Below are 115064 nucleotides of genomic sequence, written 5' to 3'. Positions count from 1 at the left end.
ACGGGATTTGAACCCGCGCTACCGCCTTGAGAGGGCGGCGTCCTAGGCCGCTAGACGACGGGGCCCAGAACAACACCGAACGACTTCGAACTCGGCAGGAGCACTGCTCCTACCAGCGAAGACACCCACCCCGGCGAACCGGGACGGGAACCTTCGAGTAGCCCCGACGGGATTTGAACCCGCGCTACCGCCTTGAGAGGGCGGCGTCCTAGGCCGCTAGACGACGGGGCCGCGGCAGGAAACTCACGTTTCCGCTGGGGTACCAGGACTCGAACCTAGACTAACTGAACCAGAATCAGTCGTGCTGCCAATTACACCATACCCCAAGGAGACACGCGCACCGGCGGGCTGCCGGAGCAGTTCCGGTGTCCGCGTCCCTTGCAGAGAAGACTCTAGACCACGCCCTCCGCGCGTTGCACGGCACCCCCCAGTCTCCGCATGGAGCGGTCGCGGCCGAGCAACTCCATGGACTCGTAGAGCGGCGGCGACACGGTCCGCCCGCTGACGGCGACGCGCACCGGCCCGAAGGCCTTCCGGGGCTTGAGGCCCAGCCCGTCGACCAGCGAGGCCTTGAGCGACTCCTCGATGGCCGCCGCACTCCAGTCCTCGACCTGCTCCAGCCCCTTCACGGCCGCGGCGAGGACCGGTACGGCGTCGGGACCCAACGTCTTGGCGGCGGCGTCGGCGTCGAGCACGAAGTCCTCCTCGGCGACGAAGAGGAACCGCAGCATGCGGGCGGCGTCGGACAGCACCTGGCTGCGCTCCTGCACGAGCGGCGCGGCGGCGGCGAGGACCGGGTCGTCGCCGGAGACGGCGACGCCCTCGGCCGACAGGTAGGGCACCAGGCGCCGGGCGAAGTCGGCCGGCTCCAACGCACGCAGGTGGGCGGCGTTGATGGCCTCGGCCTTCTTGAGGTCGAAGCGGGCCGCGTTCGCCGACACCCGGGAGACGTCGAAGGCGGCGACCATCTCGTCGAGGGAGAAGACGTCCCGGTCGTCGGCGATCGACCAGCCGAGCAGGGCGAGGTAGTTGAGCAGGCCCTCGGGCACGAAGCCGCGCTCGCGGTAGTGGAAGAGGTTCGACTCGGGGTCGCGCTTGGACAGCTTGCGGTTGCCCTCGCCGGTCACCAGGGGGAGGTGCGCGTAGACGAACGGGCCGTTGCCGATGCCGACCCGCTGCAGCGCCTCGAGCAGCGCGATCTGCCGCGGGGTGGAGGAGAGGAGGTCCTCGCCGCGCAGGACGTGCGTGATGTCCATCAACGCGTCGTCGAGCGGGTTGGTGAGCGGGTAGAGCGGGGTGCCGTCACCACGGGCGAGCACGAAGTCCGACACCTGGCCCTGCTTGAACGTGATCTCGCCGCGGATCAGGTCCGTGAAGGTGATGTCGCGGTCCGGCATCCGCAGCCGGAAGACCGGCTTGCGGCCCTCGAGCCGGAAGGCCTGCTTCTGCTCCTCGGTGAGGTCGCGGTCGGCATTGTCGTAACCCAGCTTGGGGTCCCGGCCGGCCGCACGGTGCCGCGCCTCGATCTCCTCGGGGGTGGAGTACGACTCGTAGACCTCGCCGGCCTGCACGAGCCGGCCCAGGGCGTCGCGGTAGGAGTCCCGCCGCTCGCTCTGCCGGTAGGGGCCGTGCGGGCCGCCCTTCTCGGGGCCCTCGTCCCAGTCGAGGCCGAGCCAGCGCAGCGCGTCGAGGATCGCCTCGTACGACTCGATGCTGTCCCGCTGCGCGTCCGTGTCCTCGATCCGGAAGACGAAGGTGCCCCGGTGGTGCCGGGCGTGCGCCCAGTTGAACAGGGCGGTGCGGATGAGGCCCACGTGCGGGGTCCCGGTGGGCGACGGGCAGAAGCGGACGCGAACTGTACTCATGGTGCAGCCAGGGTATCCCTGGCGCCCGGACCCGAACCGGCGTACATTTCAACACATGATGAATAATGACCGCACCACCGCCTGCGTCGTCGGTGGCGGTCCCGCGGGGATGGTCCTCGGGCTGTTGCTGGCCCGGGCGGGCGTCGAGGTCACCGTGCTCGAGAAGCACGCGGACTTCCTGCGGGACTTCCGCGGCGACACCGTTCATCCCTCGACCCTCGAACTGCTCGACGAGCTGGGCCTCGGCGCGCGGTTCGACGCGATGCCGCACCGCCGGATCGACAGTGTCACGGCGATGCTCGACGGCGGCACCGTGCAGATCGGGAACTTCACGCTGCTGCACCACCCGCGGCCCTACATCGCGCTCGCGCCGCAGTGGGACTTCCTGGACCTGCTCGCCGCGGCCGCCGAGGAGGAGCCCACCTTCACCCTGGTGCGCAACGCCGAGGTCACGGGCCTGCTCACCGACGCGGACCGGGTCACCGGCGTGCACTGGCGGGACCGGGTCACCGGCGAGGAGCACACCCTGCAGGCCACGCTCACCATCGGCTGCGACGGGCGCGGCTCCACCGTGCGCGAGGCGTCGGGGCTGCGCAGCCGGGCGTTCGGCGCGCCGCTCGACGTCGAGTGGTTCCGGCTGCCGCGTGTCGAGGGCGATCCCGTCGGCGGCGTCGGGCGCTTCAGCCGCGGGCAGATCGCCGTCATGATCGACCGTGGCGACTACTGGCAGTGCGGTTACCTGATCCGCAAGGGTGGCGACGCGGACCTGCGCGCGAAGGGCATCGACACCCTGCGCACCCGCCTGTCACGACTGATCCCGTGGACCACGGACCGGGTCGGTGCGCTGCGGAGCTGGGACGAGGTCTCGCTGCTCGACGTCCGCCTCGACCGGCTGCGCCGCTGGTTCCGGCCCGGTCTGCTGCTGGTCGGCGACGCCGCGCACGCCATGTCCCCGGTCGGCGGGGTCGGCATCAACCTCGCGGTGGCCGACGCCGTCGCCGCGGCCCGGATCGTCGGGCCGGCCCTGCGGTCGGGCCCGGTCTCCCCGGCGCGGCTCGCCCGGGTGCAGGCCCGGCGCTGGCTGCCGACGGCGCTGCTCCAGGCCGTCCAGCGCGGGGCGCACCGGGTGATCCTGGGCGCGGCGCTCGAGGTCGACCCCGACGCCCCGGTTGCGCCGGCGGCCGAGCTGCCGCCGGCGGTCCGCTTCGTGCAGCGCCACCCGAAGCTGCAGATCGTCCCGGCGCGGTTGTTCGGGCTGGGCCTGCTGCCCGAGCACGCCCCCGGCTGGGCCCGACGGCCGCAGGCCCCGGTGCAGGAGACGGCGGGGGTGTGACGGCACTTCGCGACACCCGCGGATCAGGTTCCGCTCTCGCGGGACGCCACCTGCCGCCCCGCGCCACCTGCCCTCCGCGCCACCTGCCCTCCGCACCACCTGCCCTCCGCGCCACCTGCCCTCCGCACCGCCATGGCCGCCACACCGCCGGCCGCTCGGCACACCACCCGCGACCCGTCACACCACCACGGGTGTGCGGGTGCGGAGGGCGGCGAAGGCCAGCGCGTCGACCAGCGCCAGCCAACTGGCCTCGACGACGTTGGAGTGCACCCCGACCGTCGTCCACTCGCCGCGGTGGTCGCTGCTCTCCACCAGCACCCGCGTGACCGCGTGCGTGCCGGCCGAGCCGCCGGGCGTCAGGATGCGGACCTTGTAGTCCGAGAGCTCCACCTCGGCCAGCCACGGGCAGGAGGGCTCCAGCGCGGCGCGCAGGGCGGCGTCGAGGGCGTTGACCGGCCCGTTGCCCTCCCGCGTCGCGATCAGCCGCTCGCCGTCGACCAGCAGCTTCACGGTGGCCTCGGCGACCGCGTCGGCCCCCGCGCGCTTCTCGATGATCACCCGGTACGACTCGAGCGCGAACGGCACCGGCGACTCCTCGCCCAGCGCCCCGCGCATCAGCAGCTCGAGGGAGGCGTCGGCGGCCTCGAAGGACCAGCCCTGCGCCTCACGCTCCTTCACCGTCCCGACGACCGCGGAGACGGCCTCGGGGCTGCCCGCCATGTCCAGCCCGAGCTCGGCGCCCTTGAGCTCCACGGACGCCCGGCCGGCCATCTCGGTGACCAGCACCCGCTGCACGTTGCCGACCTCGGCCGGGTCCATGTGGTTGTACAGCTCCGGGTCGACCTTGATCGCGCTCGCGTGCAGCCCCGCCTTGTGCGCGAACGCCGACGCCCCGACGTAGGGCTGGTGTGTGTCCGGCGCGAGGTTGGCGATCTCGGCCAGCGCGTGGGACACGCGGGTGAGCTCCGACAGCGACGGCAGCACCGGCATGTCCAGCTTCGTCGCCAGGTTCCCGACGACGGCGAACAGGTCGGCGTTGCCCGTCCGCTCGCCGTAGCCGTTGGCCGTGCACTGCACGTGCGTGGCCCCGGCCTGGACCGCGGCCACGGAGTTGGCGACCGCGCAGCCGGTGTCGTCCTGGCAGTGGATGCCGAGCCGGAAGCCCGTGCGGTCGGCGACCTCGCGCACCACCTCGGCCAGGCCGAGCGGGAGCATCCCGCCGTTGGTGTCGCACAGCACGGCGACGTCGGCGCCCGCGGACATGGCCGCGTCGAGCACCCGCAGCGCGGTGTCGGGGTCGAACCGGTAGCCGTCGAAGAAGTGCTCGGCGTCGACGAACACCCGCCGGCCCTCGCGCCGCAGGAAGGCCACGGTGTCGGCGACCATCGCGCAGTTCTCGGCGACGTCCGTGCGCAGCGCGCGCTCCACGTGCCGGCGGTCCGACTTGGCCACCAGGGTGACGACGGGTGCCTGCGCGTCGAGCAGCGCGCGGACCTGCGGGTCCGCCTCGGCCCGGACCCCGGCCTTGCGGGTCGACCCGAACGCGACGAGCACGGCGTGCCGCAGCCGCAACTCCCCGGCCGCGGCGCGGGCGAAGAACTCGGTGTCCTTCGGCAGCGCCCCGGGCCACCCGCCCTCGACGAACCCGACGCCGAGGGTGTCGAGGTGCCGGGCGACGGCGAGCTTGTCCGCGACGGAGTACGAGATGCCTTCGCGCTGTGCCCCGTCCCGCAGGGTGGTGTCGTAGACGTGGAAGGCGTCGCCGAGGGGCGTGCCGGCGGGCGTGGTGCGGGACATCCGGGTTCTCCGTGGGGTGATGGGGCAACAAAAAAGACCCCCCGCGGGTGCGAGAGGTCTGCGCGTCGGCTCGGGCGATCCGTCAGGGCCCTGAGCTGCCGACGCGCTGGCAGATAATGATCACGCTGGTGAGGCGCACGCTCGGCAGTCTGCCCCGGGCGTCCCGCGATGTCACACGTCCGTCCCACATCGTGAGATATCCTGTCGCGCCGATGTGATCGCTCCCATGATGAGGACGACGTCGCGGACGCCGGTGTCCGCGGCCCGTACCTCCCGGAGGACCCTTCGTGTCGGTGTCACTGACCGTCCTGTACCACCCGCCCGCGGACCCCGCGGCCTTCGACAAGCACTACGACGAGGTGCACGCCCCGCTGGCCTCGAAGATGCCCGACCTCGAGTCCTACACCATCGTCCGGCCCGGTCCCGGCCCCGACGGCTCGGCGCCGCAGTACCACCTGGTCGCGACCCTGACCTGGCCGTCGGCCGAGGCGATGCAGGCGGCGATGGGCGGCCCGGAGGGCACGGCCGCCAACGAGGACCTCGCCAACTTCGCGCAGGCGGGAGTCACGATCCTGGTGGGCGGGGTCCAGAAGGTCGTGTGACGGCGCGGGGCCGGGCACCCCGCCCGGCCCCTCGGCCGCCCGCCCATGGTGCGATCGACCTCATGCTGCACGCGCGCCACCTCGCGGGCCTGGACGCCGAACGCCTCGCCGCACTGCTGCGCAACCGGCCGGACACGCTCGTCGAGCCCGCCCCGCGGGACCTCGAGGAGCTGGCCGACCGGCTGGACGGCGTCGAGTCCCTCGCATCCGCCCGGCTGCGGATGACCCGCGACCAACTGCTCGTCGCGCAGGTGATCGCGTGGCTCGGTGCCCCGACGGAGGCCGAGGTCATGGCGCGGCTGCACGGCGCGGACGGGCTGGTGGCCGCGATCGTGACCGAGCTGCTCGACCACGGGCTCGCCTTCCGGACCGACGACGGCCGGCTCGGGCTCCCGCCCCGGCTCGCGGACGCGCTCGGCGCCGACCCCGCCGCCTTCCGTCCCGTGGCGGTGATCGCCCGCCACGTACGGTCCGACGAGCTGAACCTCGCGGTGCGGGCCTTCGGCGGGGACCCGCAGCCCCTGCGCAAGCTCGACAAGGTCGCGTTCCTCGAGCAGCGGCTGGCCGACCCCGCCGCGGTCGCCGAGCGGTTCGCCGCTCTGCCCGAGCCCCTCCGTTCCGCCGTGGTCGATCTGCTCGACGGCGACGGCCTGGTCTTCGGCGGCGCGCTCGGGCGCAGCCTCCGCAGCCAGGCCGCACTGGAGAGCGGCCTCGTGCTCCCCGGACCGGGCGGAGCCGGCGAGATCCCCCGGGAGGTCGCGACCGAGTTGCGTCTCCTCGGCCTGCCCGCCCTGGCCGGCAGGCCGGAGCTCCCGGCGGCGCCGGCCGCCCCGGACGACGGCCGGTCGGCCGCGGAGGCCGCGCTGCTCGCGATCACCACCCTCCTGGACCACGCCGAGCGTGCCCCGCTCGCGGGGCTGAAGAAGGGCGGGATCGGCGTCCGCGAACGGACCCGTCTGCAGAAGCTCGGCGTCCCCGAGCCGACGCTGTGGATCGACCTCGCCTTCGCGGCCGGGCTGCTCTCCCCGCGCGGAACCGGGTACGGCACCTCCTCCGGCTACGCCCGCCGGCGCGAGGAAGCCGCGGGGCACCGCTGGGCGGAGCTCGCCCGTTGCTGGTGGCGCCTGGAGCACACACCGACCGTCCGTGGTGTCGGGGCCGACGAGATCGCGCCTCCGGTCCCCGTGCTGAGCACGGGCGGGGCGGTCCGCCGGGCCCTGCTTCGCGCGGCCGCGGGTGGGCGTTCCCTCGAGGCCGCCGCGAAGGCGGTCGACTGGTTCTGCCCGCTGCACGGCCTCGATCCCGATCCTCTCCTCGCCCCGGACGACGAGGCGGACCCGCTCACCGAGGTCGTCACGGCCACGCTGCGGGAGGCCGAGCTGCTCGGCGTCGTCCACGGCGACCGGCTCACCGCGCTGGGCGAGGCACTCGTCGCCGCACCGGACGAGGTCGAAGAGCAGGCGGCGGACCTGCTGCTCACTCCCGCCGGTGCCCTGGTCCTGCAGTCCGACCTGTCCGCGATCACCTCCGGCCAGCCCCCCGCCGGCGCCGTCCGGGTGCTCGGTGCCGCCGCCACGCCCGAGAGCGCCGGTGCGGCCACCACGTGGCGCTTCTCGGCGGCCGGCATCCGCGCCGCGATGGACGCGGGCTGGACGGCCGACGCCCTGCGACGCGAGCTCGAGGCGGCCTCGGGCCGGGCGTGCCCCAGCCGCTCGACTACCTGATCTCCGACGTCGCCCGCTCCCACGGCTCGGTGCTGGTCGGCGGCGGCCTCACCTGCCTGACCGGTGCCGAGGCCGAACTCCGGGAGATCCTGCACACCCGGGCGCTGCGCACGCTGGGGCTGCGGGCCCTCGCTCCGACCGTCCTCGCCTGCACCGCCCCGCGGGACGCCGTCCTGGCGGAGCTGCGCAAGGCGGGCTTCGCCCCGATGCCGGCCGCGGCCGACGGGACCGTCGAGCTGCCCGTCATCGCCCTGCCCGCCGTCGGTCCACCGGCCGGGCCGAGGGACGCGGAGCCGGCTGCAGACCCGGGCGAGGCGGCCGACACGATCTGCCGGGCCGACGCCGCGGAGGTGGCCGCGCGCCTGCTCAGCGGGAGCACACCGGACCGGTCGGCCACCTATCGCGAGCTGGAACGCCTGGGCCCGCACCTCGACTCGGCCGAGCTCGCCCTCCTGGCCGACGGTCTGGACCACCGCCACGCCGTCTTCGTCACCTACCGCAACGCCGCGGGCAACCGGACCGCCCGCGGGATCGTGCCGCTGCAGCTCTACGGCCCGTGGCTACGGTCGTTCTGCCTGCTGCGGCGAGCCGAGCGGGACTTCACCGTCACGGGGATCGAAGCGGTCTCCCCGGTCGGGTGACCGCTCCTTCGTTCGCCGCCGTCGGCGTCGTCGCGGGAACGCCGACGGCCCGGCACCCCAGACCGGGTGCCGGGCCGTCGTGGCTCGTGCTCAGGCCTCGCTGCGGGCCGGCTCCGCGGTGCGGCTGGACACCAGCGCGGCGAGCCGGTCGCCGATCGCCTGGGTGTGCCCGGTCGCGCTGTGGTCGCGGGTCGCGAGGTCGAACGCGACGGCGGCCTCGACGCGGCGGGCGGCGTCCCGCTGGCCGACGTGGTCGAGCAGCAGCGCGACCGACAGCACCGCGGCGGTCGGGTCCGCGATGCCCTGGCCGGCGATGTCCGGCGCCGAGCCGTGCACCGGCTCGAACATGCTGGGGTTGCGGCCGCTGGCGTCGAGGTTGCCGCTGGCCGCGAGGCCGATGCCACCCGTCACGGCCGCCGCGAGGTCGGTGAGGATGTCGCCGAACAGGTTGTCGGTGACGATCACGTCGAACCGGCTCGGGTCGGTGACCATGTGGATCGTGGTGGCGTCGACGTGCTGGTAGGCGACCGACACGTCCGGGTGCTCCAGCGACACCTCCTCCACGATCCGCGACCACAGCGCGCCGGCGAAGGTCAGCACGTTGGTCTTGTGCACCAGGGTCAGATGCTTGCGCGGGCGGCGCTCGGCGCGCGCGAACGCGTCCCGCACGACGCGGTCGATCCCGAACGCGGTGTTGGTGCTGACCTCGGTCGCGACCTCGTGCGGGGTGTCCTTGCGCAGCAGGCCGCCGGTACCCACGTACGGGCCCTCGGTGCCCTCGCGCACGACGACCATGTCGATCTCGGGGTTGCCGGCGAGCGGGCCGCGGACCCCGGGATAGAGCCGCGCCGGGCGCAGGTTCACGTGGTGGTCGAGCTCGAAACGGAGGCGGAGCAGCAGGCCGCGCTCGAGGATCCCGCTCGGCACCGACGGGTCCCCGACCGCGCCGAGCAGGATGGCGTCGTGCTGCTGGAGCTCGGTGAGGACGGACTCGGGCAGCAGCTCACCGGTGGAGTGCCACCGGGCCGCGCCGAGGTCGTAGGTGGTGGTCTGGACGTCCGGGGAGACCTCGGTCAAGACCTTCAGGGCCTCGTCGATGACCTCCGGCCCGATGCCGTCGCCGGGAATGACCGCAAGGCGCATGCTGCGAAATGTCCTTTCTCGGTACGCCCCACCACGACGTGCGATCGGGCGGCCATCGAACGCTACCCGCTGGAGCGGCGGCGGCCGGCCACCGTCCACTCCTTCGGGGTCGCCCCGGGCGGTGAAGTCGTGCCCACCGGCACCGGTGGTCCGGGTCGACACTCCCCCGGGCGGGTCAGATTGTGCGCCCCCGGCCGGGAGCGGCCGACGGCGGGTCCCTTGCCGGGCACCCGTCGTCACCCGGATGGAGCAGCAGCCGGGGCGAGCGGGGCGGTGCCGAGCCCGCGGGCGGGAGCGGGTGCACCGGTCGGCCCGGCCGGGGCGGGCCCGTCGAGCGCGGCCGCGTGTGCCCCGCTCGCGTTCTGCGGCAGCACGACCAGCAGCGGCCCGGCCGGGGCGGGGAGGCGGGTCCCGGCGTCGGCGGGCCGCAGGAGGGGCGCGGTCGATGCCGGCTCGGCCAGCGGGTCCCACGGCTCCGGGACGTCGACGACGTCGACGGGCGCGACGGGCTCGGCGCCCGGGTTCGCGAGATCCGTCGGGCCGTAGTCGCCCTCGACCACGACCTGCATCCGCAGCGGCGCGGAGCCGGCGGCGGGGTCGATGCCCAGCGCGGACAACCGCACCGGCAGCACCCAGGTGTCGGTGTCGAAGACGTTCGTGTCGGTGTCGCCCGCCCACCCGTTGACCGGCTGCGCGTCGACCTCCGCGTACCCGTCCGGGGTCGCGTCGCCCAGGTCCAGGACCTGGGCGACCAGCACGTCCGTCCCGGGCTGCTTCACCAGGCCGACCGCGCGGTCGACCGTGCCGTCGGCATCGACGTCGAACCCGACGGTCGGCACGGTGGTCGCGCCGAGGTCGGGCAGCGCGCCCCACATGGACAGGGCGATCCCGATCGTGTCACCGGAGCGGGCCGCGCCGACCCACCGGACGTCGCCGCCCTGGCCCGTGTCGTTGGCGACGCAGCCGATCGCGAGGCCGGGCCGGCAGCGCGGCAGCCGCGGGCTGGTCGCGAGCAGCCGGAACACCCCGGCCCGGGAGCGGTAGGCCTGCGCGCCGCTCCCCTGGTCCACCCCGGTCCCGGCGAGCACGACGTCGCCGCCCGCGAGCGTCGCGGTCAGCCGCGCGACGGGCTTGGGCGCCGAGGTCACCGGGACGCGCACCTCGCGGCCGTCCGCGGTGAGCACGATGCGGCCCGACGCGTCGGCGACGAACTGGCGCGCCCGCCCGCCCTGCGTCGCGGCCATGGTCGGGTCGAGCGTCTTCCGTAGGGCGTCGGCCTGCGCGGTGAGCCGGACGGTGACGTCCGCGGGGCCGTCGACCTGCGCGGGCTCCAGCGCGATCGTGACGCCGGGCATCGCGGTGATCGGCTCGTAGCGCAGCGCCACCGGAGTCCCCGCCCCGCTGACGTGCAGCGTTCTCGTCAGCGTGACGGTCCGGGCGGCCGGGACCTCGACCACGCCGAACGCGATGCCGACCGCACCGGGTTCCTCGACGTCGGCGGCGAGGACGGGCGGGTCGAGGGCGGCGCGGGCGTCCACCCGGCCCGACCCGACCCGCATCGGCGCCATGAGGTGCCCGGCCGGACCGTGGACGTCGGCGGCCGTGGTGACGATGGCCGCCTTCACCTGCGCCGGCGACCACTCCGGGTGCGCCTCCCGCACCAGGGCCGCGACGCCGGCGACGAACGGACTGGCCATCGAGGTCCCGGTCTTGCTCGCCCGCCCGGCCCCGCTCCCGACCGCTGCGGAGACGATCGACTCCCCCGGCGCCGCGACGTCCGGCTTCACCCCCGGGCCGCGCCCGCCGCGGGCCGAGCTCTCGCTGATGGTGTCCGCGATGCCCGGGACCTGCACGGATGCGGTCTGGGCCAGCGTTCCGTCGAGGTGGACGCGCAGCGTGCCCGCCTGCACCGCGGGGCGGAGCGCGGCGGTCGAGGGCCCGTCGAGCTGGAACATCGGCACGGTGGCGTTGCCCGCGATGCCCACGCCGCCCGGCTCAGGGGCCTCCGACGTCAGCAGCACCCCGGCCGCACCGGCGGCCTGGGCGTGGTCGGCGCGGACCGCGGAGCCGCAGCCGCGGGCTCCGTCGCCCTCCGGCCACTCGAGCCAGACGATCTTGCCGGCGACCCCCGAGAAGGGCGCGCATCCCTCGGCGTTCGCGGCGGGCAGGGCGACGACGTCGCCGGTCGCGTCGGGGGTGCCGCGGAAGTCGACGCTGTACTGGCCGGTGACCCGCCGCGGTTCGGGTGCGACGACGTCGGCGCCGTCGAGCAGCACGCCGGCGTCCCGGACGTTCGCCACGGCAATGGCCCCGGGGGCGGTGGCGGGGGCACCGGCGGCGTCGGTGACGTCGCCGCCGTTGCCGGCCGCGGCGACCACGGTGACCCCGTGGTCGATCAGCTCCTGCACGAAGTCGTTGACCGGGTCGTCGGCCGGGGCGAAGTCCGAGCCCAGCGAGAGGTTGACGACGTCGAGGCGGTCGGCGAAGTCGCCGTCGCCGTTCGGGTCGAGGGCCCGATCCAGGGCGAGCGGGGTGAGCGCGGTGGCGCCGGAGCAGCCGAACACGCGGATGGCGTACAGCTCGGCCAGCGGGGCGGCACCGGGGCCGATCCGCATCGCGTCCAGCGCGTCGGGGCCGAGCCGGCCGTAGTCGCCGCGGAAGGTGGTGCCGTCGGCGTTCACGCCGAAGCCGGCTGCGGTGCCGGCGACGTGGGTGCCGTGGCCCTCGCAGTCCAGCGGGTCGTCGTCCGGCCGCGGGACGGTCCGGGCGGGACTCGTGCCGGCCGAGTCGTAGGCGTCGCCCGCGAGGTCGATGCCGCCGACGACCTTGTCCGTGGGGAAGGTGCCGCGCCCGCCGCGGGCGGCCTCGTACGCGGCGACGGTGCCGGCGCCGCCGAAGTCGGCATGGGTGTAGTCGATGCCGGTGTCGACGACGCCGATGCGGACACCGCGCCCGAGCCGGCCGGTGTCCTGCCAGGTCTGCAGGGCGCGGCCGAGCTGGTCGGCGGAGGCGTTGCTGGGCCGGGCGTCGGTGATCCGGCGCACCGAGCGCACGCCCGGGCGGCGCGCGAGGCGGGCGGCGGTGGCGGCGTCGGCCCGGATCGCCACTCCCGGGACGGCGTTGGTGGTGCGGTAGAGCTCCCGTTCGCTCTCGGTGCCGCGCAGCCCGCCGAGCAGGCCCGAGATCTTCGAGTCGATGCGGGCCCGGGTCTCCACGGCGACCTGGGTGGCGACGTCCCGGCCCCGTGGCAGGGCCGAGGTGTAGTCGGCGACGGCGGAGGTGTCGTCGAACTCGACGAAGACGGTGTGCAGGGTGGACGTGCTCGCCTGCGATCCCTCCAGCGCGGCAGCCGGGCCGGCGGTGAGCAGGAGCAGCGCGGCCGTCAGCCCCGCGACGCCGAGACAGGTCACCCTCCGCCACCGCGCGCCGTGCACCGACCACCCCTTCCACCGACCGACGGACGCGGTGCGGCGGAGCAGAACCTAGATCGGCCGACGCTGGGTGATCGCCGATCCGAGGGGGGCGCACCGCATCGGGTGAGCGGTTCGTACACGGGCGGGTGTGATCATGAGCGGCCCGCTTGACCGCCCCCGGACGCACCGACGGCGCTCTCGCTCACCAGGAGTGAGCGAACTCCGTGAGCTCCACGACGCACGAACGGCACTCTCGCTCCCTTCTCGTGAGCGAGAGTGCCGTTCGTCCGGGTCTGGGTCAGTCGTCGAAGCTGATCAGGCGTGTGGTGCGGGCACCAACGGAGGCGCCGATCGGCTCGAGCACGCCCGGGTCGACCGCGCGGTCGACGCGGAGCAGCATGATCGCGTCCGTGCCGTCGGTGGTCTGGCTGATCTGCGCGGCCTCGATGTTGACCGCGGCCTCGCCGAGCAGCGAGCCGACGCGGCCCATCACGCCCGGGCGGTCGGCGTACTCGAGGAGCAGGACCTCGCCCTCGGCACGCAGGTCGAAGTGCCGGCCGTTGACCTCGACCAGCTTCTCGACCTGGGCGCGGCCGGTGAGCGTGCCGGAGACGGTGATCGCCTCGCCGTCGGGCATCGCCGCGCGCAGCTGCACGACCGAGCGGTGGTTCTCGCTCTCCGGGGCGGTGGTCAGCTCGACCGAAACGCCGCGGTCCGCGGCCAGCGCCGGGACGTTGACGAACGTGACCTGGTCCTCGACGACGTGGGTGAACACGCCGCGCAGGGCGGCCAGCGACAGCACCGAGACGTCCTCGGAGGCGAGCTCGCCCGCGACGTCGACCGTGACGGACGTGGGCACCCGGCCGGCGACGGCGTAGAGCACCGTCCCCAGCTTCTGCACCAGCGGCAGCCAGGGCCGGACCTCCTCGCCGACCGCGCCGCCGACCTGGACGTTGACGGCGTCGGGCACGAACTCGCCGGCGAGGGCGAGCTGCACCGACTTCGCCACGTCCGTGCCCGCGCGGTCCTGCGCCTCGGCGGTCGAGGCACCCAGGTGCGGGGTCACGGTCACGTTCTCCAGCTCGAAGAGCGGGCTGGAGGTGGTGGGCTCGGAGACGTAGACGTCGATCCCCGCGCCACCGACGTGCCCGGAGCGGACCGCCTCGGCGAGCGCGTCCTCGTCGACCAGCCCGCCGCGTGCGGCGTTGACGATGATCACGCCCGGCTTGGTCAGCGCGAGCTGATCCTTGCCGATCAGGCCCAGGGTCTCCGGGGTCTTCGGCAGGTGGATCGTGACGAAGTCCGACACCCGCAGCACGTCCTCGAGCGAGAGCAGCTCGATGCCCAGCTGGGCGGCGCGCGCCGGGGCGACGTACGGGTCGTAGGCGACCAGCCGGACGTCGAACGCCGCGAGGCGCTGCGCCACGAGCTGGCCGATCTTGCCGAGGCCGACCACGCCGACGGTCTTGCCCTGCAGCTCGACGCCGCCGAACTGGCTGCGCTTCCACTGGCCCTGACGCAGGCTCGCGTCGGCCGGCGGGATGCGCCGGGCGGTGGCGAGCAGCAGCGCGATGGCGTGTTCGGCGGCGGAGACGATGTTGGAGGTCGGGGCGTTGACGACCATGACGCCGCGGGCGGTGGCGGCGGGCACGTCGACGTTGTCCAGACCGACCCCGGCGCGCGCGACGACCTTGAGCCGGGTCGACGCGGCCAGCGCCTCGGCGTCCACCTTGGTGGCGGAGCGGACGAGCAGGGCGTCGGCATCGGCGAGGGCCGCGAGCAGCGCGGCACGGTCCGTGCCGTCGACGTGGCGGATCTCGACGTCCGGACCCAGCATCTCCACCGCGGAGGGCGCGAGCTTCTCCGCGAGCAGGACGACGGGACGGGTGGCGGCTGCGGTACTCACGACGACGCGACGCTCCACGGATCAAGGGGCGGGCAGGACTCGGATCGATCCCGATTCTAGGTGGACGGTCCGACAGGACGACCCCCGGCCGCGCCCCGCTGATACCACGGCCGGGTCACACCGGAGTGAAGTGTGCCGAACCGGACAGGCGCGGTCCAGCCCCCTCAGCCGGCGTTCTGCACCTTCTCGGCGAGCAGCTCCCAGGTGCGCCACCAGCGCTCGCGGTCCGGGACGGGGTTGGCCACGATCAGCTCGTCGGCGTCGGCCGTGCCGGCGAACTCCTCGAGGTAGCGCGCGACGGCGTCCGGTGTGCCCGCGGCGGTGTAGCGGGTCATGGACCGGATCTGCTCGCCCGCGTGCGTGTCGAGCACGGCCTCGGCCTCGTCGTCGGTGAGCGTGCGCCCGCCGCGGCCGTAGAACAGCCGCACCCGCTGGCGCTGCACGGCGCGGCGCAGGGTCTCGGCCTCCTCGGTCGAGTCCGCGGCGATCACGTTCACGCCCGCCATCACGTGCGGCTCGGCCAGCTGCGCCGACGGGCGGAACTCCTGGCGGTAGAGCGCGACGGCCTGCTGCAGGGCCTCGGGGGCGAAGTGCGAGGCGAACACGTACGGCAGCCCGAGCAGGGCGGCGACCTGCGCGCCGTAGAGCGACGAACCGAGGACCGACAGCGGGACGCCGGTGCCGCGGCCCGGGTAGGCGTGCACGTTCGGGACCAGGCTGGTGTCGCCGAGGAAGGCCTGCAGCTCCTGGACGTCCTGCGGGAAGCGCTCCGACGCCGTCGGGTCGCGGCGCAGGGCACGGAAGGTCTCCTGGTCGGTGCCCGGCGCACGGCCCAGGCCCAGCTCGATGCGGCCGGGGTGGAGCTCGGCGAGGGTGCCGAACTGCTCGGCGATCTGCAACGGCGAGTGGTTCGGCAACATCACGCCGCCGGCGCCGAGCGTGATCCGCTCGGTGTGCGCGGCGACGTGCGCGATCAGGACGCTGGTCGCCGACGAGGCGATCGCGCGCATGTTGTGGTGCTCGGCGTACCAGATGCGCCGGAAACCCCACTGCTCCGCGCGCTGCGCCAGGCCGGTGCTGGACTCGAGACCGTCGCGCACGGTCTCCCCCTCGGAGACGGTCGCGAGATCGAGGATCGACAGCGGGAGCGGCAGGGACACGGCGGGCACCTCTCGTCCGGCGGACACAGACTCTGTGGTCAACGCCCGCGGCCCGCCGTCTCTTCCGCCGCGGTCGGGTTCCGCACGTCACCCCGGCCGTCCGGCGAGGTGCACGCGCCTCGCCCGGATGCACGAACGGCACTCTTGTGCGGTAGGTCCGCACAACAGTGCCGTTGGTGCAGTGGCGTCGCTCCGGCGCCGGGTGCACGAACGGCACTCTTGTGCGGTAGGTCCGCGCAAGAGTGCCGTTCGTGCGATCGGGAGCCCGGCGCGGGCCTACTTGGCCTTCTCGCCTACCCAGCTCATCAGGCCGCGGAGCTTCTCGCCGACCTGCTCGATCGGGTGCTCGGCACCCTCCTTCTGCAGACGGGAGAAGTTGGGGCGGCCGTTCTCGTCCTCGGCCACCCACTCGCGGGCGAAGGTGCCGTCCTGGATCTCGCCCAGGATCTTCTTCATCTCCTCCTTGGTCGCGGCGTTGACCACACGCGGACCGCGGGTGAGGTCGCCGTACTCGGCCGTGTCGGAGATGGAGAAGCGCTCGTTGGCGATGCCGCCCTCGTACATGAGGTCGACGATCAGCTTGAGCTCGTGCAGGCACTCGAAGTAGGCGATCTCCGGGGCGTAGCCCGCCTCGGTGAGCACCTCGAAACCGGTCTGCACCAGCGCGGCCGCGCCACCGCAGAGCACCGCCTGCTCGCCGAACAGGTCGGTCTCGGTCTCCTCCTTGAAGGTGGTCTCGATGACGCCCGCGCGGGCGCCGCCGATCCCGGCCGCGTAGGAGAGGGCGATCGCCTTGGCATTGCCGGAGGCGTCCTGTTCGACCGCAATCAGAGCAGGCACGCCCTTGCCGTCGACGTACTGCCGGCGGACCAGGTGGCCCGGGCCCTTGGGGGCGATCATGACGACGTCGACGTCCGACGGCGGCTTGATCAGGTCGTAGCGGATGTTGAAGCCGTGGCCGAAGGCCAGCACGTCGCCGCTCTTCAGGTTCGGCGCGACGTCGTCGGCGTAGATGAAGCGCTGCTTCGTGTCCGGCGCCAGGATCATGATCAGGTCGGCCCACGCCGACGCCTCGGCCGGGGTGAGCACCTCGAGGCCCTCGTCGGTCGCCTTCTGCCGGCTCTTCGAGCCCTCCGGGAGGCCGATCTTCACCTCGACGCCGGAGTCGCGCAGCGACAGCGCGTGCGCGTGCCCCTGGGAGCCGTAGCCGATCACGGCGACCTTGCGGCCCTGGATGATCGACAGGTCGGCGTCGTCGTCGTAGTAGATGTTGACACTCATGACGGGTGGTGAATCCTCTCCGAAGGGGTCTTGCGCAAGTATGAAGGGGCCCTGACGAGCAGGTCCTCAGCGGGCGGAGGTCGCGGTGATGGACCGGGGTCCGCGGCCGACGGCCACCATCCCGGACTGCACCATCTCGCGGATCCCGTAGGGCTCCAGCATCCGGAGCAGCGCGTTCAGCTTGTCCATCGTGCCGGTGGCCTCGACGGTGAGGGCCTCGGGGGCCACGTCGACCACCTTCGCCCGGAACAGCTGCACGGTCTCCAGGACCTGGCTGCGCACGCTCGAGTCGGCGCGCACCTTGACGAGCAGGAGCTCACGCTGCACCGAGGCGGCGGGCTCCAGCTCGACGATCTTGATCACGTTGATCAGCTTGTTCAGCTGCTTGGTGACCTGCTCGAGGGGGAAGTCCTCGACGGAGACGACGATCGTCATCCGCGAGATGCCCGGGGCCTCGGTCTGCCCGACGGCGAGCGAGATGATGTTGAACCCGCGGCGGGAGAACAGGCCCGACACCCGGGCCAGGACACCGGGCTTGTCCTCGACGAGGACGGACAGCGTGTGGGTCTCAGTCATCGGACGCCCCGTCCTCCAGTGCCCGCTCGGTGACCTCGCTGACCTCGTCGACGCCGGCGGACAGTTCGTCGCCCTCGAACAGCGGGCGGATGTTGCGCGCCGCCATGACCTCGTCGTTGCCGGTGCCGGCCGCGACCATCGGCCAGACCTGCGCGTCGGCGCCGACCGTGAAGTCGATGACGACCGGCTGGTCGTTGATCTCCATGGCCTGCCGGATGACCCGGTCGACGTCGTCCTTCGACTCGGCGCGCAGCCCGACGCAGCCCATCGCCTCGGCGAGGAGCGTGAAGTCCGGGATGCGGTGCTTGTGCGTGCCGAGGTCGGTGTTGGAGTAGCGCTCCGAGTAGAAGAGCGTCTGCCACTGCCGGACCATGCCCAGGTTGCCGTTGTTGATCACGGCGACCTTGATCGGGATGCCCTCGATGGCGCAGGTGGCGAGCTCCTGGTTGGTCATCTGGAAGCAGCCGTCGCCGTCGATGGCCCAGACGACCTTGTCCGGCGCGCCGGTCTTGGCGCCCATGGCCGCGGGGACCGCGTAACCCATGGTCCCCAGGCCGCCGGAGTTGAGCCAGGTGCGCGGGTTCTCGTACGTGACGAACTGCGCCGCCCACATCTGGTGCTGGCCGACGCCCGCGGCGTACAGCGCGTCCGGGCCGGCGATGGCGCCGATCCGCTCGATGACGTACTGCGGCGACAGCGAGCCGTCGTCCGGCCAGTCGTAGCCGAGCGGGAAGGTGCTGCGCCAGTGGTCGAGCTGCGCCCACCAGGCCGACAGGTCGGCCACGTGCTGCTCGCGCTCGGCCCGCACGGCCTCGATCAGCTCGGCGAGGATCTCCTTGCAGTCGCCGACGATCGGGACGTCCGCCCGCCGGTTCTTGCCGATCTCGGCCGGGTCGATGTCCGCGTGGACGATCTTCGCCTCGGGGGCGAAGCTCGCCAGCTGGCCGGTCACCCGGTCGTCGAACCGGGCACCGAGAGCGATGAGCAGGTCCGACTTCTGCATCGCACCGACCGCCGAGACCGTGCCGTGCATGCCGGGCATGCCGACGTGCTGCGGGTGGCTGTCCGGGAACGCCCCGCGCGCCATCAGGGTGGTGACGACCGGGATGTTCGTCAGCTCGGCGAGCTCGCGCAGCTCGGCCGAGGCCTCGGCCTTGAGCACGCCGCCGCCGACGTAGAGCACCGGCTTGCGGGCGGCCGCGACGAGCCGCGCGGCCTCGCGGATCTGCTTGCCGTGCGGCCGGGTGGTCGGCCGGTAGCCCGGCAGCTTGAGCTCCGGCGGCCACGAGAAGGTCGTGCGGGCCTGCAGCGCGTCCTTGGAGATGTCCACCAGCACCGGGCCGGGTCGGCCCGTGGCGGCCAGGTGGAACGCCTCGGCGATCGCCCGCGGGATCTCCGCGGCGTCGGTCACCAGCATGTTGTGCTTGGTCACCGGCATGGTGATGCCGGTGATGTCGGCCTCCTGGAACGCGTCGGTGCCGATCAGCGGACGGGCCACCTGGCCCGTGATCGCCACGATCGGGACCGAGTCCATGTGCGCGTCGGCCAGCGGGGTGATGAGGTTGGTCGCGCCCGGGCCCGAGGTCGCCATGCAGACCCCGACCTTGCCGGTGGCCTGCGCGTACCCGGTGGCCGCGTGCCCCGCGCCCTGCTCGTGCCGGACGAGCACGTGCCGCACGCTGGTCGAGTCCAGCAGCGGGTCGTACGCCGGCAGGATGGCCCCGCCGGGGATGCCGAAGACGGTGTCGCACCCGATCGACTCGAGCGACCGCACGAGGGACTGGGCCCCGGTCACCTGCTCCGGGCCGGATCGCGGCCCGGGCACGTCAGCGCGGTTCTCGGGACGCTGGCCGGGGGCGCCGTTCTGGCGGCCCGCGGGCGCTCCTGCGCGTCCCGGCGGCGGTGCCGGTTTGGGTCCCGGGGTGCCGGGACGGGGCGTGGCGGTGGTCATCTGCGCTGCCTCGCTGCTGTCGATGCCGGTGATCGGTGGTGACGGATGCGCCCTGGACATGAAAAAACCCCCGCCGCCTGGGCCAGGCGTGACGAGGGTGGCGCGTCGTGGTCCGAGTACTCGCGAGCTACTCAGGCGTGGACGCGCCTGGGAAGTACGAGAATTCGGAGGGCCGACATGGCCACGACGTTAACACGCGTGCGTCGGCCGGCGTCAACCGGCTGGGACACCCCCTCCCGGATCGTGGGAGGACGGCCGATCCCGGGACGCCACGTGGACCGTCGGTGGGAGGTGGGACCATGGAGGACGTGAACGCAGAGCAGACCAGCAGGCCCGGGATCGCGGAGGGGCACGTCACCTCGGCGGACAGGCTCCCCCCGCGGGCGACGCCCACGCGGCTGTCCTTCCGCCGCTCGCCGCTGGCCCTCGCCGCGGCCGCGTTCTTCCTGGTCACCGCGATCCCGTTCGCGTTCGGGGCGCCCTGGCTCTGGCTCGCCTACGTGTTCCCGGTCGCGTTCACGTACTGGGTCCTGCGCGTGCGGACCCTGGTCGACGCCGAGTCGGTCACCGTTCGTGGGCTCCTCTCCTCGCGGCGCGTATCGTGGGCGGAGATCAGCTCGCTGCGACTGGGCAAGAAATCCCGGGTCAGCGCGGTGCTGACGGACGGGACCGAGCTACCGCTGCCGACCGTCCACGTGCGCGACCTGCCCGCGCTGGCCGCCGTCTCCGGCGGCAGGCTGCCCGATCCGGCACGGACGGAGGCGCAGACGTCGCCGCCGCCCCCGTCCACCCCCGAAAGGACCTGACCCCGAATGCCGGCCCTCCGTTCCCGAGTCACCACGCACGGCCGCAACGCCGCCGGCGCCCGCTCCCTGTGGCGCGCCACCGGCATGGGCGACGCGGACTTCGGCAAGCCGATCGTCGCGATCGCCAACTCCTACACCCAGTTCGTGCCGGGGCACGTGCACCTCAAGGACCTCGGCGACCTCGTCGCCTCCGCCGTCCGCGAGGCCGGGGGCGTGCCGCGCGAGTTCAACACCATCGCGGTCGACGACGGCATCGCGATGGGCCACGGCGGCATGCTCTACTCGCTGCCCTCCCGCGAGATCATCTCCGACGCCGTCGAGTACATGGTCAACGGACACGCGGCCGACGCGCTGGTCTGCATCTCGAACTGCGACAAGATCACCCCGGGCATGCTCAACGCCGCCATGCGGCTCAACATCCCCACGGTGTTCGTGTCCGGCGGGCCGATGGAGGCCGGCAAGGCCGTCGTCGTCGACGGGGTGGCGCAGGCTCCGACCGACCTGATCACGGCGATCTCGGCGTCGGCGTCGTCGGCGGTGGACGACGACGGGCTGTCCGTGGTCGAGCGCTCCGCCTGCCCGACCTGCGGTTCCTGCTCGGGCATGTTCACCGCGAACTCGATGAACTGCCTCACCGAGGCCCTCGGTCTGTCGCTGCCCGGCAACGGGTCGACCCTGGCCACCCACGCCGCCCGCCGCGAGCTGTTCCTCGAGGCCGGCCGCACGGTCATGCGCCTGTGCGAGCGCTGGTACGGCTCCGACGACGAGACCGCGCTCCCGCGCACCATCGCCACCCGCGAGGCCTTCGAGAACGCGATGGCGCTCGACGTGGCGATGGGCGGCTCCACCAACACGGTGCTGCACATCCTCGCCGCGGCCCAGGAGGGCGAGATCGACTTCTCGCTCGCCGACATCGACGCGATCTCCCGGCGGGTCCCCTGCCTGGCCAAGGTCTCGCCGAACTCGGACTACCACATGGAGGACGTCCACCGGGCCGGCGGCATCCCCGCCATCCTGGGCGAGCTGTGGCGGGCCGGCCTGCTCCACGAGGGCGTGCACTCCGTCCACTCCCCCTCGCTGGAGCAGTGGCTGTCCGAGTGGGACATCCGCGCATCGGCCCCCTCCGAGAAGGCGGTGGAGCTCTACCACGCCGCACCCGGCGGGGTCCGGACCACGGAGGCCTTCTCCACCGAGAACCGCTGGTCGTCACTCGACACGGACGCGGCGGGCGGCTGCATCCGCGACCTCGCGCACGCCTACACCCCGGACGGCGGGCTGGCGGTGCTGCGCGGCAACCTCTCGGAGAACGGCGCGGTGATCAAGACCGCGGGCATCCCCGAGGACATCTGGCGGTTCGAGGGCCCGGCCCGGGTCGTCGAGAGCCAGGAGGAGGCCGTGTCGGTCATCCTCACCAAGCAGATCCAGCCGGGCGACGTCCTGGTGATCCGCTACGAGGGCCCCGCCGGCGGGCCGGGCATGCAGGAGATGTTGCACCCGACCGCGTTCCTCAAGGGCGCGGGCCTGGGCGCGAAGTGCGCCCTGGTCACCGACGGGCGGTTCTCCGGCGGCTCGAGCGGCATCTCGGTGGGGCACGTCGCCCCCGAGGCGGCGGCCGGCGGCGCCATCGGCCTGGTCGAGGACGGGGACCGGATCCTCATCGACGTCCGGGAGCGGACGCTGCAGATCCTGGTCGACGACGAGGTGCTCGCCGAGCGCCGCGCCAAGATGGACGCCAGCGAGCGGCCGTGGACCCCGAAGGACCGTGACCGGGTGGTCTCGAAGGCGCTGCGCGCCTACGCCGCCATGGCCACCAGCGCCGACACGGGCGCCGTCCGGCACGTCCCGTAACCGCATTCCGACGCCCTCGAGCGCGTTATGGAACCATAATGCGCTCGAGGCGAGCGAATACGAGCGTTATGGCTCCATAGTGCTCGGCGTAGGTTGGGACCATGACGCTTCCTACGCGGACCCTCGGCGCCCTCACCGTCTCGGCCCAGGGGCTGGGCTGCATGGGCATGTCCCAGAGCTACGGCACCGGGGACGAGACCGAGTCGATCGCGACGATCCACCGGGCGCTCGACCTGGGCGTCACGCTGCTCGACACCGCCAACGTGTACGGCGCCGGGGCCAACGAGGAGCTCGTCGGCCGGGCGATCCGGGGCCGTCGGGACGAGGTCGTGCTCGCCACGAAGTTCGGGATCGTCCGGGACGCGAACGGCGGGCAGGCCACCCGCGGGGACGCGGCCTACGTGAATCGGTGCTGTGACGAGTCGCTGGCCCGCCTCGGCGTGGACCACATCGACCTCTACTACCAGCACCGGGTGGACCCCGACACCCCGATCGAGGAGACCTGGGGCGCGCTGGCCGAGCTCGTCGAGGCGGGCAAGATCCGGTACGCCGGGATCTCCGAGGCGGGCGCGGCGACGATCCGGGCCGCGCACGCCGTGCACCCCGTCACCGCGCTGCAGAGCGAATGGTCGCTCTGGACCCGGGACATCGAGGCGGAGATCGCCCCCACCTGCGACGAGCTGGGCATCGGGATCGTGCCCTTCTCCCCGCTCGGCCGCGGCTTCCTGACCGGCTCGATCACCTCCGCGGACCAGCTCGGCGAGAAGGACATGCGCAGCGGGCTGCCGCGGTTCTCCGCCGAGAACCTGTCCGCCAACCTCGCGATCGTCGACACCGTGAAGGCGCTGGCGGAGAAGCGCGGCGTCACGGCCGGGCAGCTCGCCCTGGCGTGGGTGCAGGCGAAGGGCGAGCACGTCGTGCCGATCCCCGGCACCAAACGCCGCACCTACCTGGAACAGAACGTCGAGGCGGCGACCCTGGAGCTCACGCCCGACGAGACCACCGAGCTCGACGCCGTAGGCGCCGGGGTCGTGGGCGCCCGCTACCCCGAGCACCTGCAGCGCACCGTCGGCCGCTGACCTGTGAGCGCCTGACTGCACGAACGGCACTTTCGTGCGCTAGGTCTGCACGAAAGTGCCGTTCGTGCACTCGGTGAGGGCGGGGCCGAGGCGCGACAGGGACTCGGCCGCCGTCTCGATCATCTCCGCGACCCGGGCGGCGCCCAGGTGGTCGGCGGCGAAGCCCAGGTACTGCACGTGCACGTGGGCCCGCGCCCACTCCCGCTCGACGGCGGCGAGCTGGCCGGGCAGGGCGGGTGCCTCGGCGCGGTAGGCGGCGTCGTCGGACCTGCCCTGCGCCTCGAGGACCGCGAGGTCCAGGCCCGCCGGGGCCATCCGGGCGTTGCCCCAGTCGATCAGGGCCCACTGTGTCGATGCGGTCCCCAGCATGTTGCCGCGGTGCGGGTCGCCGTGGCACAGCGTGCGTGGCAGGAGGGCGAGCGCGGCGCGGATCCTCGGATCCGCCGCCCACTCCGCCACCGGCCCGGCCGCACGCTCGTATTCCGCCTCACCGGTACGCCGGGCCGCGCCGCGCAACGCCACGAGGGTCCGCTCGCAGAGCGCGGCCCACCACGCGGCGTCGACCACCGGGATCCCCCGGGCGCGCTTGCGCAGCCAGTGCCGGTGCACGCGGGCGAGGGTGCGCCACACGTCGGCGGGCACGGGGCCACCCTCGGCCGCGGGGTCGCCGTCGACCCACGTCAGCACGAGCGGATCGGGGTGGAGCATCCGCGGCGCGCCCACGCCCTCGACCACGGCGACCGCCCGCATGGCCGCGACCTCCACGGCAGCCGCGGGCTTGACGACGACCGGCATCGTCCGGTCGCCGACCCGCAGATCGATGCGCTCGACCTGCGCCGCCGCGTAGCCGCCGGACAGCGGGGTCCGGCCGGTGACCTCCACCGGACCACCGAGCCGTCGGGCGACGGCGGGGAGCCAGTCCGTCATCGCAGGCCGAGCAGCACGCCCACGGCGACCGCGACCCCGAGGACCAGGAACAGCACGGCCCACGGCACGGGGCGCCGCTGCCAGGTCCGGCCGCTGTCCAGCGAGATCCGGCCGGCCCCGACGAACAGCAGGGCGAGGACCCCGGCGCCGAGCGCGACGTCGAACTCCAGGGCGTTCGGGGAGTCGGCGGCGAAGAACGGGGTGCCCCACTCGACCACGACCGCGCAGATCTCGACGGCGAGCAGGCCCGCCGCCGCGAGCGGCGTGAACAGCCCGAGGACCAGCATCGCGCCGAGGATCAGCTCGCCGAAGCCGAGCGCCCACGCGAGCGCCGGGGCCTGCGCGAAGCCGAGGCCCTCCAGGATCGCGGACGTCTCGCCGATCCCGAGGCCGCCCCACATCCCGAAGACCTTCTGCAGACCGTGGGCCACGAAGATCCCGCCGACGCCCAGACGCAGCAGCAGCATGCCGACGTCGGCTCCCCGGGTCCACGCGACCGGGCGCCGCTCGGCCTCCTGCTCCGGGGGGCGGGTCCCGCCGAGCGTGCCGATGTCGAACTGCCTGGTGGGCTCGGTCATGGCGCCGAGACTATCCGCGACGGCGCCGCCGGGGTCGTCGCCGACCAGCGTGTTCGGCTGGTTTCGCCCGGTGGGGCGGGGGCATCCGACGGCCATGGCGGACACCCAGGACGGACCCGAGCTGCACCCCGACACCGTGAAGCTGGCCGAGGGTGCCCACTTCGCCTCCGTCGCGACCGTCTTCCCCAGCGGCCTGATCCAGAACCACATGATCTGGTGCGGGATCAGGGACGGGAGGCTCGTGCTCGACACCGAGACCCATCGCGCGAAGGCGCGCAACGTCGGCCGGGACTCGCGGGTCACCGTCCTGATCCGCGACGAGGACAACCCGTACCGCTACGCCGAGGTTCGCGGGCGGGTCACCGACACGACCACCGGCGACGAGGCCCGCACCCACATCGACGAGCTCTCGCAGAAGTACAACGGCGGCGACTACCCGCCCGACATGATCAAGTCCGAGCGGGTCATCCTGTGGATCACGCCGGAGCGGCAGACGCTCGTCGACCAGGGCAACGACGTCGGCACCGAGGACTGAGGCCAGGACCGAGGACCGGGTCAGTAGCCGTTCCGCACCACGTTCGGCGGCTCCTCGCCGCGCGCGTAGTACCCGAGCTGCTCGCGCATCACGCGGAAGGCCCGCCGCATCGCGGCCGGGACGCTACCGCCCACGTGCGGGGTCAGCAGCAGGTTCGGAGCCTCCCAGAGCGGGTGTCCCGCCGGCAGCGGCTCGGGATCGGTGACGTCGAGCGCCGCCCGGAGGCGCCCGGTGCGGAGCTCGGCGAGCAGGGCGTCCGTGTCGGCCACCGGGCCCCGCGCGCCGTTGACGAACACGGCGCCGTCCGGCATCGCGGCCAGGAAGTCCTTGTCCACCAGTCCGCGGGTCTCGTCCGTCAGCGGAACGATCACGACGCAGGCGTCGTGTCGCGGCAGCAGGTCGTGCACCTCGTCGATGCCGTGCACACCCTCCCGCCGGCGGCGCCCGACCAGCGTGATCTCCACCTCGAAGGGCGCCAACCGGCGCGCGAGGTTCTCCGCGACGTCGCCGGCACCGACGACCAGCACCCGCTTGCCGCCGAGCTCGTCGGTGACGTGCTGGGTCCACTCGCCGCGTTCCTGGGCCCGCACGAACCCGGGCAGCTCCCGGTAGACGGCCAGGAGCACCGCGACGATCCACTCCGCCGTCGCACCCCCGTGCGCGCCCTTGCCGTCGGACAGCAGGACCCCCTCGGGGAGCGTGCCGATCCACGCCTCCGCACCCGCCGTGAGCAGCTGGACCAGCTTGAGGTTCGGCAGCTGCTCGACGAGCTCCACGACCTCGCCCGTCGCGAGGAACGGGGGCACGAGCACCTCGGCCTCCGCGGCGCCGTCGGGCAGCGGCTGCGCGGGGTCGTAGACGAGCGCGCGGAGCGGCAGGTCGGCGAGGACGTCGGCACCACCCGGGTGCGGGACCAGGACCACGGTCATGACCCGGACGCTACTCACCGGCCGCTCACCTCACCGCGCCTAGCCTGATCACGTGCGCCACCGCCCTCCCCGTCTGCGGCTCGCGCTGGTCGCCCTGGTCGGCCTGCTCGGGCTGCTCGCGGGCTGCGCGACCTTCCCGGACCAGGGCCCGCGCGACTGGCAGGAGAAGACCGAGGGGCAGGGCGAGCTGGGCGGCCCGCCGTCGGTGCAGGAGGAGCCGGGCGGCGAGCCGGGCGACGAGGACGGCGACGGCACGCCCGATCCCGGTGCCCCGCAGCCCCCGGCGGGCTGCGTCGACCCGGATCCCCAGGTCGTCGCCACCTGTCTCGATCCCGTGGGGGCGGTCGCGGTGCTGCCCAACGGGGTGTCCGCGCTCGTCGGCGAGCGCGCGACCGGCCGGGTGCTGCGCGTCGAGCGCGGCAAGGACCCGGTGCTGATCACCACCGTCCCGGTCGACGCGACGGGCGGCGGCGGGCTGACCGGCCTGGTGCTCTCCCCCACCTACCAGGAGGACCGGCTCGTCTACGCCTACGCCACCACACCGGAGGACAACCGGGTGCTCCGGCTCGCCCCGGACGAGCCCCCCAAGCCCCTGCTGACCGGGATCCCGAAGGGCCCGTCGGGCAACGGCGGCGCGCTCGGCACGGACGCCGGCAACACCCTCCTCGTGGCCACCGGCGACGCCGCCGATCCCGCACCCGCCCCCACCGCGCTCAACGGCAAGGTGCTGCGGATCGACACGCTCGGCCGCCCCGCCGCGGCCAACCCGGACCCGAGGTCGCCGGTGCTGAGCACGGGGCTGTCCCGGCCGGGCGGGATCTGCCAGGACCCCGTGAGCCAGTCCGTCTGGGTCACCGACCGGGCCGCCACCCGCGACGTGCTGTACCGGGTCGCGCCCGGGCCGCTCGGCCCCGCCGCCTGGACCTGGCCGGACCGCCCGGGCGTCGCGGGCTGCATGGCGCAGCCGGGGGTGGTCGCGGTCGCGCTGACCGGCGGAGCGGCCCTGTCGGTGCTCCGCCCCGCCGAGGACGGCAGCTTCTCCGGGGCGCCCGAGACCCTCCTCGCGGACGTCTACGGCCGCCTCGGCGCCACCACCCTCGGCCCGGACGGCCTGCTCTGGCTGGGCACGGTCAACAAATCGGGCGGCGCGCCGGTCGCCAGCGACGACCGCGCCATCCGCATCCAGCCACCCAGCGGGGGCGGAGCCTCCCGCGCCTGAGGCGACCGCTGCCGGACCCATGCTCAGCGAGCATGGCCAGACAGCTCGTGCGCGGTGAGTGGTGCTCCGGCACCACTCACCACGCACGGGCGACGTCAGCCGCAGCGTTCGATGATCAGCTCACGGACGCGCTTGGCGTCGGCCTGGCCCTGGGTGGCCTTCATGACCGCGCCGACGATCGCGCCGGCGGCCTGGACCTTGCCGCCCTTGATCTTCTCGACGACGTCCGGCTGGGCCGCGAGGGCCTCGTCGACGGCGGCGATGAGGGCCGAGTCGTCCGACACGACCTTCAGACCGCGCTTCTCCACGACCTCGTCCGGCTCGCCCTCACCGGCCAGCACGCCGTCGACCACCTGGCGGGCCAGCTTGTTGTTGAGCTCGCCGGACGCCACCAGCGCGATCACACGGGCCACCTGCGCCGGGGTGATCGGCAGGTCGGCCAGCTCCACGCCGCGGCTGTTGGCCTGCTGGGTCAGGTAGGCGACCCACCACGACCGCGCCTCGCCGGCCGGCGCGCCCTCGGCCACCGTGGCCTCGATGAGCTCGAGCGCCCCGGCGTTGACCAGGTCCCGCAGCTCCTCGTCCGACAGGATCCAGGCCTCCTGGATGCGCCTGCGGTGCTCCCAGGGCAGCTCGGGCAGCGTGCCGCGCAGCTCCTCGACCCACTCCGCGTCGGGCGCGATCGGCACGAGATCGGGCTCCGGGAAGTACCGGTAGTCCTCCGAGGTCTCCTTGCGACGACCCGGCCGGGTGGTGCCGGACTGCTCCTCGAAGTGCCGGGTCTCCTGGACGATCACGCCGCCGCCGTCGAGCACACCGGCCTGCCGCTGCATCTCGTGCCGGACGGCCCGCTCGACCGAGCGCAGCGAGTTGACGTTCTTGGTCTCGGTGCGGGTGCCGAGCACGCCGGAGCCCGTGGGCGAGAGCGACAGGTTCACGTCGCACCGCATGGAGCCCTGGTCCATCCGCACGTCCGAGACGCCCAGGGACTTGATCAGGTCCCGCAGCTGCGTGACGTACGCCCGCGCCACCTCCGGCGCCCGCTCGCCCGTACCCGGGATCATCTTCGTGACGATCTCGATCAGCGGCACGCCGGCCCGATTGTAGTCGAGCAGCGAGTACTCCGCGCCGTGGATCCGGCCGTCGGCGCCGCCGACGTGCAGCGACTTGCCGGTGTCCTCCTCCATGTGCGCGCGCGCGATGCCGACGCGCACGACCTCGCCGTCCTCCAGCGTGACGTCCATCCAGCCGTCGACCGCGATCGGCTCGTCGTACTGCGAGGTCTGGAAATTCTTGGGCATGTCCGGGTAGAAGTAGTTCTTCCGCGCGAACCGGCCCCACGGCGCGATCGAGCAGTTCAGCGCCAGCCCGATGCGGATCGCGGCCTCGACCGCGGCCCGGTTGACCACCGGCAGCGAGCCAGGCAGGCCCAGGCACGTCGGGCACACCTGGGTGTTGGGCTCGGCGCCGAAGTCGGTCGGGCAGCCGCAGAACATCTTCGTGCTGGTGGACAGCTCGACGTGCACCTCGAGCCCCAGGGTGGGCTCGTAGCGGGCCACGACGTCGTCGTAGTCGACCAGCGCGGGAGCGGTGGTTGTCACTTCGCGACCTCCGGGACGCGGGCGATCAGCGGCCCGCCCTCGTCGGCATCGCGCGCGGCCTCGAACGCCGCGCCGACGCGGTACATCACGGCCTCGCCCAGCGCGGGCGCCATGATCTGCAGGCCGACCGGCAGGCCGTCCTCCTCGGCCAGGCCCGACGGCACCGACATGCCGGCCACGCCGGCGAGGTTGGTCGGGATGGTGGCGAGGTCGTTGAGGTACATGGCCAGCGGGTCGTCGACCTTCTCGCCGATCGGGAAGGCCGTGGTCGGTGCGGTGGGGCTGACCAGCACGTCCGCCTGCGCGAACGCGGCGGCGAAGTCCCGGCTGATCAGCGTGCGGACCTTCTGCGCCTGCCCGTAGTAGGCGTCGTAGTAGCCCGACGACAGCGCGTACGTGCCGAGGATGATCCGGCGCTTGACCTCGGGGCCGAAGCCGGCCTCGCGGGTCGCGGCCATGACCTCCTCGGCCGAGGCGCCCTCGGCCACGCGCAGGCCGTAGCGCATGGCGTCGAACCGGGCGAGGTTCGACGACACCTCGCTCGGCAGGATCAGGTAGTACGCCGCCAGCCCGTACTCGAAGTGCGGGCAGGACACCTCGACGACCTCGGCACCGAGCTTCTCCAGCCGGCGCAGCGCCGCGTCGAACGACGCCCGCACGCCGGGCTGGTAGCCCTCGCCGCCCAGCTCGCGGACCACGCCGACCCGCACGCCGGACAGGTCGCCCTGCGCGCCGATCCGCGCGGCCTCGACGACGGCCGGGACGGGCGCGTCGATCGAGGTGGAGTCGAGCGGGTCGTGCCCCGCGACGACCTCGTGCAGCAGCGCGGCGTCGAGCACCGTGCGGGCGCACGGGCCGCCCTGGTCGAGCGAGGACGCGCAGGCCACGAGGCCGTAGCGGGACACCCCGCCGTAGGTCGGCTTGACGCCCACGGTGCCGGTGACGGCCGCGGGCTGGCGGATCGAGCCGCCGGTGTCGGTACCGATCGCGAGCGGCGCCTCGAACGCGGCCAGCGCGGCCGCGGACCCGCCGCCGGAGCCGCCGGGGATCCGGGAGAGGTCCCACGGGTTGCGGGTGGGCCCGTACGCCGAGTGCTCGGTGGAGGAGCCCATGGCGAACTCGTCCATGTTCGTCTTGCCCAGGATCGTGATCCCGGCGGCGCGCAGCCTCGCGGTGAGGGTGGCGTCGTACGGCGGGCGCCAGCCCTCGAGGATCCGCGAGCCGCAGGTCGTGGGCATGTCCGTGGTGGTGAACACGTCCTTGAGCGCCAGCGGGACGCCGGCCAGCGGGGACGCCGGCGCGGTGCCGGCCTGCACGGCCTCGTCGACCAGCGCGGCGTTGGCGAGTGCGGCCTCGGCCCCGACGTGCAGGAACGCGTGCACCTCGCCGTCGACCTCGGCGATCCGGTCGAGGTGGGCCTGCGCGGCCTCGACGGCGGAGACCTCGCCGGAGCGGATCTTCGCCGCCAGGTCGGCGGCGGTCAGCCGGATGAGCTCGCTCACTGTTCCTCCCCCAGGATCCGGGGCACGCGGAAGCGGCCTTCCTCGGCGGCGGGCGCGCCCGCGAGCGCCTGCTCCTGGCTCAGCCCGGGGCGCCGGACGTCCGGGCGGAAGACGTTCTGCAGCGGCACCGCGTGCGAGGTCGGCGGGATGTCCCGCGCGGCCACCTCGCCGACCCGGGCGACCGCGCCCAGGATCACGTCGAGCTGTCCGGCGAAGACGTCCAGCTCGTCGTCCGTGACCGCCAGCCGGGCCAGCCGGGCGAGGTGCGCGACCTCGTCCCGGGAGAGGGCTCCCGTGGAGTCGGACACCGTGGGGTCGGACACCGTGGGGTCGGACACCGTGGGGTCGGACACCGTGGGGTCGGGCGCCGTGGGATCGGGCGCCGTCGGATCGGGCCCAGCGTCGGCGGGCATGTCCCTCCTCGAGGAGACGGATGCGGACCTGCAGCGGGAGGCCACGGCCCTCGGAGTTCCTGGCACGAGCGGGGGCGCGCCTGGTTCGGTCGGAGGGCACCTCGCCCGCTCGCCACCAGTCTATTCGCGCCCACCGACGGATCGTCGACGGGTTTGGTCGGCTCCGCGGCACGCTGTCAACCCCCTGCGCCTGTCCGTGACCAGCGCCGGTTTGGCAGGATCGACCGGGGCGACGCCCCCTGCGCAGGGGGCGGGCGCCGTCGTGTCGTGCGATCGATCTCGAGGAGGCGTGGCGGAGTGTCGTTCCTGCTCCGGGTGGTCCTACCGGACAAACCGGGCATCCTGGGCGCGGTCGCCACGGCCCTCGGCGACGCCGGGGCGGACATCCTGGGCGTCGACGTCGTCGAGCGCACGGACGGGCAGGCGGTCGACGACCTGGCCGTCGAGCTGCCCTCGGGCCGCCCGCCGGACGTCCTGATCACCGCCGCCGAGTCGGTCCCGGGCGTGCAGGTGGAGTCCGTGCGGCCCTCCAGCGGGCGCCTGGACACCCACCGCGAGCTGGAGCTGGTCGACGCGATCGCCTCCGACCCCGCGCACGGGCTCGCGCTGCTCGCCGAGGAGGTCCCGCGGCTGTTCCGCGCGGGCTGGGCGATCGTCGCCGTGCGGGAGGAGGGCCGGTCCTACCGGCTGGCGGACTCCCCCGCCGCCCCGGAGACCCGGGCGGGCGACCTGCCGTGGCTGCCGCTGGACAAGGCGATGGTCGTCGACCCCGAGGTGCACTGGGTGCCCGAGCCCTGGAGCGCGCTCGACACGGAGCTGGCCGCCGCGCCGTTCGGCAGCTCGCTCCCGGCCAAGGCGCTGGTCGTCGGGCGGCCGGGTGGGCCGGCGTTCCGGCCGTCGGAGCTGGCGCGCCTGGCCCACCTCGCGGGCATCGTCGCGACGGTCCTCGGGTCCTGACCGTCGTGGACCGGCCCTGGGCGCGCGTCCCGTCTTCGGCGGGGAAGGCGTTGCGCCCGTACGTCGTGGGCGCGACGGACGAGATCATCGCCGAGGTCCGGGCGCAGGTCCCGGAGTACTCGCGGCCGCTGAAGGGCAACTTCGGCAACCGCATCACCCAGGGCGTCTCGGTCGCGCTGGACCAGTTCGTCGGGCTGCTGGGCTCGGACACCGACCTGCCGGACACCCGCATCTACGCCGAGCTCGGCCGCGTCGAGCACCGCGAGGGCCGCACCCTGGCCGCGCTGCAGAGCGCCTACCAGGTCGGGACGCGCACCGTCTGGCGGGCGGTCGGCGCGAGCCCCGTCGCCCGCGCGCTGCCGCCCGACGTGATCTTCGCGCTGGCCGAGGCGCTGTTCTCCTACGTCGAGCAACTGTCCGCGGCGTCGGTCGCCGGGTGGGCGCAGGAGGAGGCCATGCAGGCCGGGTCCCTGCAGACCCGGCGCAACGCCCTGGTCGAGGCCCTCGTCGCGCGGCCGCCGGTCGAGCCGGCGGAGATCGAGAAGCTCGCCACGGCGGCCGGCTGGACCGTCCCCGCCCGGCTCGCGGCCCTCGTCGTCGACGACGCCGTGGAGGTCGCCGCGCGCATCCCCGGTGCCGTCGCGGCGGACCTCGACCCGGCCGGGATCGCCTTCGTGCCCGCGGTGCGCGAGGGGCTCGACGAGCTGGTCCGCGGCGCGCTGCGGGACCGGCGTGCGGTGCTGGGCCCGCTGGTGCCGGCGGCCGAGGCGCACCGGTCCGCGGCGCGGGCCCGCTCCGCCTGGCCCGCGCACGCGGCAGGGCTGCTCGCCCGGGACGGCGGGCCGCTGCTGTGGGCCGACACCCATCTCGTCGAGCTCCTGCTGGTCGGCGCCCCCGACCTGGCCGCCGACCTGCGGGAGCGGGTCACGGGGCCGCTGCAGGACATGCCCGCCGGGGCGGCGGCCCGCGCGCTGGAGACCCTGCGCGCCTGGCTCGATGCCCACGGCGACGTCACCACCGCCGCCGCGGCGCTGCACGTGCACCCGCAGACCGTGCGCTATCGCCTCGCGAGCCTGCGGGAGACCTACGGCGAGGCGCTCGACGACCCGGCCCTGCGCCTGGAGCTGACGGTCGGCCTCCGCGCCCTCGACGCGAAACCCTGACGCACTATGGAACCATAACGCGCGAATTCCGACCCCTGATCCGCATTATGGAACCATAATGCACAAGATCCGGGGTGATCAGGCGGCGAGGCGGGCGGGGGCGACGCGGCGGACGGCCTGGCCGATGCGCGTGCGGGGGGTCGGTTTCGGGGCGCCGTAGCGCTCGTGGCCGCCCGGGAAGGCCAGCCGGAGGATCTTGCGCCAGACCTTCGCGTACTGCTTCGGCAGCGGCCCCGCGTTGTACGGCAGGCCGTAGCGCTCGCAGATCTCCCGGACCCTGGGCGCGATCTCGGCGTAGCGGTTGCTGGGCAGGTCGGGGAAGAGGTGGTGCTCGATCTGGTGCGACAGGTTGCCCGTCATCAAATGCATGGCCTTGCTGCCGGTCAGGTTCGCCGAGCCGAGCATCTGGCGGATGTACCACTGCCCCCGGGTCTCGCCCTCGAGCCGCTCCTCCTCGAAGGTCTCGGTGCCGTCCGGGAAGTGCCCGCAGAAGATCACCGCGTGGGACCAGACGTTGCGCACGGTGTTCGCGGTGAGGTTGGCGACGAGCGTCGAGAGTGCCGACGGCCCGGACAGCAGCGGGAACAGCACGTAGTCCTTCGCCGCCTGCTTGCCGATCTTCCGGAGCGTCGCGGCGATCTGCGGCTTGGCCTCGGCCCAGCTCTTCTCGCCGCTACGGATCTTGTCCGTCTCGACGTCGTACAGCGCGATGCCGTACTCGAAGATCAACGACAGCCCGACGTTCGTCAGCGGCTGCAGCAGGTTCGCGGGCTTCCACTCCTGCTCCGGCGTGATCCGCATGACGGTGTAGCCGAGGTCGCGGTCCTTGCCGCGGATGTTGGTGAAGGTGTGGTGCTCGTAGTTGTGCGAGCGCTTCCAGAACTCGGCCGGGTCGACGTGGTCCCAGTCCCAGGTCGTCGAGTGGATCTTCGGGTCCCGCATCCAGTCCCACTGACCGTGCAGGATGTTGTGCCCGAGCTCCATGTTCTCGAGGATCTTCGCGACCGACAGCGCCGCGGTCCCGGCGATCCAGGCCGGCGGGAACCTCGAGAAGAGCAGCAGGCCGCGGCCGCCGAACTCCAGCCCGCGCTGGGCGCGGATCACCGCGTGGATGTAGCGGGCGTCGCGCTCGCCACGGGAGGCGACGACCTCCTCGCGGATCGCGTCGAGCTCCGCGCCGAGCGCCTCGACCTGGTCGTCGGTGAGGTGCGCGGCGGCGGACACGTTCTCGGTGGCGGTCCCGGCGGGGGCCTGGGGGGCGCGACGAAGCATGCGGTGTCTCTCCAGCTCGGTGGGGTCGTGCGGGCGATCTGCCGCGGCGGGGCAGGGGTCGCGCACGGATCGTCAGAGGTCGAGGGTGATGTCGCCGGTGGGAGCGGAGACGCAGGTCCGGACGGGGCGGCCCGGCTGGTCGGCGGAGTCGACCAGCTCGCCGGACTGCAGGTCGCGCACCGCCCCGGCCTGCAGCTTGCCGACGCAGGTGTGGCAGATGCCCATCCGGCAGCCGTTGGGCAGCAGGACGCCGGCGGCCTCCCCGGCGAGCAGGACGGGAGTGTCCGGCGCCGCGTCGGCGACGAGGCCGCTGGTGGCGAACGTGATGCGACCACCGGTGCCGGCCGCGCTCTCCACCCGCGCGGGTGCGAACCGCTCGACGTGCAGCAGCTCCGGGTCGCCCGCCCGGTCCCAGTGCACGGCGAGGGTGTCGAGCAGGCCGGCGGGACCGCAGGCCCACGTCTCGCGCACCGCCCAGTCCGGCACGGCGTCGGCGAGGGAGTCGGGGGTGAGCCGGCCCTCGGCGGCGGTGTGCCGCTCGACGAGCCGCAGCCCGGTGCGTGCGGCCAGTGCACGCAGCTCGGGCCCGAACACGACGTCGTCGGGGGTGCGGTCGCAGTGGACCAGGACCGCGCCGGACAGGGCGGCCGGGTCGAGCGAGCGCAGCATCCCCATCACCGGCGTGATGCCGCTGCCGGCGGTGACGAACAGCAGCTTCTCCGGCGCGGGCTCGGGGAGCGTGAACTCCCCCGCCGCCGGGCCCAGCCCGACGACCGTGCCCACCGGTGTGCCGTGCGCGAGCCGACCGGACAGGATCCCGCCCGGCACCGCGGTGACCGCGACCGACAGCAGCGGGTCGCCGGGCCGCGAGGTGACCGAGTAGGTCCGCCAGTGCCAGACGCCGTCGACCTGCAACCCGATCCCGAGGTACTGGCCCGGTCGGTGCCGCGCGAACGACGTGCCCGGCCGCAGCACGAGCGTGGTGGTGTCGGGGGTCTCGCGAACCACCCGCACCACGCGGGCACGCGGCGCGGACCGCGACCACATCGGGTTGAGGGTGCCCAGGACGTCGTCGGGCACCAGGGGCGTGATCAGCAGCCCGGCGGCGGCACGGACACGCCGGGCCACGCGGCTGTCCCGAAACCGGCTTGCGGAGCTCATGACGCCCACGGTAGGGATCACGGATCGGTCACGGCCACGGTGACAGCCACGCCCTGCCGCCGCTTTCTGTTGCCCGACCAACAACCTCGGACGACGAGCGTGACGGGCGCTCCGAACGGGAACCCGAGGGGGTTACGGGTCGTTCCGCGCGTACTCAGACCCGGATGGCGAGGGCGGCCCGGACGAGGTCGTCGTTGCCGGTGGCGAGCCAGCCGTCCGGGCGAACCAGGACGTCCTCGAAGCCGATCCGGGTGTCGACGCCCATCCGCAGCGCGTACTCGAGCACCGGCCAGGCGCCGTCCTCCTCGCCGTGCAGCAGCACCGGCACGGGCAGCTGCCCCAGCGCGCGCACGATCCGGACCGCCTCGGCGACCGCGGTCTCCGGGTCCGAGACGACGGTCGACTCGGCGAGCACGCGGACGGTCATCGGCGGGACCCCGCTCTGCCGCAACGTGACGGCGTCGCCACTGGTCCACACGCCGAGCTCGACGCCGATGCCCACGGTGGCCGCCGCCCGGCAGACCTCGACCCAGCCCTTCTCGTGCACGTTGACGGAACAGACGTCCGGCTTGCCGAGACCGAGCCGGCCCCAGCTGAGCACGGCCTCGATGCGCAGGTTCGGGTCCGGCTGGATCCACCGTCCGGTGGTCACGCCGATCTCGACGCCCGGCGCCTCCTGCCGGATCAGCGCCACCGCGTCGCCGACGTGCACCGGGTCGATCGTCTCGTGGCCGAGCGGGTCGCGCGGGTGCACGTGGACGGAACCGACGCCGAGGCGGGCGACCGCGCGGGCGTCCCGGGCGAGGTGCCGGGCCAGGACGGGCAGCGCCGGGTGCGCGTCCTCCGGACGCGAACCGTTCAGGACCGCCTGCAGCACCGTGTCTCCTCCGCTCCCAGAATCCGCGCCGCACCCCACGACGGCATCGGGCGGCGCGACGACCGGTCGGGCCCGTGCGGGGAGCGGAAGCCGCGAGCCTAGTGGGACCTTCCCGCCGACCCGCGCGGCCGGGCCGGGAGATCCCTCCCACTGCTGACGCGTGTCACGATCCCGGCGCGGCGCCGGCGTGTCGGGCGGCCTCCTCGGGGCCGCGGTCCAGCAGCACGCGGAAGCCCTCCTCGTCGAGCACCGGGACGCCGAGCTCGACGGCCTTGTCGTACTTCGACCCCGGCGCGTCCCCCGCCACGAGGAAGGCCGTCTTCTTCGAGACCGATCCGGCGGCCCGCCCGCCGCGGGCCAGGATCGCCTCCTTGGCCTCGTCCCGGGAGAAGTTCTCCATCGAGCCGGTGATCACGATCGACAGGCCCTCCAGCGTGCGCGGGACCGACTCGTCGACCTCGTCGACCATCCGCACGCCCGCCGCCCGCCACTTCGCGACGACCTCGCGGTGCCAGTCCACGGTGAACCAGTCCCGCACCGCGGCGGCGATGGTGGGGCCCACACCCTCGACGCCGGCGATCGGCGCCAGCGCGGCCGCGACCGCCTTCGCCTGGGCGCGGGTGGCCGCCTTCTGCGCCTTCTCCTCCTCGGCGGCGAGCGCCTCGGGATCGGCGTCCTCCGCCGACGCGTCGGAGGCGCCCTCGGTCTCGGGCGCGGCCTCGGGTGCGGCCCCCGGCGCGGTCTCGGCGTCCGGGGCGGCCTCCCCGTCCGTCTCCTCGGCCGCGGACCCGGTCGAGGTGATCTCCACCCCGGCCTTCTCCGTCTCCTCCCGCGCCGTGGCGGCGGCCCGTTCGATCGCCTCCATCGAGTGGAACTCCCGGGCGAGCGCCTGCGCGGCCGTGGGCCCGACGTGCCGGATCGACAGGCCGACGAGCACCCGCCACAGCGGCCGGTCCTTCGCCACCTCCAGGTTCTGCAGCAGCTTGCGGCCGTTGGCCGACAGCGCGCCCGCCTTGGTGCGGAAGAGGTCGACCTGCAGCAGGTCCTCCTCGGTGAGGGCGAAGACGTCCCCCTCGTCGTGCACCACGCCGGACCTCAGCAGGGCCGTGGCGGCCTCGTAGCCCAGGCCCTCGATGTCGAACGCCCCGCGGCCGGCCACGTGGAACAGCCGCTCGCGCAGCTGCGCGGGACAGGACCGGGCGTTGGGGCAGCGCTGGTCGACGTCGCCCGCCTTCTGCCGCACCAGCTCGGTGCCGCACTCCGGGCAGTGCGTGGGCATGACGAACGCCCGCTCCTCGCCCGTGCGCACGTCCGTGACCGGGCCGAGCACCTCGGGGATCACGTCGCCCGCCTTGCGGATGACCACCCGGTCGCCGATGAGCACGCCCTTGCGACGCACCTCGTCCTCGTTGTGCAGGGTGGCCATCGAGACCGTGGAGCCGGCGACCAGCACCGGCTCCATCACCGCGAACGGGGTGACCCGCCCGGTCCGGCCGACGTTGACCTGGATGTCGAGGAGTGTGGTGGTGGCCTCCTCCGGCGGGTACTTGTAGGCGATCGCCCACCGCGGGGCGCGCGAGGTGGCGCCGAGCCGCCGCTGCAGCGCGACCTCGTCGACCTTGACGACCACGCCGTCGATCTCGTGCTCGATGTCGTGCCGGTGCTCGCCCCAGTACGCGACGTGCGCCACCACCTGGTCGATCGAGGCGAACACGACGGTGCGGGGGGAGAGCGGCAGCCCCCACGCCCGGAGCGCCTCGTAGGAGTGCGACTGGGTGACCGGGGTGAAGCCCTTCCGCCGGCCCAGCCCGTGGCAGATCAGCCGCAGGTTGCGCGAGGCGGTGACCCGGGGGTCCTTCTGCCGCAGCGAGCCGGCCGCGGTGTTGCGCGGGTTGGCGAACGGGGCCCTGCCCGCCTCGACGAGTGCCGCGTTGAGCCGTTGGAAGTCCTGGAGCCGGAAGTACACCTCGCCGCGCACCTCGACGAGCTCGGGCACCGGGAACTCGTCCGTGCCGGTGAGCTTCTCCGGCACCTCCTCGAGCGTGCGCATGTTGAGCGTGATGTCCTCGCCCGTGCGCCCGTCCCCCCGGGTGAGCGCACGGGTGAGCACCCCGTTCTCGTACAGCAGGTTCACCGCGAGCCCGTCGATCTTCAGCTCGCACAGGTAGTGCAGGTCCGACCCGACCTCGCGGACGGTCCGCTCCGCCCAGGCGCGCAAGTCCTCCTCGCTGAACGCGTTGTCCAGGCTGAGCATGCGCTCGAGGTGGTCGTGCGCGGTGAACTCGGTGGAGAACCGGCCGCCGACCTTCTGCGTGGGCGAGTCCGGGGTGCGCAGCTGGGGGAACTCCTCCTCGAGCGCGATCAGCGCGCGCCACAGCTCGTCGAACTGACCGTCCGAGATCACGGGCGCGTCGAGCACGTAGTAGCGGAACTGGTGGTCCGCGACCTCCGTGGCGAGCGAGGCGTGCCGCTCCCGCACGTCGTCGGGAACGGTGCTGGTGGGGACGCTGTCCGGGCTCACGGGTGGCAGGTTAGTCGGCCCCACCGACGAACCCGGGCGACCTCAGCGGGCCGCGGCGGCCCACTCCCGCAGCGCCGCGGCGCGGATCTTGGTGCCGTTGGTCCCCGAGGTGGTCGGCATCTCCTCGATCACGTGCACCGTCTCGGGCACCTTGAACTTCGCCAGCCCTTCGGCGCACCACGTCCGCAGGGCCGCCGGGTCCGGTGCGCGCCCCTCCTCCGGCACGACGAACCCGACGGCGACGGTCGCGCCCTCGGCGTCCGCGACGCCCACGACCTTCGCGGTGTGCACGTCCGGGTGCGCCGCCAGCCGCACCTCGATCTCCGCGGGGTCGACGAGGAAGCCGTGCAGCCGCAGCGCGTCGCCCATCCGGCAGACGTAGGCGAAGACCCCGTCGTCGACGACCGTGCCCAGGTCGCCGGAGTGGAACCAGCCGTCCCGGGTGAACGCGTCGGGGACCTCGGCACCCAGGTAGGCGTCGACGACGTTGGACCCGCGGAACTGCAGCTCGCCCTCGTGCCCGGGGGTGAGCACCTGCTCGGTCACCGGGTCGGCCACCCGCACCTCGATCCCGGGGTGGACGACGCGTCCACCGCCGACCCAGCGGGCCGGTTCCGGCTCGTCGTGGGGCCAGTGGGCGGTGAGCGCGAACAGCTCCGACGAGCCATAGACCCCCGAGGTGAGGGTGCCGAACTCGTCGCGCGCCCAGGCGGCCAGCTCGCGGGAGCGGCCCTGGAAGTCCGCCACGCCCCACCAGCGCCAGGCCGACAGGTCCCGCGGGCGCTCCCGCCACGCCTCGGCGAGCCGCAGCACCAGGTCGTCCCCACCGACGACGTGGGTGACGCCCAGGGACTCCATGACGTCGAGCACCGCGTCGGCCGAGAACACCGGGGCGAGGACGCAGACCCCGCCGGCGGCCAGCGCGGCCATCGCGGTCTGGTAGCCGAACACCCCGGACAGCGGCAGCGCGCAGAGCACGTGCTCGCCCTCGGCGATCCCGATCGTCGCGGCGTCGGCGGCCGCGTGGGTGAGTACGCCGGTCGCCGAGTGCGCCGCGAGCTTCGGCATGCCGGTCGAGCCGGAGGTCGTGAACGCGACGGCGAGGTCCGCCGGGTTCGACCCCGGCACGGTGCCGTCGTCCGGGCCCTCGGTCAGGGTGGGCACCCAGGCGCCCCCGCCGACGTCGGCGACGGCCGGGTCCGGCGCCTCCCGGCCCGGTCCGGCGACGACGGCCACCGCCGGGGCGGGCCCGTCGCCGACCGCCTCCTTCAGCCGGCCGAGCAGGTCCAGGCCGTGGAAGTCGTGGGCCAGGGCGACCAGCTCCGGGCGGGCGCGCCCGAGGACGTGCCGGACCTCCTCGACGTTGTACCGGGTGTTGATCCCGATGACGTGCGCCCCGCGCGCGGCGACGGCGAACTGCCAGGCCAGTGTGTCGCTCCAGTTGGGCATCCACACCGCGACGCAGTCGCCGGCGCCGATGCCGCGGGTGCGCAGCTCCTCGGCGAGCGCGCCGGTGCGCCGCCACAGCTCGCCACGGGTGACCGCGATCCGCTCCCCGGCCGGTCCCTCGTCCAGCGCGACGACCGCCTCCGGGTCCCGTGCGGCGAGCCGGCCGAGCAGGTCCGGCAGGTCGCGCGGCACCGGACCGGACGCCGGGTGCGGGGAGACACGGTGCGGGGCGACGAGCGGCTCGCGCTCCTCCGTGCTCGGGCCGGACGGGCTCCCGCTCATGCCGCCACCTCGCTCCCGAGCTCCGCCAGCCAGTCCGCCAGCATGCCGTCGAAGCCCTCGATCTCCTCCATCGGATAGTGCCCGATCCCGTCGAGCACGGTGCACCGCCCGCCGGGGATCAGCGCGGCCGCCGCGCGCGTGCCGGCGGCCGGGACCCACAGGTCGTCCGCACCGACGACGAGGTGCGCCGGGCAGGTCACCCCGCCCAGCCGGTCCCGCAGGTCGTGCGTGGTCCAGCCGATCAGGTCCGAGTTCGAGACCGCCGGGTCCTCGCGGCGGTGCATGGTCGCGATCAGCTCGGCCCGCTCGGCAGGCACCGACCGCCCGACGACGGCGAGCGTCCCCAGGTGGGTCCGGTCCGTCCGGCTCGGGGCGGACACGTCCGTCAGCTCCCGGCGCAGCCCCCGCTCCGAGGGAGTGCCGCCGGTCCAGGCGTTCGCCGCCATGGCGACGACGCCGGCCAGCCGGTCCGACGCGCGCGCGGCCAGGTCGAGCGTGATCTTGCCGCCGATCGAGCAGCCGACGACGTAGGGGCGCTCCAGCCCCAGGACGTCGAGGAGCTCGAGGCACCAGGCGGCGTAGTCGCCCAGGTCGGTGATCGGGCCGCCGGGCGCGGGCTCCGACCGGCCGTGCCCGGGCAGGTCCGGCACCACCACCCGGAAGCCGCGGGAGGCGAGCGCCGGGGCGACGTGGCGCCACTGCACCCCGCTCTGCCCCGCGGTGTGCAGGCACAGCACGGGGGCCGGGTCGTTCCCGCCCGCCCCGTGCTCCTCGAGGAAGGCGAGCGCGCCCCCGATCTCGATGTATCTCATGCGATCCCCCGGGCCGCGTCGACGATCAGGTGCAGGGCCTTCGTCAGGCGCAGGTACTCGTAGCCGTTGCCCCGTATGCCGAACCGGCCGGACATGGCGAAGCGGGTGAACTCGTTGGCCGGGGCGGTGACGAGCTCGGTCCAGGTGAGCTCGTCCGCCTCGACGGTGAACGTGGAGCCCTGCGCCGCGCGGCCGGCCACCTCGATGACCGTGCCGCGGTAGACCCGCAGCGCGACCTCGTGCTCGCCGGCGCGCAGCCCGATCGCGCCGTCCCAGGTGGCGAGTACCTCGGCGAACTCCGGCGGGAGCGCCGCGACGAGCGCCTCGCCCCACGCGACGGTGCCGAAGGCGCGCCCGACCGGGTCGGGCCCGGGGCCGGCGGCGTCGACCAGCGCGGCGGTGGTGCCCTCCTGCACGACGTGGCCCTGCTCGTCGACCAGCCGCATGGACCGTGTGACGACGCCGGCGTCGCCCCTGTGCGTGCGGCGGCAGCGCACGACGGTCATCTCTAGGCACACCGTGTCGCCGACGCGGAGCGGGCGGCGGTAGCTCCAGTGCGTGTCGAGCAGCCCGCGGACGGCGGAGCCGTGCAGGCCGAGGCCCTGCAGCAGGCCCATCGCCACGGCGATGCCGAACGGGCCCTGCAGGATCCCGTCCGGCCCCGCGTGCAGCGGGTGGTCGTCGCCGGAGAGCCGGGTGAAGTCCGCGAGGTCGGTGGCCGTGACGGTCCGGGGCGCGCTGGTGAAGCGCTCCCCGACCGTGAAGTCCTCGAACCGGCGGCCGGGCCCGGTCCGGGTGTCGGGTCGCAGGACCTGCTCGGTCGGCACGCGGCCCCCCTTCGTCGCGACGGTGTACGAGCGGACGCAGCGTACGAACGAACGTTCTTGTGATTCTGACACAACCACCCGTCCACACCCTCCGTCAAGCTCCGGGGCTGCACTAGTCTTGGTCGACATGAACGATCGTTCCCCGGCGCTGCTGGTCGCCGACACGGGGCGCGGGAACGAGGCCGCGATCCTCAACGCCGCGCTGGCCGCCTTCGGCGCGCAGGGATTCAACGGCGCCTCGATGCGCGAGGTCGCGAAGGGCGCCGGCACCAGCCTGTCGAACCTCTACAACTACTTCCCCTCGAAGTCGCACCTGCTCGCCGAGGTGCTGCGGCACGCGAACGCCGAGCTCGAGGCCCGCGTCCGGCGGGCCGTCGGCGACGCGGGCGACGACGCCGCCTCCCGGATGCGCGAGGCGGTCCGCGCCTACGTCGGGTTCGTGGTCGACCAGCAGCTCGCGATGCTGGTCTCCACCGCGGAGGTGCGCTACCTGGCGGGCGAGGACCGGGAGCGACTGGTCGCCGACCGCGACCGCACGCAGGCGATCTTCGCCGGCATCGTGGAGCAGGGAGTGGCGGCCGGTGAGTTCCGCACGCCGCACGCCGCCGACGCCGCACGCGCGATCCTGTCCATGGTCAACGCCGTCGCCACCTGGTACCGGCCGGAGGGCCGACTGTCCCGCGGCCAGCTCGCCGAGCAGCACGCCCGGTACGCCCTGGCCCTGCTCGAGGCCCCCCTCCCGCGCGCCTGACCGCCGGGCCGGGGTGCCCGACTTCCCGGTTCCGACTTCCCGGTTCCGACTTCCCGGTTCCGACTTCCCGGTTCCGACTTCCCGGGGCCCGACCCCGGCCCGAGGCCGCACCCGCTCGGCCTCGACCCCGAGCCGCACCCCTGCTCTTGTGGACCGGCGACACCGCGGTTACCGTAAGAACGATCGTTCGTACCGTCGTCCGTACTCCTGCGGACGACACGCACCCGCACCGTGGCGGAGGTAGCCGACATGTCCCCCGAGAAGCAGGACCGGACGGAGCCCGCCGCTCCCCCGCGCATGGGAAGACTCGCCGCCGCGGCCGTCTTCGCCACCGCGCTGGAGTGGTTCGACTTCCTGATCTACGCGACGGCCGCGGCGCTCGTGCTCGGCCCCCAGTTCTTCCCCTCGGTCAGCCCGGTCGCCGGCACGCTCGCCTCGTTCGCGACCTTCGCCGTCGGGTTCGTGGCGCGGCCGCTGGGCGGCATCATCGCCGGGCACGTGGGCGACCGGTTCGGCCGCAAGCCCCCGCTCGTCGTCGCGATGCTGGTCATGGGCATCGCCACCACCGCGATCGGGGTGCTGCCGGGCTACGCGACCATCGGCGTGTGGGCGCCGATCCTGCTCGTCGTCGCGCGGCTGGTGCAGGGCCTGGGCGTCGGCGCGCAGTGGGGCGGCGCCGCGCTGCTGCTCACCGAGCACGCGCCCGTCGAGCGGCGCGGGTTCTACGGCAGCCTGGTGCAGACCGGCGCGATCTTCGGCGCCGTCGCCGGCAACGTCTTCTTCCTGGTCCTCACCGCCGTGCTGACCCCGGCCCAGTTCGACGCCTGGGGCTGGCGCATCCCGTTCCTGTCCGGCCTGGTGCTGGTGCTGATCGGGATCTTCGTGCAGCTGAAGATCGAGGACACCCCGGTGTTCCGCGAGCTGCAGCAGCGCTCGGCCGAGTCGAAGCGCGACGCCGGGTTGCGCAAGGCACCGTTGGTCCAGGCGGTCCGCCGGTACTGGAAGGAGATCCTGCAGGCCGCGGGCGCGTTCTTCGTGGTCAACGCGACCTTCTACATCCTGATCAGCGGCATGCTCGACTACGCGACCACGACCGTCGGCATGTCCCGGACGGCGATCCTGTGGTGCGTGATGGGCGCCGGGCTGACCCAGGTCGTGACCATGCCCTTCTTCGGCGCGCTCACCGACCGCATGGGCACCCGCAAGAAGCTGTACCTCACCGGAACCGTGCTGATGGCGCTGTTCGCCTTCCCGATGTTCTGGATGGTGGACACCGGCTCGGTCCCGCTGGTCTTCCTCGCCCTGCTGATCGGGTTCACGATCCACGCCACGATGTACGGACCGCAGGCCACGCTGTACGCGGAGATGTTCCCGGCCGACGTCCGGTACTCCGGTGCCTCGCTCGGCTACCAGTTCGCGTCGGTGTTCGCGGGCGGGCTCGCGCCGTTCGTCATGGCGGCGCTGCTGGCCGCGACCGGTGCGTCGTGGTCGGTGTCGCTCTACATCATCGCGGGCGCGGCGGTCACCTTCGTCGCCGTCGCGACGATCAGGGAGCAGTTCCGCCGGGACCTGTACGAGACCTCCGACGCCCCGGTGGCCGTGCACGCCTCCTGACCCCCGGTGCCCGAGGGGCGCCCTCGCTCACCCCCGGTGAGCGGGGGCGCCCTTCGCTCGCCCGGGTCGTCGGGGTCAGCGGCCGGTCGGCTCGCCGCTCGGGAGCTCGTCCGGGTCGGTGAAGGCCTTGCCGAGGTCGCGGCACAGTTCCATGGCCCGACGCGCCCAGCCGGGAGTCGCGCGGGCCAGGCCGCCGGACGGGGTGGGCACGGCCAGCCCGGCCAGCCGGGCGCGGTCGAAGCCGAGCCGGTCGGCCAGGTCGAAGGCCCGGCGGGCCAGGGTCGCGGTCTCCAGCGGCTCGCCCGGGTCGCGGACCGGGACCAGGCCGAGGAAGAGCGGCAGGCCGGCGTCCCACACCTCGCCGACGGCGTCGAGTGCGGCGGGCACCGCCGTGTCGCCGGAGATCGACGGCCGGGTGGCGTCGATCGCGAGCCCCGCCGCGCCGACCTCGCGCAGCACCCGCAACGGCGGGCGGTCGCCCGGCACCCGCACGGTGACGGGCACCCGCAGCGCGGAGATCATGTCCCGCAGGGTGTCCTGCACCTCCGGCTCGGGCACCGCGCGCACCGTCCCGTAGCCCGACGCCGTGGGCAGCGAGCCGGCCAGCACCGCGGCCAGCCGCGGCTCGTCGAGCTGCACCACGACGTGCGCCCCGGTCCGCTCCGCGACCTCCGCCACGTGCGCCCGCAGTCCCTCGGTGAGGCTGACCGCGAACTCCCGGACCGCCCCGTGGTCGGTGAGCACCCGGTGCCCGCTCGCCAGCTCGACCGACGCGGCCAGGGTCCACGGGCCCGCCGCCTGCACCTTCACCCAGTCCGGCCGGGTCCGGTCGCAGGCCTCGTCCAGCGCGTCGAGGTCGGACCGCAGCAGGTCGACCGCGCGGCGGTGGTCCTTGCCCGGCCGCGCCGTGACCCGCCACGCCGTCGGCACGACCTCCACCGCCAGGTCGACGAGCATGCCGGCGGCGCGCCCGACCGGGTCGGCGCCGACGCCTCGGGCCGGTAGCTCCGGCAGGTGCGGCAGCAGCGGGAACTCCCCCGCGACGGTCTCCGCGGCCTCGCGCGGATCGGTGCCGGGCACCGAGCCGACGCCGGTCGCCGAGCCCGCGGGCCAGCGCTCCCGCGGCCCCTCCGCCTCGGGCTCCTCCGGTGCCGCGCTGACCTGGATCCGCGGCTCGGGAGCGACCACCTCCCCGGGCCGGACGTCGCCGAGGCCCGCGGCGGCCAGGGCGGCGGCCAGCGGGTCGTCCTCGGGCTCGGACTTCTCCTCGCCCAGGCCGGCGGCGGCGAGGAGGGCGGCCAGCGGGTCGTCGGGCGTGCTCACGGGTCCGAGTCTCACACTGCGGCCGGTGCGCGGCCGCGCCGGGGCCGCACTCCGACGCCGTCCGCTCGCGCCGGAGCCGACCGGTGCGAACGGGGGTCCTCAGGCCCTGCCCGGCCCCGCCCGTGCGACCCATCCTCGGACCTCGCGGTCGGTGACAGGGTGGGGGGGACCTCATGGACACGGGAACTGTCGGGCGGGCGGGGCGGCTGCTGGGCACCGGGGCCCTGGTCGCGGCCCTCGTCTCCGGGGCGGTCGGGTGCGCGAACGGCCCCGATGCGGCGGCCGCGGCGGTCCCGGCCGCGCCCGTACCGGTCGCCTCGACGTGCACGAACCTGCTGAAGATCGACGCCGTACCGCCGCCGGAGGTCGACCCGGCGGGGGTGTCCGACCCCGCGGCGGTGCGGGCCTGGGCCGGCCGGATCCTGCCGCTGCTCGACTCCGCGCTCGCGACGGCACCGGCCGACCTGCGGCCCACCCTGACCTCCCTGCAGGGCGTGCTGCGGTCCACTGCCGCGACCGGCACGGCCTCTCCGGAGGACGCCCCGGTCGTCGCCCGGAGCGTGAACGAGTACGAGACGTGGGCCTATGACAACTGCGGCTACCAGCAGCTCCTCGTGACCGCCACGGAGTACCGCCTCGACGGCGTCCCGGCGGCGCTGCGGACGGGCCCCACAGCGGTCCGGCTGGTGAACCGGTCGACGGCCGGGCTGTTCCACGGTGTGCTGATCGTGCGGCCGAAGGACCAGGCCCTGACGCTGGCGCAGGTCCGCGCCATGCCCCCGGAGCAGCTGGCCACGCAGGTGGACGTGGTGCCCGGGTCCGCGACGGCCGCTCCCGGCGAGCAGGCCGGGATGCTGGTCGACCTGGAGCCGGGCCGGTACTTCGTCCTCTGCCCGCTCGGGGACGGCAACGGGCCGCCGCACCTCACCCGCGGGATGGTCGCCGAGGTCTCGGTGGGCTGACCCCGCCGGACCTCGTGCGGTGACCGCACTACGCGGTCGCGGTGATGGTGGCGGAGCCGAGGACGACGTCGCCCGCCGGGTCCGCGCGGTAGAAGGCGACGGCCTGCCCCGGGGCGACGCCGCGCAGCGGCTCGGCGAGCTCGACGCGCACGTCGGCCCCGTGGTCCGCGTCCAGCGGGACGGCCTCGGCGGGGGCGGTGCCGCCGTGCGCACGGACCTGGACGGTGCAGGCGAAGGGCGCGCGGGGCGCGGTGCCCGAGCACCACACCGGGTGCCGGGCCTCGACGGTCCGGACGCTCAGCGCCGACCCCGGCCCGACGGTCACGGTGCCGGTGACCGGCTCGATCCCGAGCACGTAGCGGGGGCGCCCGTCGGCGGCCGGGCGGTCGAGGCCGAGTCCCTTGCGCTGGCCCACGGTGAAGCCGTGCACGCCCGCGTGGGCGCCGAGGACCTCGCCGGTCCCGGCCTCGACGATCTCGCCGGGCCGCTCGCCCAGGCGCTCGCGCAGGAAGCCGCGGGTGTCGCCGTCGGGGATGAAACAGATGTCGTGGCTGTCCGGCTTGGCCGCGGTGCGCAGCCCGAGCCGCGCGGCCTCCTCGCGGATCAGCGGCTTCTCCGTGTCACCGACCGGGAACATCGCGTGCGCGAGCTGGTCGGCGCGCAGCACCGCCAGCACGTAGGACTGGTCCTTGGCCGGATCGGCGGCCCGCCGGAGGACGCCGTCGGTGAGGCGGGCGTAGTGACCGGTGCAGACCGCGTCGAAGCCGAGCGCGAGGGCCCGGTCCAGCACCGCCGCGAACTTGATCTTCTCGTTGCAGCGCAGGCAGGGGTTCGGCGTCTCGCCGGCGGCGTAGCTCGCGACGAAGTCCTCGACGACGTCCTCGGCGAACTCCGCGGACAGGTCCCAGACGTAGTACGGGATGCCGAGGACGTCCGCGACGCGGGCGGCGTCGGCGGCGTCCTCGCGCGAGCAGCAGCCGCGGGAGCCGGAGCGCAGCGCGTCCCGGGTGCGGGAGAGGGCGAGATGGACGCCGACGACCTCGTGCCCGGCCGCCACGGCCCGCGCGGCCGCGACCGAGGAGTCGACGCCGCCGGACAGCGCCGCCAGGACCCTCACGAGCGGCCGGCGGTCTCGCGCCGGCGGGTGCCGCCGGCGCCGGCCCGGCGGGCCCGCTCGACGACGGGGCCGATGACGTCGACGACCGCGGCGACGTCGGCCTCGGTCGTGGTGTGTCCCATGGAGAACCGCAGCGACCCGCGGGCCACCGCCTCGCTCGCGCCCATGGCCAGCAGCACGTGGCTGGGCTGGGCGACGCCGGACGTGCACGCCGAGCCCGTGGAGCACTCGATGCCGTGCGCGTCGAGCAGCATGAGCAGGCTGTCGCCCTCGCAGCCGGGGAAGCTGAGGTGGGCGTTGCCGGGCAGGCGGGAGGGTCCGCCGTCGATCACGGACGTGCCGGGATCGCCGTTCAGGGTCGCGTCGGGGACGATCTCCCGGATCCGGTTGACCAGCTCGTCCCGCAGGTCGGTGAGCACCGCGGCCCGGCGGGGCGCGTCGGCGACCGCCTTCTGCACCGCGGTGGCCAGGCCGAGCACCGACGGGGTGTCGAGGGTGCCGGAGCGGACGTCGCGCTCCTGGCCGCCGCCGTGCAGCAGCGGGACCGCCGCGACCTCGCGGCCGAGCAGCAGGGCGCCGGCGCCGTAGGGGCCGCCGAGCTTGTGCCCGGTGAGGGTGAGTGCGTCGACGTCACTGGCGCCGAAGTCGATGGGCAGGATCCCGATGGCCTGCACCGCGTCCGTGTGCACCGGCACGCCGAACTCGTGCGCGACGGCGGCGAGCTCGCGGACCGGGTTGACTGTGCCGACCTCGTTGTTCGCCCACATCACCGAGACCAGCGCGGTGGCCTCCGGCGCCTCGGCGATCGCGGCGCGCAGCACCTCCGGCCGCACCCGGCCGGCGGCGTCGACCGGCAGGAGCACGAGCTCGGCCCCCTCGTGCTCGACGAGCCACTCCGCCGACTCGAGGACGGCGTGGTGCTCGATGGCCGAGACCAGGACCCGGGTGCGCCGCGGATCGGCGGCGCGGCGGGCCCAGAAGATGCCCTTGACGGCGAGGTTGTCGCTCTCCGTGCCGCCGGTGGTGAACACGACCTCCGACGGCCGGGCGCCCACCGCTGCGGCGATGCCCTCGCGGGACTCCTCGACCTCCCGCCGGGCGCGGCGGCCCGCGGAGTGCAACGACGACGCGTTCCCGGTGCGTGCCATGGCCTCCGCCATGACCGCGACGGCCTCGGCCAGCATCGGGGTGGTGGCCGCGTGGTCCAGGTACGTCACGGCCGGGGCCCCGGTCGGCGTCGGGCCCCCGTGGCGGGCGCGGTCTCCTGGTCGTTCATCACCGTTCAGGGTAGACGCCGGATCGCCGACCGGCCGCCCCGGCCGGGTGGCTACCAGGCCGACGTGATCGCCCGTTCGGCCTGCGCGGCGAGGGCCCGTCGGTCGCCCTCGGGAGGCAGCACGGGCAGCAGGGTGAGCGTGCAGTCCAGGCGCGGCAGCCGCAGGATCCGCAGCATCGAGTCCCAGAGCGTCTCGTCGCCGACGAAGGCACCGGCCGTGGTGGGGCGGCCGTCGGGCAGCGCGAGGTCGATGCGGACGGGCCGGACCGGGCGTCCGGCGTCGAGCGCGGCCTGGAAGGGGGCCCGCCGGAAGGGACCCGACGCCGAGCCGCACCAGGTGGTGCCCTCCGGGAAGACGCCGACCGTCGCGCCCGCGCGCAGTGCGGCCGCGGTCCCGGCGACGACCCGGGGGAGCCCGCGCAGCCCGGCCCGGTCGACGAACAGCACGCCGGTGCGCCGGGCGATCGGCCCGATCAGCGGCCAGTCGGCGACCTCGCGCTTCGCGATCATGCGGACCGGGGCGAGGGCGCCGAGCGCGACGACGTCGATCCAGGAGAGGTGGTTGGCGACGACGAGCACGCCGCCGGTGCCGTAGGTCGTGTCACCGCGGATGCGGAGGCGGACGCCGGCGGCGCGCAGCACGGCGCGGAACAGCCGTGGGTCGGGGCCGGTGAGGAGGACCGGCAGCGCGACGAGCAGGAGCACCGTCAGGGCGACGAGTCGGCGCGCGACACGCAGGGCGGCCCGCGGCCCGGGGGCGGGCAGGCAGTCGGGGCCGCAGGGCGAGCAGGGCGCCCACGCCGGGCGGACGGCGAGCGCCGGGAGGCCGGGGTGGGTGGGGTGGAGGGTGGGCGGTACGGCGGGCGGCAGCGGTGCGGCCGACGGAAGCACGGCCGCCGACGGAAGCGCCGCCGCCGACGGAAGCGCCGCCGCCGACGGAGGCGCCGCGGCCGACGGAGGCGCCGCGGCCGACGGAGGCGGTGCGGCCGACGGAGGCGGTGCGGCCAGCGGAGGCGGTACGGCAGGCCGAAGCGGTACGGCCGACGGAAGCGGTGCGACGGCGGAAGGCGGTACGACGGGCGGAGGCGGTGCGGCCGGCGGAAGCGGCACGAGAGGCGGAGCCGGTCGGGCGGGTGTGGCGGGCGGATCGGCGAGGGGGGCGCTCCGCTCGCTCACCGCTCCCCCAGGAAGAAGCGGAGATAGCGGCCGTCGGCGTGGTCGAGGCCGAGGAGGACGAGGAAGTCGGCACAGCCGAAGGCGGGATCGTGGGCCGGCTCTCCGCAGACCCAGGCGCCGAGCCGGAGGTAGCCGCGCAGCAGCGGGGGCAGGGCGGTGCGGCGGTGCCGGGTGGCAGCCTCGGCGTCCCACGGGTGGTGCGGCGTCACGCGGTACCCGGCCGGCGACAGGTGCGAGGCGAGGACGGTGTCGCGAACCCCGGCGGCCAGCGCTCCGCCGTCGGTGAGGGGAACGCTCGCACAGCCGGTCAGCCAGCGGTTGCCGGTGAGCAGCATGTACCGGGCGATGCCCGCCCAGACCAGCCCGACGACCGCGCCCGCCCGGTGGTCGGGGTGGACGCACGACCGCCCGGTCTCCACCAGGGAGGAGCGGATCGGGTCGAGGGCGCCGAGGTCGAACTCGCCCTCGGAGTAGAGCCCGCCCGCCGCCCGGGCCCGGCGCGGCGGCAGCATCCGGTAGGTGCCGACGACCTCGCCGGTCGCGTCCTCCCGGACCACGAGGTGATCGCAGAACTCGTCGAAGCGGTCGGCGTCGAGGCCGGGGCGCAGGGTGTCGAGCTGCGCGCCGAGCTCCCCGGCGAACACCCGGTGGCGGAGCCGCTGGGCGGCCTCGACGTCCTCCGAGTCGGTGGTCAGCAGCAGCGAGTAGCGCGTGGCCGCCGCCTCCGGCGTCCGGACCAGAACCTGGGAAGAGGTCACGCGTGCTTGGTATCGGCCGGGGCCGAACGCCCACGCCACCGGCGGCGTCCCGCGCGTGAAGGGCCGGTGAACCTCGCCGCGCCGCCACTCCGACGGGTGAGGCGGTCCCGCGCCGCCGACCCACGACAAGCCCGACCCACCTCGTGATCGCCGTTCGGGTGCGGCGGCGGCAGTGCCCAGCACACTGAACGCACCGAACCGACAATCTTGAGGCGGTCAGGGCGGGTACACCGGCGCTCGGCTGCGGAGGGAGCTGCCGCGACAGCCCGAACCCACCTCATGATCGCCGTTCGGGTGCAGCAGGGGCAGTGCTCGGCGCCCTCAGTGCACCTAGCCGGCGATCACGCGTGACGACGCGGCTCACGCGTCGATGATCAACGCTCTCCCGGCTGCAGTGCGGCGGTGTCGGCCGGCCCTGACTTCACGTCCTCGGTCGACCTCTTGTGTCGCCAGGGTCAGAACGGCGGCGGCCCCGCCCCCGGAGTGACGGGGGCGGGGCCGCGCGAAGACCTCTGCGCAGGTCAGTTCTTGCGCTTGGCGACTTCCTCCTGCAGCTGCGGCGCGACCTTGAACAGGTCGCCCACCACGCCGAAGTCGGCGATCTCGAAGATCGGCGCCTCGGGGTCCTTGTTCACCGCGATGATCGTCTTCGAGGTCTGCATGCCGGCCCGGTGCTGGATCGCACCCGAGATGCCCAGCGCGATGTAGAGCTGCGGCGACACCGTCTTGCCGGTCTGCCCGACCTGGAACTGGTGCGGGTAGAAGCCGGAGTCCACCGCCGCACGGGACGCACCCACGGCGGCGCCGAGGGAGTCGGCCAGGCCCTCGACCACGGTGAACTGCTCGGCCGAGCCGACACCACGCCCACCGGAGACGATCACCGAGGCCTCGGTCAGCTCCGGCCGGTCGCCACCGGTGACCGGCTCCCGCGACTGCACCTGCGCCGACCGACCCGACGCGGCCGGGACCTCGACGGTCTCCTCCGCACCCGCGCCGTCGGCCTGCTCGACCTCGACCGAGCCCGGGCGCAGCGTGATCACCGGGTGGCCGGTGTTGGCCTTGGCCTCGGCGATGAACGCGCCACCGAACACCGAGTGGGTCGCCCCGTCCGGCGACACCGCGACGACGTCCCCGAGCAGCGCGGAGTTCGTGCGCACCGCCAGCCGGCCGGCGATCTCCTTGCCGTCGGCGGAGACGCCGACCAGCACCGCGGCCGGGTCCTTCGACTCGACCAGCGAGGCCAGCACCGACACCTGCGGGGTCAGGAAGTCCGACGAGTCGGTCTCCGCCACGTAGATCTTCGCCGCACCGTGGGCCTTGAGCCCCTCGGACAGCTTGCCGGCCGACCCGGCCGGGCCGACGACGACCGCGGACGGCTCGCCCAGCGCGCGGGCCGCGGTCAGCAGCTCGAACGTGCTCTTCTTGATCTCCCCGTCGAGATGGTCGACGAGGACCAGAACCTCAGCCATGTTCCTTTGCCTCTTCTCGAAAAGTCTCTACGGGGTGGCTCAGATGAGCTTCTGACCGACCAGGAACTGCGCGATCTTCGCGCCGCCGTCGCCCTCGTCCTCGACCTTCTCGCCACCGGACTTCGGCGGCTTGGGCTGCGAGGAGGTCACGGTCGAGGTGGCGTTGGCCAGCCCGACCTCGGAGGCGTCGATGCCGGCGTCGGCCAGGGTCAGCGTGGTGACCGGCTTCTTCTTCGCCGCCATGATCCCCTTGAACGAGGGGTAGCGCGGCTCGTTGATCTTCTCGTTCACCGAGACCACGGCGGGCAGCTCGGTGGTCAGCACGGTGACCCCGTCGTCGGTCTCCCGGCGCACCGTGACGGTCGACCCGTCGACGGTCAGCTCACGGGCGTGGGTCAGCGACGGCAGACCCAGCACATCGGCCACCATCGCCGGGATCGCCCCGATCCGCCCGTCCGAGGCCTCGTTCCCGGCCAGGACCAGGTCCACCTCACCCAGGGTGCCGATCACCTTGGTCAGCGCCTTGGTCGTCTGCACCGCACACGACCCGTGCAGCGCCTCGTCGGACAGGTGCACCGCCTTGTCCGCACCCATCGACAGGGCCTTGCGGATCGCGTCGGTGGCCCGGTCCGGGCCCATCGCGACGACGGTCACCTCGGAGCCGTCGTTGGCCTCCTTGAGCTGCAGCGCGGACTCCACCGCACGCTCGTCGATCTCGTCCAGCACCGCGTCCGTGGCGTCCCGGTCCAGGGTGTGGTCGCCCGAGGACAGTTTCCGCTCGGAGTAGGTGTCCGGCACCTGCTTGACCAGCACGACGATGTTCATCGGACCTCTTCGACCTCCTGCCGGTTGCGCGGCGGTCGCCCCGCTCCTGCGGGGGTCGCCACGGCTTCTCGCCTGCTAAACCTGCGTGCGAACCTAGCGCCGATCCGGGTCGTGTGCGCCGTCACGGCACGGGCGGGTGACGCCGGGTCCGCCCGGCTCCGTCCGCGGCCGGCACGACATCGCCCGAACCACCGGTCCGCCGGCCCCGCGGCGCCCGTTCCACCCCGTGGATCGGGGCTCTCGGGGGCCGCGGCATGCCGTCTGACCTGCGCTCGATTGTTACCGTGCGGTATCCGAACAGCAAACGAGGTCCGGGGTGAGCCTGCTCACCAGACCCCTCACCAGCGCGAGTACGGCTCCCGCACAGTGACGTTCCCCGCGTCGGAGCCCGGGGCATGTCGCCCCTGCCACCGGCCCCGCTCTCCTAGGATCCGGGTGCCGGCCGGCGCCGCGCCGGCGGACGGGGGAGGGTGCGCGTGCTGGTGACGGGCTTCGACGACCGCACGGGTCAGGGTTACGTCGTGCGGACCGGCTCCGACCTGGCTGCGGGCGACCGCGAGGAGGGGACCCGCGAGATCACCCGCGCGGGCGTGACCGTCCTGCTGACGGACGGCCTCGCCCTCCTGCTCGACGACGCGCTGGCCCACCGGCCCGTGACCCGGCTCGGCTGGGGCGGCCCGGAGGTCCCCCTCACGCTCGACGACCACACGCTGCTCGCCTGGCTGAACGAGTGCGTCGGCGGGGTCGTCACCGTGTCCAACGACCCCGGCCCGGACCCCCGCACGGCCTGACCCGCGCCGGGCCCGGCGGCGACGTACCGCCGTCCGCATGGTTTCGTCGTCGGACATCGTCGTTCCCGACTCCGCCGGAGGCCCCGTGAGCACCTCCCTCCCCCTGACCGGCGAGCGCACCGTGCCGGGGATCCCGGAGGAGAACTACTGGTTCCGCCGCCACGAAGCGGTGTACGCGGCGCTGCTCCCGCTGTGCGCCGGCGCGGCCGTGCTGGAGGCGGGGTGCGGTGAGGGCTACGGCGCGGACCTGCTCGCGGGCGTCGCCGACCGGGTCCTCGGACTGGACCACGACGCCCCGACCGCGGTGCACGTCGCCCGCCGCTACCCCCGCGTCGGCGTGGCCCGGGCCGACCTCGTCGCCCTGCCCGTGCCCGACGCCCGGCTCGACGCGGTGGTGTCGCTGCAGGTCGTCGAGCACCTGTGGGACCAGGGGCGGTTCCTCCGCGAGTGCCGGCGCGTGCTGCGGCCGGGGGGCCGGGTCATGGTGTCCACCCCGAACCGGCTCACCTTCTCCCCCGGCCGGGACACCCCGCTCAACCCGTTCCACACCCGCGAGCTGGCGCCCGGCGAACTGGCCGAGCTGGTCCGGGAGGCCGGGTTCACCGACGTCGAGCTGCACGGGCTGCACCACGGTCCGCGGCTGCGGGCGCTCGACGCCCGGCACCGCGGCTCGCTCGTCGACGCCCAGGTGGCGGTCGCGCTCGCCGGTGGCACCTGGCCCGCGGACCTGCTCGCCGACGTCGCGTCCGTCGCCGTGGACGACTTCCTCCTCACGCCGGCCGACCTCGACGCGAGCCTCGACCTGCTGGTCACGGCGAGCCGCCCGTGAGGGGCACCTTCTGCCTGGTCCTGCACAGCCACCTGCCCTGGGTCGCCCACCACGGCCGGTGGCCGGTCGGCGAGGAGTGGCTCTACCAGGCGTGGGCCCAGGCCTACCTCCCCCTGGCCGACGTGCTGCGGCGACTCGCCGCCGAGGGCCGCCGGGACCTGCTGACCCTCGGCGTCACCCCCGTGCTGGCCGCACAGCTCGACGACCCGCACTGCCTGCGGGGGGTGCACGCCTGGCTCGCGAACTGGCAGCTCCGGGCGCACGGGGCCGCACGCCGGCTGCCGGAGCTGGCGGCCTACGAGCACCGGCGGTCCGCGGCGGCGCTCGCCGAGTTCGAGACGCACTGGCGGCATGGCGGCTCGCCGGTGTTCCGGTCGCTCGAGGGCGCCGTCGAGCTGGTGGGCGGACCGGCCACGCACCCCTTCGGGCCGCTGCTCGATCCTCGGATCCGCGAGTTCGCGCTCGAGGCCGGGCTCGCCGACGCCCGGTTCCGGACGGGCGCCGCACCCGCCGGGATCTGGGCCCCGGAGTGCGGCTTCGCGCCCGGGATGGAGCGCGAGTACGCCGCGGCCGGGGTCACCCACTTCCTGGTCGACGGGCCCGCGTTGCGCGGCGAGACCGCCTTCGCCCGACCCGTCGGCGACGGCGACGTCGTCTGCGTCGGCCGCGACCTCGAGGTCACCTACCGGGTCTGGTCGCCGCGCAAGGGCTACCCGGGGCACCGCGACCACCGGGACTTCCACACCTACGACCACGCGTCCGGCCTCAAGCCGGCCCGGGTCACCGGCGGCGACGTCCCGCCGCACGAGAAGGCGCCGTACTCCCCGGCGCGCGCCACCGCCCAGGTGGAGCGGGACGCGGCGGACTTCGTCGGGGTCGTCGGCGCCCGGCTCGACGCCCTGCGCGAGCGGCACGGCCGGCCCGCCCTGACCGTGGCCGCCTTCGACACCGAGCTGTTCGGGCACTGGTGGCACGAGGGCCCGGCCTGGCTGGAGGCGGTGCTGCGGGCGCTGCCGGAGGCCGGGGTCCGGGTGACGACGCTGCGCGGAGCGCTCGCCGACCCCGGCCTGGTCGGGGAGCCGGTGGAGCTGCCGCCCTCGTCGTGGGGCTCGGGCAAGGACTGGCGGGTGTGGGCCGGCGAGGCCGTCGGCGACCTCGTCGAGCAGGGCGGCCGGGTGCAGGAGGCGCTGCTCACCGCCGTCGGCAAGGGGCGTTCCTTCGCCCGCGACCCGCTCCTCGACGCCCTCGCGGTCCAGGCCCTGCTCGCCCTGTCCAGCGACTGGGCCTTCATGGTGAGCACGGGGTCGACGGTCGACTACGCCCGCGAGCGCGCCCGCCGGCACGCCGAGCGGGTGTTCGCCCTGGCCCGCCTGCTCGACGAGGGCCGGCGCGAGCAGGCGATCGCGCTCGTCGCGGACTGGGAGCCGGTGCCCTTCGGGCACGTCGACGCCCGCGGGCTGCGGGTCTGACCGGGGCCGCGGGCCGGGGCGCGGACGGGCGCCTGCGTCGACCCGCGCGTGGCGGGACGACTTCTGCCCGAGGGTAACCACCAGGTGACCGCCTGCCAGGATCGGCGACGATGCGTGTGCTGCTGGTGTCCTGGGAGTACCCGCCGGTCGTCGTCGGCGGGCTGGGCCGGCACGTCCACGCGCTGGCCCGGGAGCTCGCCGCGGCCGGCCACGAGGTCGTCGTCCTGACCCGGCAGCCGGCCGGGACGGATGCGGGCACGCACCCCACCACCGACCGGCGCTCCCGCGGCGTCCGCGTGCTGCGCGCCGCCGAGGACCCGGCCCACCTGGAGTTCGCGCGCGACATGGTGGCCTGGACGCTCGCGATGGGCCACACCCTGGTCCGTGTCGCGCTGACCCGGCTCGGCGACTGGCGGCCCGACGTCGTGCACGCGCACGACTGGCTCGTCGCCCACCCCGCCACCACCCTGGCCGACGTCCTCGGCGCGCCCCTGGTCGCCACCGTCCACGCCACCGAGGCGGGCCGGCACGCGGGCTGGCTCTCCGCCCCGCTCAACCGGCAGGTGCACTCGGTGGAGTGGGCGCTGGCCCGGCGCGCCGACGCCGTCGTCACCTGCTCCGCGGCGATGCGGGCCGAGGCAGCCCGGCTCTTCGACCTCGACCCGGACGCGATCCACCTGGTGCACAACGGGATCGACGCGCGGGGCTGGCAGGTCGGCCGCGCGCGGGCAGCGGCCGTGCGGGAGCGGTACGCGCCCGGCGACGCGCCGCTGCTGCTGTTCGTCGGACGGCTCGAGTACGAGAAGGGCGTCCAGGACCTGCTCGCCGCGCTGCCGCGGATCCGGCGCCGGCACCCCGGCACCCGGCTGCTGGTCGCGGGCACCGGCACCCAGCGCGAGTTCCTGCGCGACGAGGCGCGGCGGCACCGGGTGGGCCGCGCGGCGACCTTCACCGGCCACCTGCCCGACGGCGACCTGGCCGGCCTGCTCGCGGCCGCCGACGCCGTCGTGCTGCCCAGCCGGTACGAGCCGTTCGGCATCGTGGCGCTGGAGGCCGCCGCCGCCGGCGCCACGCTGGTCGCGTCGACCGCGGGCGGGCTCGGCGAGCTCGTCGTGGAGGGCGAGACGGGCTGGTCCTTCCCGCCCGGCGACGTCCCCGCCCTCGCCGGGGCGGTCGGTCGCGCGCTCGCCGACCCCCGGGCGGCGGCCGGGCGGGCCCGGGCGGCGCGGGCGCGGCTGCGGACCGACTTCTCCTGGCGCGGCATCGCCGCCCGCACGGCCGAGCTCTACGCCGCGGCGCCCCACGGCGGCCCGCAGGAGCTCCCCCGCCCGAAGATCCCGTCGGGCAACGTCCTCACGTCCGGTTGAGCCGCCGCTCCACCGCGGCCCGCTGCTTGCGCGCCATGTCCGCGACCGCGGCTCGCTCGGCGGCCGCGGCCTCGTAGTCCTCGACCCGGTTGCGGACGACGCGGGCGGGCGCCCCCACCGCGATCGAGTACTCCGGGACGTCGCCGCGGACCACCGCGTGCGCGCCCAGCACGCTGCCCCGTCCGATCCGCGAGCCGCGCAGGACCGACGCCTTCACCCCGATCCAGGTGTCCGGCCCGATGCGCACCGGCGCCTTGACGATCCCCTGGTCCTTGATCGGGACGTGCACGTCCTCGGTACGGTGGTCGAAGTCGGTCACGTAGACCCAGTCGGCGACGATCGAGGCCGCCCCGATCTCGACGTCGAGGTAGCAGTTGACCGTGTTGTGGCGGCCCAGGACCACCTTGTCGCCGATCCGCATCGAGCCCTCGTGGCAGCGCAGCGAGTTGCCGTCCCCGATGTGTACCCAGCGGCCGATCTCCAGCCGCCCGTACCCGGGCCGGGCGACGATCTCGACGTCGCGCCCCAGGAAGACCATGCCGCGCAGCACGACGTGCGGGTTCGCCGCGCGGAAGCGCAGCAGCCGCCAGTAGCGGACCAGGTACCACGGCGTCCAGGCGCGGTGCCGGAACACCCAGCGCAGCGAGGCCACGGTGAGGAAGCGGACCTGCTCCGGGTCGCGGTGCGCCCGGCGCTGCCGGATCGAGGTCATGGCCGACCCTAAACCGGGACCCGCGTTTGCCCGCCGACCGGTCCGGGGAAGCAGACCCACCGACGCACACCCACGATCTCGGAGGTCCCATGACCGAGCGCACCGGCGACGCCCCCGGCGACGAGGGCGCGGAGTCCTCGCTCACCGGCGACGGCGCGGGCACCGCCCGCGGCGACTACGACCACGAGGGCAACCCGCGCAGCCACGGCGACCGCAACGACGCCGGCGCCACCGACGACGCCGCCCGTGAGCTGGACCGCGAGAACGAGAGCGAGCCGACGCGCAGCGAGTAGCGCTCCTACGATCAGGCGGTGCCGACGCCGCTCATCCTCGACACCGATCCCGGCGTGGACGACGCCGTGGCGCTCGTCCTCGCGCTCCGCAGCCCGGAGCTCGACGTCCGGGCGGTCACCGCCACGTTCGGCAACGTCGGCCTCGAACACACCCTGCCCAACGCGCAGCGGCTGGTCGCGCTGGCCGGGCGGCCGGAGGTCCCGGTCGCCCGCGGCGCGGGCCGCCCGCTGGTGCACCCGCAGCTCGAACGGGCCGCCCGCTGGCACGGCGCCGACGGGCTCGGCGGGCGCGCGGGGGCGCTGCCGGAGGGGGCCCCGCTCGACCCGCGCCCGGCCGTCGAGCTGATGGCCGAGGTGCTGCGGGGCGCCACCGAGCCGGTCACGATCGCGGCGATCGGGCCGCTGACCAACTGCGCGGTGCTGCTCGCCGCCCATCCGGAGCTGGCCGACCGGATCGGCCGGTTCGTGGTCATGGGCGGCTCGCTCGGCGCCGGCAACACCGCGGGCGCCGCGGAGTTCAACGTCTACGCCGACCCCGAGGCCGCCCACCGCGTCCTCACCCAGCCCGAGGTCCCGGTCACGCTCGTGCCGCTGGACCTCACGCTGCGCTGCGCTGCCGACGCCGGCTGGGTCGCCGGGCTCGCGGCCGGGGGGCCGACCGGGGCGGCGCTGGCCGAGATCATCGCGGCCTACCGGGTCGCCTTCCGCGAGCACTACGGCCGGGACGCGGTCGCCCTCCACGACGCCGTCGCCCTCCTCGAGGCGATCCGCCCCGGGGTCCTGCACACCACGCCGTTGCCGCTGCTCGTGGCCTGCGACCTCGGGCCGGCACGGGGCGTGGTCGTGCCGGACGGGCGGCCGGACGCGCCGGGCCCGCCGGTCGCGGTCGCCCTCGACGCCGACCTCGACGCGGTGCTCGCCGAGATCGCTGCGCGGCTGAAGGACTGACCCGAGGGATCGAGCGGCCCAGGCCCGGGCGAACGCCCGGGCCGGGACCGGGCGGCGCAGCGAGTCGCCCGGGGAAGCACGCACACGGAAGCACACCCGGGGAAGCACACCCGGGAAGCACGCACCGTACCCGGATGGGCACGTCCTGCTCCGAAGCGGTGATTTCGCCCGTCCGCCACTCCCCGTTCGCCCCGCGGGTCGAGATGATCGACATCGCCGGGAGCGGGAGGAGGCCGAGGTGGAGCTGGCGGTGCTGCTCGTCGGGGATCCGGCCGTTCCCGCGCCGCTCGCGGTGTGCGCAGCGGTCCCGCCCGCCGACGCCGTGGCCGCGGCCCGGGCGCTCCGGCCGCAGGTCGTCCTCGTCGACGCCGACGCCGGGCCCGCCGCCCTGCACGCCGTCGAGACCCTGGCCGCGGAGCTGCCCGAGCTGCCCGTCGTCGGGACCGGCGCGGGAGCGGGGCTCGTGCTCGACGTCGTCCGGGCCGGGGCGACCGGGTACGTGCTGCGCGAGGACCCTGCCCTCCCGGAGGTCCTGCGGGCCGCGGTCGGCGGCGGCTCGGCCTTCGGGGAGGGGTTGGCAGAGCGGGCCCTCGACGCGGCGGCCACGGCGGTGGACGTCGCGACACCCCGGCTCACCGAGCGGGAGTCCGAGGTGCTGCGGTGGGTGGTGGAGGGCCTCACCGCACGGCAGATCGCGACGCGGCTCGTGCTGTCGCCGCGCACGGTGGAGAACCACATCCAGCGCACCCTGCGCAAGTTCGACGTCCCGGGGCGGGCCGCGCTGGTCCGGTACGCGATCGAGCACGGGCTCGCCTGATCGGCTCGGCTCAGTCGTCGGCCAGGCCCTGCTCGATCGCATAGCGGACGAGCTGGGAACGGTTGTGCAGCTGCAGCTTGCGCAGGGTGTTCTGCACGTGGCTCTCCACGGTGCGGTGCGAGACCACGAGCCGCTCGCCGATCTGTCGCGCGGTGAGCCCCTTGGCGACGAGCCGGAGCACCTCGGTCTCGCGCTCGGTCAGCGCCGGCACCGCCGGCTCCTGCGCCGGTGCCTGCGCGAGGCGCCGGTACTCGCCGAGCACCAGGCCCGCCAGGCCGGGGGTGAACACGGGGACGCCGTCGGCCGTGCGCTGCACCGCGTCGACCAGCTCCTCGACGCTCGCCGACTTGACCAGGTAACCGGTCGCGCCGGCCTTGAGCGCCTCCAGCACGTCGGCGTGCTCCCCGCTGGCCGAGAGCACCAGCACCCTGGTGTCCGGGAGCCTCTCGACGATCCCGGCGATCGCGTCGACCCCGGACGTCGCACCGAGGTTGAGGTCCATGAGGACGACCCGCGGCCGGACGGCGGGGGCGATCCGGACGGCCGCGCCGGCGTCGGACGCGGTGGCCACCACCTCGAGGCCGCGTTCACCGAGGTCGCGGGCCACACCCGCGCGCCAGATGGGGTGGTCGTCGACGACCATGACGGTGACGGTCACCCGTTCTCCCTGCGCCGCCCGGCCCCGGCCGGGACCCGGATCGTCCACTCCGTGCCCCGCCCGGGGCCGCTGTCCAGCTCGAGGGTCCCGCCGAGGTCGTGCACGCGGCCGCGCATCGAGCGGGCCACACCCAGCCGGCCCTGCTGCTCCGCCTCGGCGAGCCGGCCCGCAGGGATGCCGGGGCCGTCGTCGCGCACGCTGATCTCGACGGCGTCGCCGAGCTCCTCGACCAGGACCCAGGCGGGGGCGTCGGCGCCGACGTGCCGCTCGACGTTGGCCAGCGCGGCGCGGACCACGGCGTCGAGCTCCTCGACCGTCGCCGCCGGCAGCTCGACGGGGTGCGCCGGGGCCGACACGGTCACCCGGCCCGACGACAGGGCCCGCAGCGTGGCCGCGAGATCGCGCCGCCCGTCGGCGTCGGTCCGTCCGTCGCCGCCGGTCAGCAGGGTGCGCAGGGCGACCTCCTGCTCCCCCGCGAGCGTGCCGAGCTCGGCGGCGGGGCCGCCCAGCTCGGCCCCGCGCCGCCCCACGTGCGCGAGCACCTGCAGCACTCCGTCGTGCACCGCCCGGGCCAGCCGCTCCCGCTCGGCCGCGGCGGCCTCCTCGGCGACGGCGCGGCGCACCCGTTCGGCGGCCCGGCGCAGCACGAGCGAGGCGAACCCGACGGTGAGCCCGGCGAGCACGAGGAGCTGGATGTCGGTGAGCTCGGTCAGCGTGGCGCGGGACTTGGCGACGACCAGCGCCGCGGAGATGGCCGCGGCGGCCGCCACGCCGCCGGGGACCCGGTACGCGACGGCGCAGGCGAGCACCGCGCCGGAGGTCCAGATCGAGCCCATGCCGGGCGCCGAGGCGTCGAGCTGGGCGTCCGTGACGATAAGCGGGGTCGTGAGCATGATCCCCGCGCAGACGGCGAGGTCGGCCAGCGCCAGCGGTCCCCTCCGGTCCGCCGGCCCGGTGCCGCCGAGGTAGCCGCGGGCGAGCACCGCCGTCCACGCCGTCATGCCCGCCAGCACCAGCCCCGCGCCGACCGGCGAGGCGTAGTCGGCCATGTGGAAGGCGGACACCCCGATCACCGTCACCAGCGTGAGCACGCGGTAGACGACGACACCGCGCCACAACGGCTCGAGCGGGCGTTCCATGTCGATCAGTGTGGCGGGCGGGGTCAAGGTGCCCGCGGGCGACGGGCGGGGACGCAGCACGCGCCGATCGTCCCGGACGCGCGGCGGCATCGACTCCGCAGTTCTACGGGTCCGCACCCACGGCACTCTTGTGCGGACCCACCGCGCGAGAGTGCCGTTCGTGCAGGACCTCAGCGGGGCTTGGTGCCGGAGATCAGCGCGTTGTAGAACCACGCCCGCGGGACGACCCTGCTCAGCGCGGCGTCGAGCGCCGAGAGCCGCTGCCAGGCGTGATAGGCGAACATCGCCCATCGCCAGCCGAGCTTCCCGGCCGGCACGGCGGCCTCGACGGTGCGCACCGGCCAGCCGAGCATCGCGGCGGTGAACTCCTCCGTGCGGGCGCGCACCTCGCGGGCCCCGGCGCGCTCGGCCATCCGCTCCAGCTCGGCGGGGTCGAAGGTGTGGAGGTCGACGACCGCCTCGAGCGCGGCGGCCCGGCTGGACTCGTCGAGCTCGGTCTGCGGCCGCCGCCAAACCTGCAGCGGTCCCAGCCTGGTGACGGTCGTGGCGGCCTTCCAGGTCCACCGCGAGAGCGTGCGGGCGTAGGTGTCGCCGATCGTGGTCGGCTCGCCGGCGAACACGAACCGCCCGCCCGGCTTCAGCACGCGCAGCACCTCGCGCAGCGCGGCCTCGACGTCCGGGATGTGGTGCAGCACCGCGTGCCCGACGACCAGGTCGAAGGTGTCGTCGGGGTACGGGATCGTCTCCGCGTCGGCCACCTTCCCGTCGACCGGGAGGCCGAGGTGCTCGGCGTTGCGCAGCGCGGCCTGCACCATGCCGGGCGAGAGATCGGTGACCGAGCCCTTCTCCGCGACCCCCGCCTGCATCAGGTTGAGCAGGAAGAAGCCGGTGCCGCAGCCCAGCTCCAGGGCGTGCCCGTAGGGGCGGCCGTCCCAACCGGTGGCCAGGCGGAAGCGGCCGGCGGCGTAGTCGATGCAGCGCTCGTCGTAGCTGATCGACCACTTCTCGTCGTACGTGCCCGCTTCCCAGTCGTGGTAGAGCACGTTGGCCAGCTTGGGGTCGTCCCAGGCGGCCTCGACCTGCTCGGCCGTCGCGTGCGGAGTGGGAGCCTGGTCCGTTCTCATGGGTCGCGACCCTAGGGGACGGTCACCCGGGGCGGGACCGGGATCCGCATGAGGTCCTCGGCGACGACGAGCTCGCCGTCGAACACCTCCCGGGCCTCCGCGGCGAACCGCTCGGGCTGGGTGTAGCGCTGCGAGAAGTGGGTCAGCACGAGGGTGCGCACGCCGCACTCGGCGGCCACGGTCGCGGCCTGCCGGGCCGTGAGATGGCCGTAGGCGTGGGCGAGCTCGGCGTCCTCCTGCAGGAAGGTCGCCTCGATCACGAGCATGTCGGCACGGTCGGCCAGGGCGTACACGCCGTCGCACAGCCGGGTGTCCATGACGAACGCGAACACCTGCCCGGGCCGCGGTGCGCTGACCTCCTCCAGCCGCACCCCGTCGAGCTCGCCGCGGGCCTGCAGCTCGCGGACGCGCGGGCCGGCGATCCCGGCCCGGGCGAGGGCGTCGGGCAGCATCCGGCGGCCGTCGGGTTCGACGAGCCGGTACCCGAAGGCCTCGACGGGGTGGTCCAGCCGCCGGACCTCGAGGGTGCCGATCGCGTCACGGGCGACGACGCCGCCCCGGGCGTGCGGGTGTTCGCGCAGGTCGGCGCGCTCGCGGTAGGAGGTGGCGTACCGGAGCCGGGTGAAGTGCTCCTGCCCCGAAACCGGGAAGTGCGCGTGCACGGGGTGCCCCACCTCGTCGAGCGAGAGCCGCTGGACCACGCCGGGCACGCCGAGACAGTGGTCGCCGTGCATGTGGGTGAGGCAGATCCGAGTGACCGCGCTCGCCGCGACGCCGGCGAACACCATCTGCCGCTGGGTCCCCTCCCCGGGGTCGAACAACAGCCCCGCGGAGGCGGAGCCTGCGGAGCCGACCGTCAATGCGGAGGCGGAGCCTGCGGAGCCGACCGTCAATGCGGAGGCGGGCCCGACCACCGGCACGGCGTCCCAGCGGAGCAGGTAGCCGTTGTGGTTGCGGGTGCGGGTCGGCGCCTGGCTCGCGGTCCCCAGCACCACCAGCTCCCGTGCACCCACGTGCTGCGACATTACCGCCCCCCGACTGCACGAACGGCACTCTTGTGCGGTAGGTCCGCACAAGAGTGCCGTTCGTGCGATTCGGGGGCGGGGTCAGCGACCGGTGAAGCTCGCCTTGCCCGGGCCGTTCTCGACGAAGGAGCGCATGCCGATGCCGGCGTCGTCGCTGGCGAACACGCCCGCGAACAGCTCCGACTCGAGGTCCAGGCCGGTGCGCAGGTCGGTGTCCAGGCCACCGTCGATCGCCTTCTTGGCGGCGGCGTAGGCCAGGGCGGGGCCCGAGGTGAACTGGGAGACGTACTCGACGGAGCGGGAGTACACCTCGTCGGCCGGGACGACCTCGTCGACGAGCCCGATGGCGAGCGCCTCCTGCGCGTCGACGAACCGTCCGGTGTAGATCAGGTCCTTCGCCCGGGCCGGCCCGACGAGCCGGGCGAGCCGCTGGGTCCCGCCGCCGCCCGGGAAGATGCCGAGCAGGATCTCCGGGAAGCCGAGCTTGGCGTTGTCGCCCACGATGCGGCGGTCGGCGCCGAGGGCGACCTCGAGCCCGCCGCCGAGCGCGTAGCCGGTGACGGCCGCGACCGTCGGCTTGGGGATGATCGAGAGCGCGCCGAGACCGGCGGAGAGGGCGCGGGCCCGCGGGGCCATGTCCGAGTAGGACATGTCGGCCATCTCCTTGACGTCCGCTCCCGCCGCGAGCGTCTTCTCCCCGCCGTAGACGATCACCGCGCGGACGTCCGCACGGGTCGCGGCCTCCTGCGCGATCTGCAGCAGCTCCCCCTGGACCTGCCGGTTGAGCGCGTTCATGGGCGGCCGGTCCAGCCGGATCGTCCCCACCCCGTTGTCGACCTCGAGCCTCACGAATTCCGTCACGCCGGGACCCTAACCCTCGCCGCCGCCCCGAGGCGTACACGAACGGCGCCGTCGCGCACGAGGAGTGTGCGACAGCGCCGCTCGCCGCTCCGGGTCAGCGCAGCCAGGCCGTGTACCGCCCCCGGCGGCGCTGCACGGCGAGCGGCAGGCCGAAGGTGGCGGAGAGGTTCTCCTCGGTGAGGACGTCGTCGAGCAGGCCCGCCGCGACGACCGTGCCGCCGCGCAGCAGCAGCCCGTGGGTGTAGCCGACCGGGATCTCCTCGACGTGGTGGGTGACCAGCACGGACGCCGGGGCGTCGGCGTCGAGCGCGAGCGTGGACAGTCGGGAGACGAGGTCCTCGCGCCCGCCCAGGTCGAGTCCGGCGGCGGGCTCGTCGAGCAGCAGGAGCTCGGGATCGGTCATCAGCGCGCGGGCGATCAGCACCCGCTTGCGCTCGCCCTCGGACAGCGTCCGGTACTCGCGGTCGGCGAACCCGGCCATGCCGAGCTGGTCGAGCAGCTGCCCGGCACGCTCGGTGTCCTGGGCGTCGTACCGCTCGCGCCACCGGCCGAGCACGCCGTACCCGGCGCTGACCACGACGTCGGACACCCGCTCGTCGCCCGGGATCCGGATGCCGAGGTTCGCCGAGGTCAGGCCGATGCGCGGACGCAGCTCGAACAGCGCGACCCGGCCCAGCCGCTCGCCGAGCACGTCGACGGTGCCGGTGGTCGGGTGCATCTCCGCGGCGGCCAGGCGCAGCAGCGTGGTCTTCCCGGCGCCGTTCGGGCCGAGGACGACCCAGCGCTCGTCGAGCTCGACCTGCCAGTCGATCGAGTCGAGCAGCACGGTCTTCCCGCGGCGCACGCTGACGCCGTCCAGGGAGATCACCAGATCGGACGGGTCGGGTGTGACGCTCTGCACGGACGTTTTCGGGCCGGCGGACGATCCGGGGGAACTCACCCCCCTATCCTCGCCGATCGTGCCGGTCTTCCCGTTGGGTGCCCACGTCGACGACACCGGGGCGCGGTTCGCGGTCGCCTCGACCAGCGCCGACGCCGTCGAGGTGTGCCTCGTGGACGGTGCCCCCGGGGGGTGGGTCGAGCGGCGGGTGGAGCTCACCGAACGCACCTTCGGGGTGTGGCACGGGCACGTCCCGGGGGTCCGGCCGGGGCAGCGCTACGGCTTCCGCGTGCACGGCCCGTACCGGCCGTGGGAGGGCCACCGGTTCAATCCGCACAAGATCCTCGTCGACCCGTACGCCCGGCGGATCACCGGCGACGTCACCGATCCGGCGGCCGCACGCGGCTGGACCGACGACCCGATGGCCGGCCCGGCCAGCACGGTCGACTCGCTCGGCGCGGTACCCCTCTCCGTGGTCGAGGCGCACGACACGACGCCGCTGCCGCCGCGCCCGGACGTCCCGTGGTCCGAGACGGTGATCGCCGAGCTGCACGTGAAGGGCTACACGGCCCGGCATCCCGAGGTCCCGCCGGAGCTGCGCGGCACGTACCTCGGGCTGGCCCACCCCGCCGTCGTCGGGCACCTGCAGCGGATCGGGGTCACCGCCGTCGAGCTGCTGCCGGTGTGTGCGAGCACGTCGGAGCCCGCCCTGCTCGAGCGCGGCGCCCGCAACTACTGGGGCTACTCCACGCTCGGCTTCCTCGCCCCGCACGGCGGGTACGCGAGCGTGCCGGGCGCCGAAACCGCCGAGTTCAGGTCCATGGTGGACGCGCTGCACGCCGCGGACATCGAGGTGATCCTCGACTTCGTCCCGAACCACACCTGCGAGGGAGGCGTCGGCGGCGTCACGCTCTCCTACCGCGGCCTCGACGCCCGCGCCTACTACTCCCTCGGCGGGCTCGGCCACGACGCCGACATCACCGGCACCGGCAACACCCTCGACGCGGGCTCCCCCACGGTGATCCGGCTCGTCTGCGACGCCATGCGGCACTGGGTCACCCGGTACGGCGTCGACGGCTTCCGCATCGACCTCGCCTCGGTGCTCGGCCGGCCCCACTCCGGCCCGTTCGACCCGCACTCCGCGCTGCTCACCGCCATCGCGCAGGATCCCGTGCTCTCGACCTGCAAGCTGATCGCGGAGCCGTGGGACGCGACGGGTGAGGGCTACCGGGTCGGCGGCTTCGGCGTCGCCTGGTCCGAGTGGAACGGCCGCTACCGCGACGCCGTGCGCGACTTCTTCCGCGGGCACGGGCACATCGCCGAGCTGGCCTCCCGGGTGACCGGCAGCTCGGACCTCTACGCGCTGTCCGGCCGCCGACCGTGGGCGTCGGTGAACTTCGTGACCGCGCACGACGGCTTCACCCTGCGCGACCTCGTCTCCTACGAGCGCAAGCACAACGAGGCCAACGGCGAGCAGAATCGCGACGGCACGGACGACAACCGCTCGCAGAACTTCGGGGTCGAGGGCGAGACGTCCTCTCCCGTCGTCCGGGCGCGGCGGCGCGCGACCGCGCGGGCCATGCTCGGCACCCTGCTGCTGTCGATCGGGACGCCGATGATCGTCGGCGGCGACGAGCGCTGGCGGACCCAGCACGGCAACAACAACGCCTACTGCCTCGACGACGGAACCACCTGGGTCGACTGGTCGCCGGACGAGCTCGACCCGGGGGCCGCCGAGGCGATGACCCGCTTCACCGCCCGTGTCGCCGCGATCCGCCGGTCCTCCCCCGCCCTGCACCGCGACCGCTTCCTCCGCGACGAGGAGGTGCGGTGGTGGCACCCGTCGGGCCGGCCGATGACCCGCGACGACTGGCACGACGCCCACGCCCGCTCCCTCGGCCTGCTCGCCGGGGAGTGGCTGTTCGTGCTGCACGCGGGCGACTCCGGCACCCCCTGCGTCCTGCCGGGCGGCAGCTCGCGGCTGGTCCCGGTGCTCGACAGCACCCGGGAGGACGGTTGCCCGGCCACCGAGCGGCCGCTGCGCCCCGGGTGCACCGTCACCCTCCCGCCCCGTTCCCTCCTGCTGCTCAGACGCGTCGCGGGCTGACCGGCTCCGGACGGCGGCAGCCGCAGGGCGAACGGCCCAACCTCGCCGGATGCGCGTTTGCCCGGGCGCGGTCCTCGGGCATCCGCCGCCACCTCGCCGGACGGCGGGTGGCGGCGGCACGCTCCGCCGCACGAACGGGAGGAGGACTCGTGGTCATGGCGAGAGCAGTCCGTGAACGCGGGGAGGGGCGGACCGATGGCTGACGACACGACGCCCTCCGACCTGGCCGACATCAGCGGCTACATCATGCTCGGCAGCAAGAAGCTGACCATCCGGATCAGGATCGAGGAGACCGGCGAGGCCCAGGTCGACGCGGGCCTGCGGGGTGGGGCGGCGGCCGACGAGGAGGGCACCGCCACCGCGGGCGGCGGTGCGGCGGAAGGCCACGAGGGGCGGCGCGAGCCGGAGCCCGAGGAGCGCGACGAGGACCGGGACGAGGACGAGACCACTCCGGACGAGCTGGAGGACGAGGTCTCCGCCGACGAGCTCGACGACTCGGGCGAGGCGGGCGACACCGAGGACGAGGACGAGGACGACGAGGACGGCTCCGCCGAGTACGACGAGGACGACGAGGACGAGGACGGCTCGGCCGAGTACGACGAGGACGAAGACGACCAGGACGAAGACGAGGACGACGACCAGGACGACCAGGACGACGAGGACGACGAACTCGACCAGGACGACGAACTCGACCAGGACGACGAACTCGACCAGGACGACGAACTCGACCAGGACGACGAGGGCGCCGACGACGGCGACACCGACGACACCAGCGGGGCCGCCGCGAACATCGAGGACGTCGACGATTTCGAGGCCGACGCCGACTTCGAGGCCGACGAGGACTCCGAGGCCGACGCCGACGCACCCGAGGACGCGGACGAGGAAGCCGGCGAGGCCGAGGACGACTACGACGACGCCGAGTACGCCGACGACGCGGACGCCGACGACGACGATGACGAGGACGAGGACGAGGAGTACGACGCCGACGACACCGACACCGCGCGCGACGCAGCCGCCGACACCGCCGGCACCGACGACACCCACACCCCCCGTGACGCGACCACCGCCGACGACGAGGACGACGAGGACGACGCCGTCGAGCATGACTCCCCCTCCGAGGACGAGCTCCGCGACCTGCTGACCCGCCGCGCGCGCACGCGGGGGACGGGCGGGGAACAGGCGGACGCGGAGCGTGGACGGCGGGCGGCGCGTACCGGCAGCGGGAGGTCGGCCGGCCGGTCGGCCGCTCGACGGGAGACCTCCGGGCGGGGCGGCTCGGAGCGGACGGCACGTCGGCGCAGGGGCGGCACCGACTCGTCCCCGTGACGGTTCTGCCGCCTGGTCCACGGCGCGGAGGACCGATCGGCGGCTCGTGCTGCGCGGACCGGACGCCGTCGTCCCGAGACGGTGTGCCGCTCGGCGCGGTCGGGTACGTGCAGCACGCTTCACCACGCGCGGGCGACGACGCCCGCCGACGAGTGCGGAGGTTGCCGTGGCCAGGCGCACGAGCGAGCGCGAGCGGGGGGCCGCGCTCGCCCGCGTGATCGCGATCGTCAACGACAAGGGCGGGGTCGGGAAGACGTCGATCGCCGCGAACCTCGGCGGCCAGTTCGCCGGCGCGGGCTACCGCTGCCTGCTGGTCGACCTCAACCGACAGGCGAACCTGGCAGACGACCTCGGCTACCGCGGCTCCGAGATCGACGACGAAGGCGCCGGGCTGCTCGGCGCGATCCTCGCGGGGACGCCGATCCGACCGGCCGTGGACGTCCGGCCGCAGCTCGACGTCGTGTGCGGCGGCGCCCGTCTGGAGGACCTGACGCCGGTGATGGTCTCCCGGCTGCAGCACCACGGCCGCACCGCGTTCCGTGTGTTGGGCGACGTCCTCGCCCCCGTGGCGGCCGACTACGAGGTCGTGTTCGTCGACTGCCCGCCGGAGTCGACGATCCTCACGGATCTGGCGCTCGCCTCGGCGCGCTGGGTGCTCATGCCGACGAAGTCCGATCTGGGCGGGCTCCTCGGCATGACGCTCGTCGCCGAGCGGTTCGCCCTCGCCCGGGAGATCAACGCCCGGCTCGGGCTGCTCGGTGTGGTCCTGTTCGCGACGGGCACCCGGGCCCGCGCGGTGCACGGGGAGGCCCGCGCCGCGATCGACGAGGCCTTCGGCGGCTCCTCGCCCCGCTTCGAGACCAGCATCCGGCACGCCGAACGCACCGCCCAGGACGCTCGGCGCCTCGGCAAGCTCGCCCACGAGCTCGAGGTGGAGGCGGCCGCCCAGCCCACCTGGTGGGAGGAGCTGCGCTCGGGCACCCGCACGAAGCGGATCTCGGCGACCGCCGCGAGCGTCGCCGGCGACTACCGCGCGCTCGGGATCGAGGTGCTCAGCGCCCTTCAGGCCGCGGAGGAGGCGGAGCGCACGGGCGCACGGCGACGGAAGGCCCGGACGTGACCCGGCCGGTGCGCGACCTGTCGTCGACCTTCGGAGCGCCGGCCGCCGCGCTCCGCCCTCCGCGACGCCGCGGACGCCCTGGACGCCCTGGACGCCCTGGACGCCCTGGACGCCGTGGACGCAGCCCCGCAGGCGACCAGGCGGGTGCGGGCGGTCGCCCCGAAGGCTCCGCCGGGGGCGACTCCGCCGAACCCCGCGCCCACGATGCCGACGCCGAGCCCCACGACACCGACGACAGCACCGACCACACCACCGGGACCGACCACACCACCGGGACCGACCACACCACCGGGACCGACCACACCACCGGGACCGACCACACCACCGGGAGCGACACCACCGGGAGCGACGACACCACCGGAACCGGCGACAGCACCGCGCCGGGCGCCGAGGACGGGACCGGACGGGGCGACGTCCGCGGTGACACCCGAGACACGAGGAGCGGAACGATTCCCACCGACGACAGGAACGGCCGCCGCACCGGCGGGCTCGCCACGACCGAGCGGACGGACGGGCGGACCCCGGCCCGGCGACCCGCGACCGCCGACCCGGAACGGGACGGTCGGCCCGCGGTGCGCCGCGCCCGCGGCCCGGCGACCGTGCAGAGCGAGCGGAAGACCCGCTACAGCGAGGTCCGCGTCCGGGACGCCCGCCAGCTGGACCTGCTGATCCTCGCCATCGTGGAGGACCGGCCGGAGAACGGGCGCGTGGTGCACGACCTGCTCCGCGAGCGCAGCGACGGCGTGTTCCGCCCCTCCCTGCAGGGCACCTACCACCGGCTGCACCGGCTGAAGAACGACCGGCTGATCACGCTGGGGCCCGACCGGCGCCACTACCGCCTCACCCCCCTCGGGAAGCGGATCCTCGCCGCCCGACGCCGCGAGTGGGCGACCTTCGCACACGGGTTCGACCGCGTGCTGGGGCACCCGGACCCGGCCTGATCCACGGGCCGGTGGTGGGAGGCTCGCGGAGAGCTCGTCCCCGCCGCCCGGCGACCGCCGCGGCCGGTGACCACGACGCCCCCGCCGCGTACCCTCTCGACCATGCCGCGCTACGAGTTCCGCTGCCGCGAGTGCACCACGACCTTCGAGGTCGACCGCCCCATGGCCGCGGCCTCGGACCCGGCCGACTGCCCGCAGGGGCACAGCGACACCGTCAAGCTGCTGTCGACCGTCTCGCTCGGCGGCCGCGCCGGTGGCGTGCCGGCGATGGCCCCGACAGGTGGCGGCGGAGGCGGCTGCTGCGGCGGGGCCTGCGGCTGCGGCTGACCGCCGGACGGCGCGCCCCACGCCGCCGACGGGCCGTCCCCTCAGGCCAGGACGACCTTCCCCAGCTCGGCGGGGGACGCGAGCAGCCGGTGCTGCGGGAGGACGCGGACCGTGTAGCCCGCGAGCCCGGCGTGCGGCAACGGGACGACGGCCTCGAACCGGTCGCTGCCGTCCGTGGCACCGACGTGCTTCATCGCGACCCGCACGGTGTCGTCGAGCTCGTCGGCCTCGTCGACCCGGCCGACGATCGCCTCGACCGTGACGTCCTCGGGCGCGAGCCCGCCGAGGTCGACCGCGGCGCGCACGGTCATCGGCGCCCCCACGACGGGGGTGTCCGGCAGGCCGGACGCGTCCACCCCGGTGACCGTGACCTTCGTCCACGCGGCGTCGAGCTTCTCGCGGTAGGAGGCGATCTCCTTCGCCCCGGCGTAGTCCGAGCCGGTGACGGTCCGTGCAGCCTCGGCCGCCGGTGCGTACCAGTTCTCGACGTACTCGCGGACCATCCGGGTCGCCTGCACCTGCGGGCGCAGCGTCTCCCAGGTGTGCCGGACCAGCCCGGTCCACTTCGGCGGGACGCCGTGGTCCCGCTCGTAGAAGGCCGGCGCGACCTGCGTGGCGAGCAGCTCGTAGAGCGCCTGGGCCTCGAGGTCGTCGCGCTTGTGCGGGTCGATGATGCCGTCGGCGGTGGGGATGGCCCAGCCGTTGCCCCCGTCGTAGAGCTCGTCCCACCAGCCGTCGCGGATGGAGAGGTTGAGCCCGCCGTTGAGCGCCGACTTCATGCCCGAGGTCCCGCAGGCCTCGAGCGGGCGCAGCGGGTTGTTCAGCCAGACGTCGCAGCCCCAGTAGAGGTAGCGCGCCATCGACATGTCGTAGTCCGGCAGGAACACGATGCGGTGCCGCACGGCCGGGTCGTCGGCGAACCGGACGATCTGCTGGATCAGTGCCTTGCCGCCGTCGTCGGCCGGGTGGGACTTGCCGGCGACGATCAGTTGCACCGGGCGGTGCGGGTCGAGCAGGAGGTCGCGGAGCCGGTCGGGGTCGCGCAGCATCAGCGTGAGCCGCTTGTAGGTCGGCACCCGGCGGGCGAAGCCGACGGTGAGCACGTCCGGGTCGAAGACGTGGTCGGTCCAGCCGAGCTCCGGCATCGACGCGCCGCGTTCCAGCCAGGCCGCCCGGACCCGGCGGCGGACCTCGTCGACCAGCCGGGCGCGCAGGGTGTTGCGCAGGCCCCAGAGCTCGGCGTCCCCGACGTGGTCGAGTGCGGAGCCGACCCCCGGGACGGCGCCCGGCTCGCCGAGGAGGGCGGCCACGTCCGGGGACTCCCAGGTCGGCCCGTGCACGCCGTTGGTGACCGAGCCGATCGGCACCTCGTCGGCGTCGAACCCCCGCCAGAGCCCGCCGAACATGCCGCGCGAGACCTCGCCGTGCAGCTTCGAGACGCCGTTGGCCCGCTGCGCCAGCCGCAGCCCCATGTGCGCCATGTTGAACATGGCCGGGTCGTCCTCGGCGCCCATCGCGAGCAGCCGGTCGGCGGGCAGGCCGGGCAGCAACGCGTCGGTGAGGTAGCGACGCACCAGGTCGACCGGGAACCGGTCGATACCCGCCGGCACGGGGGTGTGCGTGGTGAACACCGTGCCGGAGCGGACCGCGGAGAGCGCCTGGTCGAAAGCGAGCCCCCGCACCGAGTGCAGCTCGCGGATGCGCTCGAGGCCGAGGAAGCCTGCGTGGCCCTCGTTGGTGTGGAAGACCTCCGGGTCGGGGTGGCCGGTCGCGGCGCAGTACGCCCGGACGGCCCGGACCCCGCCGACCCCGATCAGGATCTCCTGCTTGATGCGGTGGTCCTGGTCGCCGCCGTAGAGCCGGTCGGTGACGGTCCGCAGGTCGGCGTCGTTCGCCTCGATGTCGGCGTCGAGCAGCAGCAGCGGCACCCGCCCGACGGCGGCCTGCCACACCCGTGCGGCCAGGCTGCGGCCCTCGGGCATCGCGACCTCGACGATCACCGGCGCGCCGTCGGCGCCGGTGAGCAGCTGCAGCGGCAGGCCCTGCGGGTCGAGGACCGGGTAGTGCTCGAGCTGCCAGCCGTCCAGCGAGAGCGACTGGCGGAAGTATCCGGACTGGTAGAGCAACCCGACGCCGATCAGCGGCACCCCGAGGTCGGACGCGGCCTTGAGGTGGTCGCCGGCCAGCACGCCCAGGCCGCCGGAGTAGTTCGGCAGCACCTCGCTCACGCCGAACTCCATGGAGAAGTAGGCGATCGCCCCCGGCAGCCGCTCCTCGCCCTGGTACCAGCGGTCCTCGGTGAGGTACCGCTCCAGGTCCGCGGCCAGGTCGGCCACGGTCTGCACCAGCTCGGCGTCCTCGGCCAGCTCGCGCAGCCGGGCGGTCGGGATCTCGCCGAGCAGCCGCACCGGGTCCTCCCCGGAGCGCTCCCACGCCTCGGGGTCGAGCGCGGCGAACAGCTCGCGGGTGGCCGGGTGCCAGCTCCACCGCAGGTTGGTCGCGAGGGTCTGCAGCGAGGCCAGCCGCTCGGGCAGCTGGGCACGGACGGTGAAGCGGCGGAGGGCTCTCACGGGGCCGCACCCTAGTACGGAATCGGTACGGTGACCGATCCAGCACGAGCTCACACGCCTGCCGCTCCGAGCGGTCGAGCGCCGTGACGACGCCGCGCCGCGAGCCGGCGCGACTCCGGTCCGGCGGGTGGCCGGACGAGCGCGCGCCGGCGGCCGGGACGGCTCGGTGAAGAGCGTGTGAACCTGTGCCGCCACGCCCTGTCCCGTTACACGCAGCGGTGGACGGGGTAGGTACGGTTGTGACGCACGTGATGCAGGTCGAAGGCGTGCGAATCCGATCTACGAATGCGGGGGTGGGCGTCGATGACCGGTCGGCTCGGGATCGATGACGTCAGTCCCGCGGTGGGCGACGGCCGTCACCCCAGCAAGGCCGTGGTCGGCGAGGTGATCCCCGTCCGCGCCACGGTGTGGCGCGAGGGGCACGACGCCGTGGCCGCCAACGTGGTGTGGAAGCGACTCGGCTCCACCGCGCAGGCCGAGCACGTCCGGATGCTGCCGGACGGGGTGGGCACGGACCGGTTCGTCGCCACCGTGGTGCCCGACGAGCCGGGACTGTGGACCTTCCGGGTGGACGCCTGGAGCGACCCGTGGGCCACCTGGCGGCACGCGGTCGAGGTCAAGCTGAAGGCCGACCAGAGCGCGGACGAGCTGGCCAACGACCTGGAGTCCGGCGCCCGGCTGCTGCAGCGCGTGGGCCGGAGGCCCAGCGAGCGCGCCCACCGCGACCTGCTCTTCGGCGCCGCCAACGCGCTGCGCGACACCGCGCTGCCGCTGCACGCCCGGGTCGCCCCGGCCCTGTTCCCCGCCGTGCACGCGATCATGACCGAGCGCCCGGTCCGCGAGCTGATCACCCGCGGCCGCACCCAGCAGGTCTACGTCGACCGCGAGCGGGCCCTGTTCGGCTCCTGGTATGAGTTCTTCCCCCGCTCCACCGGTGGGCGGGACGAGACCGGTCGCGCGGTGCACGGCTCGTTCGTCACCGCGGCCAAGGAGCTCGACCGGATCGCCGGCATGGGCTTCGACGTCGTGTACCTCCCGCCGATCCATCCCGTCGGCACGGTGCACCGCAAGGGCCGCAACAACTCCGTGCACGCCGAGCCCGGCGACGTCGGCTCGCCCTGGGCGATCGGCAGCGCCGACGGCGGGCACGACGCGATCGACCCCGAGCTCGGCACGATCGACGACTTCGACTCCTTCGTCGCCCGCGCCAAGGACCTCGGCATGGAGGTCGCGCTCGACTTCGCGCTGCAGTGCGCCCCGGACCACCCCTGGGTCGAGGCCCACCCGGAGTGGTTCACCGTGCGCCCGGACGGGTCGATCGCCTACGCCGAGAACCCGCCGAAGAAGTACCAGGACATCTACCCGATCAACTTCGACAACGACCCCGCCGGGCTCTACGCCGAGGCGCTGCGGGTCGTCCTGCACTGGGTCGAGCACGGGGTCCGGATCTTCCGGGTGGACAACCCGCACACCAAGCCGCCGAACTTCTGGCACTGGCTGATCTGGCAGGTCAAGGCGCGCTACCCCGACGTGCTGTTCCTGGCCGAGGCGTTCACCCGCCCGGCCCGGCTGTTCGGTCTCGCACGGCTGGGTTTCACCCAGAGCTACACCTACTTCACCTGGCGCACGGAGAAGGAGGAGCTGACCGAGTTCGCACTCATGCACGCCGAGCGTTCGGACGAGTGCCGGCCGAACCTCTTCGTCAACACCCCCGACATCCTCCACGAGTCGCTGCAGACCGGCGGCCCGGCGATGTTCGCGATCCGCGCCGTGCTGGCCGCGACCCTGTCGCCGACCTGGGGCGTGTACTCGGGCTTCGAGCTGTTCGAGGGCACCCCGGTCAAGCCGGGCAGCGAGGAGTACCTCGACTCGGAGAAGTACGAGCTGCGCCCGCGGGACTTCCAGGCCGCGCTGAACGAGGGGCGCTCGCTCGAGCCCTTCCTCGGCCGGCTGAACGAGATCCGCCGCGCCCACCCGGCGCTGCAGCAGCTGCGCGAGATCCACTTCCACGAGGTGGACAACCCCGAGTTGCTCGTCTACTCGAAGACGGACCCGGCGAGCGGCGACACGGTGATCGTGGTCGTCACACTCGACTCGCACGAGATGCGCGAGGGCATGGTCCGGCTGGACATGCCGGAGCTGGGCCTGGGCTGGAACGACTCGTTCACCGTGACCGACGAGATCACCGGGGACATCTTCCGCTGGCAGGAGCGCAACTACGTGCGCCTGCAGCCGCTGGAGAACGTCGCCCACATCCTGCGGGTGCACCGGGGCTGATGCCGGCCGACCCGTCCTCGGGGCAGCCCTCGGGCCGCCCGCCCACCCCGGCTCCCCGTCCAAGGAGGTTCCGCGCGTGCCCGGTGTCCGCCCGCTCGCGGTGCGGCTCACCCGACGCGGCCGGGCCGTGGTCCGCACGGCGCTGACCGGCGTCTCGCATCCGATCCCGGCTCCTCCGTCCGAAGGATCCGGGGCGGCGTCGGATGCCGCGCCGCCCGCGCTGACCACCAGCTGCGACCTCGCCTGGGTGGAGCGCGACTACGCCACCTCGGCCGCGTTCGCCCGCGAGGTCCTCGCCCTGCACCCGGCCGACGCCGAGGCGACCGCACGCCTGCACCGGGCCGTGACCGCGCCCGCCGAGTACCGGTCGCCCACCGACCCGCGGCATCCGGTGCTGGCGCACGTGGCCTTCTTCGTCACCGGCCAGGGCAACTTCGGCGACATCGCGCTGCCGCTCGCCGTGCGCGCCGCGTTCGAGAGGTCCGCCGGACCGCTGGAGTGGTCCCCCGTGCACGCCCACCACGTCGTCGACGACGAGGTCGTCGAGCGCATCAACGCGACCTCGGGGCTGGTGGTCGGCGGGGGCGGGTTGATCCTCCCGGACACCGCCCCCAACGGCAGCAGCGGCTGGCAGTGGAACGCGACCGTCGAGGCCCTGCGCCGCATCACGGTGCCGATCGCCCTCCACGCCGTCGGCTTCAACCTCTTCCGGGGGCAGCGGATCGACCACCCGCGCTTCCGGGACCACATCGTCGCCCTGGCCGAGCGGTCGGAGGTGCTCGGGTTCCGCAACACCGGCTCGGTGGAGCGCGTGCGGGACCTGCTGCCGGAGCGGCTCCGGGACCGGGTCCGGCTCTCACCCTGCCCCACGACGGTGCTGTGCCGGCTCGTCGACCTGCCCGCGGCCCCACCCGCCGAGGTGCCTCGGGTACTCCTCAACATGGCGTTCGACCGGGCCGAGCGCCGGTTCGGGAGCGGCTACCCGGCGTTCCTCGACCAGATGGCGGACGCGGCGGGTCAGATGCGCCGGCGTGGCTGGGAGGTCGCCTACGCGGCGCACCTGCCCGTCGACGAGCGGTTCGTCCACGACCTGGAACGCGCCCACGGACTGCACCTCGAGGTGGAGCGGCTGTACGCCGGCTCCGTCGACGACGCCTACCGGACGTACCGGGGCGCCGCGGCCGTCGTCGGGATGCGCGGGCACGCGACCATGATCCCGTTCGGTCTCGGCGTGCCGGTGGTGAGCCTGGTGTCCCACGACAAGATGTGGTTCTTCCTCGACGACATCGGCCACCGGGACTGGGGACTCGAGGTCGGCGACCCCGACCTGGCCGCCCGCCTGCTCGAGCTGGTCGCCGACCGGGTCGCGCACGCGGACCGGTACCGGGCGGACACCGCTCTCGCGCAGGACGGCCTGCTGCGGGAGGTCGACGCCCGGGCCGGCGAGCTCCTCGCGGCCGTGCGGCCGGCCCGGTGACCCGCCTCGCCGGTCCGGCACGGCGTGACCGGCCACCCCGACGACCATCAGGGCCGAGGACCGCCTCCCTCAGCTGATCCGATCCTCCCGGCCTCGCCAGAACGGTTCGCGCAGGACGTACTTCTGCACCTTCCCGGTCGCCGTCCTGGGGAGCGCGTCGGTGAACTCCACGCGCTTGGGGCACTTGAAGCCCGCCAGCCGCTCCCGACAGTGCGCCACGAGATCGTCGGCGGAGCACGCCCCGCCCTCGAGCACCACGATCGCGGTCACCAGCTCGCCCCACGTCTCGTCGGGGACGCCGATGACCGCCGCCTCGCGCACGGCGGGATGTGCGGTGAGTACGTCCTCGACCTCGATGGACGAGACGTTCTCGCCGCCGCTGATGATCACGTCCTTCTTGCGGTCCGAGAGCGTGAGATAACCGTCGGTCAGGGTGCCGCCGTCGCCGGTGTGGAACCAGCCGCCCGCCTGGGCGTGCGCCGTCTCCGCCGGCTTGCCCCAGTAGGCCTCCAGGTTGTGGTTGGTCCGCGCGAGCACCTCGCCGTCGTCGTCGATGCGGAGCCGGACACCCAGCGCCGGCGCCCCTGCCCGCCGCAGTCTCCGGGCGCGAGCGGGTCCGTCGAGGCCGCGCCACTCCTCACGCATCCGGTTCACGGTCAGGAGCGGGGAGGTCTCGGTGAGCCCGTAGATCTGGATGAACTCCCAGCCCAGCTCCTCGTGCATCCGCTCGATGAGACGGGTCGGCGGCGGCGCCCCGGCCACCACGGCACGGACCCGGCCCCACCCCGGGACCGGGCCGTCCCGGTGAGCGGCCGCGTCCAGCACCGCCGAGACGACCGCGGGCGCGCCGCAGAGCACCGTCACGCCGTGCCGGTCGATCCGCCGGAGGATCTCCCCGCCGTCGACCTTGCGGAGCACGACGTGCCGGCCGCCCACGCCGGTCAGCGCGTACGGCAGCCCCCATCCGTTGGCGTGGAACATCGGCAGCGTGTGGAGCAGGACGTCGTCGTCGGTCAGTGCGAGGTGCAGCCCGAAGACGACGGCGTTGATCCAGAGGTTCCGGTGGGTGAGCTGTACGCCCTTCGGACGCGCGGTCGTGCCCGACGTGTAGTTGAGGGTGGCGGTCGCCGACTCGACGGTCGGGCGGTCGACGGGCTCACGGGCCTCGTCGAAGACCGCGCCGTCGTCCCGACCCAGCACCAGGACGTGTTTCGCCACGGTGGCCTCGCCGAGGTGCTCGAGTTCGGGATCGAGGAGCAGGACCTCCGTACCGCTGTCCCGCAGGATGTAGTCCACCTCGCCGGGGGTGAGCCGGAAGTTGATCGGGACCAGCACCCGTCCCCAGCCGGACACCCCGAAGAAGGACACCAGCATCCGCGCGGCGTTCTGCGAGACTATCGCGACCCGACCCCCGGCCGGGACACCGAGCGCGTCGAGCCCGGCGGCCTGGGCCCGGGCGAGGCGGGCCATGTCCCGGTAGGTCACCGATCCCCAGGACGGGGCGGGCTGTCGAGGCTCGTCGACGACCCCGACGCGGTCGGGGTAGACCAGCTCGGCCCGGTCGAGGAAGTCCCGGACCGCCAGATCGAGGAACACCGAGATCACACCCCTCTCGTCGTGGACGTCCGCCGACGCTCGTGCCGAAGACTCGGCAGCGGGTAGGGCCGGAGGGCCTCGCCTCCCCCGCGCGCAACCCGACGGCCGTACCCGCTCCACCCTGAGAAACCGGGCCGGCCCGGATAGAGTCGGCAACCGATGAGTGAGACGGTCGAGACGGGCAGCGGCGAGCTCGTCGTCAACGAGCCGGGCGCCGACGAGTACGGGCACGCGCGCGCCCTCGAGGTGGACCCCGAGTGGTTCAAGACGGCGGTCTTCTACGAGGTGCTCGTCCGCGCGTTCAACGACTCGAACCGGGACGGCTTCGGCGACCTGCGCGGGCTCACCGAGAAGCTGGACTACCTGCAGTGGCTCGGGGTGGACTGCCTCTGGCTCCCGCCCTTCTACGACTCCCCGCTGCGCGACGGCGGCTACGACATCCGCGACTTCCGCGCGGTGCTGCCGGAGTTCGGCACGGTCGACGACTTCGTGGTGCTGCTCGACGAGGCGCACCAGCGCGGGATCCGGGTGATCACCGACCTCGTCATGAACCACACGTCGGACCAGCACCCCTGGTTCGAGGCCTCGCGGCGGGACCCCGAGGGCCCGTACGGCGACTTCTTCGTGTGGTCGGACGACGACACCCGCTACCCCGAGGCGCGGATCATCTTCGTCGACACCGAGTCCTCGAACTGGACCTACGACCCGGTCCGCGGCCAGTTCTACTGGCACCGCTTCTTCTCCCACCAGCCGGACCTGAACTACGACAACCCGGCCGTGCAGGAGGCGATGATCGACGTCCTGCGGTTCTGGCTGGACCTCGGGATCGACGGCTTCCGGCTCGACGCGGTGCCCTACCTCTACGAACGGGACGGCACCAACTGCGAGAACCTCACCGAGACGCACGCCTTCCTCCGGCGCTGCCGCAAGGTGATGGACGACGAGTACCCGGGCCGGGTCATGCTCGCCGAGGCCAACCAGTGGCCGTCGGACGTCGTGGAGTACTTCGGCGACCCGGGGGTCGGCGGCGACGAGTGCCACATGGCCTTCCACTTCCCGCTGATGCCACGCATCTTCATGGCGGTACGCCGGGAGAACCGCTTCCCGATCTCGGAGATCCTGGCCCAGACCCCGGCGATCCCCTCGGGCGCGCAGTGGGGCATCTTCCTGCGCAACCACGACGAGCTCACGCTCGAGATGGTCAGCGACGAAGAGCGCGACTACATGTACGCGGAGTACGCCAAGGACCCGCGGATGAAGGCGAACATCGGCATCCGCCGCCGGCTCGCCCCCCTGCTGGAGAACGACCGCAACCAGCTCGAGCTGTTCACCGCGCTGCTGCTGTCGCTGCCCGGCTCGCCGGTCCTGTACTACGGCGACGAGATCGGCATGGGGGACAACATCTGGCTGGGCGACCGCGACGCCGTCCGCAGCCCGATGCAGTGGACCCCGGACCGCAACGCCGGCTTCTCCATGTGCGACCCCGGCCGGCTGTACCTGCCCGTGATCATGGATCCGGTGTACGGCTACCAGGCGGTGAACGTCGAGGCGCAGTCGAACTCGTCGACCTCGCTGCTGCACTGGACCCGGCACATGATCGAGGTCCGCAAGCGCCACCACGCCTTCGGCCTCGGCGACTTCCACGAGCTCGGCGGGTCGAACCCGTCGGTGCTGGCGTACACGCGGACCCACGGGGAGGACACCGTGCTGTGCGTCCACAACATGAGCCGCTTCCCGCAGCCCGTCGAGCTGGACCTCTCCGCCTGGGAAGGTCACGTGCCGTGTGAGCTCACCGGCGGGGTGCCGTTCCCGCGGATCGGTCAGCTGCCGTTCCTGCTCACCCTGCCCGGACACGGGTTCTACTGGTTCGCGATCCAGCCCGCGGAGGACACCGCATGACGGCGCTCGCCGACGAGCTCCCGGCCCACCTGCCCGACTACCTGGCGCGGCAGCGCTGGTTCCCGGCGAAGGGCCGCCCGGTCGAGTCCGTCTCGGTGGCCGGCGGCACCGCGCTGATCGACGAGGGGGACCTGCTCCTCGACCTGTGCCTGCTGCGGGTGACCTTCGCCGACGGCAGCGCCCCGGAGCACTACCAGCTGCTCGTGGGGCGTCGGGGCCGGCCGGCGCCGGACCTGGAGTACGCGACGATCGGCGCGGTCGGCGACCGGATCGCCTACGACGCGATGTGGGACCACGAGGCCACCGCCTTCCTGCTCGACGCCATCCGCGAGGGCCGCACGTACGGCGAGGTGCGGTTCGTGCCCGAACCCGGCGCCGAGATCCCCTCCCGGGTCGCCGGCCGGATCCTCGGGGTCGAGCAGTCGAACACCTCGGTCGCCTACGGTGAGCGGAGCATCTTCAAGCTGTTCCGCCGGGTCTCGCCGGGGGTGAACCCGGACCTGGAGCTGCACCGCGCGCTGCGGTCCGTCGGCAGCCACGAGGTGGCGTCGCTGCAGGGCGCGGTCGAGGGCACCCTCCCGCTCGACGGCACCACGGAGCCGGCGACGCTGGGAATGTTGCAGGACTTCGCGTCGAACTCGGCCGAGGGCTGGGCCATGGCGCTCACCAGCGTCCGGGACCTGTTCGCCGAGGGCGACCTGTACGCCGACGAGGTGGGCGGCGACTTCGCCGGCGAGGCGCGGCGGCTGGGCGAGACGGTCGCCGTGGTCCACCGGGAACTGGCCGAGGCCCTGGGCACGGCCACCCGTGACGCGGACGAGCTGCGGTCGGCGCTGACCGCCCGGCTGACCGAGGCCGCGGCCCAGGTGCCCGCGCTCGGTGAGCACATCGACGGCATCCGCGCGGTGTACGACGCGCTCTCCGGCGAGATCCCGACCCAGCGGGTGCACGGCGACCTGCACCTGGGCCAGACCCTGCGCACCCCGCGCGGCTGGCTGCTGATCGACTTCGAGGGCGAGCCCGCGGCCCCGCTGAGCGAGCGCAGGCAGCCGGACTCGCCGCTGCGCGACGTGGCCGGCATGCTGCGGTCCTTCGACTACGCCGTCTACCACCAGGTCCTGTTGGCCGACACCGACGAGCACGAGAGGCAGCAGCTCTTCCGGCGTGCGGACGAGTGGGCGGTGCGCAACCGCTCCGCGTTCTGCGACGGCTACGCGTTCCGCGCCGGGCGGGACCCCCGGGCCGAGGCCGCGGTGCTGCGCGCCTACGAGCTGGACAAGGCGGTGTACGAGGTCGTCTACGAGACCCGCTCCCGCCCGACCTGGGCCGGCATCCCGCTCACCTCGATCGCGCGGCTGCTCGAGGAGGCGCAGGACAAGGGCGTCGCCAGCACCGACCCGGAGTCCGATCCGCGCATCTCGCTGTAGGACGGCCCGGCGAGGTTCGGCCTGGGCCACAACCCGTTCGGCGGACCACAGTGGGCGCGTTCCGCGCGTCCGCAATAGGGTTTCCGGGTGGCTCACGAGGACACCCGCACGATCGACCCCTGCCCCCCGGACCAGGCGACGACCGACCGGCTCCTGGGTGGTGCCCACCACAACCCCCACGGGGTGCTGGGCGCGCACCCGACGGCCGGCAGCGGCACCGTCGTCCGCGTCCTGCGCCCGCACGCCGACGAGGTGTGGGTGCTGCGCGACGGCGACCCGGACGACGCGCACCCGCTCGTCAAGGTGCACGACGCCGGCCTGTTCTCCGGCGTCGTCGACGGGCCGGCCGGGGACTACAAGGTCCGCGTCCGCTACGGCGACCGCCTCGACGTCACGGACGACCCGTACCGCTGGCTCCCGACCCTGGGCGAGGTCGACCTCCACCTGATCGGCGAGGGCCGCCACGAGCGCCTGTGGGAGGTGCTCGGTGCGCACGTGCGCGCCTACGACACCTCCGCCGGCCAGGTCACCGGCACCAGCTTCGCCGTCTGGGCGCCCAACGCCCAGGGCGTGCGCGTGACCGGCGACTTCGACGGCTGGGCCGGCTGGGCCCACCCGATGCGCTCGCTCGGCGGCGCCGGCGTCTGGGAGATCTTCGTGCCCGACGTCGGGGTCGGGACCCGCTACAAGTACCGGATCCTCGGCCAGGACGGGGTGTGGCGCGACAAGGCCGACCCGCTCGCCTTCGCCACCGAGACCCCGCCCGCGACCGCGTCCGTCGTCACCGCCCACCAGCACGAGTGGGGCGACGAGGAGTGGATGGCCGCGCGCACCGTCCGGCAGCCCCACGCCGAGCCGATGAGCGTCTACGAGCTGCACCTCGGCTCGTGGCGGCAGGGCAACGGGTACCGCGAGATCGCCGACCAGCTCGTCGAGTACCTGGGCGAGACGGGCTTCACGCACGTCGAGCTGCTGCCGGTGGCCGAGCACCCGTTCGGCGGCTCGTGGGGCTACCAGGTCTCCGGCTACTACGCGCCGACCTCCCGCTTCGGCACCCCGGACGACTTCCGCTACTTCGTCGACACGTTGCACCGCCACGGCTACGGCGTGATCGTCGACTGGGTGCCGGCGCACTTCCCGCGGGACGAGTGGGCGCTGGCCCGCTTCGACGGCTCCCCGCTCTACGAGCACGCCGACCCGCGCCGCGGCGAGCAGCCGGACTGGGGCACGCTGGTGTTCGACTTCGGCCGCCGCGAGGTGCGGAACTTCTTGGTCGCCAACGCGCTGTACTGGCTCGAGGAGTTCCACATCGACGGGCTGCGGGTCGACGCCGTCGCCTCGATGCTCTACCTCGACTACTCCCGGGCGGACGGACAGTGGCTGCCCAACGCCTACGGCGGCCGGGAGAACCTCGACGCCGTCTCCTTCCTGCAGGAGATGAACGCGACCGTGTACCGGGAGCACCCGGGCGTGGTCACGATCGCCGAGGAGTCCACCGCCTGGCCGGGCGTCACGCGGCCCACCTACATGGGCGGGCTCGGCTTCGGGTTCAAGTGGAACATGGGCTGGATGCACGACACGCTCGACTACACCGGGCGTGACCCCATCCACCGCAGCTACCACCACAACCAGATGACCTTCTCGCTGATGTACGCGTTCAGCGAGAACTACGTCCTGCCGATCAGTCACGACGAGGTCGTGCACGGCAAGGGTTCGCTGTGGACCCGGATGCCGGGCGACGACTGGAACAAGGCCGCCAACGTGCGCGCGCTGCTCGCGTTCATGTGGGCGCACCCGGGCAAGCAGCTGCTGTTCATGGGCCAGGAGTTCGGCCAGGTGCGCGAGTGGTCCGAGGAGCGCTCACTCGACTGGGACCTGCTGGCCGACCGGCTGCACGGCGGCATCAAGTCGCTGGTCGGCGACCTCAACCGCACCTACCGGGAGCACCCGGCGCTGTGGACGGCCGACCACTCGCCCGAGGGCTTCTCGTGGATCGACGCCAACGACGCCTCGGGCAACGTCCTGAGCTTCCTGCGGCAGGGCACCGACCACGACGGCCGGCCCGCGGTCCTGGCCTGCATCGCGAACTTCTCCGGCCAGCCCAAGGAGAACTACCGCGTGGGGTTGCCCTTCGCGGGCAACTGGCGCGAGCTGGTCAACACGGACGCCGACAACTACGGCGGCTCCGGCGTGGGCAACCTCGGCGTGGTCGAGGCCGAGCGCGCGGCCTGGCACGGACGGCCGGCGTCGGCCGTGCTGCGGCTGCCCCCGGCGGGCGTGCTCTGGCTGGTGCCGGAGGAGACCGGCGGCCCGGTGCACCCGCGCCGCCCGGTGCAGTCCGCGGCGACCGAGCCCGCTGTCGAGCCGCCCCCCGCGGGCGCGGCCCACACCCCGGACCTGGCCCGGGGCGTGACGCCGGCACCCGAGATCGGCCCGGCCGACGACGACTCCCGGAACGTCTGAGTCCTCCGGCCCGTCCAGCCCTTCTTCACACTATGGAACCATGACGCTTGCTGACGGCGCTTTTTGTAGCGTCATGGTTCCATAGTGCTGGCACGTAGCGCCCTCCGCGGCGTTATGGCTAGACCACGGATCGCGCCTCCGAGCGTTCCGGCTCCGGAGCGTGGTCCGCGGCACGGAGCAGGGTGATCCAGTAGGCCGCGAGGATCGCGCAGTAGAGGCTGCGGCCGAGCGGGGTCCAGGGGTCCTCCGGAGTCCAGAGGTCGCCCCAGGAGACCGGGATCGCGGATAGCGCCAGCAGGGCGCCCACCCAGGCGCGGCGGACGCTGCCCGCTGCCGACATCGCGACCACCGCCAGCACGCCCGGCCACACCAGCAGCAGGTAGTTGTGCCAGGAGATCGGCGACATCAGCAGGCCCGCCGCGAGCACGGCCCAGGGTGCGGTGCCGCCGGGGTCCACCGTGCCGGCCCGGGTGCGGTGGGCGAGCCACCCGAGGGTGCCGATCAGCAGGACGGCGCCGAGCACCGTCCCGACGGCCGACGGCAGGCCGAGCCGCACGGCCTCACCGGGCAACGCGGCGTTGTCCAGCACGTCGGGTACGGGCTCACCGAAGCCGATCCGCAGCCACTCCACCGCGCTCGACGGCCCGGCGGCCAGTGCCCCGACCGCGGTGGCGACGACCGCGCCGCCGATCCCGGCCCAGAAGGGCCGCCAGCGCTGCTGGGCGGCCGGGAGCAGCAGGACCGGGGCGAGCGAGGGCTTGAGCGCGACCGTGACGCCGTAGAGCGCGGCGGCCAGGAGCGGGTGCCCGCGACGCTCGGCGATCCATCCCGCGACCAGCCCGACCAGCAGCAGCCCGTAGATCTGCCCGAGGTAGAGCGTGCCGTGCAGCGGGGAGGAGACGAGCAACGCCAGCACGGCGCCCGCCGTCCACCACCGCGACAGCCGAAGCTCACGGCAGACCAGCGCCACGGCGGCGACGATCAGCAGCAGGGTCAGCGCGGCGAACACCCGGTAGGCCGCCACCACGTCGAGCCCGGCGAACGGGGCGAGCAGCAGGCTGAGCACCGGCGGGTTGAGGTTGCGCAGCTTCGCCGGCGTCGCGTAGATGTCGCCGCCCTGGGTCAGGGCGACCGCCGAGTGCCAGAAGGTGTCGAAGTCCGCGTGCAGCTCCCGCATGTCCGTCGACGCCAGGCCCAGGATCAGCCAGTTGTGGTGCGTGAGGTGCAGGGCCGCGGTCGAGGCGAGAGCCGCCAGCGCCAGCACGACCGCGCCGACCCGGGCCGCCGGCCACCGCCGGGCCGGCGGCCGCGGTGGATCGGCGACGGGCTGCGGACTGGTCGTCGACACGGACGCCGACCGTAGTCGGCGGGGATCAGGTCCGGCGCCCCGCCCCGATCGCCCCGGGCGCGTCCTCAGAAGAGCGCGCGGGCGAGGGCGCGGCGGGCGGTGCTCACCCGCGGGTCGTCCGCCGGGAACAGCTCGAACAGCCCGACGAGGTGGCTGCGGACCTTCTCCCGGTCCTCGCCGAAGGTGCGGCCGACCGCGGCGACCAGGCGCTGGAAGGCCGACTCGGCGCGGTCCTGGGCGATCTCGGCGTCCGCGGCGGCGAGCTGCGCGTCGAGGTCGTCGGGGGCGGCGTCCGCGCGGCCGATCGCCGACGGGTCGGCCTGCTCGGCCCGGACGAGGAAGCGGACCTGGGACAGCGCGGCCTTCGCCATCTCATTGGCCGGCTCCTGGTCGAGGATCCGCTGGTAGGCGGCCTCGGCCTCGGCGTAGTCGCCGCGCTCGAGCGCATCCTCGGCCTCGGTGAAGCGCGGGTCGTCCGGCTCCTCCACCGGCTCGCCACCCCCCGCGGCCGCCCGGCGCTCGCCCTCGGCGATCGCGGGCATGCGGTCGCGCAGCGCGTCGAGGATGCGGGCGATCCAGTCCTTGACCTGCGACTCGGGCAGGGCGCCCTGGAAGGCGTCGACCGGTTGGCCGGCGACGACCGCGACCACCATCGGGATCGACTGCACGCCGAAGGCCTGCGCGATCCGCTGGTTGGCGTCGACGTCGACCTTGGCGAGGATCCAGGCACCGCCGCTCGCGTTCGCCAGGCGCTCCAGCACCGGCGAGAGCTGCTTGCACGGCTCGCACCAGGTCGCCCAGAGATCGACGATCACGGGCACCTGCAGGGACGCTTCGAGGACGTCCTGCTGGAAGCCCTGTTCGGTGACGTCGATGACGTACCGGCCGGCGCCGTCCGGCGAGGCCGCCGGGGCTCCCTGGGGGCCCGCCGTCTGCTGGCGGGCCGCGGCCTCGGAGCGGGCCTTCAGCGCGGAGAGGTCGACGGCGCCCGCCAACGCGGACGACAGGGCCGCCGTCTGAGCTGCCTGACGAGGATCGGGTCGCGACACGCCTTCCATCCTGGCACGATCGCCTCCCGCCCCGCCCGCCGCCCGGGGCCCGCGCGCAGCCGGCCCCCGCGAGGGCGAGATTCCCGGGGCGCAGCCGGGCGCCCCGCGGGTCAGGAGGAGGGGACGGGCACCAGCGGGCGCATCCCCATCGGGTTCTGCCTCAGGAAGTCACCCGCGGCGAGGATCCGCTCGACCAGCGGGCCCACCAGCTCGACCAGCCGGTCGGCGCGCGCGTCCCCGAGGGCGCGCCAGGCCTCGTCGGCGAGCTCGTCCGTGCGGTCCTCGATCCCGGCGCACAGCTCCCGCCCGGTGGCGGTGAGCACGGTGTCCGCGACCTCCCCGCTGCCGGACCCGGGCTGCACGAGGCCACGGCCGGCGAGCCGCGCCCGGGCGGCCTCCCACTCCTCGACGGTCCAGCCGCGTCGTTCGCGCAGCCAGTCACCCGGCAGGCCCTGTGCACCCGCGAACACCACCAGGGCCTCCACCGGGTCGATCCCCGCGCCGACGAGGGCCGCGACGTGGCCGTCGCCGCGCTGCTCGCGCAGGATCGTCTGGGCCTGCCACAGGACCAGGTGCGGCGCGGCCGGCCAGGGCAGGGCCGCGTTCGCGGCGGCGAGCGCCCGCCCCGCCGTCGACGCCGAGGTCGCGGCCTCGCGGGCCAGCTCCGCGGCCTCGGCGACCTCCGCGGAGCCGACGAGCTCGCCGAGCGACCGGCGCAGGGCGGCGTCGACGGCCGCGAGCCGCGCGTCGAGCAGCTGCGCGGGCGCGGCCACCGACCAGACCCCGGGCACCGAGCGGCGGACGAAGCCGGGGGCGAAGTTGTAGAACAGCGCCGTCACGACCTCCGCCGGCACCGGCCCGAGCGGTGCGGCCCGCTGGCCGAAGTAGCCGCGGAAGAAGCCGCGCAGGCCCAGCGACTCCCCCGCCGCCCGCGCCTCCGGGGCGAAGTACGTCACCGCGTGCAACGGCTCCAGCGCCCGCCACAGGCGGCGCGCCCGATGCTCACCGCCGGTGGCATCCGCGCCGGTCACAGGGGTGGTCTCCGTCGTCATCGCGCCTCCCGAACTCGATCTCCCCCGACCGTAGGAGGTCCGACCGGGCCCGGACCAGGCCCCGCCGTTGGGCCGATGCGGTGACAGCGCGCACCCCGCGTTCGCGGCCGGGCGGCGGGGATCACCGGACCGGCGGAGCACCACGGAGCGGGCGTGCTCGTTGACCGGACTGCACGGATGTCACGTCGCCGTGCGCGCAGGCCGGACGGATCCGCGTCGGGACCGTCCCTGACCGGAGGATCTGATGAGCCAGGAGAACACCGTCGCCGACCGCCTGCTGGCGGAGGCCCGCAGGAAGACCGCCCGTCAGCAGAGCCCCGTGCTGGTCAGGGCCGCGCTGATCGTCGGCATCGTCGCGCTGGTCGCGAGCCCGATCTCGATCGTCGGCTGGGTCGGCGGGCTCACCGCGATCGGCCTCGGCGTCGCCGCGGTGCGCAACCCGGACACCGCGAAGCAGGCGAAGATCGCGATGGTGCTGGGCTTCGTCGCGATCCTGGTCGGGGTCTTCTTCTTCACGCTCAACATCGCCTGACGGCCCTCCCGCACGGCCGGTGGCCGGGGCCGCCGACCCGGGCCCACCGGCCGTCGTGCGCCGGCGGGGGCTCAGAGCCCGATCAGCAGGTCCGCCAGCTGGGCGGGCCGGGTGAGCATCGGGAAGTGCCCGCCCGGCAGCTCGCGGACCTCGAAGCCCCGTTCGGCCGCGAGCCGGCGCGAGGTCGCCGGGTTCACCACGCGGTCCTCGGCGCAGACGACCGAGACCGTCCGCGCCGCGGGCCAGGCCGTCAGCGGTGTGACCTCCGTGCCGATCGCCCACGCCTGCGGGCGGAGCCCGGTCACGGCCGAGGCGACGGGACCGGGCTCCCCCAGCTCCTCCGCCACCCCGGCGTACAACGACCCCGCGGCGGCCTCCTGCGGCCAGCTCGTCGTGCCGCCGGGCCCGCGCTCCTGACCGGCCCCGAACCCCTCGACCATGATGGTGCGGTCCTCCCGGAGCAGGTCGTTGTGTGCCCGCCCGGGCTCGGGGACCATCGCCGCGAGCAGCACCAGGGCGTGCACGCGCGGGCCGAGCTCCGCCGCCACCAGCGGCGCGGTGAGCCCGCCGAGGGAGTGCCCGACGACCACGACCGGACCCTCGTCGGGCACTGCGGCCAGCGCCGCCGCGGCGTAGCCCGCAGCGCCGATCCCCGGCTCGTCGGCGGGCAGGTCCGGGGCGGCGGACGCGCGGCCGCGGGCCCGCAGCTCCTCCTGCAGTGGCGCCCAGCTCGACCCGCGGTGCCAGGCCCCGTGCAGCAGCAGGAAGAACGGGTCAGCCATCCGAGCCGAGCGCCTTCTCGATCCGCGCCACCTTGGCGGTGAGCTGGCCGGTGTACCCCGGCCGGATGTCGGCCTTGAGCACCAGGCTCACCCGCGGGGAGCGCGCCTGCACGGCCTCGACGGCGCGCCCGACCACGGCCATCGCCTCGTCCCAGGACTCGGCCTCGATGGTGGTGAACATCGACGTCGTCTCGTTGGGCAGCCCGGACTCACGGACCACGCGGACGGCCTCGGCGACGGCGTCGCCCACGCTCCCGTCGTCGGTCGAGCTGCCGGACGGCGCGATGCTGAACGCTACGAGCATCCCGCCAGCCTGCCCCACGATCTCGGGTCGCGGATGTCGGCCCTGCTAGCGTTCGTGGCCATGGCCGCGCGTGACCCGCTTCCCTTCGACCCGATCGGCCGGGCGGCGCAGCTGTGGGCCGAGCGGATCGGCCCCTCGGACACCATGGCCGCCGTCACGAGCGTGATGCGGGTGCAGCAGATCCTGCTGTCCGCCGTCGACGCCGCGCTCAAGCCGCACAGCCTCACGTTCGCCCGCTACGAGGCGCTGGTGCTGCTGAGCTTCTCGCGGGCGAAGCGGCTGCCGATGCGGGTGATGGGCGAGCGCCTGCAGCTGCACCCGACCAGCGTCACCAACATCGTCGACCGGCTGCAGGCGGACGGGCTGGTGCGCCGCACCCCGCACCCGACGGACCGGCGTGCGACGCTGGTCGAGATCACGCCCGAGGGGCTGGAGCGGGTCGAGCAGGCCACGAAGTCCGTCACCGCCGTCGACTTCGGGCTGGTGGGGCTCGACGCGGAGGGCAGGTCCACGCTGTTCGACCTGCTCGGCCGCATCCGCGCGGCGTCGGGCGACTTCCACTGACTCGGCCGCACGAACGGCACTCTCGTGCGAGTAGGCCCGCACGAACGGCACTTTTGTGCAGTAGGTCCGCACAAGAGTGCCGTTGGTGCAGTCGTCAGAGGGAGCCGAGGAGCTCGTCCGCCGCCGCGTAGGGGCTCAGCGTGCCGGCCACGACCTTGTCGGCCAGGGTCTCGAGCGCGGCGCCGCCCCGGACGTCGCCGAGCCGGGCGCGCACCTTCTCCAGCCCGATCGCCTCGATCTCGTTCTCCGCCCGACGACGGCGCCGCCGCGGGCCCTCGCCCGAGGACCCGAGCCACGCGCGGTGCTCGTCGATCGCCCGGGCGACCGCGGCCACGCCCTCGCCGCGGGCCGCGACGGTCCGGCACACCGGAGGCTTCCACGCGTCCCGTCGCTCGCCGAGGGACATCATGTAGCGCAGGTCGCGGACGGTCTGGTCGGCGCCGTCGCGGTCCGCCTTGTTGACCACGAACACGTCCGCGATCTCGAGGATGCCGGCCTTGGCGGCCTGCACGCCGTCGCCCATGCCCGGGGCCAGCAGCACGACCGTGGTGTCGGCGAGGGAGACGACGTCCACCTCGGACTGTCCCACCCCGACGGTCTCGACGAGCACGACGTCGCAGCCCGCGGCGTCGAGCACCCGCAGGGCCTGCGGCGTGGCCCAGGCCAGGCCGCCGAGGTGCCCGCGGGTGGCCATGGACCGGATGAACACGCCCTCGTCGACAGCGTGGTCGCCCATCCGGACCCGGTCACCCAGCAGCGCGCCCCCGGAGAAGGGCGACGACGGGTCCACCGCGAGCACGCCGACCCGCTTGCCCTGCTCCCGGAACGCGGCCACCAGCGCCGAGGTCGTCGTGGACTTGCCGACGCCCGGGGAGCCGGTCAGCCCGACGACCTGTGCCCGCCCGGTGTGCGGGGCGAGCAGCGCGGCGACCTCGGGCAGGTCCGGCGAGCCGCTCTCGACGAGCGAGATCAGCCGGGCGACCGCGCGCTGCTGCCCCTCCAGCGCGCGGTCGACCAGCTCCTGAGGGGACTGCGGAGCCAAGATCAGGCCGGGACGCGGAGGATCAGCGCGTCGCCCTGCCCGCCGCCGCCGCACAGCGCGGCCACCCCGACGCCGCCGCCGCGGCGCTTGAGCTCCAGCGCCAGGTGCAGCGTGATCCGGGCCCCGGACATGCCGATCGGGTGGCCGAGGGCGATCGCGCCGCCGTTGACGTTGACCTTCTCCTCGTCGATGCCCAGCTTGCGCGAGGAGACCAGACCGACCGCGGCGAAGGCCTCGTTGATCTCGACCAGGTCCAGCTCCTTGGGGTCGACGCCCTCCTTCGCGCAGGCCTTGGTGATCGCGTTGGCCGGCTGCTCGTGCAGGCTCGCGTCCGGCCCGGCGACCACGCCGTGGGCACCGATCTCGGCCAGCCAGGTCAGGCCCAGCTCCTCGGCCTTGGCCTTGCTCATCACCACGACCGCGCAGGCCCCGTCGGAGATCTGCGACGACGAGCCGGCGGTGATGGTCCCGTCCGCGGAGAAGGCCGGGCGCAGCTTGGCCAGGCTCTCGCCGGTGGTGTCGCCGCGCACGCCCTCGTCCTGGGCGAACACGATCGGGTCGCCCTTGCGCTGCGGGATCTCGACCGGAGTGATCTCGTCGTCGAACACGCCGTTCTTCGCCGCCTCCGCGGCGCGCTGGTGCGAACGGGCGGCGAAGGCGTCCTGGTCCTCGCGGGTCACGTCGAAGCGGCTGTTGTACTTCTCGGTCGACGCACCCATCGCGCACTGGTCGAAGGCGCAGAACAGGCCGTCGTGGGACATGCTGTCGATCAACGTGGCGTCGCCGAACTTCGTGCCCTCGCGGGACTTCGGCAGCAGGTGCGGGGCCTGGGTCATGGACTCCTGGCCGCCCGCGACCACGATGTCGAACTCGCCTGCCCGGATGAGCTGGTCGGCCAGGGCGATCGCGTCGATGCCCGAGAGGCAGACCTTGTTGACGGTCAGCGCCGGGACGTCCATCGGGATGCCCGCGGCGACGGCGGCCTGCCGGGCCGGGATCTGGCCGGCGCCCGCCGTGAGCACCTGACCCATGATCACGTACTCGACCTGCTCGGGGGCGACGCCGGCCCTCTCCAGCGCGCCCTTGATCGCGAATCCGCCGAGCTGCGCGCCCGAGAAGCCCTTCAGCGAGCCGAGCAGCCGACCGACCGGCGTACGGGAACCAGCAACGATCACGGACTGCGCCACGACGACCTCCAGCAACTGCGTTGGCACACGGATTGGGCACCTGGGATTGACACGGACCATACCCGCCGGTCACAGGCCGGGAGACGGGCCGAACGGACGGGGTGAGCAGCCACACACGGGGCCGCGACCGCGACCGCGCATTACATTCCCGGGCATGACGGCACAGACGCAATCGGCCCACGGCGCGCTCGGATCCCTGCTGACCCAGATCGACCACGTCGGCATCGCGGTGGCGGACCTCGGCGAGGCGGTCGCCTGGTACCACGACGTGTTCGGGCTGGTGAACACGCACGAGGAGGTCAACGAGGAGCAGGGCGTGCGCGAGGCGATGCTCGCGGCCCCCGGCGCCGACCCCGCCTCCGCCACCCGGATCCAGCTGCTGGCCCCGCTGCGTCCGGACTCCACGATCGCGAAGTTCCTCGACCGGAACGGGCCGGGCCTGCAGCAGCTCGCCTACCGGGTCACGGACATCGAGGCCGCGATGGAGGCGTTGACGGCGAAGGGGCTGCGCCTGCTCTACCCGGAGCCGCGCCGCGGTACCGCGGACTCGCGCATCAACTTCGTGCACCCGAAGGACGCCGGCGGCGTGCTCGTCGAGCTGGTGGAGCCGGCGGCCGGCGGGCACTGACCCGTCCCCGCCCGACCTCTGCACCGATCCCGTAGCTGCACGAACGGCACTCCTGTGCGACAGCTCTGCACCCACGGCACCGTGGTGCGGTTCGCACGCCGACCCGGCCGACCACAGCAGCCCCTCCGATCAGGCGGTTCCCGCCCGGCCGGAGGGGCTGCTTCATTGATCCAGTCGGGGGGCTGCGTCACGATCGGCACCATCGGCGGAGCGCGCAACCACAATGCCTCGGGTACCATACTGATCGGTAACTGATCGGTATCCCAAGCAAGTCACCCGACTCACGCCACCGGAGGCCAGGCCGTGCAGGAGATCCTCGACGCCATTCTCGCCGAGCGTTTCGACGCCGTCGGCGGGCTGCCAGTGCCGGACCACTACCAGGCGATGACGGTCCACGCGGACGAGACGGAGATGTTCGACGGCATCGCCACCCGCGACAAGGACCCGCGCAAGAGCCTGCACCTGGACACGGTGCCCACCCCCGAGCTCGGCCCGGGCGAGGCGATCGTGGCCGTGATGGCCAGCGCGATCAACTACAACACCGTGTGGACCTCGATCTTCGAGCCGGTGTCCACCTTCGGCTTCCTCAAGCGCTACGGGCGCGAGTCGGAGCAGGCCAAGCGGCACGACCTGCCGTACCACATCGTGGGGTCGGACCTGGCCGGCGTCGTGCTGAAGACGGGACCCGGGGTCAACGCGTGGAAGCCCGGTGACCGGGTCGTGGCGCACTGCCTGTCCGTCGAGCTGGAGAGCCCGGACGGGCACGGCGACACGATGATGGACCCGCAGCAGCGGATCTGGGGCTTCGAGACCAACTTCGGCGGGCTCGCGCAGCTCGCCCTCGTCAAGTCCAACCAGCTGATGCCCAAGCCCGAGCACCTCACCTGGGAGGAGGCGGCCAGCCCCGGGCTGGTCAACTCCACCGCGTACCGCCAGCTCGTCTCGCGCAACGGCGCGGACATGAAGCAGGGCGACACCGTGCTGATCTGGGGCGCGAGCGGCGGGCTCGGCTCGTACGCCACGCAGTTCGCGCTCAACGGCGGCGCCATCCCCATCTGTGTCGTCTCCTCGCCGGAGAAGGCGGAGATCTGCCGGTCGATGGGTGCCGAGCTGGTCATCGACCGCAACGCCGAGGGCTACAAGTTCTGGAAGGACCCGCAGACGCAGGACCCGAAGGAGTGGAAGCGCTTCGGGTCGAAGATCCGCGAGCTGACCGGCGGCGACGACCCGGACATCGTCTTCGAGCACCCGGGCCGGGAGACCTTCGGCGCCTCGGTCTACTGCGCGCGCAAGGGCGGCACGATCGTGACCTGTGCGTCGACCTCCGGGTACATGCACGAGTACGACAACCGCTACCTGTGGATGAACCTGAAGCGGATCGTCGGCTCGCACTTCGCGAACTACCGCGAGGCGTGGGAGGCCAACCGGCTCATCGACAAGGGCCTGATCCACCCGACGCTGTCCAAGGTGTACCCGCTCGCCGACACCGGCCAGGCGGCGTACGACGTCCAGCAGAACCTGCACCAGGGCAAGGTCGGTGTCCTCGCGCTGGCGCCCGAGGAGGGCCTGGGCGTGACGAACCCGGAGAAGCGCGCCACGCACCTCGAGGCGATCAACCGCTTCCGCGGGGTCTGACGCCACACCGGCCGCCACCATGGCTCCATGACGCACCCCGGGCGTCCACCCCGGTGCGTCATGGAGCCATCGCGCGTTCTCGGCCCCGGGCCGTCTCGAGACCCCCGGTGGCGAGAGGGGAGCCAGAACGCGGTTGTCGGGTCTCGTCGCGCCGCCCCCAGGACGCGTCGTCGTACCGCGGTGTGCGGTCTGCTGCGGGTTGCGGGGATCGTCCACGCCCGGACGGGTGACACCGCCCACCCGCGTGCACGCGTGGGGCTGCGCGAATGCGGTAGCCCGGTACCGTGACACGCATGGTCGGTGAACCGGAGAACCTCCAGCCCGACGCCGGTTTCCAGCCCACCGCGGGGTTCCGGGTCGTCCGCCGCGGCTACGACCAGGACCAGGTCGACGGGCACCTGCACCGGATCGACGCCGACGTCCGACTGCTCGCCGCGGACCGGGACGCCGCCGTCGCACAGGTGACCCGGCTGACGCGCGAGCTCGACGAGACCCGCAACCAGGTCGAGGCGATGCGCCAGCAGGTGCGGCGGCTCTCCGGGCCGCCGGACAGCGTCCAGGGTCTCAGCGAGCGGATGCGCTCGATGCTCCGGCTGGCCGAGGACGAGGTCGCCGAGACGCGCGCCCGGGCGGACGCCGAGGTGACCCGCCTGCGGGCAGACTGCGACCAGGAGTTGGCGCAACGCCGGACGGACGCCGAGCGCCACCGCGAGGCGCTGCTCACCGACGCCCGCGAGCAGGCCGAGCGGATCGTCGCCGAGGCGAAGGCCCTGCAGGCCCAGGCGGCGCAGGACAAGCTCGCCAACGACGAGGCGATCGCGAAGCACCGCGCCGAGTCCGTCGCCGCCGTGGCGGCCGCCGCCGAGGCCGCCGCCACGGAGCGCGCCCGGGTCGAGGAGGACTTCCGGATCGCGATGGAGCAGCGGCGCACCGAGACCCTCGAGGCGCTGCACGCCGAGCAGCGGAGCGCCGAGGAGGAGGTCGCGCGGCTCCGCGCCGAGGCGGACGAGTACGCCCGCGCCACCCGAGCCGACGCCGACGGCTACGCGCGCACGACCCACCGGGACGCCGACGAGCAGGGCGCGCGGATCGTCGCCGACGCCCGTGCGGAGGCCGAACGCCTCGTCCGCGAGGCCGAGCACCGGGTGGCGCAGCTCGTCGAGCTGCGCGGACGGGTCGCCGAGCAGCTCGCCCACGCCCGCGCCTCGCTCGTCGCGGACCTGGCCGCCCTGGGCCCGCTGGCCGAGGAGATCGACCGCGCCGGTCACTCCGACGGCTCGGGGCCGACCTCGGGGGACGGCCGGGCAACCGGGTGGGAGGGCCGTACCTCCTCCGCGGACGGCCGCACTCCTCCCACGGACGGCCGCACTCCCTCCGACGACCGACGCACCCCTTCCGCGGACGGCCTCACTCCCTCCGGGGACGGCCTCACTCCCTCCGGGGACGGCCTCACTCCCTCCGGGGACGGCCTCACTCCCTCCGGGGACGGCCTCACTCCCTCCGGGGACGGCCTCACTCCCTCCGGGGACGGCCTCCCGGCGGACGCCCCCGACCAGCGCGGCGCACCGGGGTCGGGCGACACCGCCGTCCCGCAGCAGGCCGGCGAGCAGACCCGGCGCAGCCCTCGCCCCCGCCCGGCGCCGGCGCGCGCCTGAGCCCACCCTCGCGCACCGGTCCGACCCCCCACACCCCGCGTCCCGGCAGGGGTGCCGGGCACCGCGACCCCGGGCGAGCTCCCACGGGCCCCGCGGGTCGCGGTGCGGGTCATCGGCGGCCGGGGTCATCGGCGGCCGGGTCATCGGCGGCCGGGGTCACCGGCGGCCGGGGTCACCGGCGGCCGGGGTCACCGGCGGCCGGGGTCACCGGCGGCCGGGGTCACCGGCGGCCGGGGTCACCGGCGGCGGATCCCCGGGCCGCGGCGGCCGCGCGCGTTCCAGCACGGCAGGTGCCAGTGCCGGCGGTCCTCCACGGTGCCCCACTCCCCCGAGGGCCAGGTCACGACGTGCCCGACGCCCGCCGGGATGAGCTGGTCGCAGCCCGGGCAGCGGTAGTCCTTCACCGACGAGCCGCCGGGGACGTGCCGGACGGCCCACTCGCCGTCGGGCCCCGCCTCGGCGCGGGTCACGATGCCCGACGACAGAGGTGCAGGCACGGCGCGGCCCCGCCCCCGTTGCGAGGGGCGGGGACGTCGTCCGCGTGCCATGTGCCCGACGGTAACGGCCGCGGCACCGCCACGCGGGCGGCGCCGCAGCGCGTCACAGATCGGCCGCACCGCCCGGGCGCCCCCGCCAGCGGCGCCCCGGGGGTTCAGCGGGCGGTGTAGTCCCGGAAGCCCTGGCCGGTCTTGCGGCCGAGCCGGCCCGCCGTGACCAGGTGCTCGAGCAGCGGGGCCGGGGCGAAGCCGGACTGGCGGAACTCGGCGAACAGCGACCGCTCGATGGCGAGCGACACGTCCAGGCCCACCACGTCGAGCAGCTCGAACGGCCCCATCGGCAGGGCGCACCCGGTCTTCATGGCCGCATCGATGTCGTCGGCCGTCGCGTAGTGCGCCTCGAGCATCTTCACCGCGTCGTTGAGGTACGGGAAGAGCAGCGCGTTCACGATGAAGCCGGCGCGGTCGCCACAGGAGACCGGCACCTTCTCCAGCTTCTGGCACAGAGCCAGCGCGGTCGCCGCGACCTCCGGCGCGGTGTTGATCGTGGAGACGACCTCGACCAGCTTCATCATCGGGGCGGGGTTGAAGAAGTGCAGCCCGAGCACGTCCCCCGGGCGGGTGGTGGCCGCGGCGCACTCCACGACCGGCAGCGACGACGTGGTGGTCGCGAGGATCGCACCCGGCTTGCAGATCTCGTCGAGCGCGCCGAACACGGCCCGCTTGACCTCGAGCTCCTCGGCGATGGCCTCGACGACGAGGTCGACGTCGGCGAAGTCCTCGAGCGAGGTGGTGCCGGTGATCCGGCCGAGCGTGGCGTCCCGGTCCTCCTCGGTGAGCTTGCCCCGCACCACGGCCTTGTCCAGCGCCGTGCGGATCCCGCCGATCGACGCCTCGACCTTGGAGTCACTGCGGCCGCGGACCACCACGTCGAACCCGGCCTTCGCGAACACCTGCACGATGCCGCTGGCCATCGTGCCCGTGCCGACCACGCCGACCCGCTGGACGTCGCGGGTCGGGACGTCCTCGGGCACGAGCGACCCGGGGGTCAGGGCGTCGGGCACGACCTTGCTGCTGTGCGGCTTCTCGTAGGTGTAGAAACCGCGGCCGCTCTTCCGGCCCAGCAGCCCGGCGGTGATCATCTGCTTGAACACCGGAGCCGGGGCGTGCATGAGGTTGCGCGACTGCGCGTACATCGTCTCGAGGATCTCGTACGCGGTGTCGAGACCGATGAGGTCGAGCAGCGCCAGCGGGCCCATCGGGTAGCCGCAGCCGTAGCGCATGGCGGCGTCGAGGTCCTCGCGGCTCGCGTAGCGCGACTCGTACATCCGCGCGGCGTGGTTGAGGTAGCCGAAGAGCAACGCGTTCGCGATGAACCCGGCGCGGTCGCCGATCACCACCGGCACCTTGTCCAGGGTGGCGGCGAAGGCCTGCAGGTCCTCCACCACGTCCGGCTCGGTGACGACCGTGCGCACCAGCTCGACGAGCTTCTGCACCGGCGCCGGGTTGAAGAAGTGCATTCCGACGACCTTGCCCGGGCGCGCGGTCCGCACGGACAGCTCAGTGACCGACAGCGACGACGTGTTCGACGCCAGGATCGTCTCCGGGCCGACGTGCTTGTCCACCTCGCCGAAGACGGACGCCTTCAGCTCGAGCGACTCCGGTACCGCCTCGACGACGAGGTCACAGGGGGCCAGGTCGGCCAGCGACGTGGTCGTGGTGATGCGGCCGAGCAGCTCGGCGGCCTGCTCCTCGGTGAGCTTGCCGCGCTCGATCGCCCGCCTCGTCGAGGTCTCCAGGTGCGCCTTCCCGCGCTCGACGGCGGCCGCGTCCACCTCGGCGGCGATCACGTCCAGGCCGTTGCGGGCGAACACCTCCACGATCCCCGCACCCATGGTGCCCAGGCCGACCACGCCGACCGTCCGGAACTCGCGTGCCACGCCGTTACCTCCCGCTGCCTCGAGGGTCTCTACAGAGCGGCAATCCTCTCATCCCCCACCGCTCGGCAACCCGCGCATGAGGCCGGGAACACCCCGTCCGGATGGCCGGTCTACCGGCCGTGACGTGCCCGGACGAGCCCGAGGAGGGTGCGCATGTGCGTCGCGGTCCGGGTGAAGCTGGTGACCGGCACGGGCAGGGCGAACCGCTGCCGGGCCACCGCCTGCGGCCGGGTGAACTCGCGCAGACCGTCCTCGCCGTGGATGCGGCCGAAGCCGGAGTCGCCGACCCCGCCGAAGGGCAGCGCCGGGATCCCCGCGAACGCGATCACACCGTTGACGCTCACCATGCCGCAGCGCAAGCCCTCGGCGATCCGCTCGCCCTCCTTCGCCGAGCCGGTGAACACGCTCGCACCCAGGCCGTAGCTCGTGCCGTTGGCCCGCCGGACCGCCTCGGCGACGTCGGGAACCCGGTTGACGACGATCAGCGGCCCGAAGGTCTCCTCGGTGACCGCGCAGGAGTCCTCCGGCACGTCGACGAGCACGACCGGTTCCACGAACGGTGCCCCGCCCGGGTTCTCCCGCACCGACCCCTCGCCGCCGACGACCGCGCGGCCGCCCTTCTCCAGCGCGTCCCGGACGTGCCGGCGCACGACCTCGGTCTGCGAGGCCATCGTCATCGGCCCGAACCGGGCGCCGGCCCGCAGCCCGCGCGCCTTCGCGACCAGCGCGGCGACGAACTCCTCGGCGACCGGGTCGACGACGTACACCCGCTCGACGCCCACGCACGTCTGGCCGGCGTTGGACATCCCGCCCCACACGGCGGCGTCGGCGGCGGCCTCGAGGTCCGCGCCGGCGTCGACGATCAGGGCGTCCTTGCCGCCGCACTCGATGAGCACCGGGGTGAGGGTCTCGGCACAGGCGGCCATGACCCGCTTGCCGGTGGCCGTCGAGCCGGTGAAGGCGATCTTGCCGATGCCCGGGGCGCGGCAGAGCGCGGCCCCGGTCTCGCCGAAGCCGGTCACGACCTCCAGGAGGGCCTTCTCCGGGACCGCGTCCGCCAGCGTCCGGCCGAGTATCTCGCCGACGCCCGGGGTGAGCTCGCTCGGCTTGAACACGACGGTGTTGCCCGCGGCGAGCGCGTAGGCGATCGAGCCCATCGGCGTGAAGACCGGGTAGTTCCACGGCCCGATCACGCCGACCACCCCGACCGGCGGGTAGCCCAGGGTCGCGGACTGGTTGGCGCCGAGCAGGCCCGGCGACACCTTCCGCCGGCCGAGGGTCTTCTTGGCGTGCTTCGCCGCCCAGTCGACGTGGTCGATCGCGAGGACCAGCTCGAGCCGGGCGTCGTCGAGCGGCTTGCCGGTCTCGGCGGAGACCACGCCCGCGACTTCGTCCAGCCGCGCGACCAGCGCCTTCTTCCAGGCGAGCAGCCGCTCGCGGCGGCCGTCGAAGCCCAGCCCGCGCCACCACCGGGCGGCCTCCTCGGCCCGGGCGACCGCGGCGAGCACCTCGGCCTCGCCGTGCACCGGGTGCGATCCGACGACCTCACCGGTCCGCGGGTCGAGCGAGTCGAAGGTGTCGGTGCTGGTGCTGGTGCTGGTGCTGGCCGGAGCCTCGGTGCTGGCGGTCACGTCGGTCAGGGTAGGGCGGCGGGCAGGGGCCGCGTGTGCCTCGGGCGTCCCGGGCGGACCATCCCGGCTAACCCCGGGAGGCCACGGCCCGGCCCCGCAGGGGCGGGACGCGGCGCTGCGCGGACCCCTCCCCCCGCACAGGGCCGCGCCCCGCGTCCGCGCGGGGACGCGGGTCCCCGGCGCACCCGCGCGGACGAGAAACCTATAACGCGTTCCAGCTACTCCACAACGCGAACGGGTTGGGCTAACCTCCGCCGATGGCCGACGGGCAGCCCGGGCGACGCGCGGAGCGCAACGCCGAGACGCGGGCCGCCGTCCTCCGCTCGGCGGAGGAGCTGTTCTCCGCACAGGGCTGGCAGGGCACCCGGATGACGGAGGTCGCGGCCCGGGCCGGTGTCGCGCTCGGGACGCTCTACCACCACTTCGGCAGCAAGCACGCGCTCATCGCCCATCTCTTCGCGCCGCGGATCGCCACGGCGGCGACGCGGGTCGAGCACCAGGTCGCGGCCGGCGCGGACCCGTACGACGTGGTCCGGTCGGCAGTCGACGAGATGGCGCAGTTGCTGAAGGCCCGCCGCACCCTCTCGTTCGCGCTCTTCGCGGCGCTGTACGAGGACGCCATCCGCAACGACGGCCCGCCGCGGGGTCCTGACGACAGCCGGATGATCGCCCAGATCCCACTGATCCTGGACGCCGCCCTGCGGTACGCCGCGGGCGCGCTCGGCCTCGACCTCGACGTGGACCGGACCGCGCGGTACCACACCAACGCCATGCTCCTGCAGGTGCTGATCCACCCGGAGAACACCACCGCGGATCTGCGCGACTTCGTGCTGGTCCAGCTGCGGGGAGCGCTGCCGGCCCCGCCGGGCGGTTCAGAAGAGCCGCAGGTCCTTGGGGTCCGCGCCCCGTAGTGCGTCGTAGTCCACGGTGACGCAGCGGATCCCCCGGTCCTCGGCCAGCGTGCGCGCCTGCGGCTTGATCTGCTGCGCCGCGAACACCCCGCTGACCGCGCCGAGCAGCGGGTCGCGGTTCATCAGCTCGAGGTAGCGGGTCAGCTGCTCGACCCCGTCGATCTCCCCGCGCCGCTTGACCTCGATCGCGACGTGCGCGCCCGCGGGGTCGCGGCAGAGCAGGTCGACCGGGCCGATCGCCGTCATGTACTCGCGACGGACCAGGGTCCAGCCCTCGCCGAAGGTCTCGGGGTGCGCGGCCAGGAGCTCCTGCAGGTGCGCCTCGACGCCGTCCTTCACCAGGCCGGGGTCCACGCCCAGCTCGTGCGAGGAGTCGTGCAGCACCTCGTCGATGGTGATCACCAGCGACTCGTCGGCCTTGTTGCGCACCGTCCAGACGCCCGGCTCCTCGGTGAGCCAGCACGGCGGGCTCATCCAGTTCAGCGGCTTGTAGGCGCGGTCGTCGGCGTGCACGCTCACCGATCCGTCCGCCTTGACCAGCAGCAGCCGCGGGGCCATGGGCAGGTGTGCGGTGAGCCGGCCGACGTAGTCCACCTGGCAGCGGGCGATGACGAGGCGCACGGCCCGTCACCCTAGAGGGGCGTTGCGTTCGGCCAGCGCCCGCCCGTGCTCGGCGAGCATCGCCCGCAGCTCGGGCGGCTCGAGCGCCTCCACCTCCCCGCCCAGCGCGACGAGCTGGCCGGCCGCGACCCGCAGCGACTCGACGTCGAGCCGCACCTCGCGCCGGCCCTCGGCGTCGGGCTCGCCGGCCGCGGTGACGGCGGCGTGCGCGGCCTCCGCGTCGGTGACGTGCGGCAGGGCCCGCAGCCCGGCGGGCGAGAGCCGGAGCCGCACGGTCTCGCGCAGCATCGACGCGGCGAACCGGGCCGCCGACTCCGCCCACCAGGCCGGGAGGTCGAAGTCCGTCGGCCGCTCGAACGTCTCCCCCAGCGGCTCGGCCTCGGTGATCCGGGCGGCCCGGTAGGTGCGGACGTCGTCCCCGACCCGCGCGACGAGATACCAGACCCCCGCCTTGAGCACGAGCCCCAAGGGCTCCACCTCCCGGTGCCCGGAGGCGGAGCTTGCGGAGCCGACCGTCGACCCCGAGGCGGAGCTTGCGGAGCCGACCGTCGACCCGGAGGCGGAGCTTGCGGAGCCGACCGTCGACCCCGAGGCGGAGCTTGCGGAGCCGACCGTCGACCCCGAGGCGGAGCTTGCGGAGCCGACCGTCGACCCCGAGGCGGAGCCCGCCGAGCCGACCGTCGACCCCGGAGGGCGCCCGTACACGATCCGCACCCGGCGCTGCTCCCAGAGCGCCTGGGCGAGCACGGCGAGGTGGGTGACCTCGGCCGGGTTCTGGAACCAGCCCGGCGCGTCGAGGTGCACCCGCTCGGCGACGGCGCGGGCGTGTGTGCGCAGCCCCTCCGGCAACGTCGCGAGGATCTTGGCCTGGGCCCCGGCCAGCGCCGCGCCCAGGCCCAGCTCGGCCAGCAGCTGCGGCGCGCCCATGGTGAGCATCGCCGCGGCCTCCTGCGCGGTCAGCCCGTCGAGCCGGGTCCGCCAGCCCTCGACGAGCCGGATCCCGCCGCCCGGCCCGGGCTCGGTCCAGATCGGCACGCCCACCTCGGTCAGCGAGGCGACGTCCCGGTAGATCGTCCGCTCGGACACCTCCAGCTCGGCGGCCAGCTCGGCGGCCGTGGCCGAGCGGCGACGCTGCAGCACGAAGAGCAGGGCCATCAGCCGGGTCGCGCGCACGGCCCGATCGTCGCAGGTGGGAGGCTGACCGTGTGGAGACCCTCTCGACCCGGCAGGTCTACGCGAACAATTGGATGACCGTCCGGGAGGACGCCGTCCGTCGTCCCGACGGCTCGGACGGCGTCTACGGCGTGATCGACAAGCCCACGTACGCCCTCGTGATCCCCCGCGACGGCGACCGGCTGCACCTCGTGGAGCAGTTCCGCTACCCGATCGGCCTGCGGCGCTGGGAGTTTCCCGCCGGCACCGCGCCCGACCGCGCCGCCCAGGACCCCGCCGAGCTGGCCGTCCGGGAGCTCGTCGAGGAGACCGGGCTGCGGGCCGGCCGGATGGAGAAGATCGGCACGCTCGACGTCGCCCCCGGGATGTCCAGCCAGCGCGGGCACGTCTACCTCGCCACCGAGCTCACCGAGGGCGAGGCACAGCGCGAGCACACCGAGCAGGACATGCGGCAGGCCTGGTTCACGATCGCCGAGTTCGAGGCGATGGTCGCGGCCGGCGAGATCACCGACGCCCAGTCCGTCGCCGCCTACATGCTGCTGGTCCTCCACGACCGCCGACCGTGAGCCGCACCATGGAACCATAACGCGCTCTTCCGGCCCCGGATCTCGCGTTATGGAGCCATAATGCGCTCTCTTCCGACCCCGAACGCCGCGTTATGGAGCCATAACGCGCTCTTCCGGCCCCGGATCTCGCGTTGTGGAACCATGATGCGTCACGCGCTGGGTCAGAGGCGGACGGGGAGGGCGGCGAGGCGGCGGAAGCCGGGGACCGGCTCCCAGACCAGCTCCTCGGGCGGGACGGCGAGCTCCAGGGACGGGAAGCGGGTGAACAGCGCCCGCAGCGCCACCTCACCCTCCTGCCGCGCGAGGGCCGCCCCGAGGCAGTAGTGCGCGCCGTGGCCGAACCCGAGGTGCCCCTCCCCGCGCTCGGCCCGCCGCCCGACGTCGAACGTCTCGGGGTCGGCGAACTCGCGCGGATCACCGTTGGCGGCGGCCAGGACGGGCAGGACGGCGGCCCCGGCCGGGATCTCCACCCCACCGATCTCGACGGGCTCGGTGGCGTAGCGCAGCTCGGTGATGCTGACCGGCCCGTGGACCCGCATCAGCTCGTGCACGGCGGTGGGCCACAGGTCCGGGTCGTCGCGCAGCCGGGCGAGCTGGTCGGGGTGGGTCAGCAGGGCGGCGACCGAGTTCGCGATCAGGTGCGCGGTGGTCTCGTGGCCGGCGAAGACCAGCGCGAGGACCATGCTGACCAGCTCGAACTCGGTGAGCCGGTCGCCGCGTCCGTGGTCGGCCCCGGAAGCTCCGCCTCCGTCCTCGTCGTGCGTGCGGATCAGGGCGCCGAGCAGGTCGTCCGTGGGCTCGGCCCGTCGGCGCGCGATCAGACCGTGGATGTGGTCGACGGCGGCGCGCAGCGCGCCGGGCACCCGCGCCGGGTCGGTCGACACCAGGTCCCGGCCCCACACGTGCCAGGCCGCGCGGTCCTCCTCGGGGATCCCGACGAGCTCGCAGATCACCGTGATGGGCAGCGGGTACGCGTAGGCCTCGACCAGGTCGATCGGCTGCGGCGCGCCGGCGAGCCCGTCGAGCAGCCCGTTCGTGATCTCCTCCACGCGCGGCCGCAGGTCACCGACCCGGCGCACGGTGAAGGCGCGGGAGACGAGCTTGCGCAGCCGGGTGTGGTCGGCGCCGTCGACGGTCACCACGCTGCGGGTCATGTACTCCGCGAGGTCCGCGGTGATCCCCATCGCCGTCATCATCTCCTGGCGGCTGTCCCGTCCGCCCGGTACCGACGCCGGGTCGCTGACGAACCGCGGATCGCCCAGCACCGCGCGCACGTCCGCGTAGCGGGTCACGAGCCAGATCGGCGGCTCGTCGCCGCTCAGCCCGAACCGGCTGCGCAGCACGGGCGCCTGCTCGCGCAGGCGGCCGAACACGTGCCAGGGGTCGGCGAGGAGTTCCGGGTCGGTGAGGGCGGGCGCGTCGAGCACGGCCATGGTGGTCACCTGGTTTCGCTCAGGGTGGGCAGATCGTCGAGCAGCGAGCGCAAGAGCGCGGCGCACTCCGCCGCGCACTCGGGTGTGAGCGGCGGCCCCGGGCTCTCCAGGGCGCTCCGTAGGGCGTGTTCGAGCAGGTCCGCGCGGGTGTCCGGATCCTCCGGCCCGGGTGCGGCGGGCATGCCGTCCAGGAAGAAGAAGCCGGTGGTGACGGCGCTGAACACGTGCATCTGCGAGTCGATCGGCAGATCGTCGGGCATCCGGCCCGCCTCGCGCACGAGCCCGAACCAGCGCCGGCCCATCTCGGTGCGCCTGGCGGTGAGGTCGCCGAGGGTGCCGGCGGCCTCGTGCGCGAGCCGGCCGAGCACCTCCGGATCGCCGAGGTAGAGCGGTCGGGTGATCGGGTCGTCGAGCAGTTCGCGGTAGAGCGATCGGACGGCGCGCGCAGGCAGCGCCTCGGCGGGATCGGCCTCCATCCGCTCGGCCATCCGCGCGATCACCCTGCGGTGGCTGCGCAGCAGAACGGCGAGGAAGAGCGCCTCTTTGGTGCGGAAGTGCAGGTAGACGGTGCCCTTGCCGATGCCCGCCCCGCGCGCGACCTCGTCGATCGTCACGCGCTGGTACCCCCAACGGACCAGCAGGCCGGCGGCCGCATCGAGGAGGCGGTCCTCGCGTGCCGCCTCCGCCGACGCCGTGACTGGAAGGGCGGGTCCGGTCATATGGTCACGGTAGACCCGTGCCGGCGGCTCGTCCAGCTACCGTGAGCCCATGGGTTACGAGCACCTCCTGGTCAAGGAGGACGGGGACACCGTCCGCATCACCATGAACCGGCCGGAACGGCGCAACGCACTCTCCGAGGACCACCTCCGCGAGCTGCTCGACGCGTTCGAGACCGCCGGCGGCAGCGACGCGACCGGGATCGTGCTCGGCGCGCAGGGCAAGGCCTTCTCGGCGGGGCACGACTTCGCCGACGTCGCCGCGCGGGACCTCAAGGGCGTCCGGGAGCTGCTGACCCTGTGCACCGAGCTCATGCAGACCATCCAGGCCGTGCCGCAGGTCGTGGTGGCCAAGGTGCAGGCCGTTGCGACGGCGGCCGGCTGCCAGCTCGTCGCCACCTGCGACCTGGCCGTCGCGGCCGAGTCGGCGGCCTTCGCGCTGCCCGGCGGCAAGGGCGGCTGGTTCTGCCACACCCCGGCGGTCCCGGTGGCGCGCAACGTCGGCCGCAAGCGACTGATGGAGCTGGCCCTGACCGGCGACCCGATCGACGCCCGCACGGCCGCGGACTGGGGCCTGGTCAACCACGTCGTGCCCGACGGGGAGCTCGACATCCGCACGGACGAACTGCTCGCCCGCGCGACCCGCGGCAGCCGGTTCGGCAAGGAGGTCGGCAAGCAGACGCTCTACGCGCAGCTCGACCGCCCGGAGGCGGACGCCTACGCCGTCGCGGTCGAGGTCATGGCCGCGATGTCCCAGTCCGCCGGGGCCAAGGAGGGCATGGCCTCGTTCCTGGAGAAGCGCCGCCCGGTCTGGCCGGATTAGCCGGGTCCGGGCGGGCGGCTACCCTTCGGCGCGATGCACCTGGTCTCCCGACGATCGCTCCTCGCGGGGGCGGCCGCGCTCGGAGGCGCCGCCGCGCTGGCGGGATGCGGGTCCCGCGCGGCCTCGGCGCTCGAGCGCATGCAGGACGACGGCGTGGCCCGCATCGGCATCGCGGGCGAGCGGCCGTACGGCTACTCGGCCACGGACGGCACGGTCACCGGCGAGGCTCCCGCGGTCGCCCGGGCCGTCCTCGCCGGACTCGGGGTCGGCGGGCTCGAGGCGATCCAGGTCCCGTTCGACCGGCTGCTCGACGCCCTGCTCGCCGAGCAGTTCGACATCGTCACCGCCGGCACCACGATCACCCCGGAGCGGTGCGCCCGGGTCGCGTTCTCCCAGCCGGACTTCGTGGCCCCGTTGGCTTTCCTGGTCGCCGAGGGCAATCCGCTCGGGATCCGGACGTTCGACGGCGTGCGGCGCGCGGGTGTGCCCCTCGGGGTGCTGTCCGGCTCGGCGGAGCACGAGTACGCGCTCGCGGCCGGGGTGTCGCCGGAGGCGATCCGCACCTACGACGGGCAGAGCACGCTGTTCCGCGCGGTCGTCGTCGGCGACGTCCCGGCCGCCGTCCTCACCCGGCTCTCCCTGCTCGACGCACTGGCCCGCAACCCCGGCGCGCCGGTGGAGGTCACCCCGGGCGTCGCCGCGTTGGTCAACGCCGACGGCGAGCGGGTCTTCCCCATGGGCGCCTTCGCCTTCCGCCCGGAGGACACCGCCCTGCGCACGGCCTTCGACGTGGGCCTGCACGACCTGCAGTCGTCGGGCCGCTGGCTGGAGATCGTGCGGCCCTTCGGCTTCACCGCCGAGAACCTCCCGCCCCCCGGCGTCACCACCGGGTCCCTCTGCGCCGGTCAGCCCGGGCTGTGAGGCGGGCGCCGGCCCTCGGTCGTCCGGCCCCGGTCGTTCACAGCCCTCAGTGGTTCAGCACCGCGTGCAGGAAGTCCTTGGTGCGCTGGTGGTCCGGGTCGGTGAACAGCTTGTCCGGAGGCGCGTCCTCGAGCACGCGGCCGCCGTCGAACATCATCACCCGGTGCGAGAAGTCCCGGGCGAAACCCATCTCGTGCGTCACGCAGAGGATGGTGATGTCGGTCGTCTCGCCGATGTCCTGCAACAGCTTGAGCACCCCGGCGACGAGCTCGGGGTCCAGCGCGGAGGTCACCTCGTCGAGCAGCAGGACGTCGGGCCGCATCGCCAGCGCCCGGGCGATGGCGACCCGCTGCTGCTGGCCGCCCGAGAGCTGCGTGGGGTGGGCGTCGATCCTGTCCTTGAGCCCGACGAGATCGAGCAGCTCCTCCGCTCGGGCGCTCGCCTCGTCCTTCGAGAGTCCGAGCACGCGGGTCGGGCCCTCGCACAGGTTGCCCCGCACGGTCATGTTCGGGAACAGGTTGAACTGCTGGAAGACCATGCCGATGTGCTTGCGGACCTCGCGCAGGTACTTCTCCCGGGGCTCCACCAGCTTGCCGTTGCGCTCCTCGTGGGACAGGTAGCGCCCGCCCACGGAAATCGTGCCCTCGTTGAGCTTCTCGAGGGTCATGAGCAGCCGCAGGATCGTCGTCTTGCCCGATCCCGACGGGCCGATCAGGGTGACGTGCTCCCCCGGCGCGACGGTGAAGCTCAGCTCCTTGAGGACCACGTTGGGCCCGAAACGCTTCTCCACGCCGTCGAACACGATCATGGGCTCGGTGGTGGTGTCATGCGGCGACACGGCGGCGCTCCAGTCGTCGGACCAACATGGACGCCGGGTAGCTCAGCAGCAGGAAGAGCAGCCCGGCGATGGTGTAGGGCTCCACGTAACGGAAGGTGACCGAGCCGATCTCGCGCGCGGCGTTGACCACCTCGATCACCCCGATGGCCAGCAGCAACGGCACCTCCTTGAACATCGAGATGACGTAGTTGCCCAGCGCCGGCAGCACGCGTGGGATCGCCTGCGGGAGGATCACGCCGGTCCAGGTGCGCGAGCGGGGCAGCGACAGCGCGGTGGCGGCCTCCCACTGTCCCTTCGGGATCGCGTCGATGCCGGCGCGGTAGACCTCGGAGGTGTAGGTCGCGTAGTGCACGCCGAGGGCGAACACGCCCACGACGAAGGCGCTCAGCGTGATGCCGAACTGCGGCAGCACGAAGAACAGGAAGAAGATCTGCACCAGCAGCGGCGTCGACCGGACGAACTCGACGAACCCCCAGAGCACCTGGTCCAGGACCGGGATGTGCGCCCGGCGCAGGATCGCGATCACCAGCCCCAGCAGCAGCGCGACCACCGAGCCCAGCAGCGTGATCTCGATCGTGGTGACCAGCGCGAGCAGCAGGTCGGGGAGGATGTCGAACGCGTAGTTCCAGTCCCACAGGGGCATCAGGCACCTCCCACCGGGTCGGGGACCTTCGAGGCCGGGGGCCCGGAGCCCGACTTCGACGGGCGGCGACCGAGCCGACGACCCGCGGCCGCCTCCAGCCCGCGCATGATCAGCGTGATCAACGCCGCGAGCACCAGGTAGATCAGCAGCATCACCACGAAGATCAGGACGATGTCGGCGCCGAAGTTCGGCACGAGCACCTCCCGGCCCTGCCGGGTCACCTCGGGCACCGTGATCAGCGCGAGGATGGCCGTGGACTTCAGCAGCTGGATGAACAGGTTGTTCATCGGCGGCAGCATCTCCATCACCGCCTGGGGCAGGATCACCCGGCGCATCCGCTGGGCCGGGGACAGGCTCAGGGCGATCGCGCCCTCGTACTGCGCCCGGGGCACCGACTGGATGGCGCCGCGGACGATCTCGGCCCCGTAGGCCCCGTGGTTGAGCCCGAGGACGAGCACGCCCGCCCAGAGCGGGAGGAGCTGGAAGCCGATGAGGACCGGGAGCACGAAGTAGATCCAGAACAGCTGGACGACCTCCGACGTGCCCCGGAAGCCCTCGACGTACACCCGGGTGAGGCCCCGGACCGTCTTGCTCGGCGACAGCAGAAGCAACCCCGCCACCAGGGACAGCACGATCGTGAGCGCGATGCCGCCGAAGGTGGCGATCACCGTGTACGGCAGCCCCACGAGCAGGACCGAGACGATGGTGGGGAGGTTGTCGAACACCCGGACCGCCGGATCAGCTCGCCGTGCAGAGCGACTGGGTCGTGACGTCGGGACCGGGCAGGTTGTCCTCGCTGAAGCCGAAGGGCTGGACGATCTCCAGCCACCGGCCGCTCTGGTGCAGCTGGGTGAGCGCGTTGTTGAACTCGTTGAGGATGTCGTCGCTGCCCGTGCGGAACACGAAGGCCCCCGCCGAGACCTGCTCCTGGCCGTCGATCACCGGGAAGAAGCCCTTGGTGACCTCGACGTTCGCGCCCGGGTTCTTCGCGACGAGGTCGTTGAGCGAGATGTTGGTCAGGGCCGCGGCGTCGACGCGGTCCGCGGTCACCGCCTGCAGCAGGGTGTTCTGGGCGTCGAACACCTGGATCTGCCCGTCCGGGACGCCCGCGCTCTGGGCGTAGCCCTGCTCCACGGCGCCGCTGAGCACGGCGAGCCGGAGGTTCTTGTTCTTGATGTCGTCGAACGTGGCGATGTTCTGCGGGTTGCCCGCAGGCACCAGGAACGCCGTCGGCGCGGTGTAGTCCGGCACCGAGAACGCGGCACTCTGGCAGCGCTCCGGGGTGATGAACATCCCGGCCGTCACCATGTCGAACTGGTTGGCGTTCAGCCCGGGGATGAGCGATCCGAAGTCGACGGTCGTCGCCTGGATGTCGTTGATGCCGATCTGCTGCAGTACCGCCCGGGCGACCTCGACGGACTCGCCGGTGACCTTGCCGGTCTCGTCCGTGAAGCCGTAGGGCGCCTCGTTCGCGATGCCGACGCGGATCGTGCCGCTCTGCCGCGCCGACTCCAGCAGGCTGCCGCCGCCCGACCCGCCGGTGTTGGTCTGGGTGCAGGCGCTCAGGAGCACGGGGCCCCCGATCGCGACGGCCCCGGCCATCGCGGTGCGACGGAAGAAGTCTCGGCGGTTCCAGGCGGATCCGGACATGGCAAGCCCCTTTCGGCGGCATCTTCGTCGAGCGGCCGAACCGGGCACTTCCGCGCGCCGGCAACCGGCAACGGAGATCGAACCTAGGTGGTCGATCATGGGTGGTCAAAGGCTGGCGGCGCTCACGGAGTGTCGTTACGCGACCGCAACAAACCGCCACGATGTGCACCGATGCACGAGGAAGCCGGTTGCGGAGAGTGATCGTGGCCGTCGGCGACGGCGGCTGGCCGGGCCCGGACGGCGCGCATACGGGAGGATCACCCCATGGCACTTCGCATCGCGGGCCTGCCCGTCCCGGGCCCCTCGGACCTGCTCGACGGGGCGCGCACCGTCGCCGGGTGGACGGGCGAGGCCGTCGGTGTCGCGGCCGGGCTTCCCGAACGCACCGTGGGCCTGCTCGACGAGGTCTCCACCCTGCTCGCCCGGGTCAACGGCATCGCGGGCCGGGTCGAGGGGCTGCTCGACCGGGTCGACGGCATCGCGGACCGGGCCGACGGGCTGATCGGTCAGGTCGAGGGCGTCGCGGGGACGGCCGAGGCCCTGATCGCGAAGGTCGACCGCACCGCCGCCGACGCCGCCGCGCTGATCACCCGGGTCACCACGACCGCCTCCGACGCCGAGGCGCTCGTCGTGCGCGTCGGCGTGGTGGCCGAGGAGGCCGAGGGGCTGCTCGCCGCCGTCCGTGGTACCGCGGGCACCGCCGACGAGCTCATCTCCCGGGTCTCGGGCACCGCAGGCTCGGCCGAGGAACTCATCACCCGGGTCGCCGGCACGGCAGGCTCGGCCGAGGAACTCATCACCCGGGTCGCCGGCACGGCAGGCTCGGCCGAGGAACTCATCACCCGGGTCGCCGGGACGGCCACGTCGGCCGGCGAGCTTATCGGTCGGGTCCAGCGCACGGCGGCGTCCGCGGAGGACCTCGTCGAGCGCGTCGGGACGGTCGCGGAGGAGGCCGAGCGGATCGTCGGGTCCGCGGGCTCGGTGGCCGACGACGCCCGCACGATCGTGGCCGGGGCGGGTGCGGTGGCCGACGACGCCTCGGGCGTGGTGCGGCGCGCCGCCGCCGTCGCCGACCGCGCCGACCACCTGGTCGGCGACGCCTCCGGGCTCTCCGAGCAGGCCGGCGCCCTGCTGGCGACCTATCGCCCCATCGCGGAGCGGGCGGCCCCGCTGGCGACCCGGTTCGTCGACGAGTTCTCCGAGGAGGAGCTGCACGCGGCGATCCGCATGGTCGACCAGCTCCCGGCGCTGACCGAGCACCTGGAGACGGACATCATGCCGATCCTCGCGACCCTCGACCGCGTCGGCCCGGACGTCCACGAGCTGCTCGACGAGCTCAAGGGCGTCCGGCAGGCCATCAACGGCATCCCGGGCTTCGGCTTCTTCCGCCGCCGCGGCGAGGAGCGCGAGGACGCCTGACGGGGCCGGCGCCGCCGGGGATCACCCCGGGCAGGGCGCTCTGCCCGTCGCCGCGGAACTCGGGCCGCCGTCCGCCGTCCGTGATCCCCGTCCCCGGGCAGCAGACCGGTCGCGATCCGAACGGTCCCCTGCCCGGCCCGGGGAATCAGCTGGGCACGTCCAGCCCGTGCTGGCGGCGGACGAGGGTGACGATCTCGTCCATCATCTCGGTGAGCTGGTAGTCCTTCGGCGTGAAGACGGCGGCGACGCCCTTCTGCTTCAGCACCGTCGCGTCCTCGGCCGGGATGATCCCGCCGACGATGACGGGGACGTCGTCGGCACCCTGGGCGCGCAGGCCCTCGACGACCGCCGGCACGACCTCGAGGTGCGAACCGGACAGCACCGACAGCCCGACGACGTGCACGCCCTCCTGCACCGCCGCCGCCACGATCTGCGCCGGCGTCAGCCGGATGCCCTGGTAGACGACCTCGAAGCCGACGTCGCGGGCCCGCACGGCGACCTGCTCGGCGCCGTTGGAGTGGCCGTCCAGCCCGGGCTTGCCCACCAGCATGCGCAGTCGCGATCCCAGCTCGTCGCCGGTCGCCCGGACCCGCTCGCGCACCTCTGCGATCTCCACGGCCGCCTCCCCCGAGGCCACGGCGGCCGACACCCCGGTCGGCGCCCGGAACTCCCCGAACACCTCGCGCAGCGCCCCGGCCCACTCGCCGGTGGTGACGCCCGCCTTGGCGCAGTCGATCGAGACCTGCATGAGGTTCTCGTCCGTCTTGGCCGCGTCCCGCAGCCTCGTCAGCGCCTCCGACACCGCGGCCTGGTCCCGGGAGGCCCGCCACCGGGTGATCGCGGCGATCGCGGCGGCCTCGGTCGCCGGGTCGACGGTCTCGATCGCGGCGGCGTCGCCCTGCAGCGGGCTGGGCTCGGTCGTCTCGAACCGGTTCACGCCGACCACGACGTCCTCGCCGGACTCGATCCGACGGCGTCGCTCGGCCAGGGCCGTGACCAGCTCGCCCTTCATGTAGCCGTTCTCCACGGCGGCGACGGCCCCGCCCATCTCCTGGACGCGGTCGATCTCCGCCTGCGCGGCCTCGACCAGCTCGGCCACCTTGGCCTCGACGACGTGCGAGCCCGCGAAGATGTCCTCGTACTCCAGCAGGTCGGTCTCGTACGCGAGCACCTGCTGCATGCGCAGCGCCCACTGCTGGTCCCACGGCCGCGGCAGGCCGAGCGCCTCGTTCCACGCGGGGAGCTGGATCGCGCGGGCGCGCGCGTCCTTCGACAGGGTCACCGCGAGCATCTCCAGCACGATCCGCTGGACGTTGTTCTCCGGCTGGGCCTCGGTGAGCCCCAGCGAGTTGACCTGCACGCCGTAGCGCAGCCGCCGCTGCTTGGGGTTCTCCACCCCGTAGCGCTCGCGGGTGATCGTGTCCCACAACCGGCCGAGGGCGCGCATCTTGCACATCTCCTCGACGAACCGCAGCCCGGCGTTGACGAAGAACGAGATCCGCCCGACGACGTCGCCGAAGCGCTCCTGCGGCACCTGCCCGGAGTCGCGCACCGAGTCCAGCACCGCGATCGCCGTGGACAGCGAGTAGGCCAACTCCTGCGCCGGCGTCGCGCCCGCCTCCTGCAGGTGGTAGCTGCAG

At 74.0% G+C, this 115064-nt stretch carries 98 protein-coding genes and 3 tRNA genes (2 of these 101 running past the window's edge); 41 read left to right on the top strand and 60 right to left on the bottom strand.

The window, feature by feature from the left end:
* The 4 genes from ACL02T_RS00775 to gltX all read right to left on the bottom strand — a co-directional run.
* A tRNA-Glu gene (locus ACL02T_RS00775) sits at positions 1–65 on the bottom strand (it extends 8 nt beyond the left edge of the window).
* A 93-nt stretch (positions 66–158) separates the two neighbouring features.
* Positions 159–231, bottom strand: a tRNA-Glu gene (locus ACL02T_RS00770).
* A 23-nt stretch (positions 232–254) separates the two neighbouring features.
* Positions 255–326: transfer RNA gene (locus ACL02T_RS00765), tRNA-Gln, on the bottom strand.
* 66 nt (positions 327–392) lie between these two features.
* Positions 393–1865, bottom strand: coding sequence for a glutamate--tRNA ligase (gltX, locus tag ACL02T_RS00760; RefSeq protein ID WP_412828651.1), 1473 nt, complete (start codon positions 1863–1865; stop codon positions 393–395).
* A 55-nt stretch (positions 1866–1920) separates the two neighbouring features.
* Here gltX and ACL02T_RS00755 point away from each other — a divergent pair, with 55 nt between their 5' ends.
* Positions 1921–3198, top strand: a complete 1278-nt coding sequence (locus ACL02T_RS00755; RefSeq protein WP_412828650.1) for an FAD-dependent oxidoreductase — start codon at positions 1921–1923, stop codon at positions 3196–3198.
* Positions 3199–3375: 177 nt separating this feature from the next.
* On the opposite strand, the gene cimA is transcribed toward ACL02T_RS00755, so the two are convergent.
* Positions 3376–4995, bottom strand: coding sequence for a citramalate synthase (gene cimA / locus ACL02T_RS00750; RefSeq protein WP_412828649.1), 1620 nt, complete (start codon positions 4993–4995; stop codon positions 3376–3378).
* A 287-nt stretch (positions 4996–5282) separates the two neighbouring features.
* Between cimA and ACL02T_RS00745 the strand changes: the two genes are divergently transcribed.
* From ACL02T_RS00745 to ACL02T_RS00735, 3 genes are all read left to right on the top strand, one after another.
* The gene (locus ACL02T_RS00745; RefSeq protein WP_412828648.1) at positions 5283–5597 is read left to right on the top strand and encodes an EthD family reductase; all 315 of its coding nucleotides are present in this window, start codon (positions 5283–5285) and stop codon (positions 5595–5597) included.
* Positions 5598–5659: 62 nt separating this feature from the next.
* Positions 5660–7321 (top strand): helicase-associated domain-containing protein, encoded by a 1662-nt coding sequence (locus ACL02T_RS00740; protein ID WP_412828647.1) that lies wholly within the window; start codon positions 5660–5662, stop codon positions 7319–7321.
* Positions 7297–7962 carry a hypothetical protein gene (locus tag ACL02T_RS00735; protein WP_412828646.1) on the top strand — a complete coding sequence of 222 codons (666 nt, stop codon included), beginning with the start codon at positions 7297–7299 and terminating at the stop codon, positions 7960–7962. Before ACL02T_RS00740 ends, ACL02T_RS00735 begins: the two co-directional genes overlap by 25 nt.
* Positions 7963–8052: 90 nt before the next feature.
* On the opposite strand, the gene ACL02T_RS00730 is transcribed toward ACL02T_RS00735, so the two are convergent.
* From ACL02T_RS00730 to ACL02T_RS00700, 7 genes are all read right to left on the bottom strand, one after another.
* Positions 8053–9105 (bottom strand): 3-isopropylmalate dehydrogenase, encoded by a 1053-nt coding sequence (locus ACL02T_RS00730; protein ID WP_412828645.1) that lies wholly within the window; start codon positions 9103–9105, stop codon positions 8053–8055.
* A 236-nt stretch (positions 9106–9341) separates the two neighbouring features.
* Positions 9342–12515, bottom strand: coding sequence for a S8 family peptidase (locus tag ACL02T_RS00725; RefSeq protein ID WP_412828644.1), 3174 nt, complete (start codon positions 12513–12515; stop codon positions 9342–9344).
* A gap of 301 nt (positions 12516–12816) precedes the next feature.
* Positions 12817–14424 carry a phosphoglycerate dehydrogenase gene (serA, locus tag ACL02T_RS00720; RefSeq protein ID WP_412828643.1) on the bottom strand — a complete coding sequence of 536 codons (1608 nt, stop codon included), beginning with the start codon at positions 14422–14424 and terminating at the stop codon, positions 12817–12819.
* Between the two features lie 164 nt (positions 14425–14588).
* Positions 14589–15584, bottom strand: a complete 996-nt coding sequence (locus ACL02T_RS00715; RefSeq protein WP_412828642.1) for an LLM class flavin-dependent oxidoreductase — start codon at positions 15582–15584, stop codon at positions 14589–14591.
* 276 nt (positions 15585–15860) lie between these two features.
* Entirely contained in the window at positions 15861–16865 is a 1005-nt protein-coding gene (gene ilvC / locus ACL02T_RS00710; protein WP_412828641.1) for a ketol-acid reductoisomerase, read from the bottom strand.
* Between the two features lie 66 nt (positions 16866–16931).
* Positions 16932–17441 carry an acetolactate synthase small subunit gene (gene ilvN, locus ACL02T_RS00705; protein WP_412828640.1) on the bottom strand — a complete coding sequence of 170 codons (510 nt, stop codon included), beginning with the start codon at positions 17439–17441 and terminating at the stop codon, positions 16932–16934.
* A complete protein-coding gene (locus tag ACL02T_RS00700) occupies positions 17434–19392 on the bottom strand; it encodes an acetolactate synthase large subunit (RefSeq protein WP_412829308.1) in 1959 nt (652 codons plus the stop codon). Before ACL02T_RS00700 ends, ilvN begins: the two co-directional genes overlap by 8 nt.
* A 299-nt stretch (positions 19393–19691) precedes the next feature.
* On the opposite strand from ACL02T_RS00700, the gene ACL02T_RS00695 reads away from it, so the two are divergent.
* The 3 genes from ACL02T_RS00695 (at position 19692) to ACL02T_RS00685 (ending at position 23125) form a co-directional block, all read left to right on the top strand.
* A complete protein-coding gene (locus ACL02T_RS00695) occupies positions 19692–20198 on the top strand; it encodes a PH domain-containing protein (protein WP_412828639.1) in 507 nt (168 codons plus the stop codon).
* 6 nt (positions 20199–20204) lie between these two features.
* Entirely contained in the window at positions 20205–22046 is a 1842-nt protein-coding gene (gene ilvD, locus ACL02T_RS00690) for a dihydroxy-acid dehydratase (RefSeq protein ID WP_412828638.1), read from the top strand.
* A 101-nt stretch (positions 22047–22147) separates the two neighbouring features.
* Positions 22148–23125 (top strand): aldo/keto reductase, encoded by a 978-nt coding sequence (locus tag ACL02T_RS00685; RefSeq protein WP_412828637.1) that lies wholly within the window; start codon positions 22148–22150, stop codon positions 23123–23125.
* A gap of 39 nt (positions 23126–23164) precedes the next feature.
* Here ACL02T_RS00685 and ACL02T_RS00680 read toward each other — a convergent pair whose 3' ends face one another.
* Together ACL02T_RS00680 and ACL02T_RS00675 are read right to left on the bottom strand one after the other, a co-directional pair.
* On the bottom strand, positions 23165–24052 hold the full coding sequence (locus tag ACL02T_RS00680) for a phosphotransferase (protein WP_412828636.1): 888 nt from the start codon (positions 24050–24052) through the stop codon (positions 23165–23167).
* Complete coding sequence (locus tag ACL02T_RS00675; RefSeq protein WP_412828635.1) at positions 24049–24630, bottom strand: DoxX family protein; 582 nt, start codon at positions 24628–24630, stop codon at positions 24049–24051. The genes ACL02T_RS00680 and ACL02T_RS00675 overlap by 4 nt, the downstream gene beginning before the upstream one ends.
* 94 nt (positions 24631–24724) lie before the next feature.
* Between ACL02T_RS00675 and ACL02T_RS00670 the strand changes: the two genes are divergently transcribed.
* Positions 24725–25165: a PPOX class F420-dependent oxidoreductase gene (locus ACL02T_RS00670; protein WP_412828634.1), complete on the top strand. Its 441-nt coding sequence runs from the start codon at positions 24725–24727 to the stop codon at positions 25163–25165.
* Between the two features lie 20 nt (positions 25166–25185).
* On the opposite strand, the gene ACL02T_RS00665 is transcribed toward ACL02T_RS00670, so the two are convergent.
* The gene (locus ACL02T_RS00665; RefSeq protein ID WP_412828633.1) at positions 25186–26094 is read right to left on the bottom strand and encodes a 2-hydroxyacid dehydrogenase; all 909 of its coding nucleotides are present in this window, start codon (positions 26092–26094) and stop codon (positions 25186–25188) included.
* A gap of 52 nt (positions 26095–26146) precedes the next feature.
* Here ACL02T_RS00665 and ACL02T_RS00660 point away from each other — a divergent pair, with 52 nt between their 5' ends.
* Positions 26147–27313 carry a PQQ-dependent sugar dehydrogenase gene (locus tag ACL02T_RS00660; protein WP_412828632.1) on the top strand — a complete coding sequence of 389 codons (1167 nt, stop codon included), beginning with the start codon at positions 26147–26149 and terminating at the stop codon, positions 27311–27313.
* Between the two features lie 95 nt (positions 27314–27408).
* Here the strand turns inward: ACL02T_RS00660 and gatB are convergent, their stop codons facing one another.
* From gatB to gatC, 3 genes are read right to left on the bottom strand one after another with little or no spacing between them, the layout of a single operon-like run.
* Positions 27409–28914 (bottom strand): Asp-tRNA(Asn)/Glu-tRNA(Gln) amidotransferase subunit GatB, encoded by a 1506-nt coding sequence (gene gatB, locus ACL02T_RS00655; protein WP_412828631.1) that lies wholly within the window; start codon positions 28912–28914, stop codon positions 27409–27411.
* Positions 28911–30416: an Asp-tRNA(Asn)/Glu-tRNA(Gln) amidotransferase subunit GatA gene (gene gatA / locus ACL02T_RS00650; protein ID WP_412828630.1), complete on the bottom strand. Its 1506-nt coding sequence runs from the start codon at positions 30414–30416 to the stop codon at positions 28911–28913. The genes gatB and gatA overlap by 4 nt, the downstream gene beginning before the upstream one ends.
* Positions 30413–30724 (bottom strand): Asp-tRNA(Asn)/Glu-tRNA(Gln) amidotransferase subunit GatC, encoded by a 312-nt coding sequence (gatC, locus tag ACL02T_RS00645; RefSeq protein ID WP_412829307.1) that lies wholly within the window; start codon positions 30722–30724, stop codon positions 30413–30415. Before gatC ends, gatA begins: the two co-directional genes overlap by 4 nt.
* Before the next feature lie 402 nt (positions 30725–31126).
* Here gatC and ACL02T_RS00640 point away from each other — a divergent pair, with 402 nt between their 5' ends.
* Together ACL02T_RS00640 and ACL02T_RS00635 are read left to right on the top strand one after the other, a co-directional pair.
* Positions 31127–31786, top strand: coding sequence for an ACT domain-containing protein (locus tag ACL02T_RS00640; protein WP_412828629.1), 660 nt, complete (start codon positions 31127–31129; stop codon positions 31784–31786).
* Between the two features lie 5 nt (positions 31787–31791).
* A complete protein-coding gene (locus tag ACL02T_RS00635) occupies positions 31792–32949 on the top strand; it encodes a PucR family transcriptional regulator (protein ID WP_412828628.1) in 1158 nt (385 codons plus the stop codon).
* Between the two features lie 78 nt (positions 32950–33027).
* Here ACL02T_RS00635 and ACL02T_RS00630 read toward each other — a convergent pair whose 3' ends face one another.
* The 7 genes from ACL02T_RS00630 to ACL02T_RS00600 form a co-directional block, all read right to left on the bottom strand.
* Entirely contained in the window at positions 33028–34221 is a 1194-nt protein-coding gene (locus ACL02T_RS00630) for a fatty acid desaturase family protein (protein WP_412828627.1), read from the bottom strand.
* A gap of 72 nt (positions 34222–34293) precedes the next feature.
* Positions 34294–35382 (bottom strand): ferredoxin reductase, encoded by a 1089-nt coding sequence (locus ACL02T_RS00625; RefSeq protein ID WP_412828626.1) that lies wholly within the window; start codon positions 35380–35382, stop codon positions 34294–34296.
* 154 nt (positions 35383–35536) lie between these two features.
* Entirely contained in the window at positions 35537–36259 is a 723-nt protein-coding gene (locus ACL02T_RS00620; protein WP_412828625.1) for a 3-keto-5-aminohexanoate cleavage protein, read from the bottom strand.
* Positions 36260–36422: 163 nt separating this feature from the next.
* Positions 36423–38780 (bottom strand): NAD-dependent DNA ligase LigA, encoded by a 2358-nt coding sequence (gene ligA / locus ACL02T_RS00615; RefSeq protein ID WP_412828624.1) that lies wholly within the window; start codon positions 38778–38780, stop codon positions 36423–36425.
* Between the two features lie 42 nt (positions 38781–38822).
* Positions 38823–40511, bottom strand: a complete 1689-nt coding sequence (locus ACL02T_RS00610; protein WP_412828623.1) for an AMP-binding protein — start codon at positions 40509–40511, stop codon at positions 38823–38825.
* The gene (locus ACL02T_RS00605) at positions 40508–41323 is read right to left on the bottom strand and encodes an alpha/beta fold hydrolase (RefSeq protein WP_412828622.1); all 816 of its coding nucleotides are present in this window, start codon (positions 41321–41323) and stop codon (positions 40508–40510) included. Before ACL02T_RS00605 ends, ACL02T_RS00610 begins: the two co-directional genes overlap by 4 nt.
* The gene (locus ACL02T_RS00600; RefSeq protein WP_412828621.1) at positions 41320–42150 is read right to left on the bottom strand and encodes a hotdog family protein; all 831 of its coding nucleotides are present in this window, start codon (positions 42148–42150) and stop codon (positions 41320–41322) included. Before ACL02T_RS00600 ends, ACL02T_RS00605 begins: the two co-directional genes overlap by 4 nt.
* A 127-nt stretch (positions 42151–42277) precedes the next feature.
* On the opposite strand from ACL02T_RS00600, the gene ACL02T_RS00595 reads away from it, so the two are divergent.
* Positions 42278–42901, top strand: coding sequence for a TetR/AcrR family transcriptional regulator (locus tag ACL02T_RS00595; protein ID WP_412828620.1), 624 nt, complete (start codon positions 42278–42280; stop codon positions 42899–42901).
* A gap of 297 nt (positions 42902–43198) precedes the next feature.
* Entirely contained in the window at positions 43199–44515 is a 1317-nt protein-coding gene (locus ACL02T_RS00590; protein WP_412828619.1) for an MFS transporter, read from the top strand.
* A gap of 75 nt (positions 44516–44590) precedes the next feature.
* Here the strand turns inward: ACL02T_RS00590 and ACL02T_RS00585 are convergent, their stop codons facing one another.
* The gene (locus tag ACL02T_RS00585; protein WP_412828618.1) at positions 44591–45838 is read right to left on the bottom strand and encodes a uroporphyrinogen decarboxylase/cobalamine-independent methonine synthase family protein; all 1248 of its coding nucleotides are present in this window, start codon (positions 45836–45838) and stop codon (positions 44591–44593) included.
* A 173-nt stretch (positions 45839–46011) separates the two neighbouring features.
* Between ACL02T_RS00585 and ACL02T_RS00580 the strand changes: the two genes are divergently transcribed.
* Positions 46012–46800 (top strand): hypothetical protein, encoded by a 789-nt coding sequence (locus tag ACL02T_RS00580; protein ID WP_412828617.1) that lies wholly within the window; start codon positions 46012–46014, stop codon positions 46798–46800.
* A 28-nt stretch (positions 46801–46828) separates the two neighbouring features.
* On the opposite strand, the gene mnmA is transcribed toward ACL02T_RS00580, so the two are convergent.
* From mnmA to ACL02T_RS00550, 6 genes are all read right to left on the bottom strand, one after another.
* On the bottom strand, positions 46829–47917 hold the full coding sequence (gene mnmA / locus ACL02T_RS00575) for a tRNA 2-thiouridine(34) synthase MnmA (RefSeq protein WP_412828616.1): 1089 nt from the start codon (positions 47915–47917) through the stop codon (positions 46829–46831).
* Complete coding sequence (locus tag ACL02T_RS00570; RefSeq protein ID WP_412829306.1) at positions 47914–49125, bottom strand: cysteine desulfurase family protein; 1212 nt, start codon at positions 49123–49125, stop codon at positions 47914–47916. The genes mnmA and ACL02T_RS00570 overlap by 4 nt, the downstream gene beginning before the upstream one ends.
* Positions 49126–49244: 119 nt before the next feature.
* Complete coding sequence (locus ACL02T_RS00565; RefSeq protein ID WP_412828615.1) at positions 49245–50084, bottom strand: lysophospholipid acyltransferase family protein; 840 nt, start codon at positions 50082–50084, stop codon at positions 49245–49247.
* A gap of 281 nt (positions 50085–50365) precedes the next feature.
* Positions 50366–51127, bottom strand: coding sequence for a GNAT family N-acetyltransferase (locus ACL02T_RS00560; RefSeq protein WP_412828614.1), 762 nt, complete (start codon positions 51125–51127; stop codon positions 50366–50368).
* A gap of 521 nt (positions 51128–51648) precedes the next feature.
* Positions 51649–52596, bottom strand: coding sequence for an electron transfer flavoprotein subunit alpha/FixB family protein (locus ACL02T_RS00555; protein WP_412828613.1), 948 nt, complete (start codon positions 52594–52596; stop codon positions 51649–51651).
* Positions 52597–52635: 39 nt separating this feature from the next.
* Positions 52636–53421, bottom strand: coding sequence for an electron transfer flavoprotein subunit beta/FixA family protein (locus ACL02T_RS00550; protein ID WP_412828612.1), 786 nt, complete (start codon positions 53419–53421; stop codon positions 52636–52638).
* A 476-nt stretch (positions 53422–53897) separates the two neighbouring features.
* Between ACL02T_RS00550 and ACL02T_RS00545 the strand changes: the two genes are divergently transcribed.
* The 4 genes from ACL02T_RS00545 (at position 53898) to ACL02T_RS00530 (ending at position 57877) form a co-directional block, all read left to right on the top strand.
* Positions 53898–54212, top strand: coding sequence for a hypothetical protein (locus ACL02T_RS00545; RefSeq protein ID WP_412828611.1), 315 nt, complete (start codon positions 53898–53900; stop codon positions 54210–54212).
* Between the two features lie 37 nt (positions 54213–54249).
* Complete coding sequence (locus tag ACL02T_RS00540; RefSeq protein WP_412828610.1) at positions 54250–55041, top strand: class I SAM-dependent methyltransferase; 792 nt, start codon at positions 54250–54252, stop codon at positions 55039–55041.
* Positions 55038–56510 (top strand): 1,4-alpha-glucan branching protein domain-containing protein, encoded by a 1473-nt coding sequence (locus ACL02T_RS00535; RefSeq protein WP_412828609.1) that lies wholly within the window; start codon positions 55038–55040, stop codon positions 56508–56510. The genes ACL02T_RS00540 and ACL02T_RS00535 overlap by 4 nt, the downstream gene beginning before the upstream one ends.
* A gap of 110 nt (positions 56511–56620) precedes the next feature.
* A complete protein-coding gene (locus tag ACL02T_RS00530; RefSeq protein WP_412828608.1) occupies positions 56621–57877 on the top strand; it encodes a glycosyltransferase family 4 protein in 1257 nt (418 codons plus the stop codon).
* On the opposite strand, the gene ACL02T_RS00525 is transcribed toward ACL02T_RS00530, so the two are convergent.
* The gene (locus ACL02T_RS00525) at positions 57864–58589 is read right to left on the bottom strand and encodes an acyltransferase (protein ID WP_412828607.1); all 726 of its coding nucleotides are present in this window, start codon (positions 58587–58589) and stop codon (positions 57864–57866) included. The genes ACL02T_RS00530 and ACL02T_RS00525 overlap by 14 nt on opposite strands.
* A gap of 89 nt (positions 58590–58678) precedes the next feature.
* Here ACL02T_RS00525 and ACL02T_RS00520 point away from each other — a divergent pair, with 89 nt between their 5' ends.
* The 3 genes from ACL02T_RS00520 to ACL02T_RS00510 all read left to right on the top strand — a co-directional run bounded on the left by ACL02T_RS00520 (position 58679) and on the right by ACL02T_RS00510 (position 60647).
* A complete protein-coding gene (locus tag ACL02T_RS00520) occupies positions 58679–58882 on the top strand; it encodes a hypothetical protein (RefSeq protein ID WP_412828606.1) in 204 nt (67 codons plus the stop codon).
* Between the two features lie 18 nt (positions 58883–58900).
* A complete protein-coding gene (locus ACL02T_RS00515; RefSeq protein WP_412828605.1) occupies positions 58901–59830 on the top strand; it encodes a nucleoside hydrolase in 930 nt (309 codons plus the stop codon).
* 238 nt (positions 59831–60068) lie between these two features.
* The gene (locus ACL02T_RS00510; protein WP_412828604.1) at positions 60069–60647 is read left to right on the top strand and encodes a LuxR C-terminal-related transcriptional regulator; all 579 of its coding nucleotides are present in this window, start codon (positions 60069–60071) and stop codon (positions 60645–60647) included.
* A gap of 10 nt (positions 60648–60657) precedes the next feature.
* Here the strand turns inward: ACL02T_RS00510 and ACL02T_RS00505 are convergent, their stop codons facing one another.
* From ACL02T_RS00505 to ACL02T_RS00480, 6 genes are all read right to left on the bottom strand, one after another.
* Positions 60658–61305 (bottom strand): response regulator, encoded by a 648-nt coding sequence (locus ACL02T_RS00505; RefSeq protein ID WP_412828603.1) that lies wholly within the window; start codon positions 61303–61305, stop codon positions 60658–60660.
* Positions 61302–62444 carry a MacS family sensor histidine kinase gene (gene macS / locus ACL02T_RS00500; protein WP_412828602.1) on the bottom strand — a complete coding sequence of 381 codons (1143 nt, stop codon included), beginning with the start codon at positions 62442–62444 and terminating at the stop codon, positions 61302–61304. The genes ACL02T_RS00505 and macS overlap by 4 nt, the downstream gene beginning before the upstream one ends.
* Before the next feature lie 170 nt (positions 62445–62614).
* On the bottom strand, positions 62615–63568 hold the full coding sequence (locus ACL02T_RS00495; protein WP_412828601.1) for a class I SAM-dependent methyltransferase: 954 nt from the start codon (positions 63566–63568) through the stop codon (positions 62615–62617).
* A gap of 11 nt (positions 63569–63579) precedes the next feature.
* Positions 63580–64581, bottom strand: a complete 1002-nt coding sequence (locus tag ACL02T_RS00490; RefSeq protein ID WP_412828600.1) for a ribonuclease Z — start codon at positions 64579–64581, stop codon at positions 63580–63582.
* A gap of 93 nt (positions 64582–64674) precedes the next feature.
* Positions 64675–65454 (bottom strand): enoyl-CoA hydratase/isomerase family protein, encoded by a 780-nt coding sequence (locus tag ACL02T_RS00485; protein ID WP_412828599.1) that lies wholly within the window; start codon positions 65452–65454, stop codon positions 64675–64677.
* A gap of 94 nt (positions 65455–65548) precedes the next feature.
* Positions 65549–66355 (bottom strand): ABC transporter ATP-binding protein, encoded by an 807-nt coding sequence (locus ACL02T_RS00480; protein ID WP_412829305.1) that lies wholly within the window; start codon positions 66353–66355, stop codon positions 65549–65551.
* A gap of 58 nt (positions 66356–66413) precedes the next feature.
* Between ACL02T_RS00480 and glgX the strand changes: the two genes are divergently transcribed.
* The 5 genes from glgX (at position 66414) to ACL02T_RS00455 (ending at position 72155) form a co-directional block, all read left to right on the top strand.
* On the top strand, positions 66414–68441 hold the full coding sequence (gene glgX, locus ACL02T_RS00475) for a glycogen debranching protein GlgX (RefSeq protein ID WP_412828598.1): 2028 nt from the start codon (positions 66414–66416) through the stop codon (positions 68439–68441).
* A gap of 195 nt (positions 68442–68636) precedes the next feature.
* Positions 68637–69767 (top strand): hypothetical protein, encoded by a 1131-nt coding sequence (locus ACL02T_RS00470; protein WP_412828597.1) that lies wholly within the window; start codon positions 68637–68639, stop codon positions 69765–69767.
* A 166-nt stretch (positions 69768–69933) separates the two neighbouring features.
* On the top strand, positions 69934–70887 hold the full coding sequence (locus tag ACL02T_RS00465; protein WP_412828596.1) for a ParA family protein: 954 nt from the start codon (positions 69934–69936) through the stop codon (positions 70885–70887).
* Positions 70884–71828, top strand: a complete 945-nt coding sequence (locus ACL02T_RS00460; protein ID WP_412828595.1) for a PadR family transcriptional regulator — start codon at positions 70884–70886, stop codon at positions 71826–71828. The genes ACL02T_RS00465 and ACL02T_RS00460 overlap by 4 nt, the downstream gene beginning before the upstream one ends.
* Positions 71829–71930: 102 nt before the next feature.
* Complete coding sequence (locus ACL02T_RS00455; RefSeq protein ID WP_412828594.1) at positions 71931–72155, top strand: zinc ribbon domain-containing protein; 225 nt, start codon at positions 71931–71933, stop codon at positions 72153–72155.
* A 41-nt stretch (positions 72156–72196) separates the two neighbouring features.
* Here the strand turns inward: ACL02T_RS00455 and glgP are convergent, their stop codons facing one another.
* Positions 72197–74725, bottom strand: a complete 2529-nt coding sequence (glgP, locus tag ACL02T_RS00450; protein WP_412828593.1) for an alpha-glucan family phosphorylase — start codon at positions 74723–74725, stop codon at positions 72197–72199.
* A 303-nt stretch (positions 74726–75028) separates the two neighbouring features.
* Between glgP and ACL02T_RS00445 the strand changes: the two genes are divergently transcribed.
* Positions 75029–77002 carry an alpha-1,4-glucan--maltose-1-phosphate maltosyltransferase gene (locus ACL02T_RS00445; protein WP_412828592.1) on the top strand — a complete coding sequence of 658 codons (1974 nt, stop codon included), beginning with the start codon at positions 75029–75031 and terminating at the stop codon, positions 77000–77002.
* 76 nt (positions 77003–77078) lie between these two features.
* Entirely contained in the window at positions 77079–78479 is a 1401-nt protein-coding gene (locus ACL02T_RS00440; RefSeq protein WP_412828591.1) for a polysaccharide pyruvyl transferase family protein, read from the top strand.
* A 69-nt stretch (positions 78480–78548) separates the two neighbouring features.
* On the opposite strand, the gene ACL02T_RS00435 is transcribed toward ACL02T_RS00440, so the two are convergent.
* On the bottom strand, positions 78549–80075 hold the full coding sequence (locus ACL02T_RS00435; RefSeq protein ID WP_412829304.1) for a class I adenylate-forming enzyme family protein: 1527 nt from the start codon (positions 80073–80075) through the stop codon (positions 78549–78551).
* Positions 80076–80234: 159 nt separating this feature from the next.
* Between ACL02T_RS00435 and treS the strand changes: the two genes are divergently transcribed.
* From treS to glgB, 3 genes are all read left to right on the top strand, one after another.
* Positions 80235–81974 (top strand): maltose alpha-D-glucosyltransferase, encoded by a 1740-nt coding sequence (gene treS, locus ACL02T_RS00430; RefSeq protein ID WP_412828590.1) that lies wholly within the window; start codon positions 80235–80237, stop codon positions 81972–81974.
* Positions 81971–83401: a maltokinase N-terminal cap-like domain-containing protein gene (locus ACL02T_RS00425; RefSeq protein ID WP_412828589.1), complete on the top strand. Its 1431-nt coding sequence runs from the start codon at positions 81971–81973 to the stop codon at positions 83399–83401. The genes treS and ACL02T_RS00425 overlap by 4 nt, the downstream gene beginning before the upstream one ends.
* A gap of 87 nt (positions 83402–83488) precedes the next feature.
* Entirely contained in the window at positions 83489–85864 is a 2376-nt protein-coding gene (gene glgB, locus ACL02T_RS00420; RefSeq protein WP_412828588.1) for a 1,4-alpha-glucan branching protein GlgB, read from the top strand.
* A 118-nt stretch (positions 85865–85982) separates the two neighbouring features.
* On the opposite strand, the gene ACL02T_RS00415 is transcribed toward glgB, so the two are convergent.
* From ACL02T_RS00415 to ACL02T_RS00405, 3 genes are all read right to left on the bottom strand, one after another.
* Positions 85983–87212 carry a glycosyltransferase family 87 protein gene (locus ACL02T_RS00415; protein ID WP_412828587.1) on the bottom strand — a complete coding sequence of 410 codons (1230 nt, stop codon included), beginning with the start codon at positions 87210–87212 and terminating at the stop codon, positions 85983–85985.
* Between the two features lie 65 nt (positions 87213–87277).
* Entirely contained in the window at positions 87278–88270 is a 993-nt protein-coding gene (locus ACL02T_RS00410) for a tetratricopeptide repeat protein (protein ID WP_412828586.1), read from the bottom strand.
* A 101-nt stretch (positions 88271–88371) separates the two neighbouring features.
* Positions 88372–89313: an SCO6745 family protein gene (locus tag ACL02T_RS00405; RefSeq protein WP_412828585.1), complete on the bottom strand. Its 942-nt coding sequence runs from the start codon at positions 89311–89313 to the stop codon at positions 88372–88374.
* A gap of 244 nt (positions 89314–89557) precedes the next feature.
* Here ACL02T_RS00405 and ACL02T_RS00400 point away from each other — a divergent pair, with 244 nt between their 5' ends.
* Complete coding sequence (locus tag ACL02T_RS00400; RefSeq protein WP_412828584.1) at positions 89558–89845, top strand: hypothetical protein; 288 nt, start codon at positions 89558–89560, stop codon at positions 89843–89845.
* A 71-nt stretch (positions 89846–89916) separates the two neighbouring features.
* Here ACL02T_RS00400 and ACL02T_RS00395 read toward each other — a convergent pair whose 3' ends face one another.
* Positions 89917–90627, bottom strand: coding sequence for an alpha/beta fold hydrolase (locus tag ACL02T_RS00395; RefSeq protein WP_412828583.1), 711 nt, complete (start codon positions 90625–90627; stop codon positions 89917–89919).
* Positions 90620–90931 carry a thiamine-binding protein gene (locus ACL02T_RS00390; protein WP_412828582.1) on the bottom strand — a complete coding sequence of 104 codons (312 nt, stop codon included), beginning with the start codon at positions 90929–90931 and terminating at the stop codon, positions 90620–90622. Before ACL02T_RS00390 ends, ACL02T_RS00395 begins: the two co-directional genes overlap by 8 nt.
* Before the next feature lie 60 nt (positions 90932–90991).
* Between ACL02T_RS00390 and ACL02T_RS00385 the strand changes: the two genes are divergently transcribed.
* The gene (locus ACL02T_RS00385) at positions 90992–91495 is read left to right on the top strand and encodes a MarR family winged helix-turn-helix transcriptional regulator (RefSeq protein ID WP_412828581.1); all 504 of its coding nucleotides are present in this window, start codon (positions 90992–90994) and stop codon (positions 91493–91495) included.
* Positions 91496–91589: 94 nt separating this feature from the next.
* Here ACL02T_RS00385 and meaB read toward each other — a convergent pair whose 3' ends face one another.
* Both meaB and ACL02T_RS00375 read right to left on the bottom strand, forming a co-directional pair.
* Positions 91590–92537, bottom strand: coding sequence for a methylmalonyl Co-A mutase-associated GTPase MeaB (gene meaB / locus ACL02T_RS00380; RefSeq protein ID WP_412828580.1), 948 nt, complete (start codon positions 92535–92537; stop codon positions 91590–91592).
* Between the two features lie 2 nt (positions 92538–92539).
* Positions 92540–93724: an acetyl-CoA C-acetyltransferase gene (locus ACL02T_RS00375; RefSeq protein WP_412829303.1), complete on the bottom strand. Its 1185-nt coding sequence runs from the start codon at positions 93722–93724 to the stop codon at positions 92540–92542.
* Positions 93725–93878: 154 nt separating this feature from the next.
* Between ACL02T_RS00375 and mce the strand changes: the two genes are divergently transcribed.
* The 3 genes from mce (at position 93879) to ACL02T_RS00360 (ending at position 97642) form a co-directional block, all read left to right on the top strand.
* Positions 93879–94352, top strand: a complete 474-nt coding sequence (gene mce, locus ACL02T_RS00370; RefSeq protein ID WP_412828579.1) for a methylmalonyl-CoA epimerase — start codon at positions 93879–93881, stop codon at positions 94350–94352.
* A 303-nt stretch (positions 94353–94655) separates the two neighbouring features.
* The gene (gene ccrA / locus ACL02T_RS00365) at positions 94656–95987 is read left to right on the top strand and encodes a crotonyl-CoA carboxylase/reductase (RefSeq protein WP_412828578.1); all 1332 of its coding nucleotides are present in this window, start codon (positions 94656–94658) and stop codon (positions 95985–95987) included.
* A 293-nt stretch (positions 95988–96280) separates the two neighbouring features.
* On the top strand, positions 96281–97642 hold the full coding sequence (locus ACL02T_RS00360; protein WP_412828577.1) for a coiled-coil domain-containing protein: 1362 nt from the start codon (positions 96281–96283) through the stop codon (positions 97640–97642).
* A 236-nt stretch (positions 97643–97878) separates the two neighbouring features.
* On the opposite strand, the gene ACL02T_RS00355 is transcribed toward ACL02T_RS00360, so the two are convergent.
* From ACL02T_RS00355 to ACL02T_RS00345, 3 genes are all read right to left on the bottom strand, one after another.
* Positions 97879–98112 carry an Rv1322 family protein gene (locus ACL02T_RS00355; RefSeq protein ID WP_412828576.1) on the bottom strand — a complete coding sequence of 78 codons (234 nt, stop codon included), beginning with the start codon at positions 98110–98112 and terminating at the stop codon, positions 97879–97881.
* A gap of 182 nt (positions 98113–98294) precedes the next feature.
* Positions 98295–100079, bottom strand: coding sequence for a 3-hydroxyacyl-CoA dehydrogenase family protein (locus ACL02T_RS00350; RefSeq protein WP_412828575.1), 1785 nt, complete (start codon positions 100077–100079; stop codon positions 98295–98297).
* Between the two features lie 110 nt (positions 100080–100189).
* Positions 100190–101710 (bottom strand): aldehyde dehydrogenase family protein, encoded by a 1521-nt coding sequence (locus ACL02T_RS00345; protein ID WP_412828574.1) that lies wholly within the window; start codon positions 101708–101710, stop codon positions 100190–100192.
* Positions 101711–101967: 257 nt separating this feature from the next.
* Between ACL02T_RS00345 and ACL02T_RS00340 the strand changes: the two genes are divergently transcribed.
* A complete protein-coding gene (locus ACL02T_RS00340; protein ID WP_412828573.1) occupies positions 101968–102621 on the top strand; it encodes a TetR/AcrR family transcriptional regulator in 654 nt (217 codons plus the stop codon).
* Here the strand turns inward: ACL02T_RS00340 and nucS are convergent.
* On the bottom strand, positions 102583–103242 hold the full coding sequence (nucS, locus tag ACL02T_RS00335; protein WP_412828572.1) for an endonuclease NucS: 660 nt from the start codon (positions 103240–103242) through the stop codon (positions 102583–102585). The two genes, ACL02T_RS00340 and nucS, sit on opposite strands and share 39 nt — an antisense overlap.
* A 6-nt stretch (positions 103243–103248) precedes the next feature.
* Positions 103249–104415, bottom strand: coding sequence for a helix-turn-helix transcriptional regulator (locus tag ACL02T_RS00330; RefSeq protein ID WP_412828571.1), 1167 nt, complete (start codon positions 104413–104415; stop codon positions 103249–103251).
* Between the two features lie 32 nt (positions 104416–104447).
* On the opposite strand from ACL02T_RS00330, the gene ACL02T_RS00325 reads away from it, so the two are divergent.
* Complete coding sequence (locus tag ACL02T_RS00325; RefSeq protein ID WP_412828570.1) at positions 104448–104981, top strand: NUDIX domain-containing protein; 534 nt, start codon at positions 104448–104450, stop codon at positions 104979–104981.
* 161 nt (positions 104982–105142) lie between these two features.
* Here the strand turns inward: ACL02T_RS00325 and ACL02T_RS00320 are convergent, their stop codons facing one another.
* A complete protein-coding gene (locus ACL02T_RS00320; protein WP_412828569.1) occupies positions 105143–106414 on the bottom strand; it encodes a cytochrome P450 family protein in 1272 nt (423 codons plus the stop codon).
* Positions 106415–106419: 5 nt separating this feature from the next.
* On the bottom strand, positions 106420–107133 hold the full coding sequence (locus tag ACL02T_RS00315) for a TetR/AcrR family transcriptional regulator (protein ID WP_412828568.1): 714 nt from the start codon (positions 107131–107133) through the stop codon (positions 106420–106422).
* Between the two features lie 49 nt (positions 107134–107182).
* Between ACL02T_RS00315 and ACL02T_RS00310 the strand changes: the two genes are divergently transcribed.
* Both ACL02T_RS00310 and ACL02T_RS00305 read left to right on the top strand, forming a co-directional pair.
* Positions 107183–107953 carry an enoyl-CoA hydratase-related protein gene (locus tag ACL02T_RS00310; RefSeq protein ID WP_412828567.1) on the top strand — a complete coding sequence of 257 codons (771 nt, stop codon included), beginning with the start codon at positions 107183–107185 and terminating at the stop codon, positions 107951–107953.
* 33 nt (positions 107954–107986) lie between these two features.
* Positions 107987–108874, top strand: a complete 888-nt coding sequence (locus tag ACL02T_RS00305; protein WP_412828566.1) for a transporter substrate-binding domain-containing protein — start codon at positions 107987–107989, stop codon at positions 108872–108874.
* A gap of 46 nt (positions 108875–108920) precedes the next feature.
* Here ACL02T_RS00305 and ACL02T_RS00300 read toward each other — a convergent pair whose 3' ends face one another.
* From ACL02T_RS00300 to ehuB, 4 genes are read right to left on the bottom strand one after another with little or no spacing between them, the layout of a single operon-like run.
* Positions 108921–109682 carry an amino acid ABC transporter ATP-binding protein gene (locus ACL02T_RS00300; protein WP_412829302.1) on the bottom strand — a complete coding sequence of 254 codons (762 nt, stop codon included), beginning with the start codon at positions 109680–109682 and terminating at the stop codon, positions 108921–108923.
* A gap of 16 nt (positions 109683–109698) precedes the next feature.
* The gene (gene ehuD, locus ACL02T_RS00295; protein ID WP_412828565.1) at positions 109699–110355 is read right to left on the bottom strand and encodes an ectoine/hydroxyectoine ABC transporter permease subunit EhuD; all 657 of its coding nucleotides are present in this window, start codon (positions 110353–110355) and stop codon (positions 109699–109701) included.
* Positions 110355–111080, bottom strand: coding sequence for an ectoine/hydroxyectoine ABC transporter permease subunit EhuC (ehuC, locus tag ACL02T_RS00290; RefSeq protein ID WP_412828564.1), 726 nt, complete (start codon positions 111078–111080; stop codon positions 110355–110357). Before ehuC ends, ehuD begins: the two co-directional genes overlap by 1 nt.
* Before the next feature lie 13 nt (positions 111081–111093).
* Positions 111094–112005 (bottom strand): ectoine/hydroxyectoine ABC transporter substrate-binding protein EhuB, encoded by a 912-nt coding sequence (gene ehuB / locus ACL02T_RS00285; RefSeq protein ID WP_412828563.1) that lies wholly within the window; start codon positions 112003–112005, stop codon positions 111094–111096.
* A gap of 264 nt (positions 112006–112269) precedes the next feature.
* On the opposite strand from ehuB, the gene ACL02T_RS00280 reads away from it, so the two are divergent.
* A complete protein-coding gene (locus tag ACL02T_RS00280) occupies positions 112270–113424 on the top strand; it encodes a hypothetical protein (protein ID WP_412828562.1) in 1155 nt (384 codons plus the stop codon).
* Between the two features lie 145 nt (positions 113425–113569).
* On the opposite strand, the gene ACL02T_RS00275 is transcribed toward ACL02T_RS00280, so the two are convergent.
* On the bottom strand, positions 113570–115064 hold the 3' portion of the coding sequence (locus tag ACL02T_RS00275; protein WP_412828561.1) for an ethylmalonyl-CoA mutase. Its footprint extends 530 nt past the window's final position; the window shows 1495 of its 2025 coding nt (coding positions 531–2025); its start codon lies off the right edge, out of view; the stop codon is at positions 113570–113572.

The sequence above is a fragment of the Pseudonocardia oceanicola genome (assembly GCF_047200735.1).
GTDB lineage: Bacteria > Actinomycetota > Actinomycetes > Mycobacteriales > Pseudonocardiaceae > Pseudonocardia.
Note: the sequence above shows the minus strand (reverse complement) of the source record. Positions and strands in the feature narration are given on the sequence as shown.

Excerpts from the sequence above, each read along its gene's own strand:
- ACL02T_RS00530 (WP_412828608.1), top strand. The coding sequence starts at position 56,621 with ATGCGTGTGCTGCTGGTGTCCTGGGAGTACCCGCCGGTCGTCGTCGGC.
- ACL02T_RS00305 (WP_412828566.1), top strand. The coding sequence starts at position 107,987 with ATGCACCTGGTCTCCCGACGATCGCTCCTCGCGGGGGCGGCCGCGCTC.
- ACL02T_RS00280 (WP_412828562.1), top strand. The coding sequence starts at position 112,270 with ATGGCACTTCGCATCGCGGGCCTGCCCGTCCCGGGCCCCTCGGACCTG.
- treS (WP_412828590.1), top strand. The coding sequence starts at position 80,235 with ATGAGTGAGACGGTCGAGACGGGCAGCGGCGAGCTCGTCGTCAACGAG.
- ACL02T_RS00670 (WP_412828634.1), top strand. The coding sequence starts at position 24,725 with ATGGCGGACACCCAGGACGGACCCGAGCTGCACCCCGACACCGTGAAG.
- ACL02T_RS00685 (WP_412828637.1), top strand. The coding sequence starts at position 22,148 with ATGACGCTTCCTACGCGGACCCTCGGCGCCCTCACCGTCTCGGCCCAG.
- ilvC (WP_412828641.1), bottom strand. The coding sequence starts at position 16,865 with ATGAGTGTCAACATCTACTACGACGACGACGCCGACCTGTCGATCATC.
- ACL02T_RS00700 (WP_412829308.1), bottom strand. The coding sequence starts at position 19,392 with ATGACCACCGCCACGCCCCGTCCCGGCACCCCGGGACCCAAACCGGCA.
- gltX (WP_412828651.1), bottom strand. The coding sequence starts at position 1,865 with ATGAGTACAGTTCGCGTCCGCTTCTGCCCGTCGCCCACCGGGACCCCG.
- ehuB (WP_412828563.1), bottom strand. The coding sequence starts at position 112,005 with ATGTCCGGATCCGCCTGGAACCGCCGAGACTTCTTCCGTCGCACCGCG.
- ACL02T_RS00520 (WP_412828606.1), top strand. The coding sequence starts at position 58,679 with ATGACCGAGCGCACCGGCGACGCCCCCGGCGACGAGGGCGCGGAGTCC.
- ACL02T_RS00680 (WP_412828636.1), bottom strand. The coding sequence starts at position 24,052 with ATGACGGACTGGCTCCCCGCCGTCGCCCGACGGCTCGGTGGTCCGGTG.
- ACL02T_RS00555 (WP_412828613.1), bottom strand. The coding sequence starts at position 52,596 with ATGGCTGAGGTTCTGGTCCTCGTCGACCATCTCGACGGGGAGATCAAG.
- mce (WP_412828579.1), top strand. The coding sequence starts at position 93,879 with ATGACGGCACAGACGCAATCGGCCCACGGCGCGCTCGGATCCCTGCTG.
- ACL02T_RS00625 (WP_412828626.1), bottom strand. The coding sequence starts at position 35,382 with ATGAGCTCCGCAAGCCGGTTTCGGGACAGCCGCGTGGCCCGGCGTGTC.
- ACL02T_RS00385 (WP_412828581.1), top strand. The coding sequence starts at position 90,992 with ATGGCCGCGCGTGACCCGCTTCCCTTCGACCCGATCGGCCGGGCGGCG.
- ACL02T_RS00580 (WP_412828617.1), top strand. The coding sequence starts at position 46,012 with ATGGACACGGGAACTGTCGGGCGGGCGGGGCGGCTGCTGGGCACCGGG.
- ACL02T_RS00300 (WP_412829302.1), bottom strand. The coding sequence starts at position 109,682 with ATGATCGTGTTCGACGGCGTGGAGAAGCGTTTCGGGCCCAACGTGGTC.
- macS (WP_412828602.1), bottom strand. The coding sequence starts at position 62,444 with ATGGAACGCCCGCTCGAGCCGTTGTGGCGCGGTGTCGTCGTCTACCGC.
- ACL02T_RS00730 (WP_412828645.1), bottom strand. The coding sequence starts at position 9,105 with ATGCGCCTTGCGGTCATTCCCGGCGACGGCATCGGGCCGGAGGTCATC.
- ACL02T_RS00390 (WP_412828582.1), bottom strand. The coding sequence starts at position 90,931 with ATGCTCGTAGCGTTCAGCATCGCGCCGTCCGGCAGCTCGACCGACGAC.
- ACL02T_RS00590 (WP_412828619.1), top strand. The coding sequence starts at position 43,199 with ATGGGAAGACTCGCCGCCGCGGCCGTCTTCGCCACCGCGCTGGAGTGG.
- ACL02T_RS00495 (WP_412828601.1), bottom strand. The coding sequence starts at position 63,568 with ATGAGAACGGACCAGGCTCCCACTCCGCACGCGACGGCCGAGCAGGTC.
- ACL02T_RS00695 (WP_412828639.1), top strand. The coding sequence starts at position 19,692 with ATGGAGGACGTGAACGCAGAGCAGACCAGCAGGCCCGGGATCGCGGAG.
- ACL02T_RS00470 (WP_412828597.1), top strand. The coding sequence starts at position 68,637 with ATGGCTGACGACACGACGCCCTCCGACCTGGCCGACATCAGCGGCTAC.
- ehuD (WP_412828565.1), bottom strand. The coding sequence starts at position 110,355 with ATGCCCCTGTGGGACTGGAACTACGCGTTCGACATCCTCCCCGACCTG.
- ACL02T_RS00405 (WP_412828585.1), bottom strand. The coding sequence starts at position 89,313 with ATGACGACGGAGACCACCCCTGTGACCGGCGCGGATGCCACCGGCGGT.
- ACL02T_RS00665 (WP_412828633.1), bottom strand. The coding sequence starts at position 26,094 with ATGACCGTGGTCCTGGTCCCGCACCCGGGTGGTGCCGACGTCCTCGCC.
- cimA (WP_412828649.1), bottom strand. The coding sequence starts at position 4,995 with ATGTCCCGCACCACGCCCGCCGGCACGCCCCTCGGCGACGCCTTCCAC.
- ACL02T_RS00675 (WP_412828635.1), bottom strand. The coding sequence starts at position 24,630 with ATGACCGAGCCCACCAGGCAGTTCGACATCGGCACGCTCGGCGGGACC.
- ACL02T_RS00525 (WP_412828607.1), bottom strand. The coding sequence starts at position 58,589 with ATGACCTCGATCCGGCAGCGCCGGGCGCACCGCGACCCGGAGCAGGTC.
- ilvN (WP_412828640.1), bottom strand. The coding sequence starts at position 17,441 with ATGACTGAGACCCACACGCTGTCCGTCCTCGTCGAGGACAAGCCCGGT.
- ilvD (WP_412828638.1), top strand. The coding sequence starts at position 20,205 with ATGCCGGCCCTCCGTTCCCGAGTCACCACGCACGGCCGCAACGCCGCC.
- ACL02T_RS00320 (WP_412828569.1), bottom strand. The coding sequence starts at position 106,414 with ATGGCCGTGCTCGACGCGCCCGCCCTCACCGACCCGGAACTCCTCGCC.
- ACL02T_RS00395 (WP_412828583.1), bottom strand. The coding sequence starts at position 90,627 with ATGGCTGACCCGTTCTTCCTGCTGCTGCACGGGGCCTGGCACCGCGGG.
- ACL02T_RS00605 (WP_412828622.1), bottom strand. The coding sequence starts at position 41,323 with ATGAGATACATCGAGATCGGGGGCGCGCTCGCCTTCCTCGAGGAGCAC.
- ACL02T_RS00550 (WP_412828612.1), bottom strand. The coding sequence starts at position 53,421 with ATGAACATCGTCGTGCTGGTCAAGCAGGTGCCGGACACCTACTCCGAG.
- ACL02T_RS00310 (WP_412828567.1), top strand. The coding sequence starts at position 107,183 with ATGGGTTACGAGCACCTCCTGGTCAAGGAGGACGGGGACACCGTCCGC.
- ACL02T_RS00595 (WP_412828620.1), top strand. The coding sequence starts at position 42,278 with ATGAACGATCGTTCCCCGGCGCTGCTGGTCGCCGACACGGGGCGCGGG.
- ACL02T_RS00315 (WP_412828568.1), bottom strand. The coding sequence starts at position 107,133 with ATGACCGGACCCGCCCTTCCAGTCACGGCGTCGGCGGAGGCGGCACGC.
- ACL02T_RS00340 (WP_412828573.1), top strand. The coding sequence starts at position 101,968 with ATGGCCGACGGGCAGCCCGGGCGACGCGCGGAGCGCAACGCCGAGACG.
- ACL02T_RS00740 (WP_412828647.1), top strand. The coding sequence starts at position 5,660 with ATGCTGCACGCGCGCCACCTCGCGGGCCTGGACGCCGAACGCCTCGCC.
- ACL02T_RS00445 (WP_412828592.1), top strand. The coding sequence starts at position 75,029 with ATGACCGGTCGGCTCGGGATCGATGACGTCAGTCCCGCGGTGGGCGAC.
- ACL02T_RS00410 (WP_412828586.1), bottom strand. The coding sequence starts at position 88,270 with ATGGAAGGCGTGTCGCGACCCGATCCTCGTCAGGCAGCTCAGACGGCG.
- ACL02T_RS00630 (WP_412828627.1), bottom strand. The coding sequence starts at position 34,221 with ATGCTTCGTCGCGCCCCCCAGGCCCCCGCCGGGACCGCCACCGAGAAC.
- ACL02T_RS00425 (WP_412828589.1), top strand. The coding sequence starts at position 81,971 with ATGACGGCGCTCGCCGACGAGCTCCCGGCCCACCTGCCCGACTACCTG.
- ACL02T_RS00540 (WP_412828610.1), top strand. The coding sequence starts at position 54,250 with ATGGTTTCGTCGTCGGACATCGTCGTTCCCGACTCCGCCGGAGGCCCC.
- ACL02T_RS00400 (WP_412828584.1), top strand. The coding sequence starts at position 89,558 with ATGAGCCAGGAGAACACCGTCGCCGACCGCCTGCTGGCGGAGGCCCGC.
- ACL02T_RS00455 (WP_412828594.1), top strand. The coding sequence starts at position 71,931 with ATGCCGCGCTACGAGTTCCGCTGCCGCGAGTGCACCACGACCTTCGAG.
- ACL02T_RS00610 (WP_412828623.1), bottom strand. The coding sequence starts at position 40,511 with ATGAGCGGGAGCCCGTCCGGCCCGAGCACGGAGGAGCGCGAGCCGCTC.
- ACL02T_RS00360 (WP_412828577.1), top strand. The coding sequence starts at position 96,281 with ATGGTCGGTGAACCGGAGAACCTCCAGCCCGACGCCGGTTTCCAGCCC.
- ACL02T_RS00755 (WP_412828650.1), top strand. The coding sequence starts at position 1,921 with ATGATGAATAATGACCGCACCACCGCCTGCGTCGTCGGTGGCGGTCCC.